103 protein-coding genes and 1 tRNA gene (2 of these 104 cut by a window edge) are annotated in these 115,343 nt (G+C 56.1%); 51 read left to right on the top strand and 53 right to left on the bottom strand.

The features are described from left to right. The 3 genes in view from RMR21_RS10520 to RMR21_RS10510 are tightly spaced (at most 25 nt apart) and all read right to left on the bottom strand, a layout consistent with a single transcriptional unit that may run on beyond the window. A protein-coding gene (locus RMR21_RS10520) for a DUF4159 domain-containing protein (protein WP_498667971.1) crosses the window boundary here: on the bottom strand, positions 1 to 1,435 show its 5' portion. 1,379 nt of this gene lie to the left of the window's left edge; only the first 1,435 of its 2,814 coding nucleotides appear in the window; its start codon is at positions 1,433 to 1,435; the stop codon falls past the left edge of the window. Next, complete coding sequence (locus RMR21_RS10515; protein ID WP_498667970.1) at positions 1,432 to 2,352, bottom strand: DUF58 domain-containing protein; 921 nt, start codon at positions 2,350 to 2,352, stop codon at positions 1,432 to 1,434. The genes RMR21_RS10520 and RMR21_RS10515 overlap by 4 nt, the downstream gene beginning before the upstream one ends. A gap of 25 nt (positions 2,353 to 2,377) precedes the next feature. Then, on the bottom strand, positions 2,378 to 3,388 hold the full coding sequence (locus RMR21_RS10510) for an AAA family ATPase (RefSeq protein WP_498667969.1): 1,011 nt from the start codon (positions 3,386 to 3,388) through the stop codon (positions 2,378 to 2,380). Positions 3,389 to 3,568: 180 nt separating this feature from the next. Here RMR21_RS10510 and RMR21_RS10505 point away from each other — a divergent pair, with 180 nt between their 5' ends. The 3 genes from RMR21_RS10505 to RMR21_RS10495 are packed head-to-tail and all read left to right on the top strand — an operon-like array spanning position 3,569 to position 6,086. Then, complete coding sequence (locus tag RMR21_RS10505; RefSeq protein WP_498667968.1) at positions 3,569 to 4,192, top strand: DUF1285 domain-containing protein; 624 nt, start codon at positions 3,569 to 3,571, stop codon at positions 4,190 to 4,192. Further along, the gene (locus RMR21_RS10500) at positions 4,189 to 4,827 is read left to right on the top strand and encodes an NUDIX hydrolase (RefSeq protein ID WP_498667967.1); all 639 of its coding nucleotides are present in this window, start codon (positions 4,189 to 4,191) and stop codon (positions 4,825 to 4,827) included. The genes RMR21_RS10505 and RMR21_RS10500 overlap by 4 nt, the downstream gene beginning before the upstream one ends. Continuing rightward, positions 4,824 to 6,086: a CCA tRNA nucleotidyltransferase gene (locus tag RMR21_RS10495; RefSeq protein ID WP_498667966.1), complete on the top strand. Its 1,263-nt coding sequence runs from the start codon at positions 4,824 to 4,826 to the stop codon at positions 6,084 to 6,086. The genes RMR21_RS10500 and RMR21_RS10495 overlap by 4 nt, the downstream gene beginning before the upstream one ends. Positions 6,087 to 6,199: 113 nt before the next feature. Here RMR21_RS10495 and RMR21_RS10490 read toward each other — a convergent pair whose 3' ends face one another. Together RMR21_RS10490 and hemF are read right to left on the bottom strand one after the other, a co-directional pair. Beyond that, positions 6,200 to 6,472, bottom strand: a complete 273-nt coding sequence (locus tag RMR21_RS10490) for a hypothetical protein (protein ID WP_498667965.1) — start codon at positions 6,470 to 6,472, stop codon at positions 6,200 to 6,202. A 119-nt stretch (positions 6,473 to 6,591) separates the two neighbouring features. Further along, positions 6,592 to 7,503, bottom strand: a complete 912-nt coding sequence (hemF, locus tag RMR21_RS10485) for an oxygen-dependent coproporphyrinogen oxidase (protein WP_498667964.1) — start codon at positions 7,501 to 7,503, stop codon at positions 6,592 to 6,594. A gap of 123 nt (positions 7,504 to 7,626) precedes the next feature. Between hemF and RMR21_RS10480 the strand changes: the two genes are divergently transcribed. Beyond that, on the top strand, positions 7,627 to 7,905 hold the full coding sequence (locus tag RMR21_RS10480; protein WP_498667963.1) for a hypothetical protein: 279 nt from the start codon (positions 7,627 to 7,629) through the stop codon (positions 7,903 to 7,905). A 22-nt stretch (positions 7,906 to 7,927) separates the two neighbouring features. Here RMR21_RS10480 and RMR21_RS10475 read toward each other — a convergent pair whose 3' ends face one another. Together RMR21_RS10475 and RMR21_RS10470 are read right to left on the bottom strand one after the other, a co-directional pair. Continuing rightward, positions 7,928 to 9,580 carry a Na/Pi cotransporter family protein gene (locus RMR21_RS10475; protein WP_498667962.1) on the bottom strand — a complete coding sequence of 551 codons (1,653 nt, stop codon included), beginning with the start codon at positions 9,578 to 9,580 and terminating at the stop codon, positions 7,928 to 7,930. Positions 9,581 to 9,773: 193 nt separating this feature from the next. Next, the gene (locus RMR21_RS10470) at positions 9,774 to 10,235 is read right to left on the bottom strand and encodes a tRNA (cytidine(34)-2'-O)-methyltransferase (protein ID WP_498667961.1); all 462 of its coding nucleotides are present in this window, start codon (positions 10,233 to 10,235) and stop codon (positions 9,774 to 9,776) included. A 407-nt stretch (positions 10,236 to 10,642) separates the two neighbouring features. Here RMR21_RS10470 and RMR21_RS10465 point away from each other — a divergent pair, with 407 nt between their 5' ends. The 3 genes from RMR21_RS10465 to RMR21_RS10455 all read left to right on the top strand — a co-directional run bounded on the left by RMR21_RS10465 (position 10,643) and on the right by RMR21_RS10455 (position 16,604). Further along, entirely contained in the window at positions 10,643 to 12,499 is a 1,857-nt protein-coding gene (locus tag RMR21_RS10465; RefSeq protein WP_498667960.1) for an ABC transporter ATP-binding protein, read from the top strand. Positions 12,500 to 12,672: 173 nt separating this feature from the next. Continuing rightward, the gene (locus RMR21_RS10460) at positions 12,673 to 14,523 is read left to right on the top strand and encodes a methyl-accepting chemotaxis protein (RefSeq protein WP_498667959.1); all 1,851 of its coding nucleotides are present in this window, start codon (positions 12,673 to 12,675) and stop codon (positions 14,521 to 14,523) included. A 206-nt stretch (positions 14,524 to 14,729) separates the two neighbouring features. Next, positions 14,730 to 16,604 carry an ABC transporter ATP-binding protein gene (locus RMR21_RS10455; RefSeq protein ID WP_498667958.1) on the top strand — a complete coding sequence of 625 codons (1,875 nt, stop codon included), beginning with the start codon at positions 14,730 to 14,732 and terminating at the stop codon, positions 16,602 to 16,604. Here the strand turns inward: RMR21_RS10455 and RMR21_RS10450 are convergent. Next, positions 16,601 to 17,497, bottom strand: a complete 897-nt coding sequence (locus RMR21_RS10450) for an endonuclease/exonuclease/phosphatase family protein (protein ID WP_498667957.1) — start codon at positions 17,495 to 17,497, stop codon at positions 16,601 to 16,603. The genes RMR21_RS10455 and RMR21_RS10450 overlap by 4 nt on opposite strands. Before the next feature lie 418 nt (positions 17,498 to 17,915). Here RMR21_RS10450 and petA point away from each other — a divergent pair, with 418 nt between their 5' ends. The 5 genes from petA to RMR21_RS10425 all read left to right on the top strand — a co-directional run bounded on the left by petA (position 17,916) and on the right by RMR21_RS10425 (position 22,181). Next, complete coding sequence (gene petA, locus RMR21_RS10445; RefSeq protein WP_498670132.1) at positions 17,916 to 18,419, top strand: ubiquinol-cytochrome c reductase iron-sulfur subunit; 504 nt, start codon at positions 17,916 to 17,918, stop codon at positions 18,417 to 18,419. 13 nt (positions 18,420 to 18,432) lie between these two features. After that, the gene (locus RMR21_RS10440; RefSeq protein WP_498667956.1) at positions 18,433 to 19,716 is read left to right on the top strand and encodes a cytochrome b; all 1,284 of its coding nucleotides are present in this window, start codon (positions 18,433 to 18,435) and stop codon (positions 19,714 to 19,716) included. Positions 19,717 to 19,736: 20 nt separating this feature from the next. Continuing rightward, positions 19,737 to 20,624: a cytochrome c1 gene (locus tag RMR21_RS10435; RefSeq protein ID WP_498667955.1), complete on the top strand. Its 888-nt coding sequence runs from the start codon at positions 19,737 to 19,739 to the stop codon at positions 20,622 to 20,624. 195 nt (positions 20,625 to 20,819) lie between these two features. Further along, entirely contained in the window at positions 20,820 to 21,362 is a 543-nt protein-coding gene (locus RMR21_RS10430) for an adenine phosphoribosyltransferase (RefSeq protein WP_174153638.1), read from the top strand. Between the two features lie 93 nt (positions 21,363 to 21,455). Further along, positions 21,456 to 22,181, top strand: a complete 726-nt coding sequence (locus RMR21_RS10425) for a membrane-anchored protein (protein WP_498667954.1) — start codon at positions 21,456 to 21,458, stop codon at positions 22,179 to 22,181. On the opposite strand, the gene RMR21_RS10420 is transcribed toward RMR21_RS10425, so the two are convergent. From RMR21_RS10420 to RMR21_RS10385, 8 genes are all read right to left on the bottom strand, one after another. After that, the gene (locus RMR21_RS10420) at positions 22,178 to 22,645 is read right to left on the bottom strand and encodes a MaoC/PaaZ C-terminal domain-containing protein (RefSeq protein ID WP_498667953.1); all 468 of its coding nucleotides are present in this window, start codon (positions 22,643 to 22,645) and stop codon (positions 22,178 to 22,180) included. The genes RMR21_RS10425 and RMR21_RS10420 overlap by 4 nt on opposite strands. Further along, positions 22,642 to 23,100 carry a MaoC family dehydratase gene (locus RMR21_RS10415; protein WP_498667952.1) on the bottom strand — a complete coding sequence of 153 codons (459 nt, stop codon included), beginning with the start codon at positions 23,098 to 23,100 and terminating at the stop codon, positions 22,642 to 22,644. Before RMR21_RS10415 ends, RMR21_RS10420 begins: the two co-directional genes overlap by 4 nt. A gap of 153 nt (positions 23,101 to 23,253) precedes the next feature. Beyond that, positions 23,254 to 24,357 carry a redox-regulated ATPase YchF gene (gene ychF, locus RMR21_RS10410; RefSeq protein ID WP_498667951.1) on the bottom strand — a complete coding sequence of 368 codons (1,104 nt, stop codon included), beginning with the start codon at positions 24,355 to 24,357 and terminating at the stop codon, positions 23,254 to 23,256. Positions 24,358 to 24,473: 116 nt separating this feature from the next. Beyond that, positions 24,474 to 25,100, bottom strand: a complete 627-nt coding sequence (locus RMR21_RS10405; protein ID WP_498667950.1) for an exopolysaccharide biosynthesis protein — start codon at positions 25,098 to 25,100, stop codon at positions 24,474 to 24,476. A gap of 97 nt (positions 25,101 to 25,197) precedes the next feature. After that, positions 25,198 to 25,917: an aminoacyl-tRNA hydrolase gene (gene pth, locus RMR21_RS10400; RefSeq protein WP_498667949.1), complete on the bottom strand. Its 720-nt coding sequence runs from the start codon at positions 25,915 to 25,917 to the stop codon at positions 25,198 to 25,200. A gap of 89 nt (positions 25,918 to 26,006) precedes the next feature. After that, positions 26,007 to 26,702, bottom strand: a complete 696-nt coding sequence (locus tag RMR21_RS10395; RefSeq protein ID WP_498667948.1) for a substrate-binding periplasmic protein — start codon at positions 26,700 to 26,702, stop codon at positions 26,007 to 26,009. 40 nt (positions 26,703 to 26,742) lie between these two features. Then, on the bottom strand, positions 26,743 to 29,133 hold the full coding sequence (locus tag RMR21_RS10390) for an EAL domain-containing protein (protein WP_498667947.1): 2,391 nt from the start codon (positions 29,131 to 29,133) through the stop codon (positions 26,743 to 26,745). A 310-nt stretch (positions 29,134 to 29,443) separates the two neighbouring features. Next, positions 29,444 to 30,073, bottom strand: a complete 630-nt coding sequence (locus tag RMR21_RS10385) for a 50S ribosomal protein L25/general stress protein Ctc (protein WP_498667946.1) — start codon at positions 30,071 to 30,073, stop codon at positions 29,444 to 29,446. 308 nt (positions 30,074 to 30,381) lie between these two features. On the opposite strand from RMR21_RS10385, the gene RMR21_RS10380 reads away from it, so the two are divergent. From RMR21_RS10380 to exaC, 3 genes are all read left to right on the top strand, one after another. Beyond that, positions 30,382 to 32,454, top strand: a complete 2,073-nt coding sequence (locus tag RMR21_RS10380; protein ID WP_498667945.1) for a putative bifunctional diguanylate cyclase/phosphodiesterase — start codon at positions 30,382 to 30,384, stop codon at positions 32,452 to 32,454. Positions 32,455 to 32,538: 84 nt separating this feature from the next. Continuing rightward, entirely contained in the window at positions 32,539 to 33,498 is a 960-nt protein-coding gene (locus tag RMR21_RS10375) for a helix-turn-helix domain-containing protein (RefSeq protein WP_498667944.1), read from the top strand. 150 nt (positions 33,499 to 33,648) lie between these two features. Then, positions 33,649 to 35,166, top strand: coding sequence for an acetaldehyde dehydrogenase ExaC (exaC, locus tag RMR21_RS10370; RefSeq protein ID WP_498667943.1), 1,518 nt, complete (start codon positions 33,649 to 33,651; stop codon positions 35,164 to 35,166). Positions 35,167 to 35,250: 84 nt separating this feature from the next. On the opposite strand, the gene RMR21_RS10365 is transcribed toward exaC, so the two are convergent. The 6 genes from RMR21_RS10365 to lgt form a co-directional block, all read right to left on the bottom strand. Continuing rightward, complete coding sequence (locus tag RMR21_RS10365; protein ID WP_045228682.1) at positions 35,251 to 36,183, bottom strand: ribose-phosphate pyrophosphokinase; 933 nt, start codon at positions 36,181 to 36,183, stop codon at positions 35,251 to 35,253. A 242-nt stretch (positions 36,184 to 36,425) separates the two neighbouring features. Beyond that, positions 36,426 to 37,130 carry a hypothetical protein gene (locus RMR21_RS10360; protein ID WP_498667942.1) on the bottom strand — a complete coding sequence of 235 codons (705 nt, stop codon included), beginning with the start codon at positions 37,128 to 37,130 and terminating at the stop codon, positions 36,426 to 36,428. An 84-nt stretch (positions 37,131 to 37,214) separates the two neighbouring features. After that, positions 37,215 to 38,366, bottom strand: a complete 1,152-nt coding sequence (locus RMR21_RS10355; RefSeq protein ID WP_498667941.1) for a M24 family metallopeptidase — start codon at positions 38,364 to 38,366, stop codon at positions 37,215 to 37,217. A gap of 2 nt (positions 38,367 to 38,368) precedes the next feature. After that, positions 38,369 to 39,163 (bottom strand): peptidoglycan editing factor PgeF, encoded by a 795-nt coding sequence (gene pgeF / locus RMR21_RS10350; protein ID WP_498667940.1) that lies wholly within the window; start codon positions 39,161 to 39,163, stop codon positions 38,369 to 38,371. Between the two features lie 148 nt (positions 39,164 to 39,311). Continuing rightward, entirely contained in the window at positions 39,312 to 40,412 is a 1,101-nt protein-coding gene (locus tag RMR21_RS10345) for a class I SAM-dependent methyltransferase (RefSeq protein WP_498667939.1), read from the bottom strand. Between the two features lie 15 nt (positions 40,413 to 40,427). Then, a complete protein-coding gene (gene lgt, locus RMR21_RS10340; protein WP_498670131.1) occupies positions 40,428 to 41,237 on the bottom strand; it encodes a prolipoprotein diacylglyceryl transferase in 810 nt (269 codons plus the stop codon). A gap of 307 nt (positions 41,238 to 41,544) precedes the next feature. Here lgt and RMR21_RS10335 point away from each other — a divergent pair, with 307 nt between their 5' ends. From RMR21_RS10335 to RMR21_RS10320, 4 genes are all read left to right on the top strand, one after another. Next, complete coding sequence (locus RMR21_RS10335; RefSeq protein WP_045228687.1) at positions 41,545 to 41,808, top strand: accessory factor UbiK family protein; 264 nt, start codon at positions 41,545 to 41,547, stop codon at positions 41,806 to 41,808. Positions 41,809 to 42,259: 451 nt separating this feature from the next. After that, positions 42,260 to 42,760, top strand: a complete 501-nt coding sequence (locus RMR21_RS10330) for a type III secretion system chaperone family protein (protein WP_498667938.1) — start codon at positions 42,260 to 42,262, stop codon at positions 42,758 to 42,760. A gap of 4 nt (positions 42,761 to 42,764) precedes the next feature. Continuing rightward, positions 42,765 to 43,583 (top strand): pyrroline-5-carboxylate reductase, encoded by an 819-nt coding sequence (gene proC, locus RMR21_RS10325; RefSeq protein WP_498667937.1) that lies wholly within the window; start codon positions 42,765 to 42,767, stop codon positions 43,581 to 43,583. Further along, positions 43,580 to 43,921 (top strand): tRNA-binding protein, encoded by a 342-nt coding sequence (locus RMR21_RS10320; protein WP_498667936.1) that lies wholly within the window; start codon positions 43,580 to 43,582, stop codon positions 43,919 to 43,921. The genes proC and RMR21_RS10320 overlap by 4 nt, the downstream gene beginning before the upstream one ends. 20 nt (positions 43,922 to 43,941) lie before the next feature. Here the strand turns inward: RMR21_RS10320 and RMR21_RS10315 are convergent, their stop codons facing one another. From RMR21_RS10315 to RMR21_RS10300, 4 genes are all read right to left on the bottom strand, one after another. Further along, complete coding sequence (locus tag RMR21_RS10315; protein ID WP_498667935.1) at positions 43,942 to 45,321, bottom strand: ATP-binding protein; 1,380 nt, start codon at positions 45,319 to 45,321, stop codon at positions 43,942 to 43,944. 32 nt (positions 45,322 to 45,353) lie between these two features. Further along, complete coding sequence (locus tag RMR21_RS10310) at positions 45,354 to 46,067, bottom strand: response regulator (protein WP_174153616.1); 714 nt, start codon at positions 46,065 to 46,067, stop codon at positions 45,354 to 45,356. A 2-nt stretch (positions 46,068 to 46,069) separates the two neighbouring features. Continuing rightward, positions 46,070 to 46,597: a MarR family winged helix-turn-helix transcriptional regulator gene (locus RMR21_RS10305; RefSeq protein ID WP_498667934.1), complete on the bottom strand. Its 528-nt coding sequence runs from the start codon at positions 46,595 to 46,597 to the stop codon at positions 46,070 to 46,072. A gap of 272 nt (positions 46,598 to 46,869) precedes the next feature. Beyond that, positions 46,870 to 47,469, bottom strand: a complete 600-nt coding sequence (locus RMR21_RS10300) for a DUF1236 domain-containing protein (RefSeq protein WP_498667933.1) — start codon at positions 47,467 to 47,469, stop codon at positions 46,870 to 46,872. A gap of 195 nt (positions 47,470 to 47,664) precedes the next feature. Between RMR21_RS10300 and RMR21_RS10295 the strand changes: the two genes are divergently transcribed. After that, the gene (locus tag RMR21_RS10295) at positions 47,665 to 48,357 is read left to right on the top strand and encodes an MBL fold metallo-hydrolase (protein WP_498667932.1); all 693 of its coding nucleotides are present in this window, start codon (positions 47,665 to 47,667) and stop codon (positions 48,355 to 48,357) included. A 90-nt stretch (positions 48,358 to 48,447) separates the two neighbouring features. On the opposite strand, the gene RMR21_RS10290 is transcribed toward RMR21_RS10295, so the two are convergent. The 4 genes from RMR21_RS10290 to RMR21_RS10275 all read right to left on the bottom strand — a co-directional run bounded on the left by RMR21_RS10290 (position 48,448) and on the right by RMR21_RS10275 (position 51,508). Further along, positions 48,448 to 48,663, bottom strand: a complete 216-nt coding sequence (locus tag RMR21_RS10290) for a cold-shock protein (protein WP_042617292.1) — start codon at positions 48,661 to 48,663, stop codon at positions 48,448 to 48,450. 437 nt (positions 48,664 to 49,100) lie between these two features. Beyond that, positions 49,101 to 50,003 (bottom strand): DMT family transporter, encoded by a 903-nt coding sequence (locus RMR21_RS10285; RefSeq protein WP_498667931.1) that lies wholly within the window; start codon positions 50,001 to 50,003, stop codon positions 49,101 to 49,103. 125 nt (positions 50,004 to 50,128) lie between these two features. Beyond that, on the bottom strand, positions 50,129 to 50,437 hold the full coding sequence (locus RMR21_RS10280) for a hypothetical protein (protein WP_498667930.1): 309 nt from the start codon (positions 50,435 to 50,437) through the stop codon (positions 50,129 to 50,131). 171 nt (positions 50,438 to 50,608) lie between these two features. After that, positions 50,609 to 51,508, bottom strand: a complete 900-nt coding sequence (locus tag RMR21_RS10275; RefSeq protein ID WP_498667929.1) for an EAL domain-containing protein — start codon at positions 51,506 to 51,508, stop codon at positions 50,609 to 50,611. A gap of 206 nt (positions 51,509 to 51,714) precedes the next feature. On the opposite strand from RMR21_RS10275, the gene RMR21_RS10270 reads away from it, so the two are divergent. Continuing rightward, positions 51,715 to 52,917, top strand: a complete 1,203-nt coding sequence (locus RMR21_RS10270) for a pyridoxal phosphate-dependent aminotransferase (protein ID WP_498667928.1) — start codon at positions 51,715 to 51,717, stop codon at positions 52,915 to 52,917. 51 nt (positions 52,918 to 52,968) lie between these two features. Here the strand turns inward: RMR21_RS10270 and RMR21_RS10265 are convergent, their stop codons facing one another. Continuing rightward, positions 52,969 to 54,084 (bottom strand): calcium:cation antiporter, encoded by a 1,116-nt coding sequence (locus RMR21_RS10265; RefSeq protein ID WP_498667927.1) that lies wholly within the window; start codon positions 54,082 to 54,084, stop codon positions 52,969 to 52,971. 183 nt (positions 54,085 to 54,267) lie between these two features. On the opposite strand from RMR21_RS10265, the gene RMR21_RS10260 reads away from it, so the two are divergent. Next, on the top strand, positions 54,268 to 54,516 hold the full coding sequence (locus RMR21_RS10260; RefSeq protein WP_498667926.1) for a DUF2188 domain-containing protein: 249 nt from the start codon (positions 54,268 to 54,270) through the stop codon (positions 54,514 to 54,516). A gap of 95 nt (positions 54,517 to 54,611) precedes the next feature. Here RMR21_RS10260 and RMR21_RS10255 read toward each other — a convergent pair whose 3' ends face one another. The 4 genes from RMR21_RS10255 to trxB all read right to left on the bottom strand — a co-directional run bounded on the left by RMR21_RS10255 (position 54,612) and on the right by trxB (position 58,544). Next, positions 54,612 to 55,724 carry an alkene reductase gene (locus tag RMR21_RS10255; RefSeq protein WP_498667925.1) on the bottom strand — a complete coding sequence of 371 codons (1,113 nt, stop codon included), beginning with the start codon at positions 55,722 to 55,724 and terminating at the stop codon, positions 54,612 to 54,614. Positions 55,725 to 55,771: 47 nt separating this feature from the next. Beyond that, a complete protein-coding gene (locus RMR21_RS10250) occupies positions 55,772 to 56,062 on the bottom strand; it encodes an ArsR/SmtB family transcription factor (RefSeq protein WP_498667924.1) in 291 nt (96 codons plus the stop codon). 587 nt (positions 56,063 to 56,649) lie between these two features. Beyond that, positions 56,650 to 57,546, bottom strand: coding sequence for a LysR family transcriptional regulator VtlR (locus tag RMR21_RS10245; RefSeq protein ID WP_045228700.1), 897 nt, complete (start codon positions 57,544 to 57,546; stop codon positions 56,650 to 56,652). A 23-nt stretch (positions 57,547 to 57,569) separates the two neighbouring features. After that, on the bottom strand, positions 57,570 to 58,544 hold the full coding sequence (gene trxB, locus RMR21_RS10240) for a thioredoxin-disulfide reductase (RefSeq protein ID WP_498667923.1): 975 nt from the start codon (positions 58,542 to 58,544) through the stop codon (positions 57,570 to 57,572). A 244-nt stretch (positions 58,545 to 58,788) separates the two neighbouring features. On the opposite strand from trxB, the gene RMR21_RS10235 reads away from it, so the two are divergent. After that, complete coding sequence (locus tag RMR21_RS10235) at positions 58,789 to 59,256, top strand: Lrp/AsnC family transcriptional regulator (RefSeq protein WP_498667922.1); 468 nt, start codon at positions 58,789 to 58,791, stop codon at positions 59,254 to 59,256. A gap of 10 nt (positions 59,257 to 59,266) precedes the next feature. Here the strand turns inward: RMR21_RS10235 and RMR21_RS10230 are convergent, their stop codons facing one another. Further along, complete coding sequence (locus tag RMR21_RS10230; RefSeq protein ID WP_498670130.1) at positions 59,267 to 60,223, bottom strand: glycosyltransferase family 2 protein; 957 nt, start codon at positions 60,221 to 60,223, stop codon at positions 59,267 to 59,269. 384 nt (positions 60,224 to 60,607) lie between these two features. On the opposite strand from RMR21_RS10230, the gene RMR21_RS10225 reads away from it, so the two are divergent. From RMR21_RS10225 to RMR21_RS10210, 4 genes are read left to right on the top strand one after another with little or no spacing between them, the layout of a single operon-like run. After that, the gene (locus tag RMR21_RS10225) at positions 60,608 to 61,327 is read left to right on the top strand and encodes an FkbM family methyltransferase (protein WP_498667921.1); all 720 of its coding nucleotides are present in this window, start codon (positions 60,608 to 60,610) and stop codon (positions 61,325 to 61,327) included. Then, positions 61,320 to 62,144 (top strand): glycosyltransferase family 2 protein, encoded by an 825-nt coding sequence (locus RMR21_RS10220; protein ID WP_498667920.1) that lies wholly within the window; start codon positions 61,320 to 61,322, stop codon positions 62,142 to 62,144. Before RMR21_RS10225 ends, RMR21_RS10220 begins: the two co-directional genes overlap by 8 nt. Continuing rightward, on the top strand, positions 62,141 to 63,169 hold the full coding sequence (locus RMR21_RS10215) for a glycosyltransferase (RefSeq protein WP_498667919.1): 1,029 nt from the start codon (positions 62,141 to 62,143) through the stop codon (positions 63,167 to 63,169). Before RMR21_RS10220 ends, RMR21_RS10215 begins: the two co-directional genes overlap by 4 nt. Beyond that, entirely contained in the window at positions 63,166 to 64,188 is a 1,023-nt protein-coding gene (locus RMR21_RS10210; RefSeq protein WP_498667918.1) for a glycosyltransferase, read from the top strand. Before RMR21_RS10215 ends, RMR21_RS10210 begins: the two co-directional genes overlap by 4 nt. On the opposite strand, the gene RMR21_RS10205 is transcribed toward RMR21_RS10210, so the two are convergent. Next, positions 64,172 to 65,230 (bottom strand): glycosyltransferase family 4 protein, encoded by a 1,059-nt coding sequence (locus tag RMR21_RS10205; RefSeq protein WP_498667917.1) that lies wholly within the window; start codon positions 65,228 to 65,230, stop codon positions 64,172 to 64,174. The two genes, RMR21_RS10210 and RMR21_RS10205, sit on opposite strands and share 17 nt — an antisense overlap. Positions 65,231 to 65,261: 31 nt before the next feature. Further along, complete coding sequence (greA, locus tag RMR21_RS10200; protein ID WP_045228709.1) at positions 65,262 to 65,738, bottom strand: transcription elongation factor GreA; 477 nt, start codon at positions 65,736 to 65,738, stop codon at positions 65,262 to 65,264. A 222-nt stretch (positions 65,739 to 65,960) separates the two neighbouring features. On the opposite strand from greA, the gene RMR21_RS10195 reads away from it, so the two are divergent. Together RMR21_RS10195 and RMR21_RS10190 are read left to right on the top strand one after the other, a co-directional pair. Continuing rightward, entirely contained in the window at positions 65,961 to 67,193 is a 1,233-nt protein-coding gene (locus tag RMR21_RS10195; protein WP_498667916.1) for a putative DNA modification/repair radical SAM protein, read from the top strand. Next, on the top strand, positions 67,193 to 68,683 hold the full coding sequence (locus RMR21_RS10190; protein ID WP_498667915.1) for a UdgX family uracil-DNA binding protein: 1,491 nt from the start codon (positions 67,193 to 67,195) through the stop codon (positions 68,681 to 68,683). The genes RMR21_RS10195 and RMR21_RS10190 overlap by 1 nt, the downstream gene beginning before the upstream one ends. Here RMR21_RS10190 and RMR21_RS10185 read toward each other — a convergent pair. Then, positions 68,664 to 69,614 carry a LysR family transcriptional regulator gene (locus RMR21_RS10185; protein WP_498667914.1) on the bottom strand — a complete coding sequence of 317 codons (951 nt, stop codon included), beginning with the start codon at positions 69,612 to 69,614 and terminating at the stop codon, positions 68,664 to 68,666. The two genes, RMR21_RS10190 and RMR21_RS10185, sit on opposite strands and share 20 nt — an antisense overlap. A gap of 94 nt (positions 69,615 to 69,708) precedes the next feature. On the opposite strand from RMR21_RS10185, the gene RMR21_RS10180 reads away from it, so the two are divergent. Beyond that, the gene (locus tag RMR21_RS10180) at positions 69,709 to 70,590 is read left to right on the top strand and encodes an aldo/keto reductase family oxidoreductase (RefSeq protein WP_498667913.1); all 882 of its coding nucleotides are present in this window, start codon (positions 69,709 to 69,711) and stop codon (positions 70,588 to 70,590) included. Positions 70,591 to 70,658: 68 nt separating this feature from the next. On the opposite strand, the gene carB is transcribed toward RMR21_RS10180, so the two are convergent. Then, positions 70,659 to 74,147, bottom strand: a complete 3,489-nt coding sequence (gene carB / locus RMR21_RS10175; protein WP_498667912.1) for a carbamoyl-phosphate synthase large subunit — start codon at positions 74,145 to 74,147, stop codon at positions 70,659 to 70,661. 257 nt (positions 74,148 to 74,404) lie between these two features. Here carB and RMR21_RS10170 point away from each other — a divergent pair, with 257 nt between their 5' ends. Together RMR21_RS10170 and ypfJ are read left to right on the top strand one after the other, a co-directional pair. After that, positions 74,405 to 75,073 carry a glutathione S-transferase family protein gene (locus RMR21_RS10170; RefSeq protein ID WP_498667911.1) on the top strand — a complete coding sequence of 223 codons (669 nt, stop codon included), beginning with the start codon at positions 74,405 to 74,407 and terminating at the stop codon, positions 75,071 to 75,073. Between the two features lie 59 nt (positions 75,074 to 75,132). Further along, the gene (ypfJ, locus tag RMR21_RS10165) at positions 75,133 to 76,026 is read left to right on the top strand and encodes a KPN_02809 family neutral zinc metallopeptidase (protein WP_498667910.1); all 894 of its coding nucleotides are present in this window, start codon (positions 75,133 to 75,135) and stop codon (positions 76,024 to 76,026) included. 4 nt (positions 76,027 to 76,030) lie between these two features. Here ypfJ and RMR21_RS10160 read toward each other — a convergent pair whose 3' ends face one another. Beyond that, positions 76,031 to 76,510: a DUF2938 domain-containing protein gene (locus RMR21_RS10160; RefSeq protein WP_498670129.1), complete on the bottom strand. Its 480-nt coding sequence runs from the start codon at positions 76,508 to 76,510 to the stop codon at positions 76,031 to 76,033. A 138-nt stretch (positions 76,511 to 76,648) separates the two neighbouring features. Then, positions 76,649 to 78,739, bottom strand: a complete 2,091-nt coding sequence (gene mcpU / locus RMR21_RS10155) for a methyl-accepting chemotaxis protein McpU (protein WP_498670128.1) — start codon at positions 78,737 to 78,739, stop codon at positions 76,649 to 76,651. 318 nt (positions 78,740 to 79,057) lie between these two features. Here mcpU and RMR21_RS10150 point away from each other — a divergent pair, with 318 nt between their 5' ends. Beyond that, positions 79,058 to 80,455 (top strand): MATE family efflux transporter, encoded by a 1,398-nt coding sequence (locus RMR21_RS10150; protein ID WP_498667909.1) that lies wholly within the window; start codon positions 79,058 to 79,060, stop codon positions 80,453 to 80,455. A gap of 3 nt (positions 80,456 to 80,458) precedes the next feature. Here RMR21_RS10150 and RMR21_RS10145 read toward each other — a convergent pair whose 3' ends face one another. Next, positions 80,459 to 80,689, bottom strand: coding sequence for a hypothetical protein (locus tag RMR21_RS10145; protein WP_498667908.1), 231 nt, complete (start codon positions 80,687 to 80,689; stop codon positions 80,459 to 80,461). A 358-nt stretch (positions 80,690 to 81,047) separates the two neighbouring features. Here RMR21_RS10145 and RMR21_RS10140 point away from each other — a divergent pair, with 358 nt between their 5' ends. Both RMR21_RS10140 and RMR21_RS10135 read left to right on the top strand, forming a co-directional pair. Beyond that, complete coding sequence (locus RMR21_RS10140) at positions 81,048 to 81,254, top strand: hypothetical protein (protein ID WP_498667907.1); 207 nt, start codon at positions 81,048 to 81,050, stop codon at positions 81,252 to 81,254. Positions 81,255 to 81,889: 635 nt separating this feature from the next. Further along, the gene (locus RMR21_RS10135) at positions 81,890 to 82,099 is read left to right on the top strand and encodes a hypothetical protein (RefSeq protein ID WP_498667906.1); all 210 of its coding nucleotides are present in this window, start codon (positions 81,890 to 81,892) and stop codon (positions 82,097 to 82,099) included. Positions 82,100 to 82,744: 645 nt separating this feature from the next. Here the strand turns inward: RMR21_RS10135 and carA are convergent. Beyond that, a complete protein-coding gene (gene carA / locus RMR21_RS10130; protein WP_498667905.1) occupies positions 82,745 to 83,950 on the bottom strand; it encodes a glutamine-hydrolyzing carbamoyl-phosphate synthase small subunit in 1,206 nt (401 codons plus the stop codon). Between the two features lie 322 nt (positions 83,951 to 84,272). Between carA and RMR21_RS10125 the strand changes: the two genes are divergently transcribed. From RMR21_RS10125 to RMR21_RS10110, 4 genes are all read left to right on the top strand, one after another. Next, positions 84,273 to 84,725 (top strand): GatB/YqeY domain-containing protein, encoded by a 453-nt coding sequence (locus RMR21_RS10125; protein WP_498667904.1) that lies wholly within the window; start codon positions 84,273 to 84,275, stop codon positions 84,723 to 84,725. A gap of 380 nt (positions 84,726 to 85,105) precedes the next feature. Next, positions 85,106 to 87,085, top strand: coding sequence for a DNA primase (dnaG, locus tag RMR21_RS10120; RefSeq protein ID WP_498667903.1), 1,980 nt, complete (start codon positions 85,106 to 85,108; stop codon positions 87,083 to 87,085). A gap of 393 nt (positions 87,086 to 87,478) precedes the next feature. After that, entirely contained in the window at positions 87,479 to 89,533 is a 2,055-nt protein-coding gene (gene rpoD, locus RMR21_RS10115; RefSeq protein ID WP_174153580.1) for an RNA polymerase sigma factor RpoD, read from the top strand. Positions 89,534 to 89,652: 119 nt separating this feature from the next. Next, positions 89,653 to 90,612, top strand: coding sequence for a DUF930 domain-containing protein (locus RMR21_RS10110; RefSeq protein ID WP_498667902.1), 960 nt, complete (start codon positions 89,653 to 89,655; stop codon positions 90,610 to 90,612). A gap of 9 nt (positions 90,613 to 90,621) precedes the next feature. Here the strand turns inward: RMR21_RS10110 and RMR21_RS10105 are convergent, their stop codons facing one another. After that, positions 90,622 to 93,174, bottom strand: a complete 2,553-nt coding sequence (locus RMR21_RS10105) for an HWE histidine kinase domain-containing protein (RefSeq protein WP_498667901.1) — start codon at positions 93,172 to 93,174, stop codon at positions 90,622 to 90,624. A gap of 276 nt (positions 93,175 to 93,450) precedes the next feature. Between RMR21_RS10105 and RMR21_RS10100 the strand changes: the two genes are divergently transcribed. Beyond that, positions 93,451 to 93,873 carry a secondary thiamine-phosphate synthase enzyme YjbQ gene (locus tag RMR21_RS10100; protein WP_498667900.1) on the top strand — a complete coding sequence of 141 codons (423 nt, stop codon included), beginning with the start codon at positions 93,451 to 93,453 and terminating at the stop codon, positions 93,871 to 93,873. Between the two features lie 137 nt (positions 93,874 to 94,010). After that, a complete protein-coding gene (locus RMR21_RS10095; protein WP_498667899.1) occupies positions 94,011 to 94,343 on the top strand; it encodes a hypothetical protein in 333 nt (110 codons plus the stop codon). A 113-nt stretch (positions 94,344 to 94,456) separates the two neighbouring features. On the opposite strand, the gene RMR21_RS10090 is transcribed toward RMR21_RS10095, so the two are convergent. Further along, positions 94,457 to 95,194 carry an SIMPL domain-containing protein gene (locus RMR21_RS10090; RefSeq protein WP_498667897.1) on the bottom strand — a complete coding sequence of 246 codons (738 nt, stop codon included), beginning with the start codon at positions 95,192 to 95,194 and terminating at the stop codon, positions 94,457 to 94,459. 185 nt (positions 95,195 to 95,379) lie between these two features. Here RMR21_RS10090 and RMR21_RS10085 point away from each other — a divergent pair. The 4 genes from RMR21_RS10085 to RMR21_RS10070 all read left to right on the top strand — a co-directional run bounded on the left by RMR21_RS10085 (position 95,380) and on the right by RMR21_RS10070 (position 98,234). Then, positions 95,380 to 95,455 (top strand) — tRNA-Ile (locus RMR21_RS10085). A gap of 286 nt (positions 95,456 to 95,741) precedes the next feature. Beyond that, positions 95,742 to 96,821: a hypothetical protein gene (locus tag RMR21_RS10080; RefSeq protein WP_498667895.1), complete on the top strand. Its 1,080-nt coding sequence runs from the start codon at positions 95,742 to 95,744 to the stop codon at positions 96,819 to 96,821. A 172-nt stretch (positions 96,822 to 96,993) separates the two neighbouring features. Next, the gene (locus RMR21_RS10075; RefSeq protein WP_498667893.1) at positions 96,994 to 97,446 is read left to right on the top strand and encodes a hypothetical protein; all 453 of its coding nucleotides are present in this window, start codon (positions 96,994 to 96,996) and stop codon (positions 97,444 to 97,446) included. Positions 97,447 to 97,748: 302 nt separating this feature from the next. Then, positions 97,749 to 98,234: a dual specificity protein phosphatase family protein gene (locus RMR21_RS10070; RefSeq protein WP_498667891.1), complete on the top strand. Its 486-nt coding sequence runs from the start codon at positions 97,749 to 97,751 to the stop codon at positions 98,232 to 98,234. A 181-nt stretch (positions 98,235 to 98,415) separates the two neighbouring features. On the opposite strand, the gene RMR21_RS10065 is transcribed toward RMR21_RS10070, so the two are convergent. After that, complete coding sequence (locus RMR21_RS10065; protein WP_498667889.1) at positions 98,416 to 99,663, bottom strand: AGE family epimerase/isomerase; 1,248 nt, start codon at positions 99,661 to 99,663, stop codon at positions 98,416 to 98,418. Between the two features lie 181 nt (positions 99,664 to 99,844). Here RMR21_RS10065 and metH point away from each other — a divergent pair, with 181 nt between their 5' ends. After that, a complete protein-coding gene (gene metH / locus RMR21_RS10060) occupies positions 99,845 to 103,621 on the top strand; it encodes a methionine synthase (protein ID WP_498667887.1) in 3,777 nt (1,258 codons plus the stop codon). Positions 103,622 to 103,681: 60 nt separating this feature from the next. Continuing rightward, on the top strand, positions 103,682 to 104,122 hold the full coding sequence (locus RMR21_RS10055; RefSeq protein WP_498667885.1) for a hypothetical protein: 441 nt from the start codon (positions 103,682 to 103,684) through the stop codon (positions 104,120 to 104,122). A 73-nt stretch (positions 104,123 to 104,195) separates the two neighbouring features. Here RMR21_RS10055 and RMR21_RS10050 read toward each other — a convergent pair whose 3' ends face one another. The 6 genes from RMR21_RS10050 to RMR21_RS10025 form a co-directional block, all read right to left on the bottom strand. After that, the gene (locus tag RMR21_RS10050; protein ID WP_498667883.1) at positions 104,196 to 105,239 is read right to left on the bottom strand and encodes a zinc-dependent alcohol dehydrogenase family protein; all 1,044 of its coding nucleotides are present in this window, start codon (positions 105,237 to 105,239) and stop codon (positions 104,196 to 104,198) included. A 56-nt stretch (positions 105,240 to 105,295) separates the two neighbouring features. Continuing rightward, on the bottom strand, positions 105,296 to 106,354 hold the full coding sequence (locus tag RMR21_RS10045; protein ID WP_498667881.1) for an ABC transporter ATP-binding protein: 1,059 nt from the start codon (positions 106,352 to 106,354) through the stop codon (positions 105,296 to 105,298). A gap of 11 nt (positions 106,355 to 106,365) precedes the next feature. After that, positions 106,366 to 107,148 (bottom strand): ABC transporter permease, encoded by a 783-nt coding sequence (locus RMR21_RS10040; RefSeq protein WP_498667879.1) that lies wholly within the window; start codon positions 107,146 to 107,148, stop codon positions 106,366 to 106,368. Continuing rightward, positions 107,145 to 108,035, bottom strand: a complete 891-nt coding sequence (locus tag RMR21_RS10035; RefSeq protein ID WP_498667878.1) for an ABC transporter permease — start codon at positions 108,033 to 108,035, stop codon at positions 107,145 to 107,147. The genes RMR21_RS10040 and RMR21_RS10035 overlap by 4 nt, the downstream gene beginning before the upstream one ends. A gap of 96 nt (positions 108,036 to 108,131) precedes the next feature. Next, complete coding sequence (locus RMR21_RS10030; RefSeq protein WP_498667875.1) at positions 108,132 to 109,238, bottom strand: ABC transporter substrate-binding protein; 1,107 nt, start codon at positions 109,236 to 109,238, stop codon at positions 108,132 to 108,134. A gap of 208 nt (positions 109,239 to 109,446) precedes the next feature. Further along, positions 109,447 to 110,331 carry a MurR/RpiR family transcriptional regulator gene (locus tag RMR21_RS10025; protein ID WP_498667874.1) on the bottom strand — a complete coding sequence of 295 codons (885 nt, stop codon included), beginning with the start codon at positions 110,329 to 110,331 and terminating at the stop codon, positions 109,447 to 109,449. A gap of 176 nt (positions 110,332 to 110,507) precedes the next feature. Here RMR21_RS10025 and RMR21_RS10020 point away from each other — a divergent pair, with 176 nt between their 5' ends. The 4 genes from RMR21_RS10020 to RMR21_RS10005 all read left to right on the top strand — a co-directional run. Beyond that, positions 110,508 to 111,260 (top strand): N-formylglutamate amidohydrolase, encoded by a 753-nt coding sequence (locus RMR21_RS10020; RefSeq protein WP_498667873.1) that lies wholly within the window; start codon positions 110,508 to 110,510, stop codon positions 111,258 to 111,260. A gap of 116 nt (positions 111,261 to 111,376) precedes the next feature. Next, the gene (locus RMR21_RS10015) at positions 111,377 to 112,924 is read left to right on the top strand and encodes an APC family permease (protein ID WP_498667872.1); all 1,548 of its coding nucleotides are present in this window, start codon (positions 111,377 to 111,379) and stop codon (positions 112,922 to 112,924) included. A gap of 77 nt (positions 112,925 to 113,001) precedes the next feature. Next, positions 113,002 to 114,366 carry a glutamine synthetase family protein gene (locus RMR21_RS10010; RefSeq protein WP_498670127.1) on the top strand — a complete coding sequence of 455 codons (1,365 nt, stop codon included), beginning with the start codon at positions 113,002 to 113,004 and terminating at the stop codon, positions 114,364 to 114,366. 17 nt (positions 114,367 to 114,383) lie between these two features. After that, a protein-coding gene (locus RMR21_RS10005; protein WP_498667870.1) for an aldehyde dehydrogenase family protein crosses the window boundary here: on the top strand, positions 114,384 to 115,343 show its 5' portion. Its footprint extends 429 nt past the window's final position; 960 of the gene's 1,389 nt are visible here — the first part of the coding sequence; its start codon is at positions 114,384 to 114,386; its stop codon lies off the right edge, out of view.

The raw sequence follows: 115,343 nt of genomic DNA, 5'->3' as shown, positions 1-115,343 counted from the left end.
CGGCAAGGCTTGCCCATGTACGTTCAGAAAGATCAGGTGTCGGCTCGGCCAAAACCTGCCGCTTGATTTGTATACCATCTGCTCTGGGCATGCCAGCAAAGGGGCCGAAATTCGGGAAATCCGCTAGCGGCTGAGGCTCTGCCCATGACAAGGCGCCGCCGAGCGCGCGTTCGCCCTGACGCAATGTCACTGGTACCAGCGGGTCATCGGCAGGAGCGGCGGCGAGGCGTGGTCCTGCAAAACGAATCAGCGTGCCGCCGCGCGACAGCCAACGCTGGATAGGCGCATAGGTTTCCTGCGGCAGTCGACCAATATCGGCCATGACGATAACAGACGGATTGGATTGTAGAAGTTCAGGAATCGCAACGGCGAGGTCGGCCTGTCGCTGCGGCACCAGATCGACGTAGGGCTGAAGCGCGCGGCTAATATAAAACAACGGCTGGAGCAGTGGCTGGAAATCGTTGCCAGTTTCGCCGGCCAGCAGCGCCACACGGCGACGTCGGAAGCCGTCATCCAATAGATGCACCGAGCCTGCGGTTGCCAGCCGGTCGACGGAGAGGCGGGCAAAGTCGTTTCGCAGTTCAAAGGGCGCGCTCAACACAGCGGTGGTTTCCGCCGCACCGGGAGCGAAGGTTGCGCTGTTGCTGGCGAGAATCCGGCCCTGACTATCCTGTGCGTTGACCGTGAGGCTGGCTGGGCTGCTGGCATCGAGACGGGAGAGCGAAACGGTCATGGTTTCAGCGCCATTGTCCGCGCCCGTAATGGCCGTTATCCCCTGTCCATCGCCCTCGACCATACGAAACTCTGAGGTTTTCACGGCGGCAAGGCTGCTCAGCGCTGTTTGATCGCCGGGGGTTGCAACGCCATCGGTGATATAGGCCAAAGTACCGGGTGCTGCGCCATTCATGGCTTCGCTGACGGCCTGGGCCGCGCGAACGCGGTCCGGCACCAGGGGTTGCGGTTTGGCGGCAGCCAGCTTTTCCAGTGCGATCGCCGTTGTGCCGGGTTCTGCATCATGGTCACGGTCTGCTGTGAAGGTTATGGAAACGGGGCGTTCGGCTCGCTCGGCATCTCCGATCAGAGCCTGCGCGGTCTGCACGCGGCGGTTCCAATCCGGTGCCGCCGCCCAGCCATTGTCCACGATCAACACCAGCGGGCCGTCGCCTGCCAGTGTGTTGTTCCGTGGGTTGACGACGGGATCGGCCAGCGCGAAAATAACCGCAGCGGCAAGCAGCATGCGTAAGAGCGTTAGCCACCAAGGGCTTTTGGAGGGCGTTTCCTCGCGCTTCAGCACCGTTGCGAGAATGCGCAGCGGCGGAAATACTTCCGCCTGCGGGCGTGGCGGTGTCAACCGCAACAGCCACCAGATGGCAGGGAGCGCCAGAAGGCCGACGAGAATAAACGGACTGGTGAAAACGAAGGGCAGGGCGCTCATGTCCTTCCTCCGTTTTTGCCGGTAGACGGCGTGCCGGACAGATACATGTGCATGGCCACAAGTGCTTCGGACGCGAGATGATCGGTGCGGTGGAACACGAAATTCCAGCCCAGGCGACGAAGCGAAGACGATAACGCATCACGTCGTGCGAGATAGGCGCGGGTGTAGTCGTCGCGAATGGTTTCGGCACGGCCGGATGTCAGCTTCTCGCCGGTTTCGGGGTCGGAAAATTCGGTGCGACCACTGTAGGGGAAGACCTCTTCGGCAGGGTCGGCAATTTCTACCACATGGCCTCGCATGCCTCGGCGCGCCAGTGGCGATAGGCGTTCCATGATGGTTGTCGCATCATCCAGAAAGTCACCGATTACCACGAGATCGCTGGAGCCACGGATCATCGCAGTGTCGGGCACGCCCGTGGTCGCAGGCGCGTGCATGATGGCGGTTGCAAGGCGCTCGGCGGCATTGCGTGCCGACACTGGCTCCATAATGCCGGGACAACCGATACGCTCGCCGGAACGCGCCAAGATTTCCGCCAGCGCCAGCATCAGAACAAGCGCACGGCTTTCCTTGGAAACAGAGCCGAGCGTCGATTTGAACATCATCGATGGCGAGAGATCGGCCCAGAGCCAGATGGTGTGCGCTGCTTCCCATTCCCGGTCGCGGACATAGGTATGGTCGTCGCGGGCAGAACGACGCCAGTCGATACGTGACAGGCTTTCGCCGTCCGCATAGGGGCGAAACTGCCAGAAGTTCTCGCCGATGCCGCGTTTGCGACGGCCATGCCATCCGGCGGTCACGGTATTAGCGATGCGTTTGGCTTCCACCATGCAATCGGGAACCAAGGCCGCACGCTGTCGGGCACGGGCAAGGACGTCACTGCCGTGCGTCTGCTCTACGATCTGGCCGATGGATGCCACATGCACTCCTTATCTGACCTGATGGTCAGTTTTTCGCCTGTTCCACGAGGCCGGCGATCACATCGCGTACCGACATGCCTTCTGCCCGTGCCGCAAAAGTCAGCGCCATGCGGTGTTCCAGAACAGGCTCTGCCAGTGCATAGATATCATCCAGTGATGGCGCTAGACGACCTTCGTAGAGCGCGCGGGCACGTGCCGTCAGCATGAGCGACTGACCAGCGCGCGGGCCTGGGCCCCATGCAACATTCTTATCCGTCAAAGCATTTCCGTGCCCGGGGCGTGCCGAGCGCACCAATGCAAGAATGGCATCAACGACCTTGTCGCTGACCGGCATCTGGCGAATGAGCGTCTGTATCTCGACAAGACGTTCCGCCTCGATGACGCGGCGGGCTTCGCCTGATGCCGTGCCCGTGGTGTCGAGCAGGATCTGACGTTCGGCGGCCAGATCAGGGTAATCGACATCGACCTGAAGCAGGAAACGGTCGAGTTGGGCTTCCGGCAGCGGATAGGTGCCCTCTTGCTCCAGCGGGTTCTGGGTCGCGAGAACGTGAAACGGCTTGGGCAGATCGAAGCGCTGGCCAGCGACGGTAATGTGATATTCCTGCATGGCCTGCAGCAGCGCAGACTGTGTGCGAGGGCTGGCACGGTTGATTTCGTCAGCCATGAGCAGTTGACCGAAAATCGGTCCCTTGATGAAGCGGAACGAGCGGCGACCGCTTTCGTCCTGGTCCATCACTTCGGAGCCGAGAATATCCGATGGCATGAGATCCGGCGTGAATTGAATACGGTTGGCATCAAGGCCAAGGACCGTACCGAGCGTGGTGACCAGCTTGGTCTTGGCCAGACCCGGGACGCCCACCAGCAGCGTATGGCCACCGGAGAGAATGGCGAGAAGCGTGTTCTGCACCACTTTTTCCTGACCAAAGATCACCTTGGAAACTTCCGCCCTTACGGCCGCAATATCCGACAGCGCCTTTTCGGCCGCGGCGATAATCGCCTTTTCGTCGAGGGTTTCGCTGGTGTTCATCATGCCCATATCGCTCTCCTCAAACTTAAGCCGCGGTCATCGCTTCGTAACGGTAACTCAATCGCATACAGGACGGATTTCGCGCTGCCTATAGCTTATTGCCATACTGCCCGCTGACAAGCATCCTTCGAATGACTATCTCGTTACCTGTAACGAAGACTTCAATAGGTGACAAAGCAGGGCTCTAATATGGCGCTTGAAACGATAAATTCGGCAACGGACGCGGCAGGACTGGCCGCAATGATTTCCCATGCTGCTGAACAAACCGGAGATAAAGCACGTGGTCCTGCACCCGTGGAGCGCTGGAACCCACCCTTTTGCGGCGATCTCGACATGGAAATCCGGCCTGACGGTACGTGGTTCTATATGGGTACGCCGATTGGACGCGCGCCGTTGGTACGTTTGTTTTCCACCGTTTTACGCAAGGATGAAGACGGCAAGACCTACCTTGTGACGCCTGTGGAAAAAGTTGGCATCCGCGTGGTCGATGCACCTTTCATCGCCGTGGAGATGAATGCAGGCGAAAAAGACGGCGAGCCGCTTCTTACATTCCGCACCAATGTCGGCGATATGGTGGAGATTGGGCCAGATCATCCGTTACGTTTCGAAATTGCTGGTGAAAACAAAGAGTTGAAGCCCTACCTTCTGGTGCGTGGACGACTGGAGGCGCTGGTCTCACGCGCAGTCATGTACGATCTGGTGGAACTGGGCGAAGTCATTGAAGTCGAAGGTAAAGAGATGTTTTCTGTGCGCTCCGCTGGGGAAGTTTTCCCCATCATGCCTGCTGAAGAACTGGATGCGCTGTCACGATGATTTCAGATATCATGGAATTTTCCGCCGCCGATTTCCTGCGCCGTGTCCTTTCAGAAGGCGAGGGTGTGGCCGAGCGAGAGGATACGGACAACGGTGACCATATTCTCAACCCCGGTGTGCGGCTCACGGGGGAAGGTATTCGCTTGAAAGACGCCGCCGTGCTGGTGCCGGTTGTGGATTATGGCGATGAGGCGCGGGTCATTTTCACCCAACGCACGGCCACGCTTCGCAAACATTCCGGCCAGATTTCCTTTCCCGGCGGCGGTATCGATCAGGAAGACCGCTCGCCTGAAGATGCCGCTCTTCGCGAAACGGAAGAAGAAATTGGGCTATCCCGTTCTTTTGTCGAGACCGTGGGTCGGTTGCCGGATTATATTTCCGGGACAGGTTTCCGCATCAAGCCGATCCTCGCTACGGTCCGGCCCGGCTTTGAGCTCACGCTCAACCCGACAGAGGTGGACGATGTGTTCGAGGTGCCGCTGTCTTTTCTCATGAATCCCGATAACCACACGCGCGGCAGTCGGATCTTTCAGGGGAGGGAACGGTTTTTCTACGAAATGCCCTATGGCGAGCGCTACATCTGGGGCATTACGGCGGGCATCGTGCGCAGCATTTACGAGAGGTTCTATTCATGAGCAACATCGCCAAACAAGAGTGGTTTTCAAAACCGGCTCTTCAGCGGATCTTGGCGCTTTTGAATGCGGATGGCGGTGAAGCACGAATCGTGGGCGGCGCGGTGCGCAATGCGCTGATGGGCATTCCGATCGGCGATATCGACATGGCAACGACGTTGTTGCCGCAGGACGTGGTGGAGCGGGCAAAGAACGCGGGCATCAAGGCTGTGCCGACCGGCATCGAACATGGCACGGTCACCCTGGTTCTGGATGGTGAAGGCTTCGAAGTCACGACGCTGCGCCGCGATGTGGAAACCGATGGCCGCCACGCACAGGTCGCCTTCGGTACCAACTGGACGGAAGATGCTGAAAGACGCGACTTGACCATCAATGCGCTTTACGCAGACGCGTCGGGTGAAGTGATCGACCTGATCGGTGGCCTGCCGGACATGGAAAAACGGAATATCCGCTTTATTGGCGATGCCGACCAGCGCATCGCCGAGGATTATCTGCGCATTCTCCGTTTCTTCCGTTTCTTTGCTCATTATGGTTCCGGGCGTCCAGATGCGGATGGGCTGAGGGCAAGTGCACGCGCCAAGGACAAGATTTCGACGCTTTCGGCCGAGCGTGTATGGAGCGAGATGAAGAAGCTGCTCAGCGCCACCGATCCATCGCGGGCGCTGTTGTGGATGCGGCAGTCCGGCGTCCTGGCACAGGTTTTCCCGGAGACGGAAAAATGGGGCATCGATGCCATTCATGGATTGGTCGCGGCAGAGCAGGCGCTGGGCTGGGCGCCAGATGCGGCCTTGCGGCTCTCCGCCATCGTTCCGCCGGACGTGGAGCGGATTGCCGTGATGTCATCACGGCTGCGCATGTCGAATGCTGAAGCCAAACGCCTAAAGCAATGGGCGTCTGCCCCAATCATCGACCCGGCTATCACGGACGCAGCGTTTGACCGGCTGCTTTACCGGCAGGGCGTCGAAGGCATGATCTTGCGGCTGCAGCTGGCGCTTTCAGCGGCGCGAGCGGATGTTTCGGCGGGTGACGCCGCGATGCAGAAAATCGCGAGATTGTCTGCGCTGCTTGCGCGTGCGCAAAAGTTCGAGCGGCCCGTATTCCCATTGTCGGGAGCGGACATTCTCGCGGCGGGCGTCGCACCCGGGCCAAAGGTTGGTCAAATTCTAGCAGAGCTTGAAGAGAAGTGGATCGAGTTCAACTTTTCACTCGACCGGTCAACCTTGATAGGCAAGCTAGAGGCTGTTGTTGCGGAAGTGAGTTAACGCAAAGCTTTATTGCTATGGCGTCTTTTCATCGCTTTGCAGGGCAGAGCTCTTCGGATGGAAGGCTTTGCCCCGCTAAAATGAAAGATTGCGATAGATGTGAGATGCCATTCTCAGGCTTTTTCTGAAAGCGCCCAGCAATGGAAAACGGACGATGTTGCGGCGGCTGGTGCGCGGGTTAGTTTTACCCTGCCATCATTGGCATTGGCGGCTGCCTCGTTCGCCAGTCTGCGTTTGACCTGTTCGGCGTAAAAGGAGAGTGGTAGATCGCGATCCCCCACCGCCCGCATTTCGGACGCCAGACGGTTGATCAATTCGGTGGTGGGTAGTGCCTGAGATTGGCTTTTGCCAACGTCAGAGCTGGGCATGCTGTTTGAAGTAATCATGATGATATCTCCTCCAGTCATCGACATCCTGGAGGTTATCACCGCGTTCTTTTCTGCATAAGGGCTAACTTTCCAAATCCTGCCAAAATGCGTTAACGAACGTGAAACTTTTCGTGATTCTAGGGCCAGCGAACCACAGGGGGAAGCGATGACAGGATCGAGTCCACATTCCCGCCTGTCTTCAGACCGAAAATCGTGCCCCTGTCGTAGAGAAGATTGAACTCGACATAGCGACCGCGGCGAATCAGTTGCTCGTCACGGTCCTCTTCGGTCCAGGGCTGGTTGAAGTTGCTGCGCACAATTTTGGGGTAGACAAGATTGAAGGCGCGGCCGACATCCTGCACGAAGGTGAAGTTGGCGTTCCAGTCGCCTTTCTCTTCATCCGGGTGCAGCCAATCGAAGAAGATGCCGCCGATGCCGCGCGGCTCGTTGCGATGCTGGAGATGGAAATATTCGTCGCACCATTGCTTGTAGCGGGGATAATCGGCCACGTTGTGCCTGTTGCAGGTGATCTCGAAGACACGGTGGAAGATCTGGCTATCATTGTCTTCCTGCGTGCGGCGTCGGTTGAGAACCGGCGTCAGATCCGCCCCGCCACCAAACCAATGGCTCGAGGTGACGACCATACGCGTATTCATGTGCACTGCGGGAACGTTCGGATTGACAGGGTGCGCGATCAGCGAAATGCCAGATGCCCAGAATCGAGGGTCTTCCTCCGCACCGGGTATCTGTTTGCGGAACTCCGGCGAAAATTCACCATAAACGGTGGAAGTATGGACGCCGACTTTTTCGAAGACGCGGCCCTCCATCATCGACATCTTGCCGCCGCCGCCTTCACCATTGTCACGCTGCCATTCCTTCTGAACGAAACGGCCGGGCGCTTGATCGGCAAGAGGCCCCTGCACGTCGTTCTCGATGTCTTCGAGCGCGGAGACAATGGTATCACGCAGACTTTCGAACCAGGCTCTGGCCTGTGCCTTCTTGTCCTCGATGTCGTCAGGCAAGCCCTTTGGCAAAACCGGCCGTTCCATATCGATCTCCTCGCGTCGAATCGTTGCGTTTCGCCCGGTTTATCAGCCACGCGGCGTGGATACAAATTGGACTCGCCAAGTCCAACTCTACACACTACATTTTGAGACAGAGAGGTGAATGTCATGGCGAAATTTACCGGACCACCGCCGCTGGACGGCTTGAAGCGGAGACTGGATGCTCATCGGCAGGATCGTGGCGCTGCGGGTGGGCGGAAAAACGACAGGCAAGGCATGTTCGTGCGCCAGACCTTCTGTCTCGCTCGGGATGAGGCGCGTGCCAAGGCGAAGGAATGGTTCGATGAATATCCCAAGGCGGCCTATTGGACGGAAGTGGAAAGCTGGCGACCGCTGGAAGGTGATCGCATAGAGTTCACCATGCGCCGCCTGCCTTCAGCCGACTAGGAGTGCGGTCATCACCCGTGCTTTAGGGTCGATTGTCCACGGCGCGCAAGCGGCTTTCGCCCAAGACGCCGCCTTGGTCCAGAATAGGATGTGCCACGGACACGATGTGAGCATTAACGCGCTTGAGGTCGCGGAGCATGTCCAGATGCAGCGAACTGGTTTGCAAGCTTTGGGGCAATCCGTCGCGCAAGCGTTCGAGGTGCCGGCTGGACGAGCGCTTTTCCAGCCGCCGGATGTCATCCTTGATTTCCATAAGATGGCGGGCGAGATCGAAATCGCCGGTCACGAAAATACTCTGTCCGGCGCGCAGGTTCTGGATTGTCATGTCGAACAGTGTTTTCAGCTCGTCATAGCCTTCATCCGAAAACTTGAAGCCGTTGACGATTTTCTTGCGGATCTGTTCGCAGAGACCTTTTTCAACGATATCACCGATATGTTCGAGGTTAATGGCGTAATCGATGATCGTTATGGAGCGGTTCGCGTCGTTTTCATCCAGTCCCTTTCGTCCGAGCTGCGAGAGGTAGATTTTCACATCCTGCTGCAATGTGTCGACCCGCCTTTCCAGTGCTGCGATTTCCGCCAGCGGTGCCAGGTCATTGTGTTTGAAGGCGTTTTCGGCGCGGATCAACATTCGCTCTATGGTGTCGCCCACGACGAGCACTTCGCGTGTCGCATTGGCAAGGGCTACGACCGGCGTATCCAGCGCGCTGGCGTCGAGAAAGCGTTGCCCTTCTTCGGATTTGGTGTCTTCAGGTACAATCTTCGCCATCAGGTCGGACAGGAGACCTGAAAACGGCCATGCCAAGGCCGTCAGCGCCAGATTGAAGATCAGATGGGCGTCCACAGGCAGCATGTTTTGCGCCAAGGGCAGCTGTCGGAGCAACGTCGCACCAAACCCCGCCAAGGGCAGAGCGATAAGGCAACCTACGGTGCGCACGACCAGATTACCAATGGTGATACGGCGCGCCGATGCCGGAGCTGAAAGCGTTGCAACGACCGGAGGGATCGCGCCGCCGAGATTGGCACCGAGAACGAGAACGATAATCAGTCCTGTGGAAAGGATGTCGGCCGATGCGAGCGACAGGATCAGCACCACGACGGCAAGGCTGGAGGAGGAAACGAAGGCCAGTCCCGCCGAAAGAAGAAGTGCAACAGGCCACGCCTCATCCAGCAGTCCGATAAACGCACCGAGCGCGGGTGAATCGCGCATCGGTTCTGTTGCGGCACTCAAGAGGTGTAACGAGAGCAACATCAGGCCAACGCCCACTAGCGCCGTGCCGCCACCTTGCCGACCACTGGACGTGCCTTTGCGGATGATCAGACCCGTGAGAATGAGCAGAGGCGACAACCAGGCGACGCCGGTTGCAAAAATCCAGGCGGTGACGGCAGTTCCAATATTGGCGCCGAGAAGGACCACCTGCGCCATCCGCGGGCGAATGAGGTCACGCTCTGCAAAAGAAGCAACGGTCAGTGCGGTGGCGGTGGAGCTTTGCAATGCGATGGTGGCGAGGAAACCAGACAGCAGAGAGCGTGGCGCGCTTTTCGTGCCGGTTGCCAACACAGTTCTGAGCTTGGTGCCGAATGCGCGCGTGACGCCGTCCTTGACCTGCGCAAGACCGAAAAGCAGCAGCGCAACAGCGCCCAGCAAATTGACGATGATGATGGTGGATTGCATGCGTGTTCACCCTCCTTCCGTCAGTCTTTATCTTGAACGCCTTGCCTTGCCCGAAACCGGTCTAGCTTTCGGACGACATGCTGCGCGGAAAGTTTTCGGAGGTAGGAATCTTTAGTTGGCTAATAAACATAAGCCCGAAACACCCCGTCGTACAGGGCTGATTACGACATTTTGACGCGAAATGGCGATGGATCTAGCGCCAAGCAGTTTGTCTCAGAGCCTCACCTGCCAACATCGCGGCAGACATGGCGACGTTGATGGAGCGTTGTCCCTCCCTCATGGGGATGATCAGTCGCTCATCGGCTTTTTCGTGGACATGATCCGGTACACCAGCGCTCTCGCGGCCAAAAAGCAGAACGTCATCAGGACGGTAGGTTACGTCGACATAGGGCAGTGCTGCCTTGGTCGAGGCAAGGAGCAATCTGCGGCCAGTGGACGTGCGCCATTCCTCAAAGCGCTCCCAATTCACGTGGCGGGTCAGTGATGCCGTGGTGAGATAGTCCATTCCCGCTCGCTTCAGATTGCGGTCGGAAATATCGAAGCCAGCAGGTTCGATGATATCGACGCCGATGCCCAGGCAGGCCGCCAGCCGAAGAATTGTTCCCGTGTTTCCGGGGATGTCGGGTTGGTAGAGCGCAATCCTGATATCGGGCATGGTCATGTCTTTCGCGACGTTGCTGAGGTGGGTCTATCACGACGTTCAATGTTGAAACAAGCGAGCGACATAAACCCTGGGATGTTGTTTTGTGGGCACACTCGCGTTTTACGAAGTATATTGCGGCGCCCAAGGTGGTTTGGCGCTGGTCAATGCTGACTTTTTGAGCTAGAAGAACGCGTCTTCAACACCAGCCTCGGAGGTTCAGATGAATATGCTTGTTCGATATCGCCTTCCGGCCCTTGTAACGGTCCTGCAGGCTTAGGTGTTTACGGCGGTTAACCCGCTTTTCCATCTCAATTCGTCATGTGGCTGTAGCGGCCATATCCATGTTATTCCCGTGATAGCCGTGGGCGTTCTCTGTCCTCATGCCTTTCTTTTGGGATCATTATGTCCGGAGCTTGGCCATGTTTGGCTGGTTTGAAAAACGTCTCGACCCATTTCCCGCATCCTCGCCTGTTGTGCCGCCCAACAAGCTGTTGCCATTCATGTGGCACTATATAAAACCCGCAGCACCCTGGTTGCTGCTGCTCGGCCTGATGTCCATGGGGATCGCGGTTGCGGAGGTGATGCTCTATCAGTTCCTCGGCAATATCGTGGACTGGCTGGCGTCTGCCAATCGGGAAACATTTCTGCAGGATGAGGGCTGGCGTCTGATCATGATGGCGGCGATCGTTCTGGTTGCTTTGCCGTTGATGGGCACCCTCCACACTATGACGATGCACCAGACGCTGGCTGGAAACTTCGGCATGATTGCCCGCTGGCACATGCACCGTTTCCTGTTGCGTCACTCCATGACCTTCTTTGCCAACGAATTTGCAGGCCGCGTCTCGACCAAGGTCATGCAGACGGCGCTTTCCATTCGAGAAGTGGCATTGAAGGTCATCGACGTGTTCGTCTATGCCATCAGCTTCGTCGGCTCGATGCTGTTCATGGTGGCTGCAGCGGATTGGCGGCTGGCCCTGCCACTCGTCTTCTGGTTGGCGGTCTATATCGCGATCCTGACTTACTTTGTACCGAAGCTGGGCCGCCTTGCCAGCGAGCAGGCCGATGCGCGCTCCCTGATGACCGGCCGCATCGTGGACAGCTACACCAACATCGCCACCATCAAGCTGTTTTCCCATGCGGGCCGCGAGGAAATTTATGCGCGTGAAGGCATGAATGTGTTTCTGAACACGGTGCACCGCCAGATGCGCCGGATTTCTGCATTCAACATCGCCATCGATATCAACAATGCACTCGTCATGTTCTCAACCACGTCGCTTGGTCTTTATTTCTGGATGATGGGCTCGGTCTCGGTCGGTTCCGTTGCCGTTGCCATCGGCCTCTCCATGCGTGTCAACGGTATGTCGCAGTGGATCATGTGGGAAGTCACGTCGCTGTTTGAAAACATCGGTACCGTCTATGACGGTATGAACATGATGACCAAGCCGCATGACATCCTCGACGAGCCCAATGCGCCGGCACTGTCCGCGCCCAAGGGTGAGATACAGTTCGATGATATCCGTTTCCACTACGGCAGGAGCAATGGCGTCATCGAAGGCCTGTCATTGCATATCAGGCCCGGCGAAAAAATCGGTCTGGTCGGCCGTTCGGGTGCGGGCAAGACGACGCTGATGAACCTTTTGCTACGATTTTATGATCTCGAATCCGGGAAAATTCGCATCGACGGACAGGATATCTCGACCGTCTCGCAGGATAGCCTGCGCTCGTTGATCGGCGTGGTCACGCAGGATACCTCGCTGCTCCACCGCACCATCCGCGATAACATCGCTTATGGTCATCCCGGTGCGACGGATGAGGAGATCATCGCAGCGGCAAAGCGTGCCAATGCCTGGGACTTCGTTGAAACGTTGGTGGACATGCATGGCGGTATGGGGCTGGACGCACAGGTCGGTGAGCGCGGCGTCAAGCTATCTGGCGGCCAACGCCAGCGCATCTCCATTGCGCGCGTTTTCCTGAAAAACGCTCCAATCCTGATCCTCGATGAGGCAACGTCGGCTCTGGACTCCGAGGTCGAGGCGGCCATTCAGGAAAATCTGTTTGCGCTTATGGAAGGCAAGACCGTCATCGCCATAGCCCACCGCCTTTCCACTCTGACGGAGATGGACCGCCTGATCATTCTCGACAAGGGCAAGATCATCGAGGCCGGCACGCATGGGGAACTGGTGGAGCAGCGCGGTATTTACGCTGATCTTTGGCTTCGCCAGTCCGGCGGGTTCATTGCAGATGAGGAGCAAGATATAAAGGTGGCCGGGGAATAAAGTACAGTCTCGTGATTGTGGCGGGAAGAGATATGGCCTGTATTCGAAAGAATGCAGGCTTTTTCATATTCTTTAGATTGTTACTTTCACCAATAACCTATTTTTTAAGTTTTATCTTTATTATTATTCTTCGATTTGGATTTCGAATCCAGCGTGTCGTTATAGGATAGTTCATGAATTTCTTGAGTATAAAAATCAAGTTGATGCTGCCGATGCTGTTCGCGTTTTTGATTGCGCTGGGCGCTGTACAGGGTGGCTTGGCAATACACTCGATGACGGTGATGGAAAGTGACGGCGCCGGTCTGGCCAAGCGTCTGGAAAAAACCTTGCTGATTGGCGACATGGAGCGGAGTTTTTCCGATGTCCGCAGGCTCTACGCGGTTCTTCTCGGAGCAAGAAGCCCGGACGATGTGGCGCGTGCCGTCGAACCGCTCAAGGCCGTGATTGCTCAACGCCAAAAAGCATTCGAGGCTTATGGCTCCGCGATTACGCTACCCCAGATGAGGCAGATTTTCGGTGAATTATCGGTTGCTGTCGCCAGTTACGAGCAGGCGGGCACCGATTTCGCCAAATTGCTCACCGATTCCAAACTCGAAGAGGCAAATGCCTTTAGAATAGCCCGGATGACCCCAGCGGCCGAGATAGCGGTCAAAAGTATCCACGATCTGATCGAAGCGAACAAGGTTGTCGCCGCCGAGTCCTACAAGAGCATGGAGAGTGCGTTCGACCTGGCACTGCTGGAGACGTTCATCACCGTTGCTGCTGTCTTCATCATCGGCATAGGTGCAGCGGTTCTTTGCACCTTCAGAATTGTCAGACCTATTACCCATATTACGGGCGCCATGAGTGTTCTGGCTTCGGGCGATACGGCGAAAGCCGTTCCCCATGGCGGCCGGCATGACGAAATCGGTGAAATGTCAGCCGCCGTCGCCGTTTTCCGGGACAATGCGTTGGAACGAGAAAGGCTTGCAAAGGAAGCGGAAGAAAACCGCAGCCTGAGCGAAAAGGAGCGGATGGCGCGCGAGGAGCAGAAGGCGAAGGAAGCAGCGGATGTGAAGTTTGCTGTTGATGGCCTTGCCAATGCGCTGCGGCATCTGGCCGATGGCGACATGACCTTCCGGCTTCAGGCAGCCTTCGTCGGTCAACTGGATGGCGTGCGCCAGAATTTCAACGAATCGGTCGAAAAGCTACAAACGGCGTTGCGCTCGGTTGGCGAGAATGCCCGTATGATCGACGCCGGCGCCAGCGAAATCCGCTCGGCGACAGATGACCTTTCCAAACGCACCGAGCATCAGGCAGCCGCGGTCGAGGAAACGGCAGCGGCGCTTGAAGAGGTCACGACCGCTGTCAAGGATTCCGCCATAAAGGCAAGCGAGGCTGGCGAACTCGTTGCAAAGACACGAGCCGGTGCGGAGCGGTCCGGTGATATCGTGCGCAAGGCTGTCACAGCCATGACCGAAATCGCAAGTTCGTCCAACGAAATCAGCAATATCATCGGTGTGATCGATGATATTGCCTTCCAGACCAATCTTCTTGCGCTGAATGCTGGCGTCGAAGCGGCACGGGCGGGTGAAGCGGGCAAGGGGTTTGCCGTGGTTGCGCAGGAGGTGCGTGAACTGGCGCAACGGTCTGCAAAGGCGGCCAAGGAAATCAAGGCTCTGATTAACAGATCCGGTGATCAGGTGCGCGGTGGTGTGGAGCTGGTCGGGGAAACCGGCCGGGCGCTCGAATCCATCGTTGCGGAAGTTCAGGAAATCAACCGCAACGTCGCTGCGATCGTCGGTTCTGCGCGCGAGCAGTCTACGGGGCTTTCTGAGATCAACACCGCGGTCAACCAGATGGATCAGGGCACGCAGCAAAATGCGGCCATGGTGGAGCAGTCGAGTGCTGCAACCTACAGCCTTGCGACGCAGGCAGCCTCGCTGACGGCGCTGTTGTCGCAGTTCAAGCTGGAGGGAGGCACGTCAGCACGTCTGCCCGCGCCTCAACTGGCGCGATCAACGCCGCGGCGTGCGGCCGCCTAGTTTTGACGATTGGCATCCGCGTTCCGCTTGCAAAGGCTCGGACGCGGATGCTGCATTACAGGGGTAGTGGACCGAATTTGAGTCCCCGCAATCCGCACTGACCGAGCAGGCGGGAACGGTTCCCGCCTATTTTCGTCTGGTTGCATTACCAAAATATAATTCGCCATCTTCTTTGCGCTCCCCTGGAATCCGCCTATACCCAAAGCATGATTATCACCCGTTTTTTCCGCTATTTCGAGACCTGGATCGAGCCCTTCGCGCGCAAGGACGATCTGCGTCCGCCGGACGATACGTTCGCTTTCATCTGGTTTTATCTCAGGCAAGCCAAAACGCCGTTTTTCGCCATGTTGGTTCTGGGCGGGCTGACGGCGGCCATCGAGGCGGCGCTGTTCTGGTTCGTCGGGCGGCTGGTTGATATTCTCGCCACCGTCAAGCCGGGTGAGGGCTGGGCTGGGCTGATTGCCGAGCACGGTTATGAGCTGATCGGCATGCTCTTCCTGATTGCCGTCGTGCGTTTCATCGTCACCATGGTGACGGCGCTGGTGGATCAGCAGATCATCACGCCGGGCTTCTACAATCTGGTGCGCTGGCAGTCCTACATGCATGTGGCACGGCAATCGCTGACCTTCTTCCAGAATGATTTTTCCGGCCGTATCGTCACCAAGGTCTGGTCTGGCGGTCAGGCGGCGGGCGATCTCGTGACGTCGCTGATGGAAAGTGTCTGGTTCGTTGGCATTTACTCGGTGTCGATGCTGTTTTTGATCGGTGGTCTGGACTGGCGTCTGGCTGTTGTGGTCATCGTCTGGGTTGGGATATTTTCCATGCTGGCGCGTTATTTCGTGCCGCGTATCCGGAAGCACTCCAGAGAGACGGCTGAAGCCGCATCCATGCTGTCTGGCCGTATGGTCGATGCCTATAGCAACATTCAGACGCTGCGGTTGTTCGGACGCGACGACGCCAATGATCGCTACATGCGCGACGGTTTCGACACGTTTCAAAGCAAGACCATGATGTTTACGCGTTTCATCACCGGTGTGCGGGCCTCGATGGCACTGCTGTCCGGCATCATGATCACATCCATGGCCGCATTGTGTATCGATCTTTGGCTTTCTGGTCGGATCAGCTCCGGCGCCGTCGCATTTACGCTGGCGCTGGTTCTCCGCCTGAACTTTCTGTTGGGCCGCCTGATGACTCAGTTCAACGGCATCATGCGCAATTTCGGCACCGTGCAGAATGCTGCAGAGCTGATTTCCAAACCCGTCGATCTCGTTGATGTGGCCGATGCACCCGCATTGGTCGTGACCAAGCCCGGCGTCCGTTACGACGATGTCAGTTTTCACTACGGGCGCGGAAAGGGCGTCATCGATCATCTCAGCCTCGATATCGCGCCAGGTGAAAAGGTCGGCATTGTGGGCCGGTCAGGCGCGGGAAAGTCCACGCTCGTCAATCTGCTGCTACGTTTCTACGATGTCGAGAAGGGCCGTATCCTCATCGATGGGCAGGATATTGCCAAAGTCAGCCAGGAAACGCTTCGCGCTCATATTGGGATGGTGACCCAGGATACCTCGCTGCTGCACCGCTCCATTCGAGATAACATCATGTTCGGACGCATGGATGCCACCGAGGAGCAATTGCTTGCTGCCATAAGACGCGCCAAGGCCGATGACTTCATTGAACGTCTCGAGGACCAGCGCGGTCGACAAGGGTTGGATGCGCATGTGGGGGAGCGCGGGATAAAACTCTCCGGCGGCCAGCGTCAACGTATCGCGATTGCCCGTGTGATGCTGAAAGACGCGCCTATTTTGGTGCTGGATGAAGCGACTTCGGCGCTCGATTCCGAAGTGGAGGCCGCCATCCAGAGCAATCTGGATGAGTTGATGCGCGGCAAGACCGTGCTGGCAATTGCCCACCGGCTTTCCACAATTGCGGCCCTTGACCGTCTGATTGTGATGGATGCTGGTCGCATCGTGGAACAGGGCAGTCACGCGCAACTCGTCGCTAGCGGCGGCCTTTACTCCGAGCTCTGGACGCGGCAATCGGGCGGGTTTTTGTCTGCCGACGAGACCGCGCCTGAGCTTTAAGGCGCGGCTATCGCGAAGTCGGCCACCAACCCGTAGTGATTGGAGCCGAGATTGTCCGGCAGGCGTTCCAGTTTCATCAAGGTGGCTGGTTGTCTGGCAAAGATATGATCGATGGCGATGCCAAATTGCCCGGCTTGGATGGGCCATGTGGCTGGTTCCCACTGGGCTTTCTTCAGGTCGGTCGCCAGCAAAAAGTCTCCCATATCGGGTGCGATGCTGGCCGAATTGAAATCACCGCCGAGAATCAAAGGGCCTGAAACGGATGAAATCGCTGACTGTATCCGACTGAGTTCATTGCGGTGGTATTCGTCGAAGTACGGTTTGGCCAGGTGGGCGGCGGCGAGTGTCAGCTCCTGACCGTCAAGGTTTATCATTGCCATAGCGAAGCGTTCGCGGCTGACATAGCTTAGACTTCCGATGCGTGCATTCTCAAGCGGGCGTCTCGACAGGATCAGGAGATCGCAGGATTGGGTGCCCTGGCCGCAGCCGAGGCGGTGAGGATAGGTTTGGCTGAGTCGGGGCAAAACGCTCCTCAACGCCGCTGCCTCCATCACATATGCAACATCAGCTTTCGATGCCACGATCGCATCGGCAATTGATTCGGCGTTGCGCCCGTTTTCCATCAGGACGTTGAACGACAAGAGCCGGAACGGTTTGGCGCCCTGCGGTGCGTAGGCTTGGGTAACGAACTCCTGATGCATGTAAAGCGCGTGAGCACTGAGCACGAAAGCCCATGCCAACAACACGATGAAGATGCGAGAGTGAAGAATAAGGAGGCAGACCAGTGCGAGAATTGCCGCCAACACCGCAATGTGAAGCTGGAAACTGTTGACGAAGGCCAAAAGCCAGAAATCAGCGATATAACGAATACTGATCACGCCGAGCGCCAGCACAAGCGCGGAGGCGGCTACACAGGTGAGCCTAGCTTTCAAATCAAAACCTCTTTTACCGGCTCTCTCTGATTCTGATTATCATGGGGCATTTGACCACACAATGTTGCAGGATGGACAGCAGCATTGGAAAAGGCGGAAAAAAATGACCCACAAGGCAGAATTACGGCAGCTTTGTGTGCTTTCCTCTTGCCAAGGTCCGCCATATTTTGCGATCAAGCAGAATAGGCGCGATTTATTGTCGCGCACTGACCAGGACACGGGGGATCGAGTTTGTCCTGGATCAAAACAGAGCTGGAGGACTCATGCGACTTTCAACGAAATCAGCGCAGAGGATGGTGTAGCAGTGAGTGAGCACGTAAATGATCATGACGCTGCGGGTGAGCCCACCCGTCGCGATTTTCTTTATCTAGTGACCGGTATGGCCGGTGTGGTCGGTGCGGGCGCTGCCGTGTGGCCGTTCATCGATCAGATGCGCCCCGATGCATCCACCCTGGCGCTCGCATCAATCGAAGTGAATGTGGCAAGCGTCGAGCCGGGAATGTCGCTGACGGTCAAATGGCGCGGCAAGCCGATCTTCATTCGCAACCGTACCCCCAAAGAGATCGAAGAGGCGAACGCCGTCAAACTGGGTGATCTGAAGGATCCCGTTGCGCGCAATGCCAATCTGGATGCCGCAGCGCAGGCGACCGATATCGACCGGTCCGCAGGCAAGGGTAAGGAAAACTGGATCGTCATGGTCGGGTCCTGCACCCATCTGGGTTGTGTTCCGCTGGGTCAAGCCGGCGATTTCGGCGGGTGGTTCTGTCCCTGCCATGGCTCGCACTACGATACGGCGGGCCGAGTACGCAAAGGTCCAGCGCCGGAAAACCTGCATATTCCGACCTTCGCATTTACATCCGATACCGTGATCAAAATCGGATAAGGGGACATTTGAAATGAGTGGTCATTCCAGTTACCAGCCCTCGACCGGTATCGAAAGATGGGTCGATTCCCGCTTGCCATTGCCACGTATGGTCTATGACAGTTTCATAGCCTATCCGGTGCCGCGCAACCTGAACTATGCCTACACCTTCGGCGCCATGCTGGCCGTCATGTTGATCGTGCAAATTCTGACCGGCGTCGTGCTGGCCATGCATTACGCCGCTGAAACGACGGTTGCTTTCAATTCCGTCGAAAAGATCATGCGTGACGTGAACCACGGCTGGCTGCTGCGCTACATGCATGCCAACGGTGCATCATTCTTCTTCGTCGCCGTTTATCTGCACATCGGCCGTGGCCTCTATTACGGTTCCTACAAGGCGCCGCGCGAAATTCTCTGGATTCTCGGCTGCATCATCTTCCTTCTGATGATGGCAACCGGTTTCATGGGCTACGTTCTGCCCTGGGGTCAGATGTCGTTCTGGGGTGCAACCGTCATCACCGGCTTTTTCACGGCGTTTCCAGGTGTGGGCGAGTGGATTCAGCAGTTTCTGCTCGGGGGCTTTGCCGTCGACCAGCCAACCCTGAACCGTTTCTTTGCGCTCCACTACCTTCTGCCCTTCATGATCGTTGGTGTCGTTATCCTTCATATCTGGGCACTGCACGTGACGGGCCAGACCAACCCGACCGGTGTTGAAGTCAAGACGAAGACGGACACCGTTCCGTTCACACCCTATGCAACATTGAAAGATGCGCTCGGAATTTCTATCTTCCTGCTCTTTTATGCATATTTCGTCTTCTACATGCCCAACTTCCTCGGTCACCCTGATAACTACATCATGGCGGATGCTTTGAAGACACCGGCGCATATCGTTCCGGAATGGTACTTCCTGCCGTTCTACGCCATGCTGCGTGCCATCACCTTCAATGTCGGCCCGATCGATTCCAAGCTCGGTGGCGTTCTTGTGATGTTTGGTGCGATCGTCGTTCTGTTCTTCCTGCCATGGCTGGATACGTCGAAGGTTCGCTCGGCCGTATACCGTCCTTGGTACAAGATGTTCTTCTGGGTCTTCGTGGTGAATTCCATCATGCTCGGCTGGTTGGGTTCGCGCCCTGCAGAAGGCACCTATGTCACCCTTTCGCAAATCGGCACGGTTTACTATTTCGGCTTCTTCCTCATCATCATGCCGCTTCTCGGCCTGTTCGAGACGCCGAGGCGTATTCCCAATTCGATCACCGAAGCTGTTCTGGAAAAGAACGGCAAGTCTGCCGCCGTTCCTGCGGCTGCGGTGAAAATATGAGTGCGAGAGGGACGATTACAATGAGAAAGTTTGTAACGAGCATCGCGCTTATCGCTGCCATGGGTGGTTTTTCCTCTGCGGTTTCTGCGGCAGAAGAAAGCCATGATCTGAAGGCGCAAACAGAACACGCGATTGCGGGTGGGCATTTCCCGATCCTCAAGCCGCGAGAGGAAAACTGGTCTTTTGCCGGTCCTTTCGGCAAGTACGACAAGGCCCAGCTTCAGCGTGGACTAAAAATCTACAAGGAAGTCTGTTCCGCCTGCCACTCCATGAACCTCGTATCTTTCCGCACGCTGGAAGGTCTTGGCTACTCGGACGGTCAGGTCAAAGCCTTTGCTGCCGAATATGAAGTGCAGGATGGTCCGAATGCCGATGGCGAGATGTTCACGCGCAAGGCCGTTCCATCCGACCATTTCCCATCGCCTTACCCGAACAAGGAAGCGGCAGCCGCTTCCAACGGTGGCGCTGCGCCACCAGACATGTCGCTGCTTGCGAAGGCACGCGGTGTGGAACGTGGCTTTCCGCAGTTCATCTTCGACATGATCCCGTTTGTCGGCGGTTATCAGGAAGGTGGACCGGACTATATTCATGCTTTGTTGACCGGTTATCAGAATGCACCTGAGGGTATCGAAGTTGCCGAAGGTACGCATTTCAATCCGTATTTCGGCAGCGCGATCGCGCTCAAGATGGCACCACCTATCAGCAATGATCAGGTGACCTACGATGACGGTACCCCGCAGACGCTGGACCAGTATTCGCAGGACGTCTCCGCGTTCCTGATGTGGGCTGCAGAGCCACATCTCGAAGAACGCAAGCGCACTGGTTTCATGGTCATGGTGTTTCTCTTGATATTCACGGCACTGATCTACCTGACCAAGAAGTCCGTATACTCCAGAAAAGAACACTGATCTTTTTCATTGTTGCTTTCAGCGTCAGCCCTCTCGGTTTATCCGGGAGGGCTTTTTGTTGCGGCGTTAGGGTTGTGGAAAGAGTGAGATCATTGCCGCTGCCTTCGGACACATCGCTATTTTGTGTTTGTCTGTCGTCGTTGAATTGATAAGGTCCCGCGACATTCGATCCATCCAGAAACCATCGGAAATTCAATGACCGTTATCGCTTCGGAGCTCGCTGCTGCCATCCGCTCCATCAACGACTACCCAAAGCCGGGGATCATTTTTCGGGATATTACCACGCTTCTTGGCAATCCCCGCGCGTTCCGCCGTGCCGTTGATGAGTTGGTTCAGCCTTATGCGGGGACGAAGATCGACAAGATTGCGGGCATGGAAGCACGCGGTTTCATCTTAGGCGGCGCGGTCGCGCACCAGCTTTCCGCAGGTTTTGTGCCGATCCGCAAGAAGGGAAAGCTTCCGCACACCACGGTGCGGGTTGCCTACAGTCTCGAATATGGTGTCGACGAGATGGAAATGCATGTGGACGCCGTACAGCCCGGCGAGAAGGTCATTCTCGTTGACGATCTGATCGCTACCGGCGGTACGGCAGAAGGTGCCGTTAAACTTTTGCGCCAGATGGGTGCGGATATCGTATCCGCATGCTTTGTGATTGACCTCCCGGATTTGGGTGGCCGCAAGAAGCTGGAAGATTTGGGCGTTGAAGTGCGCACACTCGTGGAGTTTTCGGGGCACTGAGCTTCTCGTCCATATTGATAGGCGTAACAAAAGCCTTGATCATCGAGGCTTTCGATTGATTGCATCACAAAGGTCATCTCATTGCAAAAGCTCATGGATTTTAAAACATGGCTGTTTCGATATGTGAAATTCATATGGACACGGCCGCAACCGTGGAGCGATGACATCATCAAGGGGCGCAAGGTCGTGGTCGTCGGTTCTGCGCCCAACTCATCGAAACCATATGATTTCGATGATTCCTATTGCCTTATCTCGGTTAACGCATCGCAGATCGTCGCCAAGGACTGGGGTGTGGCCAAGCCCGACATCACGCTGATGATGTTCCACCAGATCGAAGGCAAGTCGACCAATGCCGGGGAAGTGAGGCGCCTTTTGAATGGTGAGACGACAGGGAGCCTTTACATGCTCCTTTGGCGGCACGATATGGTGCGCCTGAAGCAGGGGCTGGGCCGAATCAATTTCGGCTATGACAGGCTTTCAGTGGTTGACCGTTTCAGCCGTGTCGCCCTGGTGCGTGCCATGACGGGTAAGCTGAATTTCGAAATCACCCCGGAATCAAAATATTCAAATGGCGTCATTGCCGTTATGCTCGCGCTTCACAGTGGCGCGGAGCGTGTCGTTATCTCTGGTATCAATCCTGTATCGACCGGCCATATCTACAATGGCGAGAACCTACACCGCAAGCACAGCGGTCCTGATCTTGACGCCTTGAAGCAGATGCAGCAGGCAGGATTGCCAGTTTATACAGCCGATCCTGCCGTAGCGGTCGCAACAGGATTGACGCTTTGGCAAAGTGACGATGTCGCGGACCGAGTTTAATCGAATTCCAGGACATTGCTCTCGAACGTCACGACCGGCTTTCCGTGCTGGTTGATCCCTTCATTGAACGTCGTATTCATCCGTAGACCCGGACGGGATGCAAGCGGGCGTGATGCGAGCATCGTCGCGAAATAGGTTACGTCGTCACCGGTATAGACTGGATGCAGCCATTTGAGATTGCGAAAGCCGGGCGAGGGCCCCAGTTTCGGCGGCGCCACGCCTTCTGATTCCAGCCGACTGACTTCTTTTGCCCAATAGGCCAGAAAGCATTTCATCCAGGATGCACTTGTCTGCCATCCGGATGCGCAAAGTCCTTCAAACACGGAATTTTTTGCAGCATCGACACTCAGATGGAACGGCTGCGGATCGAATTTTTCGGCGTAGTGAATGATGGATTCAGCCGAGAAATGAACGGTGCCGAGTTCAAGCCTGACGTCAATCGGGTAGAGGTCGATGAATTTCATGACGACACCCATTCGCTTGACGTTGCAAACATGACATTCAACTCGGCGATGAAGACAGTTTCCCCACGTTGGTTTTGAAGCTCGTGATGCAGCTTGATGATACCCAGACCCGGCCGTGATGCTGATATCCGCTGTTCGACCACTGTCGATGTGCCGCTCAGCGTATCGCCTGCGAGAACCGGCTTCTTCCAATCGACAAAATCGACCCCGAGCCCAGCCTGTGACGGCGCGTGGTTGATGTAGCTATCCACCGCCATGCGCATCATCATGGCGCATGTGTGCCAGCCGGACGCAGCCAGCCCACCCAGAATACTGGCTTTTCCAGCCTCTTCGGAGAGGTGCATGGGCTGGGGATCGAATTCGGATGCAAACTCGATGATTTCGTCTGCCCTGACGGTTTTAGGCCCAAGCGGGAAACGTCTCCCCGGCGTGAAATCCTCGAAGCTGTATGTCACTGGCGAACTCCTCCTTCGCTGGCGTGGACGATATTAGCGTCACTCTATCTTTTACGTAAAGGTAAAAAGCGCTGTTGGGAACGTCGAAAATCGGAAGCCTGAAAACAAAAGGCCCGCGACGAAGCGCGGGCCGGTTTTCGTGTGTGACTGGCGTCAGGTGTTAAAACGGAAGTGAATCACATCGCCATCATGCACGACATATTCCTTGCCTTCATCGCGACCCTTGCCGGCTTCCTTGGCGCCGACCTCGCCTTTGAAGGCGACGTAGTCGTCATAGGCTATGGTGAAGGCGCGGATGAAACCGCGTTCGAAGTCCGTGTGAATCACGCCTGCAGAGCCCGGTGCCTTGGTGCCGCGCACGATGGTCCAGGCGCGCGTTTCCTTGGGGCCAACGGTGAAATAGGTGATGAGGTCGAGTAGCTGATAACCTGCGCGGATGAGGCGGTCGAGACCGGCTTCCTCCAAACCGAGAGCGGAGAGGAACTCCTGGGATTCCTCTTCGGGTAGCTGGGCGACCTCTGACTCGATGGCGGCGGAAATGATAACGCATTCCGCACCCTGAGCCTTCGCCATCTCGGCAACAGCCTTGGTGTGCGCGTTGCCATCGACAGCGTCGGCTTCCGCCACGTTGCAAACGTAAAGTACCGGGTGCGAGGTCAGAAGGTTGAGACCTTTCAGGACCTCGATCTCGTCGTCGGCAAGTGTTTTCAGCAGCAGGCGAGCGGGCTTGCCATCGTTCAGAAGCGTGATGACCGCTTCCATGACGGGCAGTTGCGCGAGCGAATCCTTGTCTTTAGAAGACGCGCGCTTGCGGGTCTGCTCGACGCGGCGCTCAAGGCTCTCGAGATCGGCGAGCATCAATTCGGTTTCGATCGTGTCGGCGTCGCCGACCGGGTTGATGCGACCTTCGACATGGGTGATGTCATCGTCTTCAAAGCAACGCAAAACATGGACGACGGCATCGACTTCACGAATGTTGGCAAGGAACTTGTTGCCCAGACCTTCGCCCTTGGACGCGCCACGCACCAGACCAGCGATATCCACGAAGGAAATACGGGTCGGGATGATTTCCTTGGAGCCGGCAATATCGGCCAGCACCTTCATACGCGGATCCGGCACGGCAACTTCGCCGGTGTTCGGTTCTATCGTACAGAAGGGATAGTTCGCAGCCTGGGCCGCCGCCGTCTTCGTCAGCGCATTGAAGAGTGTGGACTTGCCGACATTTGGCAGACCGACGATACCGCATTTAAAGCCCATGGCTTGAACCTGTCTCTGTTTTCTCAAGAATTCCGTAAGTCAGCCTTTTGCGGAAAGGGCAGGGCGAGGTCAAGCCTTCATGCCGCAAACCTTAAGGATTCCCTGCAAAAGCGCGTTTAAACGGCCGGTTGGCCAAAACCAAACCATCCAGAAATCAACGTCCAGCCGCCGTAGATGATGGCACCGCTGGTCAAGACGGAGAGGATGGCGAGCAGTAGCCCGGTCAGCACCGCCATGTCGTCGCGTTGCGCTAGCCCAAGAGCGATAACCAGCACGGCTAGTCCGGGAAGCATGTTACCGAAAGGAATGGGCAGTGCGATCAGAACAGCCATCAGAAAAATGACGATGCCGATGGAAACGTGCCCCATATATCTGGACAGTACATGGCCGCGGGGGCGGAGTAACGCCTCAAGCGTCGCGAGACGCGGTGCAGCTTTGTCCGCTGTCATCTGAATAATGGAGCGGGACACAGACAGGCGACCTAGAAAGCGCGGCAGTACAAGGCGCCGCGCGCCGAAGATAATCTGTAGCGACAGAATGGCAAGTGCTGTTCCAAAGATCATACCCGCAGGAATGCCGGGTGTTGGAACGATGGCAGGAATGGCAAAAACGACAAGCACGAAGGCGATCGCCTGATCGCCAAGTTTGTCCAGCAGGCCTTCCAGCGTGATCTTTTCGGGCAATCCATCCGGCAGTCGTCGCAAGGCCGCCGCCATGGTCTCTATTGGCGGGTCGTTATTCATGCGGCAGGGAGCGAATAAAGGAGGCTATTGTCTTCATGCAGGAGAGATGGTGATGGCTTTGCAGGTTTCAAGTCGGACAATGCCAGGTGGCTTCCTGCTAATCCTTTTTCTGCCCAAACATGCGCTTGAGCATCTCAGCCATCGGCCCTGTCTCCGGCAGCTTCTTCGGTTGAGCTGAATTGCGCGCCTGATGGATGTGCGACTGAGCGGCGGGTTTTGCGGCAGCGGATTCTTTCTTCTCCTCGGTCTTCACGCCGACAGCGAGCGCAAGCTTGTTCATCAACTGCGAATCCTCGCCTTTCACCAGCATCTCGGCGTTGTCGGCGATGGCGTCGATCAAAGGCTCGAGCCATGCCTTGTCGGATTTGGCGAAATCACCCAGCACGTGGCCGTTGACCCGTTCCTTGTCGCCAGGGTGGCCGATGCCCAGCCGCAGGCGTCGGTAGTCCTTGCCACAATGGGCGTCGATGGATTTGAGGCCATTGTGCCCACCATGGCCCCCGCCCACCTTGATCCGGGCTCGGCCAGCGACAAGATCAAGCTCATCATGAATGGCGATGATGTCAGAGATTTTCACTTTGTAGAAGCGCATGGCCTCGCCCACGGCTTCGCCCGACAGGTTCATGAACGTCAGCGGCTTCATCAACAGCACTTTTTCGCCAGCGATCTCTCCTTCGGATATCGCGGCCTTGAACTTTTTTGACCAAGGCGAAAAGGAGGGCATTCGTTGCAGCGCATCGACAGCCATGAAGCCAATATTGTGGCGGTTGAACGCATATTGCGTGCCGGGATTGCCAAGGCCTACAATGATGATCATGAAGGTATTCGCCTGGGTTCGATTTCACGTTGACCTTCACCACCTAAAAAAGGGGCGGGTGTCAACGATTTTGTCTCGAGCGACCTGTGCTAGTTACGAATAACGAGGCCATATTTTTCGTAAATCTTGCGCTGGGTTCCGTCAGCGATCATCCCGTTCAAAATGCTTTGCATCTGGTTGATCATGCTATCCGGTACGGATGTGTTGCAGGCCATGCCCAGCGACTGGTGAGCAAGAACAGCAACCTCTACCAAGTCTTCTCCCGACAACTTGTTGAGCGCGCTTTCAGACATCGGCATCATATCGATGCGGCCCGTCATTAGTCTCATATGGGTCGTTTCAAAATCGGCACTCAGATCGATTCGTGGGAATTTCAGCGATTTCAAGAGTGTTTCTGTGTAGTCGTTTCTCTGGGTGCCGACCGAATACCGTTTCGCATCCTCGATGTTTTTCACGTCGAGATGTGCGCTCCGGCGTGCGACCAGCACGTTTCTATCCGTGTGGATGGGGGATACCCACTTGAACTTGTTTTCACGTTCCGGTGTGCGTGCAGCAGCGACAACGCAATAGGCTGGTGTCGTCTCCGCAAGCGCTATGGCGCGTGCCCAAGGCAGGATTTTTGCGTCATAGTCGATAGCCGCGTGCTTGAAGATGATTTTCAACTGGTCCATATAAACGCCCGTCGGCATGCCATCGCTGCCACGGATGTTGTAGGGCGGGTATTCCTCGGTCGAAACGTGGAGTTGGGCGGCGTTCAGCGGCAGCGCTATCAAAAAAGCCAGCAATAGTCCTGTTATCCGTAGCATTGATCGCCTCTCGATGAGTTTACGTCCCGACCTTCGCGTTCCGATCTTCATTGTGTTTCTCATAGGCAGCAACGTAAACGCTGATGGCCTGCGGCTTTGCAAAGAGATAGCCCTGGCCGCAATCCACGCCGATGTCCTTGAGCATGGCTTCCTGCTCTTTCGTTTCGATGCCCTCGGCGATGACCACGCAGTTCATTTTGTGGGAGATAGCACTGATGCCTTCGACAAGCATACGGCTTCTCTGGCTGATTTCACTTATACCATCATTGATCGAACGCGTGAAGGATTGGTCGATCTTGACGATGTCGACGGGGAAGCGGCTGAGGTAGCTGAGCGACGAATAGCCAGTGCCGAAATCGTCCAGCGCGATACGACATCCCAATTGTCTGATGGCGTTGAGGACGGCGCGAATTTGGGGGTCGTTGTGCATGAGCACAGCCTCGGTAATCTCGACCACCATCCGGCTGGGTACGATGTCGTGGCGGTACAACAGGCCAGCGATGCGCGTGGGAAGGCCTGGTTCGAACTGCAGTGCGGAAAAATTCACCGCGACATAGGCTTCTTCCAGGCCGGGAAGCTGCGACAGCATGGCCAAATTGCGAATGGAGTGTTCCAGGATGACATTGCCGATGCGACCGATGGTGCCATTTTCTTCCGCAACGCTGATGATGGCTGCCGGCGACAAAATTCCCTTGCGCGGGTGGTTGAGGCGCATCAACGCTTCGAAACCAAGTGTGGCGCCGTTGGATAATTTCTGGATCGGCTGGAAATGTGCCTCCAGCCAGTTTTCCTCAAGGGCTTGCTCGATGTCCTGTTCGATCTCGGCGCGTTCGCGGGCCTTGTTCATCATTGCGGAATCGAACATCTGCGCGCCGTTCTTGCCTGCGCGTTTCTTGCTATACATGGCCATGTCGGAGTTCTGAAGAAGCTCGGACGCCGTTTTCGCGTGCGTTGGGTATAAGGCAAGGCCGATACTGGCGCTGAGGCGCACATTGTTGCCTGCGGCATCGAAAGGCGTTTCGAACATGGCGCAAATCTCGTCGCAGATTTTTGTCGCCCGTGTTTCCGTCATCGGGCCCGTCAGAAGAATGGCGAACTCGTCACCGCCCAGGCGTGATGCGCTGTCCAGCGGGGTGAGCAAGGGCGCCAGCCGTTCCACAAACTCCCTGAGAACGGCATCGCCAGCTGCGTGGCCGAGATTGTCGTTGATGACCTTGAAACGGTCGAGATCAATGAAGAGACAGGCCAGTTCAGTGCCGTTCTGATCGGCCTCTAAAATCTTGGTGTCGAGTATTGCTTCAAAACCCTGGCGGTTGAAAAGCCCTGTCAGGTGGTCGGAGATGGCTTGTAACCGATTACGCTGTTCGGAGCGGCGCAGTTCCGTCACGTCGGTCATGACGCTCAAACCCTCGGAACGATGGTGACCATCATCGAGGCGCAACTCCTTTTCTGCGATGAGGACATCCATGAGACGACCATCGCCGCATTGAAAGCGCACCGTAAATTCGGCGGTGCCCGCCATGTCGTCCATCGTTGCATCATTGTGTTTGCGCAGAACGAAGCGCGCCCGATCCTCCGGCAAGATCAGATCGACAAAGTCATGGCCTAAAACGTCCTCGCGCTTGTGTCCGGTCGCCTCGACCCAGTAATCGCTGACGGCTGCAATCCGGTCGGCCGGATCGAGCGAAAACAGCATGGCGGGCGTGCGATTGTAAATTTCGCTGGTGCGCCTGTGGGCGTTCTTGATTTCCTGTTCTTCTCGCTCCAGTTCGATCTGCATCTCGTTGAAGCTTTTTGCCAGCCGCCCCATCTCGTCGGTCGAGCGCCAGTCGACATGGTGGCGCGAACCTAGCCTGCGCGTCGCTTCTATGGCAGCCGTCAGCCGTAGAAGCGGTTTCATCACCATCAGTCGGTTGCCGATGATAGCTGCGGCAAAAATGGCAAGAATGGCAAGAATGAAGATGGAGATAGCGGCGAGCTCGATATTGCTCAACGTCGTCAGAATGCCGACGTTCTGATAAAAGACCGTGATCGTTCCGACTTTCGTTTCCCCATCCAGGTTCTTGTACATGATGTCGCGGGTAATGGACGATGTGTCGTCGGAACTGTGCGAACCGGCCGTCTGGGTAATGTCCAGTTGACCGAAGGTGTCGCGGACCTTGACCATATAGACTGCCGGATCAGTCACCAGGGTTCCGGTGATCTGGTTTATGCTTTCGTCGTCCAGATCCCAGAGGGGGCGGCCCAGTGCCTGCGAGTTGGCAACGAGAAGAATTTCGAGACGGTCACTTTGGTTGGCAATGGTTTCGTGGTGAGAAAGCATCAGCAGAATGGTGAAAAGCGGAGCGACCAGCACGAAAAGTGCGCCGGAAACGATCGCGATAAAGCGACTTTCTACGGAGTGGGTCATATGCTGTGCTACCGTCCTTTACCCTTGCAAACCCTTGCCGCGTCGGTTTCCCAGCCTCAGCGATAAAAGGTCCCATCCCCAAATACATACGAGCTTCAGATTTCTAGCAGAGCCGACAAGTGCTCCCAAGGTGCGAATACAGAAGTCCTAAACCTAAAGTTTTGACTTATCGTTTCCGGGCATGATGAATCCTTGCTAAACAAACAGCCGCATTTTGTTGTGTTTGTCGTGGGGACAACGCCCATAAAAAATGCCCCGCATCTTGCGATGCGAGGCACGTAAAGTTGCACTAAAACGTGCTTCGTCCGAATTATTCGGACTTGTCTTCTTCTACAGCTGTTTCGACTGTTTCTTCGACTTCGTCCACAATCGCGACAACTGGTGGCACGATGGTGGCGACGGTGAAGTCACGGTCTGTGATCGTTGGAACGACGTTCTTCGGCAGCTTGATCTGCGAAATATGAACGCTGTCGCCGATCTTGAGGCCTTCCAGATCGACGGTGATCGAGTCTGGGATATCGCTTGCCTGAACCTGGGCTTCGATGGTGTGACGAACGATGTTCAGAACGCCACCGGTCTTGATCTCGGACTTGTCTTCGTTGATGAAGTGAACCGGGATTTCAACCGTAACCTGCGATTTGTTCGATACGCGCAGAAAGTCCACGTGCACCATGAAATCGCGGACCGGGTCGCGCTGGTAATCCTTTGGCAGGACCTTGTACTTCTTGCCGTCAACGTCGAGCGTTGCAACGGTGGTCATGAAACCGCCGGCCTGAACGCGCTTGGTGACTTCGTTGGTCGAGATCGCGATAGAAATTGGGGCTTGCTTGTCACCATAGATGACAGCAGGAATCAAACCGTTGCGACGTAGTTCACGAGAGGACCCCTTACCAACTCGTTCGCGCGCTTCGGCCTTGAGCTCATAAGATTCTTTGCTCATGGCATAATCCTTTTAGGTTGTCTGGAGAGTTCGTTCTGGCGTGCCGGATCGAACTGGAGATAGCTTTTAAAAAGCGCTCTCGCCCGCGTTGCCTCCAAGGGTGTCTACACGGATGCGGGCGCTATAGTATAAAGAGGGGTTAAAGGCAAGTGGGATCAGTCCTTGCACAGGAGCCTTGTTCGTCACACGAGGACTTTGCCCAAGTCGTTGCCGAGCGCAAATCTTAATCACCGCTTAGCCACGTCGGTAAACGCGCTAAAAACCCGGATCATGTACATTGGGCGCAATTCAACTGATGCGTGACCCCGATGTACCAAATTCTGAGCTGCCTTGCCGTGGACCATGACATTCGTTTTACAATGACCGCAGTCACCATCTGTGTGCTGGGTTCGCTGTTGACGGTGCGTCTTTTCATGCGGGCACGACAATCTGCTGCCATTCAGCGAGTCAACTGGTTGTTTCTCACTGGCACGATCGGTGGAGCTACGATCTGGACGACGCATTTCGTTGCCATGCTGGGTTTTCAAACCTCTGGAACCGTGGGTTTTTTGCCGGGATTGACGGGATTGTCGCTGATGATCGCCATCGGCACGACCATGGTGGGTTTTGCGGTTGCGACCTATGGCGGGCGAACCGCCTTCGTGGAGGCGGGCGGACTGATCGTCGGACTTGGAATTGCCTGCATGCATTATACAGGCATGGCTGCCTATACGGTGCAGGGCGCGATTGTCTGGGATCAGGTCTACGTAATGTGGTCAATGGTTCTGGGTGCTTTTTTTGGTATGCTGGCCACGAGCAGGATCGTGCGGCCTATCAGCTGGCTCTGCAAATATGGCGGCATGGCATCTTTCGTGCTCGCGATCGGCTCCACCCACTTCACTGGGATGGCTGCAATTTCCATCGTGTTTGACCCTTCGGCGACCATACCCTTTGCGGTGGTATCGCCGAGTGTCATGGCCGCCTGTGCCGTGATGATCACATTCGTACTTTTGGCCGTGGGGTTTTCAACCTATGTCATCGATTCGGAAAGCAGTTTGCAGGCAGTGGCGCGATATCGTCATCTGTCCCTGCATGATGCGCTGACTGGCATTCCCAACCGTGCCGCCTTTAACGAACATTTGCACGGCCTGTTAACACGCAGCGCGGACCCGACGGCGCGCATTGCGCTTCTATCTTTTGATCTCAATCGCTTCAAGGAAATCAATGATGTTCACGGACATAGTGCCGGAGATGCGGTGCTGCGTGCCTTGGCAGATCGGATGACGGGTGTTCTCCTGCCGGGCGAGTTTGTTGCCCGTGTGGGCGGTGACGAATTTGTTGCGGTTCTGCACCGCCATTATTCCAAGTCTGCAGTGCTTGAGTTTGCCAAGCGGCTGCTGGCCGAGATGGTCAAGCCTGTCGAATGGGATGAGACGGTTTTGTCAGTGGGCGCAAGCATCGGCATTGCCGTTGGTGGGGCCGGCGTGAACAATGCCGATGCCCTTATCTCACAAGCCGATGTCGCCATGTACCGCGCCAAAAGTGATGTCAGTGGAACCATCTACTTCTATGACAAATCCATGGATGATGCATCCCGTGCGCGCAACGCGCTTGCGATCAGCATGCGTTCGGGGCTCGCCAAAGGCGAATTCGAGCTCTATTTTCAGCAACAGAACGATACGACAACTGGAAAGGTCGTCGGTTTCGAGGCTTTGCTGCGATGGAACCACCCGCTGCGTGGACTGATCTCGCCGGCAGAGTTCATTCCGATTGCCGAGCAGACAGGCTTCATCATCGAAATGGGAGAATGGGTTCTTCGCGAAGCCTGCTTTCAGGCGGTGCGCTGGAAAAACCCGCTCGACATCGCCGTCAATGTGGCGCCCTCGCAGCTTTTGGATTCCGACTTTGTCCAGAAAGTGAAACGCAGCCTGGAAAACAGTGGACTGGAGCCACGCAGACTGGAGTTGGAGATCACCGAAAGCGGTATTTTAGCCGACCATCGCCGCGCATTAATGACGATCCGTAGTCTCAAGGATCTGGGCGTACGCATTGCCATGGATGATTACGGTACCGGTTATTCATCACTCTCGACGCTTCAGAGTTTTCCCTTTGATAAGATCAAGATCGATCGGGGCTTCGTAGAGGGATTGGCCACCAACCTTCAATCCCAGGCCATCGTTCGCTCGACCCTTATTCTCGCCAACAGTCTCAACATTCCAGTTCTAGCTGAAGGGGTGGAAACGATGGAACATATGGAGTTTTTGCGTCGAGAAGGATGCAAGCACGTGCAGGGATTTTATTTCGGACGCCCGGGACCGGCCGCCACAATTGATGATATCGTGAACATTGAGCCTGAGGAACGCGTTGAGTTGAACGTTGAGGCGTTACCGCTGGCAAGCTGAAGACCAACTACACAAATAACGTTTTTTTTAATTGTAAGCGCGAGACATCAGGCGCACCATTCCGATAAATCTCGGGAGGAGACGATGTCCAACAGTACGGCCCATGCGGACCATGTGTACCACACCGCCAGCCAGTCCTCGGCTGCGGCAAGTTCCCCCATCATCGCGTCATGGCGAAGGTGCATGACCATGCATCACCTCGCACCGGAGGCAAGCAGCGAGCCGATCTTTCTCGCGGACGCCGAGTTTCGCCGGGCGCGCGAAATTTCCGCTGGCCTGATTGCGGAAAGTGCTGACGAATTGGACCGTATTTTTCTGAGTGTCGGCAAAGCTGGATGCTGCCTGCTTTTGACGGATGCAGACGGTGTTGCGCTCGAACGCCGGGGGGCGGCAACCGACGATCAGGATTTTCGGCGATTGGGTCTTTGGTCCGGAGCCGTCTGGAGTGAGGCCAGTGTCGGTACCAACGGCATTGGCACAGCACTGGCCGACGAGCGTTGCGTGACCGTCTACCGCGACCAGCATTTCTTCTCGGCCAACATCAATCTTTGCTGCACGACGGCTCCCATTCGCGATCATCTGGGCCAGGTTACCGGCGCGCTGGATATTTCAACCTGCAGGGATGACGTCGATGATCTGACGTTTTCGATGCTCACGCAGGCGGTGCGGGACTCGGCACAGCGTATCGAGGGCAATCTGTTCCGGCGGGCTTTCCCCGGTGCGCGTATCCTCATGGTGCCATCCGGCCACTCAGCGGCGCTGTCTCTTCTGGCGGTTGATCAGGATGATATCATTTTGGGCGCGACGCGGGCGGCAAGGCAGGCTCTTCGGCTGGACGACGCAAATCTGGCCACAGGCATTCCGGCGTCAGACGCGCTGCGAGAGGAGCGGCACGACAAGGGCACCGAGCTTGCCGATGCCGAGCGGGCGGCACTTCGTCGGGTTCTGTCCCGCGCCGATGGGAATATTACCAAAGCTGCATCTCTTCTTGGAATCAGCCGGGCAACGCTTCACCGCAAGATGAAAAAGCTGGCGGTTCACTGAATGTGATGCATTCATAGATGGCGCTGTCGCAGATGTGAAACACTGTGCACTGCGGTATTGAACGCGCGCCCTATCAAACGTCGAATTCTGCGCTCACCTTCCTGCCACGCGGTCCGACGAGGGTCGCCCGTCATCAGGGAGGATGAACGCATGAACATTCAAGTCCAGCAAAAAGCCGGTGAAGCGCCGTTCAAACAGAAATACGGCAATTACATCGGCGGTGAGTGGGTGGAGCCGAAGTCCGGTCGCTACATGGATAACCTGTCGCCCGTAACGGGCCAGAAGATTTGCGAAGTGCCCCGTTCGGACGCCAGCGATATCGAATTCGCTCTCGATGCTGCCCACAAGGCACGTGCCGCTTGGGGCAGGACGAGCGCGACCGAACGTTCCAACATGCTGCTGAAAATCGCACAGCGTATAGAAGACAATCTTGATCTGATTGCCCGCGCCGAAACCTGGGACAACGGCAAGCCTTTGCGTGAAACGACCAATGCGGACATCCCGCTTGCGATCGATCATTTCCGCTATTTTGCTGGTTGCATTCGCGCGCAGGAAGGCTCGATTGGCCAAATCGACAACGATACGGTGGCATACCATTTTCATGAGCCACTTGGCGTCGTCGGCCAGATCATTCCGTGGAATTTCCCGATCCTCATGGCGACATGGAAGCTGGCGCCGGCGCTGGCTGCCGGTAACTGCGTGGTGCTGAAGCCTGCCGAGCAGACACCAGCCTCTATTCTGCTCGTGATGGAACTGATTGAAGATATTTTGCCAGCAGGCGTCGTCAATATCGTCAATGGTTTGGGTATGGAAGCTGGCAAACCGTTGGCGCAAAGCAGCCGAATTGCCAAGATCGCCTTTACCGGGTCTACCTCGGTCGGCAAGGAAATCATGCGTTATGCGGCCGATAACGTGACCAACATTACGCTTGAACTTGGCGGCAAGTCGCCAAACATCTTCTTTGCCGATGTCATGAACGAGGATGACGCGTTTCTCGATAAGGCGCTTGAAGGTTTTGCGATGTTTGCGCTGAACCAGGGAGAGGTCTGCACATGCCCATCCCGCGCTTTGGTGCATGAGTCGATCTACGATCGCTTCATGGAGAAGGCGATTAAACGCGTTGAGGCCATCAGCCAGGACGATCCGCTGAACTCTGCAACCATGATCGGTGCTCAGGCCTCACAGGAGCAGTTCGACAAGATCATGAGTTACCTGGAAATCGGCAAAAAGGAAGGCGCGAAAGTGCTGACCGGCGGCGACAAGAAATCGCTTTCCGGCAATCTGAAAGACGGTTTCTACATCCAGCCGACGGTGTTTGAAGGCAACAACAAGATGCGGGTCTTTCAGGAGGAAATCTTCGGCCCGGTCGTGTCCGTCACCACTTTCAAGACGGTAGATGAGGCTATTGAGATTGCCAATGACACGGTTTACGGCCTTGGCGCCGGTGTGTGGAGCCGTGACACAAACCTTGCCTATCGCGCAGGGCGGGGCATCGAAGCCGGTCGCGTCTGGACCAATTGCTACCATGCCTATCCAGCCGGTGCCGCTTTCGGTGGCTACAAGCAGTCGGGCATTGGGCGTGAAACGCACAAGATGATGCTCGACCATTACCAGCAGACGAAGAATCTGCTGGTGTCCTATAGTCCCAACAAGCTTGGATTCTTCTGAGGCGCACCTGATGGTTTGAAAACAAAAAGAAGCCGGAGTTTCTGCTCCGGCTTCTTTATTCTATTTCCGTTCAAAACGGAATATTTAATCGAAAAGGCCCGATACGGATTGTTCCATCGCTGTACGATTGATGGCTTCGCCCAGCAGAGTAGCCGTGGTGATGACGCGGATATTGTGCGCGGATTGCACGGCAGTCGTTGGCTGAATGCTGTCCGTGATCACGAGTTCGCGCAGCTTGGAGGAGGCGACGCGGGCAACGGCACCGCCTGAGAGAACACCGTGGGTTATGTAAGCTGTTACGCTGGTTGCGCCGTTCTTGAGAAGCGCTTCAGCGGCATTGCACAGTGTGCCGCCGGAATCGACGATGTCATCCATCAGCAGGCAGTCTTTGCCAGTCACGTCGCCGATCACGTTCATGACTTCGGATTCACCGGGACGGTCGCGGCGCTTGTCGACGATAGCCAACAGACAGTCCAGACGCTTCGCCAACGATCTGGCACGCACCACACCGCCTACGTCAGGTGAAACGACCATGACATTCTTGGTGTCATAGTGTTCCTTTACGTCGCGCGCCAGAATCGGCGCTGCGAAGAGATTGTCGGTTGGAATATCAAAGAAGCCCTGAATCTGGCCTGCATGCAGGTCGAGCGTCAGAACGCGGTCAGCACCGGCTTCGGTGATCAGATTGGCGACGAGTTTGGCGGAAATCGGCGTGCGAGGACCGGCTTTGCGGTCCTGGCGGGCGTAGCCGAAATAGGGAAGAACGGCTGTAATGCGCTTTGCTGAGGACCGACGCATCGCGTCGATCATGATCAGCAGTTCCATCAGGTGGTCGTTCGCCGGGAAAGATGTGGACTGAACGAGAAAAACATCCTCACCGCGCACGTTTTCGCTGATTTCAACGAATATTTCCTGGTCCGCAAACCGCTTTACAGTGGCATTTCCGAGAGGGACATTCAGATACTTGCAGATCGCTTCGGCCAGATGCCGGTTCGAATTGCCTGCGAAAACCTTCATTGTTGCCGCCTGTTTTGATGCCACCGCTTAAGATCAACAGAGACGGTTTCTCTGGGGTCTGCGCGTCGTTCAACTGGAAGGAATGCCCGACCCGAAGGGTTCCGGACACGCCGTTTTGCCATGGGCGCCTTAATAGCGGGGTTGCCCGTGAATGCAAGAGGTCAGAGGGTGTTACCCCTAATTTTCATGAAAACTTTGTGACTTAACCTCGCTCCAGAGGTCTTCCCACCAGTTCAGGTTGTTTATCCGCGATTGGACTGTTTCCAGGACTGATAATCGTTCAGTGTTTTGGCGGCGATCTTTTGCATTGCCGCATCGGTTACCGCTGCCCAAGGGTCGCTGCCTCTGGCAGGCACCATTTCCTGTCCCTGCAGTCGATGAAGGCGCGCGCCGTTGGCATCCAGCACATCCCAGACATAGACGATGGTGATATTCGATCCATCGGCAAAGGCTGAGAGATAACCCTTCAGGATGTTTTCAGCCGAGGTATCAGACGAGGGGCGGATCGTCAGTCCCTTTGCCCGTGCTTCAGCACCGAGCTGCCGAGATAGCGGTGTGACGGCCTGGACCGGTGCTCCGATAATAGGCAGGAAGCGAATGGTGCCTGCTGACGAGCCGGAGGGCAGGGCGGCTGTCTGGGTTTGCGGTTGCGCCTGCGCTGGCTGTTTTGCGGCTACCGGCTCACCATATTGTGCGCCGCTCGACAATGCCTGTGCCTGCGCCTCGCGGTTGTTTTGCGGTGCGTAAGCTGGAACCTGCGAGGACACACCGGATGGAGACCGGTCTGCCGCTGCTACCATCTGATCCAGATCGCCTTGGTTGACGGGCGTTGACTGCACGTTGCTGTGGCCCACATCGACTTGCGGGGTCAACGCATCTGTCGTGTTACAGGCCGGTAAGCCGAGAGCAAGGCTTGGGATTGCGATAACCAACCCTAGCCGCCGCATGCCAGATGTCCCTTCATGATGTCTCCCGACAAGCTCTGATGTTTTGCAATGTACGGTTTGACCTTGATGGGAGTCAAATCCAGATTAGACCATCAGCAAATCCAGGTTGTGGCGAGAGAGAGACTCCGGCGCGCCCTCTGTTGTCAGGTATGTTTGTCCCAGCGTCATGGCGGCACCTGAATCGCTGTCCATGATGATCATGTGCACGAAGAGCGTCATGTTGGGCAAAATTTCCTGCGTGTTGCCCGCGTAGAACATCTGGTGCTCCATCCACGATGGGGAGAAACGGGCACCCAACGAATAACCGCAGGCATTGAGGCGGTGTCGCGTCAGTCCGCGCTCATCCATGATGCGAGCGTGGACATCGAACACATCGCCGAAGGTGTTGCCGGGGCGCAGGACCTCTTCGATGGCACGGATGTTTTCAGCGCAGGCGTTGTAGAGTTCCTTGTGACGAAACTCCGGCTCGCCAATGACGATGGTGCGCATCATGGCCGCATGGTAATGCGCGCTGACGCCCGCCCATTCCAACGTCAATTGGTCTTTTGCATCCAGTTTGCGGCGACCGGCCTTGTAGCGGCAAAGAAGGGCATCCGGGCCAGAGCCGATGATGAATTCATTGGCGGGATAGTCACCACCTCCGGCAAAGACCGCACCCTGCATGGCAGCGAGAATATCCGCCTCGTCTGCCCCTGCCGCGACAATCTTGAGCGCTGCATCCAGCGCATCATCCGCCAGTTCTCCAGCGCGTTTCGCGTAGGCGACTTCGGCGGTGCTCTTGACGAGCCTGAGACCGCTGACGACAGCCGATGCATCGATGACCTGAGCGAAGCTCGCGAGCTGGTTATCGAGAAGGCGCGCAACACGCCCAGTCATGCCGTGGGTGTCGAATTCGACGCCGATGCGGCAACCAAGCAGATCGAGGTCGCTCAGCAGGTTTTTAAGGTCGAGCGTCGGATCTGCATTGAGACGGTCCACCCAGATGACGATGTTTTCGATGTTCGACGTCTGGCGTGCCTGGCGCAGATCAGCCGAGCGGGTCAGAAGCGTCATCGTGCCATCAGCCTTGACGACCAAGGTCTGGAAAAAGCAATAGCCGAAAGTATCGTAGCCGGTCAGCCAATACATGCTTTCCTGCGCAAACAGCAGAATGGCATCAAGTTTTTCTTCCGCCATCTTTTCGGTCAGGCGGGCGCGGCGTGCCTCGAATTCAGCGGCGTCGAAGTGCAAGGCCATAATCAGTTCTCCAGAATTGCGATTGCCGAAATCTGCCTGCCGTAATCCGGCTCGCCGCGGTGTGTCGTGCGTCGATAGGAATAGAAGCTGGCATCATCCGGATACGTGCAGATATCGAGATTTTCCGCCGTCACGCCTGCAGCGGTGAGCCGGTCTATTGTCAGTTGCTTGAGGTCGAAAAATGCGTGTCCGGGATTGGATGAGGGCGAGAAATAGGCAGTGTTTGCGGTGTTCATCTCTTTCAGGCTTTCGACACGCTCGGGCCCTACCTCATAATTCTCGCGGCTAATCGATGGACCAAGGCTGGCGACGATCCGTTCGCGCTGGGCACCAAGGCCGATCATTGCATCAATCGTGTTTTCCAGGACGCCTGAGACAGCGCCCTTCCAACCCGCATGTGCCGCACCAACGATGCGGGCCTGCGGGTCGGCAAACAGGATTGGTCCGCAATCGGCACTCAAGACGCCGACGACGAGGCCGGGCGTGGCCGTCACTATCGCATCTGCTTCCGGACGCTCGCCACTGTAATTTTCGTCGGCGACGACGACATCGGGCGAATGCATCTGGTGAGCTGTTGCCAGTTTCTCGACGGAAAGTCCGAACCACTGCGCAACGCGTTCTCTGTTTTCCAACACGGATTGGCGCACGTCATGAGATCCCAGCCCGACATTCAGGCCACGATAGATGCCTTCAGAGACACCGCCGTGACGGGTGAAGAACCCATGGCGGATCGACTTGCCCGCAGATCCGGCGAGCAGGGGGCTTTGAAGGGGACGCGGCAACGTTTCGTCCTGCATAACAGTATCAATCCTTGGCGATGTCGCTGATTTTGAGGCGAGTATTCGCGAGCGAGTGTTTCCGGTAAAGCGCACCTTTTTTAAGGTGCAGACGGCAGATTCGACTGCTTCGAATTGTCCCGATGTTGGCCCAAGGCCGGTGACCCTGTCAATCCAGCGGGCGGAACGGCAGCAGATGAACCGGCGAGCCGGATACGGCAAGCACCTTGAAGAGTTCGCCCATCTTGCCTGCACCTTCGCCCGCCAGCCGGCTGACCGCCTCGGCGATATCGATTGCCTGATCCGGTTCAGCCTTCGCGGCCAACGCTTCTGCGCGTTCTCGCAAGCCCAGGCCGTACAGGAAGTCTCCTTGCGGCAGGCAGCCATTCACGTGGGCGCCATATTGTTCGGTGGTTTTCATAAGGCTTTCGAAATCGACATGACTGGTCAGATCGGCTTCGCCGGGATTGGCCAGGACGGGATCGTACTCGTGCATACGCAACGCCTGTAACGTATCGCCATAACCTGAAACGATGTAACCGTAGTCGATGATCAATGCCACGCCACCCTGGCTTTTTAGCCGCTGGGCAATAGCTGCCATCACAGCTTCACGCGCCGGCGAATATTCGAAAATCGTGCCAACAGGCTGACGCTCGGGTAGAGGCGGGAGGAGGCTGGGATCGATGCTGGCCAATCCGGCGGTGAAGATGAGCCCGTCGTCGGCATCCATCGCCACCACACGTTCACGAAAGCCCTGCGGCGTCTTGACGAACTGACGGATGGGGATGGCGTCGAACAATTCGTTGGCGGCAATCAGCAAAAAGCCGGGCGGCACGTCATCGAAGCTCTCGTGCCAGGCAATCTTGTCTCCGTGAATGGCAAGTGTGTGCTGCTGCGTTTCCGTTAATCGCGGGCTGGTTTCTACCAGATGCACAGTCATGCTTTCATAGAGCGGTGGCGCGATACGCTGGATGACGCGCAGCATATCGGCCATCATGGTGCCGCGTCCCGGACCAATCTCCACCAGTCGCACAGGGGCAAGCGTGCCGTGCCGCTGCCATGCATGAACGATGAAGACGCCGAGCATTTCCCCGAATAGCTGACTTATCTCGGGCGCGGTCACGAAATCGCCCGTGCGGCCGAAGGGTTGACGTGTCTTGTAGTAACCGTGCTCCGGGTCGGCCAGGCAAAGTGCGAAGAAATCGGTTACGCTCATCGGACCGTTGAGGCGTATGAGGGATTTGATGCGGCGTGCGAGCGGTGTCGGCATCGTGTTACCCGGTTCCTATGCTGGCGAGGCGCTGCGCGCCCGTAAAACTGCCCAGACGCCCAGAAGGAACATGGGTGTTGAAAGAACCATGCCCATCGTCAACCAGTTCCCGGCGAGATAGCCGATCTGCGCATCCGGCTCCCGGAAAAACTCCACGAAGATACGAGACAGCGCATAACCACAAACGAAAACGCCCGTGATTGTTCCGGGGTTCTTCAACGCCTTGAAGGCGTAAATCAGGATGGCAAGCACAATAAGGAGAATGATGCCTTCCAGTCCCGCTTCGTAAAGTTGGCTTGGATGGCGGGGGAAGGGGCCACCTGTGGGGAAAACGACTGCCCAAGGAACATCGGTCAGACGGCCCCACAATTCGCCGTTGATGAAGTTGGCGATACGACCGAAGAAGAGGCCGATCGGTGCGACCGCTGCGATGATGTCGAACATGCTCCAGACGGGAATACCGTTGCGCCTTGCAAACAGCACCATGGCGACGGTGGTTCCGATCAGCCCGCCATGGAAGGACATGCCACCGTTCCAGATTTGCAGGGCCCTGATCGGATTGTCGATAATGGCGCCCATATCGTAGAAGAGAATGTAGCCTATGCGCCCGCCTAGAACGATACCGGCTGCTGCCCAAACGATGAAATCATCAAGATGAACGGGCGTTACCGGCGACTTGCCGTGGGGCCATAAACGGTCTGACAGGCTCAACTGACGGGCATAGTACCAGCCCAGCATGATGCCGATCACATAGGCAATCCCGTACCAGTGAATTGGAAGCGGGCCAATGTGGATCGCCACCGGATCGATATCGGGAAACGGCATGATCGAGAACTGGGCCAGGGGTGCAAACAATTCGCTTATTCCATTGTCATTGAGTCGAAGTCAAAGAACTCTAGAGTGGTCTGGTTAACAGCCACATACCTCTTTCGCACTTTTCCCGGGCGCGAAAATGGCGACTGAAACAGGTATGGTCAAGGCGATTCTTAGGCGCAATCAAGGCCGCGTTTGAGGGCCTCCGCGTGGGGTAGCGACCTTATTTCGCTTGCAAGGCGACAGGTGAGTGCCTACCTGAGATCTATGACCCGGAAGAGCAACTGACCTTTCCAGAACCTGACGAGGATGCAGAACCATGACGACGACCGGAACCAACCGCATTTTTGATGAATTCGCAAAGCTGATGACGGACGCAGCAGGCGCAGCGCAGGGTATGCGTAAAGAGGTCGAATCCGCTTTTCATGCGCAGGCCGAGCGTTGGCTGAACAGCCTCGATTTGGTCAAGCGCGAGGAATTCGAAGCTGTGCGTGAAATGGCCATTCAGGCTCGCGACGAAAATGATGCGTTGCGGGCACGGATCGAGGCGCTCGAAGCGAAGTCCTCCACGACTGCTTCTTAAGCAATTTCACCGACGCTGATTCTGATGCCGGGCCTTCCCAAAGGTCCGGCATTTCTCGTTTTTGTCTCGTTTCGAAGCAGTTTGGGCCGGAGTGGGGATTCGACAGGCGCAAGCAAGCGATTTCATTCACTTTTTTTTAACGTCTGTGGAAACACCCAAAAAACACAATCGGCAGAGTCAGTTATGACTCACAACTGAGGTTTCGTAAGAGGAGATATACACAGTTCTGATTGCAAAAGCGGGGAGATGGGGGTGGCGCGGGGACTCGCTCGTTATACACTGATTTTCAATGATGATTCGAAACGAACTCCGTAAGCTTCAGACATGTTTACTGCGTAATTCTGACGGTGTCGGGCATCATCCATAAGTATTGTAACCCGGCATTTGCGTGTGCGTTTTTGTGCCTTTGCGTGCGAGACAAAACATTCATTTCCGGCTGAGAAGGTGCCGCATGAGCCTAGTGGAATTTGAAGTCGAGCGTCATACCAATCCGGTCGATATGATCGAGTTTGTTGCCGCGTCCAACGACTGGTCGTTTGAGCGCTCCGGCGAAGATGAGATCGCCATGACGGTCGAGGGCCGTTGGGCTGATTATCATGTCTCTTTCTCGTGGATGGAACAATACGAGGCGCTGCATCTGGCCTGCGCGTTCGACATCAAGATTGCCGACCACCGCGTCAACGAAGTCATTCGTCTGCTCGCGCATGTGAACGGGCAAACGCTGATGGGCCATTTCGATTTGTGGCGCCAGGAAGATGTCGTCATTTTCCGTCAATCTCTGCTTTTAGCAGGCGGTGCAGAGCCGACGAACCAGCAGGTAGAGGTGCTTCTCTCCAGTGCGCTTGAGGCCTGCGAGCAATATTTCCAGGCGTTCCAGTTCGTTGTATGGTCAGGCATGGAAGCCAAGTCGGCCATGGAAGCTGCGCTCTTCGAAACCGTCGGGGAAGCTTGATCGTATGATATCGCTTGCATCCGGTCCGCTCGTTCTCATCGGCGCTGGCAACATGGGCGGCGCGCTTCTTTCGGGCTGGCTGAAGAAGGGCGTGACGGGTTCCTCGATTTTTATCATTGATCCTGGCCCCTCGGACGCAATGAAGAGCGTTATCGCTGACGCCGGTGCGACGCATCTGACCGAAGCACCTGAGGGTCTCAGCGCCGGGATTTTGTTTCTGGCTATCAAGCCGCAGTTGATGGATGTTGTTTTGCCATCCTTGCGGCCGCTTATAGGGCCACAAACCGTCGTCGTGTCGATCGCAGCGGGTACGACACTTGCAGGCATTGAAGCCCATCTCGGCAAAAACGCGTCTATCCGCGCCATGCCGAATACGCCCGCCATGGTTGGCCGTGGCGTGACAGGGGCATACGCCAACACATCCGTCACCGAGCCGCAGCGTGCCCTTGTCGAGACATTGCTCAAGGTCAGCGGTCCTGTGGAGTGGGTCGAGACCGAAGGCGATATCGATGCGGTGACTGCGGTGTCCGGCAGTGGTCCGGCCTATGTTTTTTATCTCGTCGAATGCATGGCAGAGGCAGGTCGCAAACTCGGCCTGCCGGCGGACCTCGCCATGCGTCTTGCACGGGAAACCGTCGCGGGGGCTGGCGAATTGCTTCACCAGTCCCCCGAAGAGGCTTCGCGCCTGCGCAAGAACGTGACATCTCCCGGTGGTACGACCGCTGCGGCCCTATCGGTTTTGATGGCAGATGACGGTATGCAACCCTTGTTCGACAAGGCGATTGCCGAGGCATGCAAGCGTGCCAAAGAGCTGGCATTATGAGCGGAGACATCAGCTACGCTGATTTCGAGAAAGTCGATATCCGTGTCGGCACGATCATAGAGGTCGAGCCTTTTCCCGAAGCGCGCAAGCCTGCTTTCAAGCTTAAAATCGATTTCGGATCCGAGATCGGCGTCAAGAAATCATCCGCGCAGATCACTGTCCACTACACGCTGGAAAACCTCGTCGGACGCCAGGTCCTGGGTGTCGTCAACTTTCCACCCAGACAGATCGGCCCTTTCCGTTCCGAAGTTCTGACCCTCGGTTTTGCCGACAAGAACGGCGACATTGTTCTCGCAAGCGTCGAGCAGGTCGTTCCCAATGGCGAGAGGATGTGTTGAACCGCGTGCTGTTCTGACGGTCAGGCTGGAATTTTTACCATCACGCGCAAACCGCCCATAGGGCTGTCGTCAAGCGTCACGTCGCCGCCATGGCTGCGCGCGATATCGCGGACGATGGAAAGACCGAGCCCGGTTCCGGACGCGTTGAGGTTGCGGGCTTCGTCCAGTCGGTAAAACGGCTTGAATACGTCCTCCCGCGCCTCCGGCGGCACACCCGGTCCATCATCATCGAAAATCAGCGTAATCGATTTGGGCGCCTTTCGAATCTCGATGTCCAGCGTGTTGGCGTAACGTGCCGCATTGGCTGCCAGATTACCGATCAACCGAGAATAGGCGCCGGGTCTGACGTGAAGCTCTTCAACGCCGTGCAAGTCGTAATGAAGGGTTTTTCCCTGCATCTGGAAATCATTGCTCATCTTGTCGAGCAGAGGCCTGAGCTCGAGCGTGCCCACGCTTTCCTCCGTATCATCGCGCGCAAAGGCAAGGTATGCCTCCAGCATCGACTGCATGTCGTCCACGTCCTTGTCGAGGCCTTCCAGATCGGGATTATCGCTGGCAAGAGCAAGCTGAAGCTTGAAGCGGGTGAGGATGGTGCGAAGATCGTGACTGACACCGTTCAGCATGGCGGTGCGCTGCTCCATCTGTCGCTCGATCCGCTCTCGCATCAGGATGAAGGCGAGGCCGGCTCGGCGCACTTCATCTGCGCCTCTGGGTGAGTATGCGGTGATTTTCTGACCTCGACCAAAGCTTTCAGCGGCTTTGGCCAGCGCCAGAATGGGTCTGATCTGCCCGCGCAGAAATAGAATGGATATTCCAAGCAGCACCAGCGACGCACCTCCCATCCAGACAAGGAAGATATGGGTGTTTGAGGCGTATGCCTGGCTGCGACGTGTAAAGACGCGCAATGTCTTGTTGTCGAGCTGAATACGAATTTCGACCAGGGCACCATTCCCGAACGTATCCAGCCAGAACGGTCTGCCGATTTGCTCACGGATCTGATCGGCCAGAATGGTATCGAGAATCGAGAAAAAGGGCTGAGGTCGGGGTTCGGGCAAGGCAGACTTGGGTTCGATATAAACGCTCAGATCCAGCCGTTCGCGGGCAATGCGGATAACACGCTGATAATCGTCTTCCTCCGGGTCTGTCTGGATCAGTTCGATGATTGCAGCGATGTCTCGGGTCACAGCGGCAGACAGCCGTTCCGTCACGAGTTGCCAGTGACGCTCCATGAACACCGCAGCAACAACCACTTGGAGCAGGACCATGGGCAGGATGATGATGAGCAACGAGCGGGTGTAAAGGCCTGTCGGCAGCCAGTGACGAAGCCAGCGCGTGAAGAAGCGCCACGCACGGAAGGGTGCCGTGTTTCTCAAAGCAGTCACGAGCTTGAGGTTTGCCATTATTCCGCCTGTGCGATTCGGGGGGCGTCTGCTTAATCGACGCTGAGACGGTAGCCGATCCCGCGCACGGTCTGCAAGTAAACCGGGTTGGCAGGATCTTCTTCTATCTTTCGGCGAAGGCGGTTGATCTGCACGTCAATCGTGCGCTCTCCCACATCAGCGTCTGCATCCACCAGTTCGTGGCGAGGAATGGTCTCGCCCGCACGCAGGGCAAACAGCATCATGATGTCCTGTTCGCGGTCCGTCAGGCGAATGATCTCAGCCCCCCGTCGCAACTCCTTGCGCGGTACGGAGAAATTGTAGGGCCCGAAGATGATCTGCTCCACCTTCGGGGCATCGGGAGATGCGTTGCGTCGAAGGATGTTGTTGATGCGAAGAACCAGCTCTCGGGGATCGAAGGGCTTTGCCAGATAATCGTCCGCACCGGCCTCTAGGCCTGCGATACGTGAATCGGCTTCCGAGCGTGCGGTGAGCAGAATGACGGGTACGGATTTGTTTTCGTTGAGAGACCGGGTCAGCGACAGTCCATTTTCACCGGGCATCATGACATCGAGGATGAGGAGATCAAAACGGATGCCTTCCATTTTGCGGCGCGCTTCGGCTGCATCGGCAGCGGCTGTGATCCGATAGCCCTTTTCGCCGAGAAAGCGTTGGAGAAGAGCGCGGATGCGCGCATCGTCATCGACGATAAGAAGGTGAGGGGCGTCATCTTCGGCCAGTGGCTGCTTCGTCGTGCCATTCTGCATGATTACTCCTTTGCCTCCGTTGTCTGGTCGTTTGCAGCTGGCCTGTCCGTTACCGAATCACGCATCCGCGCCAGAAATTCTCTGACGGATGCACGTGCCTCCGGCTGCATCCCTTGCAGGGCGCGATCGATACGTCGGGATTGCGGATCGCTCAGAGCCAACGCCAGTTCACGCCCCGTCAATGTAGGATAGAGCCTGCGCTGCCGACGATCTTCCGGGCCTGCCATCTGGCGAATATAACCGTCATCGATCAATTGCTTTAGGACACGGGCCAAGCTCTGCTTGGTGATCTGCAACGTGTCCAGAAGATCGGCGACGGTCATGCCCGGGTTGCGGCACACGAAATAGACGACGCGGTGATGGGCTCTGCCATAGTCCAGTTTGGACAGGATGACATCCGGGTCGGACACGAAATCGCGATAGGCGAAAAAGAAAGCTTCGATCGTGTCGAAGTCGATCTTGCTGTCATCGACATGCGGAAGAGCTGGGTTTTGTTTGCCGGCAGTCTTTTTCATCGATTGGGCAGGCACTGTCGTTCCTTTTTACTGCAACCAAGCTTTCGCACCACCTAGCGCTGCGACCCCTTCACCCGCCCTGACACCACCTGCGAGGCACTGGTAAGATCGAGATGGCGGACACTAGCCCAAAAACAATGTCGCAGGGAGGACGTTTGCAATCATTTTCTGTTGCGTTCGATAATATGCTGATGAACCCATATCAACGCAATTGTGCATCCGTTTTCCATCAACGCAAAAAGAGCGCGGTGTGACCGCGCTCTTCTGGTTGGTGCTGGTGACGAACATTATTCGTAAACGTAGACGATCCGACGCGTGCTCGGCTCGACCAGGACGGCGCGGTCGTTGACGCGAACATAACGATATTCGTAGTCTGGAATATTGGTCAGGCGCGCATCGGCCGGGACCATGCCACCAATCGCAACATCGCCGTCTATGGAGACGACTTCACCGGGGTGAGCGTCGATATAGGTCATGACCTGCTCTGGCGGATCAACTTCTCCGACGCGACCAAGGTTTGGATCACCTGGGTTTGGCTCGGCCTGAACATCCGATGTTTTCTGGTAGGTCACAACGGGGACGTTCACTTCGGAGCGACGCTCGCGCAGGATGACGGGTGCGCCCTCGTACATAACGTTCAGATAGTCGGCGTTGGCCCAACCGCGCACGCCGTTGACTTCGATCCGGCACCATTCGCTGCCGTCCATGCAGCCATCAAGCACAGCCTCACTGCCGCGTGTTGCAAGACCCACTTCAGGATAGTCTTCGCCTGGACCGGACCGCACGGAAACGTCTGATGCGGTGGTTGCGACCATGGCCGCATTCGCATATCCGGCCAGCAGCGCAAACGCACCACCGGCGATCATGACTTTAAACTTGTTGTTCATATGTCTCACTCCTTTGAAGACTGGGGCATGAACGCACGAGTTACGGGTCTGTTCCCATTTCCGTGATTGCTAAAGTTGTGCTTTGGATGGCGCCATCCGCCCGTTTGTCAGCGATGATAGACGTGCGAGTTTGATTGTGCCGTGGAGTTTGTCCGTTTATAGACAGCCGTTGTTTTCGAAGAAAAGGATGAAATCATGGGTAAGTTACAGGCGGGCATTATTCCCGTAACGCCGTTCCAACAGAACTGCACGATCCTTTTCGACGAAGACACAAAGGAAGGCGTGATTGTCGATCCCGGCGGCGATGTGGATGTCATTATCCAGACGGTGACCGAAAACGGCGTGATGCTGAAAGAAATATGGCTGACGCACGGTCATCTCGATCATGCCGGGGGGGCCAAGGACTTGAAGGAGAAGCTTTCGCTGCCGATCATAGGTCCGCACGAAGATGACAGACCGCTTCTCGAGCGTATCGAAGTCCAGGCGCAGACCTATGGAATTTCCGGCCTCCGGAACGTGCTTTCAGACAGGTGGCTGAATGACGGCGATGTGGTCTCATTCGGTGAGCACCATTTCGAAGTTCTGCATTGCCCGGGTCATGCGCCAGGCCATGTGATCTATTACAATCGTGCTCAGGCCTTCGCGCATGTCGGTGACGTCCTGTTCTCAGGGTCGATCGGCCGTACCGATCTTCCGGGCGGCAATCACGAGCAATTGCTGGCATCCATCCGCGACAAGGTTCTGCCTCTAGGCGATGACGTCGGCTTCATTTGTGGCCATGGTCCAGGCGGGCGGATTGGCGAAGAGCGCAGGACGAACCCCTATCTGCAGGGGATTTACGCTGGTCAAAAAGGTGCTGGGCAGGAAGAGAAAACCAAGCCTGCGTGATCGGCTTTCAGGCTTAGGTATCTGTGCACCGCCGCATAAAAAAACCCGGCATTCCTGCCGGGCTTCAACGAGAAAAGAATGCCGTCAGGGTCAGCCATCAATCTGCAGATTGACTGCCTTCGGTCCCTTGCCACGACGATCCGGTTCAGTGTCGAAGCTCACTTTCTGGTTTTCTGATAGTGCGGACAGGCCGGAAGCCTGTACGGCAGAGATGTGAACAAAAATATCGGCGCCACCATTGTCTGGCTTGATGAAGCCGAAGCCCTTGTCGGTATTGAAGAATTTAACGGTGCCAGTCTCGGCCATGCATCAGGTCCTTTTCGCTCCGCCCGTGTTCAGCTCCAGGCAGCATTACAGTTTTGCCCGTGAGGGCGTACGGCAGGCAGTTTTGTTGAGAAAATGGACCTTGCGTGGAAAGCTTTGTTTGACGTTCTGATCAACGTTATTTTGTCCCCGCCGCTCGGAGTTTTATGTCCCCGAAGCATTTGTTTTATAGGCCTTCCCATGCTCGCAACTTGCCCGAACCCCAACAGATTGCTGTGTTTATTTAAAATTGGCAAGCAAAAGTTTTTAGACCTGCGGAGGCCTCGCAGCGGCTGTGAAAGCGGCTAACGGCAGGACTGGCAGAATTTTTCTCGTGCTTTCGATGTTCAGAAAAGAAAACATCGCGGCCTGTGGAATTTCACGTCTAATTTCGCGTGCTGGCAGTCAATTCTGTTGCCATATAAATGTTTGGAGAATGTTTATGTTTCAGCGATGACACGGTTGTCTCGCCGCTTGAAAACTTCCGGCACCAATTCTACCAGCAGTATAGCAGCGAAAATGATGGCGCAGCCGATATATCCGATGGCCGGGATTGTTTCATTCAGAAAAATCGTGGCAAACAACGCGCCGAACAAGGCTTCTGACGACAGAAAAATGGCCGCTTGCGGTGCAGTCGTGTAGCGCTGCCCGATAACCTGAAGCACGAAGGCAAGGCCTGACGAGACAAGTCCTACGTAGAGAATTTCCCGTATCGATGCCTCAATGGCTGCGTAGTTGATGGGCTCAATAAAGATGCCGATCAGCATGCTAAGGATGGCGCAGACGGCAAACTGCGTGCATGAGAGTGCAAGCGGACGATTGCTCTGCATGACAAAGCGTCCCGCGAGCGTAATTTGGATGGCCCAGAAAACCGCGCAGATGATGCTCAGCGTGTCGCCTGTCGTCAGCCGCGTCATGCCGCCGCCTGACAGAAGGAAGATGCCGCACAGCATCATCAGCGCGCCCGGCCAAACGATCCAGTGTGGATTGCGGCGGTAGACGACGACGGCGATGACCGGAACGAAGATGACGTAGAGCGCTGTCAAAAAGCTGGAATTGGTGACGGTGGTGGTCAGCAGGCCGATCTGCTGAGTAATGGCGCCCAAAAACAATGCGACACCGACAAGCATGAATGTCTTTGTTTCAGCAAAGCTGGGCTGCGATCCCATCCGTCGGCTTTCCATCATGGCAAAAGGCAGGACGGCGAGAGCCGCGATGGCGAAGCGAAGTCCGACGAACCAGAAAGGCCCGATGCTGGCCATGGCGGTCGACTGCGCGACGAAGCCTCCACCCCAGATCGCTGCAGCGAGCAAGAGAACGAGGTTGGCTTGAATGCGCGTCATGGAACCACCAGAGGTAAAGCACACGCAATCGCGCGTGGTCTCGAATGCGAATTTCGAGACGCTCTAGCAGCTTGGTATGGCAAGGGCAAGAACAGCAACCCTGAGAGACAGGACCTGTTCTCGTGTCAGTGACGACGGTGGCGCCACGATGTTTCGCGAATGCTGTTGAAGGTCACAATCAGTCCGCCAACTGCCATGGTGACGAAGCCCGCGATCACCAGCCCGATGACGAGAATTCGATCCGAAGCCTTGGAAATGGGCGCCGAGGCAATGGCCGAAGTCTTGATATAATCGATATCGGCGGCATGCGATGTGGTGGCCAATCCTGCCGCCATAGTGATGATGACGATCACGGCAGCCAGCGCCATCCACAGCGAGAAAAGGGCGCGCTGCGTTCTCAGTCGGGCATCCGAATTCCGATTATTGAGAAGCATTGTCCCGGTCCTTTGCACGTTTGCAGTGCCGATATTGAAAGAGCGTGGCACAGTTCTGCGCGACATGCTTAAAAGAGCTTTTGAAATGGACGCCAAGTGGACCGAAATCAGACAGTTCGGCGCATTTATTGAGGCGATATCAAGGCATCGGTTAACACGATGTTAACGCCGTCAAATTCCACGTTTTCCGAAGGTTCTAACCGGTTTCGCCGCTGGTGCTGCGCGCCCGGCATTAAGGCGTGTTTCATGTTCCGGCTGGAGGCGAGGCGGGCCGAAAGCTTCAGGAAAACGCTCGTTGAAGGTGGTGGGTGCCAGCTCAGGTCTTGCAAGTGCATAGCCCTGCATCAGCGCCACGCCAAGGTCCACGCAAAGCTCGATTTCCCTTTCATCCTCCAGGGCCTCGAACACCGGTTCGATATTTTCCTTCGCGAATTGCTTGACAATATAGCGAAGGAGGGCGGCACCGGCGGAATTGCGCATGAACTGCCGTGCCCAGGCCGCTTCGAATTTCACATAGTCAGGCTTCATCAACTTGACGCGCTCGATGTCGGAAACGCCCGCGCCAAAATCTGCGATGGCAACACGAAAGCCCATGGCACGCATGTGGTCGGCAAAATCCGAGACGAGCGTGGTATCGGCATTCTTCTCGGCAATCTCGCAGACAATACGGTCCGGGGTCATGCCCGCTTCATGCGCGGACAGGCGCATGCGCTCGACTTCCTGGCGCATCTTGCTCGGGGTGCGAAACAGGCCTGGATGGAAGTTGACGAAGATCCGCGTACGTGACCGCTCTAGCGCGCCGGTGTTGAGAATATGGATGGTGCGTAGAATGCTGTCGATCGCCTCGATGTCATCACCAGGGACCTGACGAAACAACTGTGCTGGCGGGATGAGTTCTGAACCTTGATAGGGCCGCACGAGACCTTCGAAGGAATCGATGTCGAGGCGTCCATTGGAGAGGCGGCGGAAGATGGGTTGGAGCGCAGATTTCAGGGTGAACCCGCCATAGGTCGTAGACCAGGAGCCGTCGGATTCTCGCATCAGATTTGCAAAAATGCTTTTTGGTGCCACGGCGTTCTGTCCGGGAAATCATGTCTACGGGGCACCATAACACACAAAGCGTTACGGGCTAGTTAAGCGATGTTTAAAGTACGCTGATGGTAATGTTTTCATGGCATGTGCCCTTGAAACCCGGTACGTCTTTCGACATACCACTTTGCGCAGAAGGCGACAGTCGCAAGCTTCTGCCGATGTCAATTTCAACAGGACCGATAAAAATGGCCTTCCTTGCCGACATTCTCTCCCGCGTAAAGCCCTCCGCCACCATCGCCGTTTCCCAAAAAGCCCGTGAGTTGCAGGCTCAGGGTCGTGATGTGATTGGCCTCGGTGCAGGCGAGCCGGATTTCGATACGCCCGACAACATCAAGGAAGCCGCGATTGCCGCTATCAATGCTGGCAAAACGAAATACACGCCTGTTTCGGGCATTCCCGAGTTGCGCAAAGCGATTGCCGAAAAGTTCAAGCGCGAAAATGGTCTGGACTACAAGCCCGAGCAGACGATTGTCGGGACGGGTGGAAAGCAGATTCTTTTCAACGCCTTCATGGCGACGCTTAACCCTGGCGACGAAGTTGTTATTCCAACACCTTACTGGGTCAGCTACCCGGAAATGGTATCGATCTGCGGTGGTACGCCGGTTTTCGTTCACACCACGCTGGAAGGCAACTTCAAGCTGACGGCGGCGGAGCTGGAAAAGGCGATCACACCGAAGACCAAGTGGTTCCTCTTCAACTCGCCATCCAACCCTTCCGGTGCTGCCTACAGCCACGACGAGTTGAAGGCGCTGACGGATGTGTTGGTAAAGCACCCGCATGTCTGGGTTTTGACAGACGACATGTATGAGCATCTGACCTATGGTGACTTCAAGTTCGTCACGCCGGTGGAAGTGGAGCCTTCGCTCTATGACCGCACGTTGACCATGAACGGCGTTTCCAAGGCCTATGCGATGACCGGCTGGCGTATTGGTTATGCGGCTGGCCCGTTGCAGCTGATCAAGGCCATGGATATGATCCAGGGCCAGCAGACCTCCGGTGCGACATCCATCGCGCAATGGGCGGCTGTGGAAGCGCTGAACGGTACGCAGGACTTCATCCCGGCCAACAAGAAAATCTTCGAAGGCCGCCGTGATCTGGTTGTTTCGATGCTGAACCAGGCCAAGGGCATCACTTGCCCGATGCCGGAGGGTGCGTTCTACGTCTACCCGTCCTGCGCCGGCCTGATCGGCAAGACCGCGCCATCCGGCAAGGTTATCGAGACGGATGAGGATTTCGTGACCGAGCTTTTGGAAACGGAAGGCGTTGCAGTGGTTCATGGCTCAGCCTTCGGTCTCGGCCCCAACTTCCGCATCTCCTATGCGACATCTGAAAAGTTGCTGGAAGAGGCTTGTAACCGGATTCAGCGCTTTTGCGCAAACTGCCGTTAAGCATCGATCGAATTAGGAGAAAGCCCGGCAGCGATGTCGGGCTTTTTTGTTTCACAGCCCCAGAAACAGCAGCATCATAAACGTTGCAAAGAGAATGAAGTGGGTCATGCCCTCGATGGCATTCGTTTCGCCGTCGTTGAGGTTGATCGCGGCGACGATGAGGGTGATGAAAACCATGACGGTCTGCACCGGCGTCATCGCCATGATGAAGGGCTGGCCGGTGTACAGCGCAATGCCTTCCATAACCGGCACCGTCAGAATGACCGTGGAAAGCGAAGCGCCCATGGCGATGTTGACGACAGATTGCATGCGGTTGCGCAATGCCGAGCGCATTGCGGTCATGATTTCAGGCGCGGCCGAAATGGTCGCAACCACAACCGCCATCAGTGCGGGTGGCGCGCCGCTTCCTTCCAGGCCGTGGCTGAGGAAAGCCGACATGAATTCCGCCAGCACACCGATGATGACGACGCCCGCGAGAATGATTGCAATCGAATAGGATGCCGGACCGTCTTCGTCCTCTTCTTCAGCCTCTGCCTGTTGTTCTGCTGCGGTCTTTTTCCGTTCGGTGCGCGGATATCGATAGCTGAAAAAGTAGCTGTGAGGACCGACCTGCATTTTCAGGAACAGCGCATAAAGCGCAATCATGGCGCCGATGGTGAACATGGAATAAAAATGCCATTTCGCATCGGGAATGAATTCCGGCACGATCATCGATATGCCCATGGCGGTCAGGATCATCACGCCGTATGTGCGGGCGGAATCGTCGTTATAGGGCTGCTCGCCGTGGCGAAGGCCGCCAAGAAGGGCTGCGATACCGAGAATACCGTTGATGTCGATCATCACCGCCGAGTAGATCGTATCGCGCACGAGCGTGGGAGAGGTCGATTCGCTCATGATGATGGCGAGGATCAGAACTTCTACGGCCACCGCCGACAGTGTCAGGATCATCGTCCCGTATGGATCGCCAACTTTGGCGGCGAGGATTTCCGCATGGTGCGCAACCCGCATGGAAACGAGGATAATCACCCCGATGAGCGCTGCCGCAATGACAAAGGACAGCGCCTTGCTGCCATCCAGAAATGCGTGCTCTGCAAAATACGCGGCAATGGCGCAGGGGACTGCGGCAAGCAGCATGCGCTCTTGTTTCAGCGCTGTGGCGACTGACATGGTTGCCCTTCCGTATTACTATCTGATGGGTGGGCGATGCGCCGTAATAGGCAGGTTTGCACATTTGGCATTTTGGTAGGATAGTGGTTGAAGGACATGGCGACAAAGCCGCACTCTGGTCCTTCAATGCACGGTTGCGGCAAAGGTTGCCACTGGCCTTCAATGTATCTGGAGGAAGTGTACATGACCAAAGTTGTATATGAAGTTGTGGAGCATGACGGCGGCTGGGCTTACCGGATGAACGGGGCCTATTCCGAAGCCTTTCCCACGCATTCGGATGCCGTGGAAGCCGCTCGCATCGCGGCTGCGGAACAGCAGGTTGGCGGCGAGGACGAGGAAATCTACTATCAGGATGAGCGCGGTCGCTGGCATATCGAACACAGCCAAGGCGGTGACAGGCCGGAAGCCGAAGTGGTTGATACCTTGCCCTAGGGAGCTTCGTTTTAACGAGGAAGCGCCCTAACTGAGAGCGGCAAATAAAAGAAGCGCCGCGCCCTTAGGTGAAGGACGCAGCGCTGGTTCTCAGTTTAGCCGAGGGCAGGGTAGTCGGTGTAGCCTTCTGCGCCACCACCATAGAATGTCTGCTGGTTCGGCTCGTTTAGCGGAGCATCGTCTTTCAGGCGCTTGACCAGGTCCGGATTGGCGATGAATGCCTTGCCGAACGCGATGGCATCAGCCTTGCCGCTTTCTGTGGCTGCGAGAGCGCTTTCGCGGTCGTAACCATTGTTGGCAATCCAGAGACCCTTGCCACCTGCATCGCTGTAAGTGGCCTTCAGCGCGGCGTAGTCGAATGGCTTGTCTCCCTGTTTGAAGTCACGAGGACCACCAGTTGCCCCTTCGATCACGTGGATGAAGGCGAGACCACGGCTTCCGAGTTCCTTGACCACATATTCAAACAGCGGCTGCGGGTTGTCCTCGTAAATGTCGTTTGCTGGTGTTACCGGAGAAAGGCGGATGCCTGTGCGACCAGCGCCGATTTCCTTGGCAACAGTATCGACCACTTCAAGCAGGAAGCGTGCTCGGTTTTCGATCGAGCCGCCATAGTCGTCCGTGCGCTGATTGGTGCCAGTCTTCAGAAACTGGTCGATAAGATACCCGTTGGCCGCATGGATTTCGACGCCATCAAACCCAGCGTCGAGCGCTGCGCGTGCACCGGTGCGGAAGTCATCAAGAATAAGGGGGATTTCATTAAGGCCGATTTCCCGTGGTTCGGACGTGTCTGCAAAGCCCCCGGTGCCGTCATCATTGATGATATAGGTCTTTGACTTCGCCTTGATCGGGGAGGGAGCGACCGGTTGGCCACCATGCGGCTGAAGTGATGTGTGGGAAATACGGCCTACATGCCAGATTTGAGCAACGATTTTGCCGCCCGCCTTGTGCACCACGTCGGTGACCTGCCTCCAGCCATCGACCGCTTCCTGCTTGTAAAGACCGGGGACGTCTGCGTAACCCTGTCCCTGCTGAGAAACCGGGGTTCCCTCTGTTACGATCAAGCCAGCGCCTGCACGCTGCTCGTAATAGGTCGCGTTGAGATTGTTGGGAATGGCACCTGGTGAACGGTTACGCGTCAGTGGGGCCATTACGACACGGTTTGCAAGTGCGATATCGCCTGCCTGTGCAGGCTCGAACAGTTTTGTCATGGGATCGTGCTTTCTCTTCTGGTTGATAGAGAGCGCCTGAACGGCACCTAAAGCTTCTGGTTCAGATAGGTCAGAAAAGTCGTGATGTTTTCTTCGTCGCGCTCATAGAGGTTCCATTGCCCAACCTTGCGCGACCGTATCAATCCTGCTGCCTGCAAGGCTGCGAGGTGGGAGGATACCGTCGATTGGGACAGGCCGCTGATCTCAAACTGATGAGCGCACACCCCCATGGTGAAAGGATGTGCCTGGTTGAAATGCCGTTCCGGCTCTTTCAGCCATTCGAGGAATTTCAGCCGCATGGGATGTGCAATGGCCTTCAAGGCGTCTTCGTGGTTCATCTCGTTTCCGTGTATCTATCCATACCGATATTTATATCGACAAAACTCGATATCAAGGGCCGTACTTCTTTTAATTCGGCTGGGCAAAAAAAAGGCCGCTGGATTTCTCCGCGGCCTGACAGTTTGAAGGTTAAAACCTCCAGAGGGGAACAGCTGCCCGACACAAAAAGCATCTGCAGCAGCTGACTTCAATATGGAAAGTGAAGGGGCCGACAACAAGGTCTATTCATGTCGTAAATGGCTTGTTTTGCAGAAAATTATTGCAGGTAAAAAAAGAGGGCCACCGGATTGCTCCAGGGCCCTTATAAGTGTGAAGGTTAAATAACCTCCAGAGGGGAACAGCTGACGCGGCGGAACTGGGAGGAAAAGCCGCCGTGTGCATCAGCTGTGTGCGATATGGTGCTTTTTTGGGCAGCATTCAACTCTTTTTTGTGCACAACAGCCTTGCGTCCCACGCATCACTCTCATTCACTGTCATATTTATTTCGCAAATCGATGAGTGAAACCGGCTGCTTTCTGCAAAAGTCGATTCTAATAATGTCATGATTTCAAACGGTTTTAAGCTTATTTTTTGATTCTCGCCGAAATCAGAAATTCCAGTTGCGAGCCTTTGCGACAACGAAATCCCGGAAGACTTTCAGTTTCGCGGCATTCTTGAGTTCGTCCGGGTAGCAGAAATAGGTATCGAACGATGGAATATCTGCGGGTAGAGACAGCTGGATGAGGCCCGGGTCACGCCCGACGATATAGTCCGGTAGGCAGGCAATACCGATTCCCAGCAGGCAGGCTCGTTTGATTGATGTCTGGCTGTTGATCTGCAAATGCGCAATGCGTGTGTTGTCGGACGAGCGACCGGCATTTTCCAGCCAGTTGACATCCAGAAGATAGTTCGGCGCCGGTTCGCCAAAGGAGATGATCTTGTGGGTATCCAGATCCTCGATCGACTGCGGCTCTCCATAGCGGTTGATGTAGGAGGGCGCTGCATAGACGTGCATGTGCACCGTAAACAGCTTGCGCTGAATGAGATCCGATTGCTGCGGCTGACGCAGACGAATGGCACAGTCGGCGTGGCGCATGTTCACATCCAGTTCCTCATTGTCGAGGATGAGCTGGATCGACATCTCGGGGTAAAGCTGAAGAAATTCCTGCACCTTGTCCGTCAGCCATCCCTGACCGAGGCCAACAGTGGTGGTGACACGCAGCTTGCCGCTGGGTTTTTCTGTCGTTTCCGTCAACTGCATCTTGACGGTTTCGAGCTTCAGCAGAACGTCATGTGCTGTTCTATAGAGTAATTCACCCTGTTCAGTGAGGATAAGCCCGCGTGCGTGACGGTGAAACAGTTTGACGCCGACATCCTGCTCCAGCGCGCTGACTTGGCGGCTGATGGCCGATTGGGACAGATGCAGCTTGTCTGCGGCGTGTGTGAAAGAGCCTGCTTCGGCTGCAGCATGAAATATGCGCAGTTTGTCCCAGTCCAATGGCATAGGCATGCGGGTTGTACCCTTTCTTATTCAGCAGCAACCGCAAGCGGGGCTTGCGCTGCGAGGAATCGTTCCGCTTCTAGGGCGGCCATGCAGCCCATGCCAGCGGCGGTAATGGCCTGCCGGTATGTGTCATCCGTCACGTCACCGGCGGCAAATATGCCGTCGACGTTCGTGGCCGTCGAATCGGGTGCCGTCCACATATAGCCGTTCGGCTTCAGTTTCAGCTTATCCTTGAAGAGTTCGACCGCAGGCGCATGGCCAATGGCAACGAACACGCCATGGACGGGCATCTCTGTGATCTCACCTGTCTTCGTGTTGCGAATACGGGCACCTGTCACCGATGGCGGCATTGGGTGCTTGGCCGGGGTGCCGGTGATTTCGGCAATCTCGCTGTTCCAGACGATGTTGACGTTTGCCTTCGCGAAAATGCGTTCCTGAAGGATTTTCTCGGATCGGAAGCTGTCGCGACGGTGAACCACCGTCACGGTCTTGGCGATGTTGGAGAGATAGAGCGCCTCTTCCACGGCGGAGTTGCCACCTCCGACGACGATCACGTCCCTGTTGCGATAGAAGAAGCCGTCGCAGGTCGCGCAGGCGGAAACGCCGAATCCCTGAAATTGCTGTTCGCTTTCGATGCCGAGCCACTTGGCCTTGGCACCGGTGGAGATGATCAGCGTATCAGCTGTCCAAACTGCGCCGGAATCGGTCTTGACCGTGAACGGGCGGCGGGTGGTCTCTACCTCTGTTACCAGATCGTTGACGATCTGTGCACCCACATGCGTCGCCTGCTTCAACATCTGGTCCATCAGCCATGGACCCTGGATCGGGTCCGCATAGCCTGGATAATTTTCCACATCGGTGGTGATCATCAACTGCCCACCCTGTTCCATACCGGCAATCAGCACGGGCTCCAGCATGGCGCGGGCTGCGTAAATTGCAGCCGTGTAACCAGCGGGGCCGGAGCCGATGATCAAAACCTTGGCGTGGCGGGCAGACATGGAGCGTTCCTTTCAAAACAGGGGATTGGGAGTTGGGAGCCGATGTGATCGCTCAACCACGTTACACCCCTTCAATGCTTGGTATTTAAGAGGGTCCAGTGCAGATATTCAAGGGCAGCCTTGCGTTACCAACAGGGCATAAGGCTGTGAACACGCAATTTTGTGTCGCGACGTTGAAGGATTATTGCGAATCCCGTCGTGAAGAGTAGAAGGAAGCATTCCAGATCACTCAAGGAAGAGCATAGTGGCAAGCGTTGAACTTGATGCCATCGATCTAAAAATACTGCGCGAATTACAGCTTGACGGACGCATGACAAATGTCGACCTTGCAGACCGCGTCGGCATTTCCGCGCCCCCATGTCTGCGGCGGGTGCGCAAGCTGGAAGACGCTGGTATCATCGAAGGATACCATGCCATGCTGAACGCGCCCAAACTCGGCTTCGATCTCGTGGCGTTCTGCATGGTAGGCCTGAAGCGGCAATCCGAAGCCAACCTCAAAGCCTTCGCTGCCGTGACCGAGCGATGGTCACTGGTCCGTCAAGCCTGGATGGTCTCCGGTGACAGCGATTTCCTGCTTCACTGCGTGGCCGAAAACCTCACCCAGTTTCAGGATTTCGTCATCGAAGTGCTGACGGCCGACGAGCATGTGGATACCGTCAGGACCATGCTGACGATAAGGCAGGTGAAGAGGGCAGGGCTTGTTGGCGTGTAGGCACGTTGACCTACTCCCAGTCTATGGGCGTCATAAAACCTAGATCGACGAGTTGTTTTGAGCTTATGAACCGCGTCGAGACGTTTTCATCATAAAGGTCGATGGCACCCTTTTGCTCGATTTCCTCCAGAAGCTTCACATAGTGCGCCGAGCCGCCGAAGTGCTGTTTTTCGCGAACGGCTTCCGCGATCTTGTCCTTATAATCCACGAAAAACTTGAAGTGTAACAGAACGCCCCAAGTTTCCGGGAAGTTGCGGCCATATGGTAGAGGCCTGTGAGGACTGCTGCCGAAATAGCAGCTTTCGTCCCAATAAATGACGGGGTATTTCATCAATTCGTTTTCTTCGCCAAACCTGCGGTTGCGCGGGCCGCCCTTGATACTCACGCCACGCTTCTCGATTGTTAGATCGTAGCCCTCCACATCCAAATGGTCCGAAATCTGCCATGGTTGGGCGTCAGGGTTGTAATCGCCGGCAGCAAGATCGCTGTACATATCCAGCATTGGCGCAGCCAGACGTTTGTCGCCCGCAGCTTCCAATGCTTTTATCAAATCGGAAATTGAGTGGGTCTCGCTGTCTGCGAAGATCAGAAACTCATCGGAATCGACGTTTACGTACCATTTGTCTTTGCCATAAATGTCGAATAGTTGCTCACGCCATTGCCGTCCGCGTCTCGCTTCAGAGTAGCGAATTGGCGACGTCCAGAGGTCGACATCGGGTTGGTCCAGCAGGAATTCCCGGGTGCCATCGGTGGAAGCGTCATCCACAACGATGAAGCGAGATACTCCGAGCGACCTGTAGTGATCGAGGAACTTGGAAATCAAATGAATGTCGTTGTGGCATATGACGACGACATCACAGCCACTGTCGCTCAGACGGGTGCTTTGCTTTGCCAGATCCATTGGCACCTTTTGACGAGATCTTTTTTCTCTGGCAGCAATTCGCCAGGTTTCGTATGTCGTTTTCAACGTGTCGACAAAGCTTCGGGCGGGAATTTCAGTAAGTTTTGGAAAGTATGGCATTCGATGATCTCGGAAGGAAAGAGCGAACGGCGTCATTTGCTATCCGCTGTTTCGCCTGTAAACCAGACGTTCTATCCGGTCGCATTTGATGATGTTGTGTTAAATCTCGCTGCGCAACATTTTTGCAAAAAACATTAGGCCGATGAGGCCCGAAGTTCTGCGAGAGAGGTTTCTTCACCGAATTTCGCTCACTTTTTACCAGCGTTTAGCACAAAAGCGGAATTTTACGTAACAAAACCTTTGCTTGGTGGCGCAGTGTGGGTAATTGATGTCGCAGATTTACGGGACAAATGGGCCTCCCGAGATGATACTCACGTTCTAGGTGTCTTTGTGAAGAAAATTTTACGGTCTGCCAAGAGGCGTTTCCTCGAATTGGTCAATGCAAAATCCATAACCGTAGAAGGCCTGAAAATTGTCATTGAAAAGGGTGTGATACCCGAAAATGTCCGGCAGGAACTTCTTCGAGACAAATACGAAGATACCGAGCGAAACCTCCTGCTGACTTTTCTGAAGCCTGGTATGCGCGTGCTGGAGATTGGTACCGGCATCGGCTTCATTAGCTTACTGGCTGCACGGATCGTGGGCGACCAAAATGTCTTCTGCTACGAGGCGAATGCATCTTTGGAAGCCATCATTCGCAAGAACCATGTGCTCAATGCATTGACGCCATCACTGACAATGCGGGCTGTCACGACGGATGGCCAGGACGTGGTCTTTTATCAAAGCGATAACGTGATCTCCTCGAGTGTCTACGACAGACAGCGCAACGACCGCAAAACGGTGGTTAAAAGTGTCGCGTTTCATGCTATTCTGGAGGAAATTGATCCAGATGTTCTCGTCATGGATGTCGAGGGCGCAGAAATCGATTTGCTCGCTTTGCCTTCTCTTAAAAATATTCGCCATATCATCGTAGAGCTTCATCCTCACATCGTTGGACAGGAGCAGATCGACGCTCTATTGGTTCATCTCAAGCAAAATTGTAATTATTCCGTCGTCGCACGGGATAGAAAAACTGTCTATCTTCAATCCATTGTTGCCCGCGATGCATGAAAAACTCGATCTCTCCGCCTTCATCATCTGCCTGAATGAAGAGGCTTATCTCGGTAACTGCATCGAGAGCCTTGAGGAATGCGCTGAGATCGTGATTGTCGATTCCGGTTCGACGGATGGGACGCAGGCGCTCGTGCAGTCCTACATCGATAAGGGTTGGCCTATCAGGTTCATGTTCGAGCCTTGGCGCGGATATGCGGGACAGAAGCAGTTCGCGTTGGAGCAGTGCACACAGCCCTGGTGCCTCAACATCGATGCGGATGAACGGCTGGATGGTGCGTTGCGCGCGGCGCTGCCGGATTTGTTGTCGGCATCGGACACAATTGTCGGCTGGAGAGTGGCCCGCAGGCCTTACCTCATCGGGTACGGCTATTCGCCGGTCAATGTGCGTGAGCGCAAGAACCTTCGGCTCATCCGCTCAGGCAAAGGTTCATATGATCTTACCCAGAAAGTGCACGAGGGGATTGTGCCGAGGGGGATGGTGCAGGCAGCGGACAAGGGAAGCCTGCTCCATTATCGTCCCCTCATCATTGACGAGCAGGTGCTGAAGGAAAACAAATATTCGACCCTGAAAGCCGACCAGCAGTTTGCCGAAGGGCGAGATGCCCATCTTTCAGATCTTCTGTTTTCTCCGATGCTGTATTTCCTTCGCCTGTATTTTCACAATGGTCTGTGGCGCTGCGGCGTGCCCGGCTTCATCGAAGCGGCAACGGGCGGCGTCTACGCGTTTCTGACGCAGGCAAAAATTTATCAGCGTCACGCGCTGAAGCGACGGCCCAATGTCGATGATATGGAGCGGACGAGGAATACAAAATGAAAGTCCTGCACATTCATTTCGGAAAAGACGGAGGTGCGGAACGCTTTTTTGTGAATCTCGTCGGTGCGTTGGGCGAGCAGGGAGTGGAGCAGCGTGTTCTGATCCGCCCCGGCAGGAGTTGGAAGACGGCAATCGCAAACACCGCGATTGTTTACGAAGGCGTGTTCAGGCGCATTTCGCTGTCGCGGTTCCTGTTATCATGGCGTCTCAAGCGCATCCTCAAAGAATTCAAACCAGACGTGATCATGACATGGCAATTGCGTGCCAGCCGCTTCATGCCGAACGTCAAAACAGCCCTTCGAATCTCCCGGCTTGGGGATTACCCGGAACATCTGGATTACTATCGGAACTCCGAAGTTCTTGTTTGCATCACACCTGATATGGCCGATCGTGTGAGGCGCATGGGCTGGACGCGCCGCATCGAGGTTATTCCCAATTTCAGCAATGCGGCACCCGTTGCTCCGATCGCCCGGAGTGCGCTGGATACGCCACAGAATGCTTTCGTCGTCGTGGCCATGGGTCGTTTCGTAAAGCGCAAGGGCTTCGCGCATCTCATCCGCGCCATCAAAGACATAGACGGTGCCTATCTCTGGCTTTTGGGAGACGGGCCCGAGCGCGAGGAACTGATCAAACTGATTGATGAGCTTGGTCTGCATGAGCGTATCAAGCTACCGGGTTGGAAGACCGACGCCTACGCCTATCTCAATGCTGCAGATGTTTTTGCGATCACATCTTTGCATGAGCCGCTCGGGAATGTCTGTTTTGAAGGATGGGGTGCGGGCAAGCCGACGGTGGCGTTTCGTGCCGAAGGTCCATCTTTCGTCATGACGGACGAAGTCGATGCCTTGATGGTGGATTGTGGAGATGAAGAGGGTCTGCGCATTGCCATCAGCCGGCTGAGGGATGACCAGGACCTTCGTGCCAAGCTTGTCGAAGGTGGATATGCAACAACACGCAGCCGGTTCTCCAAGCAGGCCATCACAGCCTCCTATATGCAACTGTTTGAAGAGGCGGCAAACAAGTGAGAGTCTGCCATTTTCATTTCGGTAAAGATGGTGGCGCGGAGCGCTTCTTCGTCCACCTCGTTAATGCGTTGGCAAAACGTGGCGTCGAGCAGAGTTGCGTCATTCGCAAAAATCGGGTCTGGCGCAAAGATATCGAGACAGTGGCGCGTATTACGCAGAGCAATTTCCGTAATCTCTCATTGGATCGAATCCTGCTTCCCCTCAAAGTTCGCGCCATGGCGCAGACGTCCAAACCGGATGCGCTCATGGCGTGGGCACCGCGGGCCAGCGAATTGATGCCGAACTATAGAGGCTGCATCAAACTTTCGCGCCTCGGCGACTACCCACCCAAGCTGGATTATTTCAAGAATTCGGACATCCTCGTCTGCAACACGCCCGGCATTGGCGAGCATGTTCGGGCGTTGGGGTGGACGCGCGGTGTGGAAATAATCTCCAATTTCACCGACACGCAGGTCGTCGCGCCGGTGTCGCGCGCTGCTCTCGATACCCCTGAGGGAGCACCGGTGGTGATGAGCATGGGGCGCTTCGTGAAGCGCAAGGGGTTTCACACGCTGATCGATGCGGTCGCTGCCCTGCCGGGTGTCTATCTTTGGCTGGCGGGTGATGGCGAGGAGCGGGAACGTCTGGAAGCGCAGGTCGATACGCGCGGTATGCGTCAGCGCGTTCGCTTTCTCGGTTGGCAGGATGATGCACGCCCCTACGTGTCGGGCGCCGACATCTTCGTCATGCCCTCCAGCCACGAGCCGCTGGGTAACGTTATTCTAGAGGCCTGGGCACAGAAAAAGCCGGTTGTATCCTCCAAATCCGAGGGGCCGCTTTGGTTCATGCAGGATGGTCGAAACGGCCTGCTGGCGGAAATCGATGACGACACGAGTTTTGCGTCAGCCATCAGCAATCTTTTGAATGACAAGTTGCTGTCGCAACAGGTTGTCGATGGCGGCCACGAGACTTTGATGAACCAGTTTTCAGAGGAGGCTGTGGCTTCGTCTTATATCGAGCTCTTCAAGCGGAAGCCTTGATCGTATCATAGAGATGTCCGATCCGTTCGGCTTCACCGTCAATCGTGAAGTGTTCGCCCACATGTTGACGCGCAGCGATGGACGCCTTCGTCAATTTGGCGTCGTAGTTCAACCAGCGCGATGTGGTTTCGATCATCACGTCCAACTGGTCTCTAGCGATAACCTCGCCTGTTTCAGGCGTGATGAGTTCTGGAAAGGCACCTACATCGGTTGCAATGACCGGCACGCCTGTGGCCATGGCTTCCAGCGGTGTCAGGCCAAAACCTTCCCAACGTTGGGGGGCGATAAAGAGGTCGAGAGCGCGATACCAATCATTGATATTGGTGTGTTCTCCAACAAACAAAATACGGTCTGAGAGGCCTGCGGCGCGGACCTTCTCTTTCATACCGTTTTCAAACTCCACATGTGGTCCGGTTGCGCGTCCGGCGATGATCGCTGACCAAACGGGCATTTGCGGCAGGATTTGAATCATCGTGTCGACAAAAAGATCAGTCCCTTTTTGATGACGCACCCTGCCAAAGCAGCCGATATATTTTTGGGTGCTACCCAGGCCAAGAGCTTGTCTCGCCACTGCTTTGTCGACGGGGGGTGAGAAGCGTTCGGTGTCGATACCATGCATGACCACAGTGCAGGGAACGTCGAGATACGAAGCTGTCTTGTTGCTCGTCGCGATCACCGCATCCATCCGCGACACCAGGAATTTCGTCCAGCCGCTGTGCTTGCGTTGAGATGCAGACGTGAAAACCAGCTTCACCTTCATGCGCAAGATGTCGCGCATGATAATGCCTGGAAGCATCTCGATATTTCGCCGCGCATGCCAGATGCGTGGCTTTTGATCCGGACCCCTTTGCCAAAGCTGCCACAAATCGCGAAAGCGAACACGTGGCAGGCTGTTGGGCAGGCCCGGCCCGATGGCCACCACTTTCTGCCCCTTTCTGTTTTGCACGGGCACAAGCTGGATGATGGTGGATGTTACGCCGGATAGCCTGCGCTTGAAATTCGGCGCAAGCACCCGGGCGTCCGCCAAGTCGACATGGGGCAAAATCGGGATCTCGTTGAGAAAGGAGCTTGGATCAGCCCCAGTTGATGGAGAGGATTTCATAGCCGCGCGAACCGCCGGGTGCGTTCACCTCAATGCTGTCGCCAACTTCCTTGCCGATCAGCGCACGCGCGATGGGGGAGGAAATGGAAATACGGCCCTGTTTGACGTCCGCTTCCTGATCGCCGACGATCTGGTAAGTCTTCTGCTCGTTGGAATCTTCATCCACAAGTTTAATGGTCGCGCCAAACTTGATAGTCGTGCCGGACATTTTCGACAGGTCGATAACCTCGGCGCGTGCCGTCAGGTCTTCAAGTTCTGCAACACGGCCTTCATTGTGGCTCTGTGCTTCCTTGGCAGCGTGATATTCTGCGTTTTCCGAGAGGTCGCCATGGGCACGTGCTTCGGCAATAGCCTCGATAATGCGGGGGCGCTCTTCCTGCTGACGAAAGCGCAGTTCTTCCTGCAACTTGACGAAACCACCCTGAGTCATTGGTACTTTTTCTACCATTTTTTCTTCCTTCGCATTCAAGCTGCGATACCCGCAGATACAAAAAGAAACAGGTTCCGGAGCAAAACTACGGAACCATGTCAAAATCACAATTTCCGATACTATATCAGAACACGGGAGTGAAAGGCCAGCACATTTGAAGGTTTTAACTTCTCGTAAATTCACCGGGATTTCATATCACGTCGTTGACTCATATATTCAGAACATATAGTGAACATATGTATGAAAAAGTCAATAAAAGAGCGTTTAGCAGTTTTATCCGACGCGGCTAAGTATGATGCGTCCTGCGCTTCGAGCGGCACGACAAAGCGTAACTCGTCCGCGTCGGGAGGGTTGGGGTCGACTGAGGGCTCTGGTATTTGTCATGCCTATGCACCGGATGGCCGCTGTATTTCGCTACTGAAAATACTGCTGACCAATTTCTGCATTTACGACTGTGCCTATTGCATCAACCGCTCCTCCAGCAATGTGGAGCGGGCGCGTTTTACGGTGGAGGAGGTGGTGTGGCTGACGTTGGAATTTTACCGGCGCAACTACATAGAAGGATTGTTTCTGTCGTCAGGCATCATCCGCTCGTCTGATCACACGATGGAGGAACTGGTGCGTGTAGCGCGTGAATTGCGGGTGACCCATGGATTCCGCGGCTATATTCATCTCAAATCCATTCCCGAGGCATCGGCGCGTCTGGTGGAAGAGGCGGGCCTTTACGCCGACCGTCTCTCGATCAACATAGAGTTGCCGACAGATAGCGGTATCGGGCAGTTTGCGCCGGAAAAGCAGCCAATCAATATCCGCAAATCCATGGCAGACATTCGCCTGAAGATCGAAGAAGCGGGCGAACCGACGTTGCAAACGAAGCGCGTGAGGAAATTTGCGCCCGCGGGCCAGAGTACCCAGATGATCGTCGGGGCCGATGGGGCTAACGATACGACAATCCTGTCCACCAGCGCCCGTCTTTACGGCAGCTATGGTCTACGCCGCGTCTATTATTCCGCTTTCAGCCCGATTCCTGATTCGTCCAAAAATCTGCCCTTGATCAAACCGCCTTTGATGCGGGAACACCGGCTGTACCAGGCCGATTGGCTCTATCGATTCTATGGCTTCGATATCGATGAAATCGCGTCCACCCAGAAAGATGGCATGCTGGATCTCGATATTGATCCCAAGCTTGCCTGGGCGTTGGCGAACCGGCAGCAATTTCCTGTCGATGTGAACTCGGCTGACCGGGAAATGCTGTTGCGGGTGCCGGGTTTTGGTACCAAGACAGTCAAATCCATTCTGTCGTCGCGCCGTTTTAGGCAGTTGCGACTGGAAGATATCGCGCGCTTCGGAGTGTCGTTGAAAAAGGTGAAGGCCTTCGTTGTTGCAGGCGGATGGACACCGGGCAAGTTGACGGAGCGTCCTGATCTGCGTGCCATGTTTGCACCGCAGCCCGAACAATTGTCTCTGCTGTAATGTTCAGGGTTTCGCTGGAAGGGCGGGGAGATTTTACCGAGTGGCGGGATGCGGCGCGGAACTTCCTGTCTGCCAATGTTGCTCCGCATGAGATCGAATGGCGGTTTCAAGGCGAGGAGGCTGGTCTTTTCGGGTTCGAAGAAGGAAATCGCGTTCCGCAGATCGACGGTGCTAGCAACGTGAATGTGCCTGCGGCCTTCATGCCGTTCGCGCAAACCATCATCTGCCACAGCGATCCGACCCGCTTTGCGCTGCTCTACCGCCTGCTCTGGCGTTTGTGTCAGGACAGGGCCTTGCTGGAATTCAAGTCGGACCCGGATGTGGTGGAAGCGCGGAAGATGGAGAAATCCGTCCGACGCGATAGTCACAAGATGACGGCCTTCGTGCGCTTCAAGGAAGTGCCTTTGTTGCCTGGTGTTGTCGGGCGGAGGCGTTTCATGGCGTGGTTTGAGCCAGACCATTTCATCGTCGAGCGTAAGGCGTCATTCTTCCAGCGTCGCTTTACCGATATGGATTGGATGATCCTGACGCCCAAGGGTTCCGCACGTTGGGACGGCGAGACATTGGAAACATCAAGGGTCGCAGCACAGCAGCCCGATCTTTCCGACGAGACGGATGAGCTATGGCGCACCTATTACGCCAATATATTCAATCCGGCGCGGCTTAAGATCAAGGCGATGACGGCGGAAATGCCGAAGAAATATTGGAAAAACCTGCCCGAAGCAGAGCTTATTCCGGATCTCATCTTGAACGCTGAGCGGCGTGTCCTGGAAATGGGAGCAAAGGCGGCGACCGAGCCGCAGCTGTTTCACCATCGTCTTCAGGCGGCCGCAGACAGCAAACCGGCACCCGTCCTGCCGGATGCCGAGACGCTGGAAGGCTTGAAGCACGAAGCACAAGGCTGCACGATGTGTTCGCTGCATTGCAAGGCGACGCAAACCGTGTTCGGCGAAGGGCCTGGTAATGCCGAAATTATGATCGTCGGAGAGCAGCCGGGCGACTTTGAGGACTTGGCTGGACGCCCGTTCGTTGGACCTGCGGGCAAGGTGTTCGATCAGGTTCTGGAAGAAACCGGCATGGATCGCAAGTCACTCTACGTCACCAACGCCGTCAAACATTTTAAATATGAGGCGCGTGGGAAAAAGCGTATTCACCAGCGCCCGGATGCGGGCGAGGTGCAGCGCTGTCGCTGGTGGCTGACACGGGAGATCGATCTGGTCCAGCCCAAGCTCATCGTTGCAATGGGGGCTACGGCTGTATTTGCCTTGACCGAATTGCGCGAAAAGCTATCCGACCTTCGCGGCAGGCCGATGCCGATGGATGGCGGCAGGACGTTATTTGTCACTGTCCACCCGTCCTATCTGTTGCGCATTCCCGATGAACAAAAGAAGGCGCAAGAGTTCCAGCGATTTCGCGAAGACATGCAGTCCATCCGTAAATTGATGAAAGCCGTCGGGAACAGAGGCACGACTATGTCATCGGTTGGATAAGCCCTCGCCTTGAGGCGGGCGATACGTTGCGTTCATTGGCGGCTTTGACGAAATCGATGAAGGCTCGGAGAGGAGCAGGCACCAAGCGTCTGCCGGGATAATAGAGAAATGGACCGGAAAAGCGTTGCCACCATGGTTCCAACACCGGCTCGAGCGCACCGCTGTCGAAATGGGGACGCAGCCAGTCTTCGAAAAGCGTGATGATGCCGGTACCGGCGACCGCAGCGTCGACGCCAAGGTCCGTCGCGCCACCGATTCTTACGGTCAACGGCCCCTTGGTCTCGATCAGTATGACCTCGCCATCGCGCTCGAATTCCCATGGTGGGATGGAACCACTGGCGAAGCGACCGCGGATGCAGGCGTGGTTGAGGAGATCTCGGGGATGTTCGGGCGCACCGAACTGCTTGAGATATGACGGGGAGGCGGCGGTTGCGAGACGTTGGGTGCGTGGCCCGATGGGCACTGCAATCATATCCTGCTGGAGACGCTCATCATAACGGATACCAGCGTCGCAACCGACCGCCAGAATATCGACGAAGCTTTCATCGGTGATGACTTCGAGGTGAATATCGGGATAGGCTGCAAGGAAAGGTGACACGAGGTCTGGCAGCACCAGCCTTGCAGCGCTGACCGGCACATTGAGCCTCAGCGTCCCGGCGGGCTTGTCGCGAAAGCCGTTGACGACATCAAGCGCTGCTTCCACCTCCGTCAGGGCAGGCGTCAGTCGTGCGAGCAGGCCCTGTCCGGCCTCGGTCGTCGAGACGCTGCGGGTCGTGCGGTTCAAGAGCCGCACACCGAGTTCGGCCTCCAACCTGCGGATGGCATCGCTCATTCCCGAAGGGCTGCTGCTTGCGATCCGCGCCGCTTCACGGAAACCGCCTGCACGTGCCACCGCGACAAAAATGTTGAGATCATCCAGGTTGATTTTCATTGTCCGTAATCCCGCACAGTCCGTACCGAGCGTACCCCATTATCTTAAACTGCAACAGCAGCTATCCTGCCGTCAGACCATCAGGAGAAAAAACATGACCACCATCGATAAAGCCGGAGCGTTCAAACTCGGAGATTTCACGGTCAAGCGTCTGGGCTACGGCGCCATGCAACTTGCAGGGCCAGGTGTTTTCGGACCGCCGAAGGATCGTGAGGGCGCTGTTGCAGTTTTACGCGCTGCCGTGGAAGCAGGTGTCAACCACATCGATACCTCCGATTTTTACGGGCCGCACATCACAAACCAATTGATCCGCGAAGCGCTTCATCCCTATCAGGACGATCTTGTCATCGTCACAAAGATCGGTGCCAAGCGTGGTGACGACAAATCCTGGAACCTCGCCTCTTCGCCTGAAGAGTTGACGAGTGCCGTCCACGACAATCTTCGTAACCTCGGCCTTGACGTCATGGACGTGGTCAATCTCCGTGTCATGTTCGATGTCCATGGACCCGCAGAAGGCTCCATCGAACCGTTGCTGACGCCACTTGCAGAGCTGCAGCGGCAGGGTCTGGTTCGCCACATCGGCCTTAGCAACGTCACGCCTGCTCAGGTCGCTGAGGGGCGCGGAATCGCTGAGATCGTCTGCGTTCAGAACATGTACAATCTGGCGCATCGGCAGGACGATGCCTTGATCGACAGCTTGGCCAAGGACGGCATTGCCTATGTCCCGTTCTTTCCGCTGGGCGGCTTCAGCCCGCTTCAGTCATCGGCCCTGTCGGACGTTGCAAAGCGTCTGGAGGCGACGCCGATGCAGGTTGCTCTCGCCTGGCTTTTGCGCCGAGCGCCCAACCTCCTGCTCATCCCCGGAACATCATCAGTCGTGCATTTGCATGAAAATCTTGCCGCAGCCAATCTCGTTCTGCCGGATGATGTCATGTCAGAGCTCGACGGGGTGGCGGCGACAAATACGGCGCACTGAGGGCCCAAATTAAAAAGAAAAAGGGCGCGTCAGTGACGCGCCCTTTTGTATCGTGGAGACCTCCACGCTTACGCGAAGTAGCTTTGCAGAGGCCGCACGTCCAAGCTACCTGCCTTCAGCGCCTTGATGGCGAGGGCGGCAGATTCTGCACCTGATATCGTCGTGTAATACGGCACTTTCTGCATCAGCGTTGCACGGCGCAAGGATTTGCTGTCCGAAATCGCCTTATTGCTGTCGGTGGTATTGATGACGAGCTGAACTTGGCGGTTGCGGATGGCGTCTTCGATGTGCGGGCGGCCTTCCTGAACCTTGTTGATCTTCTCGGCATTGATGCCCTGTTCAGCCAGAAAGCGCTGCGTGCCACCGGTCGCCAGAACCCTGAAGCCGATTTCCACCAAATGACGGATGGCGGGCAGTACCCGTTCCTTGTCGTTGTCACGAACGGAGACGAACACTGCACCGGAGCGTGGCAGATCGACGCTCGCACCCAGCTGCGCCTTGGCGAAGGCCAGAGCGAAGTCGGTGTCCAGGCCAATGACTTCGCCGGTCGAGCGCATTTCCGGTCCGAGCAGAATATCGACGCCGGGGAAGCGTGCGAACGGGAACACGGCTTCCTTGACGGCGATGTGCTTGAGGTTGCGCGGATCCGGTTTTTCGCCATAAGCGGCAATTGCCGCATCCAGCTTTTCACCCGTCATGATGCGGGCTGCGATCTTGGCAATGGGTGCGCCGATGGTCTTTGCCACGAAAGGCACGGTGCGCGAAGCACGCGGGTTGACTTCCAGGACGTAGATTTTGCCGTCCTTGATGGCATATTGCACGTTCATCAGACCGCCGACATTGAGCGCCTTGGCCATAGCCGTCGTCTGGCGTTCCAGCTCGTCCAGCACGTCCTCGGACAGCGAACGCGATGGCAGAGAGCAGGCGCTGTCGCCGGAGTGAATACCGGCTTCTTCGATGTGCTCCATGATGCCGGAAACGAAGACGTTTTCGCCATCGCACAGCGCGTCCACGTCGACTTCGACGGCGTTGGACAGGTAGCTGTCGAACAGCAGCGGGTTCTTGCCCAGCAGCGTGTTGATCTGGCCGGTCTTGTCGTTGGGGTAGCGCTGCTTGATATCCTCGGGCACGAGGCCGGGGACCGTATCGAGAAGATAGGTCTGGAGCTGACCTTCCGAATGGATGATCTGCATGGCACGACCACCCAGAACGTAGGATGGGCGCACGACCAGCGGGAAGCCGATTTCGGACGCTACGAGGCGGGCCTGCTCGACCGAGTAGGCGATGCCGTTGTTCGGCTGGTTCAGGTCGAGCTTCATCAGCAACTTCTGGAAGCGGTCGCGGTCTTCGGCGAGGTCGATCATATCAGGCGCTGTGCCGAGGATCGGGATGCCGTTCTTCTCCAGCGCCTCGGCGAGCTTCAGCGGTGTCTGACCACCGAACTGAACGATGACGCCAACCAGCTCGCCTTTTTCCTGCTCGGCACGCATGATTTCAATCACGTCTTCAGCCGTCAGTGGCTCGAAATAGAGTCGGTCGGAGGTGTCGTAATCGGTTGACACGGTTTCCGGGTTGCAGTTGATCATGATGGCTTCGAAGCCCGCATCCTTCAACGCGAAGGCGGCATGGCAGCAGCAATAATCGAACTCGATGCCCTGGCCGATACGGTTCGGGCCACCGCCGAGAATGACGACCTTCTTGCGGTCCGAAACCTGCGCTTCAGAGCGCAACTGGCCGACGAAAGGCGTCTCGTAGGTGGAATACATATAAGCGGTTGGCGACGCGAATTCGGCAGCGCAGGTGTCGATACGCTTGAAAACGGGGCGCACGTTGAGGCTGTTGCGAAGCTCCGCCACTTCCTTCGGGCGCTTCTTGGTCAGGCTGGCAAGGCGGGCGTCGGAGAAGCCCATGGCCTTCAGGGAGCGCAGGTTGTCAGCATCCTGCGGCAAGCCGTGCTCGCGCACGCGGGCTTCCATGTCCACGATCGCCTTGAACTGGGCGATGAACCATGGGTCGATCTTTGAGTTTTCATGCACTTCAGCTTCGGACATCCCCATGCGCAGTGCTTGGGCCACCATGCGCAAACGGTCTGGCGTCGGCGTGCCGATGGCGGCGCGAATGGCGTTCTTAGAGCCTTCGCCTTCTTCGTAGCCGGGAATCTCGATCTCATCGAGACCGGTCAAGCCGGTTTCCAGACCACGTAGTGCCTTTTGAAGCGATTCCGCAAAGGTACGACCGATGGCCATGACTTCACCAACAGACTTCATGGCGGTGGTCAGAATTGGCGAAGCGCCCGGGAATTTCTCGAAGGCGAAACGCGGGATTTTCGTCACGACATAGTCGATGGATGGCTCGAACGATGCAGGTGTCGCACCACCGGTGATGTCGTTGTCCAACTCGTCCAGCGTATAGCCGACGGCGAGTTTGGCTGCGACCTTGGCAATCGGGAAGCCGGTGGCCTTGGAGGCAAGCGCGGACGAGCGCGAAACGCGCGGGTTCATCTCGATGACGACCAGACGGCCATCCTTCGGATTGACGGCAAACTGTACGTTGGAGCCGCCGGTCTCGACGCCGATTTCGCGAAGAACCGCAATCGATGCATTGCGCATCATCTGATATTCTTTGTCGGTCAACGTCAGTGCAGGGGCTACCGTGATGGAGTCGCCGGTGTGGACGCCCATCGGGTCGATGTTTTCGATGGAGCAGATGATGATGCAGTTGTCCGCCTTGTCACGGACCACTTCCATCTCATATTCCTTCCAGCCGAGAACTGATTCTTCGATCAGCACTTCGGTGGTCGGCGAGGCATCGAGACCGCCGCCGATAATTTCGAAGAACTCCGAGCGGTTATAGGCAATGCCGCCGCCGGTGCCACCCATGGTGAAAGATGGGCGGATGATGGCGGGCAGACCGACGACGTCGATCGCCTGCGCGGCAACGGCAAGAGCGTGGCTGATGTAGCGCTGCTTGCGGTCGGTCTCGCCGAGGTTCCACTGGTTTTCGAGGTTGTCGAGTGCCTTGTCCAAATCCGGGCCGGAAAGCTTTGCCTTCAGCTCTGCGCGTGCTGCCTCATGCGTCTTGCGATCGGCGTCCTTGATGTCGGTGGCGTTGGCCAGCATCGACTTAGGCGTTTCCAGGTTGATCCGCTTCATCGCTTCGCGGAACAAGGCACGGTCTTCAGCCATGTCGATGGCTTCGGGTTTCGCGCCGATCATTTCGACATTGTAGCGATCCAGTACACCCATGCGCTTGAGCGAGAGCGCAGTGTTTAGCGCCGTCTGGCCACCCATGGTCGGCAGCAGCGCGTCCGGGCGCTCCTTGGCGATGATTTTGGCAACGACTTCCGGTGTGATCGGCTCGACATAGGTCGCGTCTGCGAGGCCAGGGTCGGTCATGATCGTTGCGGGATTGGAGTTGACGAGGATGACCCGGTAGCCTTCCTCCTTCAGGGCTTTACAGGCCTGTGTGCCTGAATAATCGAATTCGCATGCCTGGCCGATGACAATCGGACCCGCGCCGATGATAAGGATGGATTTGATATCTTCGCGCTTCGGCATAGCTCTCGTTCCGCTTTTTTGTTGCGCAAAAAACGGCCAAGGTGAAACTCACCGGCCGGGGGCGCAATTCCAATCTTTTCAGGCTAGAAGCGGCTTATAGGCAAATGTTTTGGCGAACGGAACCCTGAATCTTTGGTTTCTGACAGGAAAATTGGCTCTCTTTATACATGCGTTGCGGGATGATCCTTTCCGCTTGTAAAAACGTAGAGTTATTTGAATGAATTACGTTCGTTTCTAAAACAATAGAACAGGGCACTATGATCACCGTCCATTACCTCGAAAATTCCCGCGCGCACCGCATTCTTTGGTTGCTTGAAGAGCTCGGTCTTGACTACGACGTCAAAACCTACGCCCGAGGGCCGGATATGCGCGCGCCTAAGAGCCTCAAAGCGGTGCATCCACTCGGCAAATCTCCTGTTATCGAAGATGGCGGCAAGATATACGCGGAAAGCGGAGCCATCATCGAATATCTGATCGATACCTACGGGAAGGGCGCCTTCAGACCTGAGAGGGGCATGGATGACTACAGACGCTACGTCTATTGGCTGCACTATGCCGAAGGTTCTGCCATGCCATTGTTGCTGTTGAAGCTTTTGTTCTCGCGCATACCCGGTCAGGTTCCGTTCTTCCTGCGGCCCGTGGCGCAGCTGATTTCAAAAGGCGTTTCCAGCAAGCTCATCGATCCGCAACTGGCAGACCATACGGCCTATTGGGAAGCGGAGCTCGCCAAGGATGGTCTTTTTGCCGGAAGCGAGCTGACGGGTGCCGATATTGCCATGAGCTTTCCGGTGGAAGCTGCGATGAGCCGGGCAGCGGGTGCGGCCGATCGACCGGCGATCCGGCGTTTCCTCGAAACCATCCGTTCACGGCCCGCTTACCAGCGCGCGCTGAAAAAGGGCGGCGCCTATATCTTCTCGCAAAGTTGATGTGGGGGAACGGATTGCTCTCGTTTGCGTTATAGCGTCGCATTTACGGGGAGACTGGCATGCAGTGGCGCGGGCGGCGACAATCCGACAATATTGAAGACAGACGTGGTATGTCATCGGGCAGCGGGGGCGGTGGCTTCCGCCTGCCGACAGGTGGCGGCCGGGGCGGCGGCATCGGTATTGGCGGCCTTGTCGTCATTTTGCTGATCAGCTGGGCGCTGGGCATCAACCCCTTGACGCTTCTTTCAGGCGGTGACGTTTCGACCGACAGCGGTAGCCAGCAGAGCACCGGCACGCGGCCTGAAGGCCAGTCCAGCGACGATACCACCGCCTTTGTTCGGACCGTGTTGGCTGAAACAGAAGATACGTGGGGCAAGATTTTCGCCGCGTCGAACGAAACCTATCAAAAACCGACGTTGGTTCTGTTTGCAGGCCAGGTGCGTTCCGGTTGCGGAACGGCATCTTCGGCAAGTGGCCCATTTTATTGCCCGCAAGACCGCAAGGTCTACCTCGACACCAATTTCTTCCGCGAACTCGACCAGCGCTTCGGCGCTTCGGGCGATTTCGCCCAGGCTTACGTCATTGCGCATGAGGTCGGTCACCACATCCAGAACCTCACTGGCGTGTTGCCTGAGTTTAACCGTCAGCGTCAGAGCATGAGCGAAACCGATGCCAACAAGATGTCTGTTCGTGTCGAGTTGCAGGCGGATTGTTACGCTGGCATCTGGGGCAAATCCACCCAGCAGAAGGGCCTTCTGGAAACAGGTGATCTGGAAGAAGCTTTGAACGCCGCACACCAGATTGGCGACGATACGCTTCAGAAGCAGTCGCAGGGCTACGTTGTGCCTGACAGCTTCAATCACGGTACGTCGGCCCAACGTGCTCAATGGTTCCGCCGTGGCTTCGACAAAGGCCGTATCGAAGATTGCGATACGTTCTCTGCAGACATCTGATATCTCAGGCCAAAATCAGGGCGGTTACATACATTCCCAAAGCAAATACGGTGTGCGCAACGAGGTTGAGAGCGCGCACCTTGGTCGGGTTGGGTGTCTTGGACGCCGCCCAACCGATGCCGAGGCCAGGTTGAAGCAGGAACCAGCCTGCGCCGACCGTCACAATGCCGACGATCCACGGCAGCAGGAACGATGGTTTCGCAAACCAGCCATCCGGCACGATCATCGCGAGAATGATCCCGTAGAGAATGCCGACGGCATAATGGGACACCCAGCCGAGCGCGTTTTCGTGCTCATAGGGGCTCGCGGTCGCGATACTGTCGTGGAAGACTTTTCCCTTGGGTAGATGCCAGAACCACCTGCCAACGGGCCCCCAATTTGGGGCGGGCTGCCGGAACATGCGATGCAGGATAATCGCCCAGATATCCATGAACAGGGTGCCGCCGATGCCCATGATCGTACCGCGCCATAAAATATCCCACAGCATCGAGCTCTCCTCACGACTCACCATATTGCGCACAAATTGTCGGTTTTCATCGACCTGCACAAGGTGGAGTGGACAAACAAAGGGGCGTGACCGGGCAGCAGGTCACGCCCCTTTTTGTTTGATGCGGGTCGCTGATCAGGCCGCGCGGCTGTAGCCGGTACGGGCGCGTTGCTGGTTGTTTGCCAGTTTGAACTGTGCCAGCAGATCGTTCAGTGCAGCTGCTTCGGAGGCAAGGCCGTGGCTTGCAGCGGTCTGTTCCTCGACCATGGCGGCGTTTTGCTGCGTGCCCTGGTCGATGGTGTTGATGGCCGTATTGATTTCCTGCAAACCGGTCGACTGTTCCCGCGAGGCAAGCACAATGGCGGTGATATGCTGGTTGATTTCCTGCACTTCGGCCACGATGGTTTCAAGCGCCTTGCCAGCGTTGCCGACCAGCGAGACACCGGCTTCGACCTGTGTCGTCGATGCGCTGATCAACGTCTTGATTTCCTTGGCGGCGTTTGCAGAACGCTGGGCCAGTTCGCGCACTTCCTGTGCAACGACCGCAAAGCCCTTACCCGCTTCACCGGCACGCGCCGCTTCCACACCGGCGTTGAGCGCCAGAAGGTTGGTCTGGAAGGCGATCTCATCAATGACGCCGATGATTTTGGAGATGCCGGAGGAGGACTGCTCGATGCCTTCCATCGCCTTCACCGCATTGCCAACAACCACGCCGGATTGTTCGGCATTGGTGCGGGCGCGTTCCACCAGACGTCCGACTTCTTCTGCGCGTTTGGCAGAGTCCTTGACGGTGGTGGTAATTTCCTCGAGTGCGGCGGCGGTCTCTTCCACAGACGCGGCCTGCTGTTCGGTCCGCTTGGCCAAATCGTCTGCCGACTGGCGGATTTCGCTGGCACCGGCGTCGATGGCGCGGGCGTTCTGGCCGACGGTAACGAGCGCGCCATTGAGCTTGCTGATCGAGCCGTTGAAGTCTTCACGCAGCCGGTCGATATGGGCCACGAATGGCGTATTGATACGGTAATCCATATGGCCATCCGAAAGATGGGCAAGGCCTTCGGCCAATGCGCTGACGGCGAACTGTATATCGGCCGTGTCTTTCGCGGCAGTCCTTTCGCGCTCGCCGCGCTCGTGTTCGGACATATTGCGGGTCTGCTCGGCGTCGCCTTCCAGACGCAGGCGCTCCTGCGCATTGGTGCGGAAGACGGAGACGGCTGCCGCCATGGAGCCGATCTGGTCCTTGCGCTCCTGGCCGGGGATGGTTGTCTCAAGGTTGCCAGCAGCAAGCTCGTCCATCGCAGCGGTCATCTGCGTTACGGGTTTAATCACAAGGCTGTTTACGAGAAATGCGAGGAATGCGATCATGCCGGCGACCGCGAGAACTGTGGCGATCACGGCTGCGATCCGGAACTGCGTGATGGATGCAAACGCGGTCTTGCTGTCGATCACAAGACCAACCGACCATTCGACGTTTGGAAGACCAGGAACGGGAAGGAAGCTCGTGATCTTTTCTGCACCGCCGATTTCGGTTTGCGAAACGGCCTGGGAAATCTTAGGCGTCGCGACAGGGAAGAGATCGGTCAGCGTCTTGTTGATCAGCGATGCGTCCGGGTGAATCAGGATCTTGCCATCCTTGTTGACCAGAAACGCGTAGCCTTCGTTGCCCGCATCGATAGAGCTGATCATGGAAACCAGTGTCGTCAGCAAGAAGTCGCTTGCAGCAACGCCGACCAGCTTGCCGTCACGCTTGACCGGAACGGCCGCGCTGACGACAAGCTTGCCTGTGCTGGCATCGACGTAGGGTTCGGTCAACACTGTCGAGTTTGCTTTGACGGCGGCCTGGTACCAAGGGCGCTGTCGCGCATCGTAGCCGTCGCGCATTTTTTGGGCGGGAAAATTGTTGTAAGCACCCGCTTCGTCACCGAAATAAGCGGATTTGAACTCGCGTGCCAGAATGTCGTTCTGCAACAGAAGGTCCAGCCGTTCCTGTGTGGTAGCCTTCGTCATCGCCGCGCCCACCATTTCCGTCATCATTACGCGACCGTTCAGCCAGTTGGCGATGCTCTGTGCTGACTGCTTACCGGCGGCGTTGATCTTGTCTTCGACGAAATGGTTGGCTGCGTTGCGCTGGAGGCCGTCGATGTAAACCGAAAAACCTGCGAAGGCGGCGACAACAACGCAGGACGCCGCCACGACGATCCGCGTCATCAAATTGGATTTTTTGGGCAATTTCTGAACCTTAGAAAGACCGGGCTTGCCGGGTTTTGATGCGAACATGCCAATGGCCATCATGGCGTGCTTCATGCACCCAAATATTTTTTATTTCGGTGGAACCTTTATCAGGCAAGCGTAAACAAAGTTTACAAGCCTTAAATGTGAGGATATGGGAAACGTCTTAAAGCATTGTTTTTTAAAAATAATTATATTTTCATGACGCGATTGTGTTGTAAATGCCGTGTGCTTGCGCCTTGGCTGTAAATGACATAACCAGACGGCGAGCCGCCTGTCTCACGTTAGCGAAGCGGCTTTACTTTTTGAGGTGATGTCATGTCTTCGTCGGTTGCGGTCGAGAAAATTCCCGTGGGAGTGCATTCCTGGGGCTCGCATTTGCGAGCAACGCTTGCGCTGGGAATTCCGCTGATTGGCGCACAGTTGGCGCAGCTCGGGATTCATACCACCGATATGATCATCGTCGGCCAGCTGGGCGCTGAAAAACTGGCTGCCATGGTTCTAGCCGGACAGTTTTACTTCGTCGTTTTCATTTTCGGCTCGGGCTTTTCCGTCGCTGTGGTGCCGATGGTGGCCAACGCCTACGGGCAGGGTGACGCCACGACTGCGCGCCGTGCCCTGCGCATGGGAATGTGGGTGGCAACGGTCTACTGGTTACTGACCGTGCCGCTTTTCCTCAGCGCTGAAAGCATCCTTTTGGCGCTGGGTCAGAATCCGTTGGTCTCGGCGCAGACAGGACAGTATCTGGCCATCGCGCAGTTCGGTCTTCTGCCAGCGCTTCTGTTTTATGTCATGCGCAGCCTTGTTAGTGCCATAGGACGCGCTGGCATCATTCTTTATGCCACCATTGCCATGTTGATCATCAACGGGTTCCTGGCCTACGCTCTGGTTCTCGGCCACTTCGGATTTCCCGCGTTCGGAATGCTGGGTGCCGCCTTTGCCGCCGTCATCGTCAATGCCTTCAGCCTGCTTTTCATCGTCGTCTATATCCAGACACGGGATGAAACACGGCGGTACGAGCTTTTCGTGCGGTTCTGGAAGCCGGATTTTCACGCGCTGTGGGAGGTCATCCGTCTCGGCTTGCCCATCAGTGTCACCATTCTGGCCGAAGTCACGCTGTTTTCGGCAGCCTCCATTCTCATGGGCCAGATCGGCACCCTGGAACTGGCCGCTCACGGCATTGCGTTGCAACTGGCATCCATTGCCTTCATGATTCCGCTCGGCCTTTCCCAGGCCGCCACCGTGCGCGTTGGCGTGGCACATGGGCAGAGCGATTATCCAAACCTCGTGCGTGCGGCGGTAACCGTTTATGGCGTGGCGTGCCTCATCGCGGCGGCGGGTGGTCTCTTCTTTGCGCTCGCTCCTCAATATCTGGCCAGCTGGTTTCTCGATCCGAGTTTGCCCGGTGCGCCCGAAGTTCTTGCCTATGCCAGCACGTTGGTCATCATCGCCGGCGTGTTTCAGCTGGTGGATGGCATGCAGGCGGTCGCGGCCGGTCTGTTGCGGGGGCTGAAGGATGCCCGCGTGCCGATGATCCTGGCGCTGATTTCCTACTGGCCCATTGGTCTGGCGCTGGCGTGGATCGCGGCTTTTCCGCTTGGTTTCGGTGGGCCAGGTGTGTGGTTTGGTTTCGTGTTCGGCCTTTCGACAGCAGCCATTCTCCTGACCACGCGCTTTTACCTGATGGTGAAGCGTGAAATGCAAGCGCTGGCCTAGTCGCTACCAAGCCAATGCAGCGCACAGCTTGTAGGATTTCTCCTCCACGGTCGTCGAGCCGAGGCGCGCGTTGATCTGGCGTTTGAGGTCTGCGTGCTGATCACTGGTGATGTAGACCGAACGGGTAAGCGCGATGAATGCATCATCGACGCGGTACGCTCCCCTATGGTGACGCAGCGCATTTTCCCCACTCCCAGCGTCTGTTGGAGACGTGCATAGATCGTCAACCCTCACGTGGTGGCCGTCTGCTCGATCAAAGAGCCGGGTTTGTTCTGCAACAGGGCGGGTTCAAGCGCGACGTTCCGTCGTTTAATGGGGTCGTTGATTGTCAGCGCTTTGATTTCGAGGACTGTAGTATTTTTTATGAAGAACTCCTAATAAAATAGGGGTTTCAATCATGTAGGCCTCCTATTTCCCATAATGAAAAGTTTATGTGATTAGATATACAACTTTAGAATGATATTATTTTTTCGTGCTATCTTGGATTTTAGTCTAATCAACCTTGACGATTAAATTATAATAATACAACTTATTATAGTCCGTTTGGCAATTTCCAACGGATTTCAAATGTTAAAACAAAAGGAATTTTCAAATGATTGTAGATATTGTTCAGGATTTTGATGGTGGTTTTCACGTGCAGCAAAGCGCCGCACAGATGTCTGCCGTGATGGCCGCCGATGAGCGTCCTGTCTCGGCCGGTCCGGCACACATTCGCCGTGTTGAAAAAGACGGAAAGCTGGAATTTCAGCTTGCTGCGACTGTGAAGAGGTCGACCTCCAAGCGTGGTCCGAATCCCTGATCGAGACAGCACAAGCACTCATCAGTGGGTGATCACAACCCGAAGTTCGGGTATCAATCCGAGCTTTAGAAACAGGGGTGTTGATAGACAAGGTGGCGCCAACTGCCATGCTTCAGCTTAGAGCCATATAAGCGGAGCAAGGGTGTCAAAGCATGGTAGCATTCATTCAATGCGCCATGCTTTGATGTTTGACACCTCAACTCATGGTCACGCAGCGCATTTTTCCCGCTCGTAGAGGCTCTTATAGATAGGCACAGCTCGTCAACCCTTACGTGAATGCCGTCTGCTCTATCAGAGAGCCGCGTTTGTTTTGCAACACGACTAGTTCGGGCGCGACAGTCCGTGGTTAAACATCATCGCTGATTTTTGGCGCTTTGATTTCGAGGATCGTAATATTTTTATGACGCATTCCCAATGAAATAGGGATTTCAATCATGTAGGCCTCCCGATTTCCAGAATGAGAAGTTTATGTGATTAGACATACAACTTTAGAAAGATATTATTTTTCGTGTCATCGTAGATTTAGTTCAATCAACCTTGACGATTAAATCATAATAATACAACTTATTATGGTCAGTTGGGCAATTTCCGACGTTCCAGCGGATTTAGAGTGTTAAAACAAAAGGAATTTTCAAATGATTGTAGATACTGTTCAGGATTTTGATGGTGGTTTTCACGTACAGCAAAGCGCTGCACAGATGGCTACCGTGATGGTCGCCGACGAGCGTCCTGTCTCGGAAGGTCCGGCATACATTCGCAGTGTTGAAAAAGACGGGAAACTGGAATTTCAGCTTGTTCAACACGCGGAGCCGTCGCCTCCACCCACAACAGCTCCGGGCAGTTAGTCCTAATCGAGACAGCACAGGGATAAATCAGTGGGAGACCACGATCAGACGTTCGGACAGCAATCCGGGCGGTAGAAGCAGGGGGTGTTGATAGACAAGGTCGCAGCACCTGTCGCGCTTCAGCTTAGAGCCATCTAAGCGAGGCCGAGAGTGTCAAAGCATGGTGGCATTCATTCAATGCGCCATGCTTTGATGTTTGACACCTCAACTTAAGTCTCAGAGATTTGGTGCTGGGTATTGTTACTGATCCGGTAAAGTTCGAGATGCCGAATAGACCCTTTGTAACCGTCGACGCGCTTGCGGGCGATCTGCTTTACGATGAGCCACACCTTGCGCTTCTTTGCCGACCAAGTCGGAGATACCATATCTGAGATTTGCGGGGTAAAAGAACAATCAGGATCTGTCGCGGCAACTCGGTTTCAAACATCTGTCCCAACGACCTTGAGTATCAAGGAAATCGTCACGGATGAAACGGACGAGCGCACGTACTGGACGTGCGAAACGGACGTCGTAAGGGGTGCTCTGAAGGATCGAGAACGTCTCAATCGATCTGTCCTCTTCGGCAGCGGCTGCTTGACCAAGGTTATCAAAACAATGGCCCGCTGAACGCGGGCCGAATATCGCTGACCAGTTTTCCGATTCGTATCAGCGCTCTGCGAGAGCCGGTTCACCCTTCTTCTCACGCAGCAGATTGACGAAGCGGCGGAAGAGATAGTGGCTGTCCTGCGGGCCGGGGGATGCTTCAGGGTGGTGCTGAACGGAAAACACCGGCTTGCCGGTGATGCGCAGACCACAATTTGTGCCGTCGAACAGGGATGTGTGGGTTTCTTCGATACCCTCAGGCAGAGACTTGGCATCGACAGCGAACCCATGGTTCATGGAGACGATTTCCACCTTACCGGTGGTGAAGTCCTTGACCGGATGGTTTGCGCCATGGTGGCCCTGGTGCATCTTTTCGGTCTTGCCGCCGACGGCGAGCCCGAGAATCTGGTGGCCGAGGCAGATGCCGAACATCGGTAGTTCCGTCTTGATCAGGTCCTGAATAACCGGCACGGCATAGACGCCGGTCGCAGCCGGGTCACCAGGACCGTTGGACAGGAAAACGCCATCCGGCTTGAGCGCCATGATGTCTTCGGCAGACGTCTGGGCAGGAACGATCGTGACCTTGCAGTCGAGACCTGCAAAGAGGCGCAGAATGTTGCGCTTCACGCCAAAATCCAAGCATACGACATGATACTTGGCGTCAGTCTCGCCCAGCGTGCCATACCCCTCGTTCCAAACCCAAGGTGTCTCGTTCCAGATGGAAGACTGGCCGGATGTTGCTTCGATAGCAAGATCAAGACCTTCAAGACCGGTCCACGCCTTGGCTTCCGCCTTCAGCGCATCGATATCGAAAACGCCGTTCGGATCATGGGCTATGACGGCGTTCGGCGCACCATTTTCGCGGATCCAGGCCGTTAGCGCACGTGTATCAATGCCGCAAAGTCCGATGATACCCCGAGCCTTCAGCCATGCGTCGAGATGCTTGGCCGCGCGGAAGTTGGATGGTTCTGTGATGTCGGCCTTGAAGATCACGCCGACCGCACCACGCCGTGCGGCAGGTGTCAGGTCTTCGATGTCTTCGTCATTGGCACCGATATTGCCGATATGCGGGAAGGTGAAGGTGACGATCTGGCCCAGATAGGACGGGTCGGTCAGGATTTCCTGATATCCGGTCAGCGCCGTGTTGAAGCAGACTTCCGCCTGCATCTTGCCTGTTGCGCCGATGCCGGTTCCCTCGATCACGGTGCCATCGGCCAGGACGAGCATGGCGGTGGGTTTGCGGGTGGTCCAGGGTGCTGTCTCGGTCATCTCGTTTCCCGTTTCTGCCACTTGGGCCCGCTCTTTAAAAGCAGGTCAAAGCGGTCATCTTTTTTCGCGGATAAGGGCGCGCGAAAGACTTCGCGTCGTGACCTTCGTTAAAATCCTGTGCAGGTGCTGGAAAATAACGAAAGGGGCGCGAAGGGTCAACCGCGGCCCTGTGGATTATCCGGATTTAAAATCCATTTGATTCAGATGCTTATGCAAATGATTTGCCGATACTCGGTTGCTCGTTTATGTCACGGCCAAAATAATGATGGAAATGCCTGACCGATCCATGCCGACAGACAGGGCCTTTCCCAAGGAGAAAGACATGATCCGGGATACCTTCGCCGCCGCTTTGAAAGACGCCATGAAAGCCCGCGAACCGCGCCGTCTCTCGACGATTCGCCTTGTCCAAGCGGCTATCAAGGATCGCGATATCGCCAATCGTGGTGTCGGCAAAGATCCGGTTTCCGACGAGGAGATTTTGCAGATTCTGGCCAAGATGACCAAGCAGCGCGAAGAGTCCGCCGGTATCTACGATCAGGCGGGCCGTGCTGAACTTGCCGAACACGAGCGCGAAGAAATCGTCATCATCAAGAGCTTCATGCCGGAAGAAATTCCGCAGGAGAAGGTGCGCTCCATCCTCGAAGGCGTTATTGCGGAGACGGAAGCCTCCGGCCTGCGCGACATGGGCAAAGTCATGGCGGTTCTGAAAGAGCGTTATCCTGGCCAGATCGATTTTGGTAAGGCCTCAGGCCTGATCAAGGAACTGCTGAAGTAAAGCGACGATTTTAAAGAAGGAAAGGCAGGGCATATGTGGATGCCCTGCCTTTTTCATGCGTGGAGATGCGCTTTGGGGAAAAGTGCATGTTCGGCGCTCTTGGGGGATATCGCTCGAACCATCCAGCATCACGCAAACGCTCGGCATCATGCCGATACATCGAAATTAGGACGGGTTTCGTCCTGGATCAAATTACAAAAACGTAATGTTGCCGGGTTGTCTTCTGCCGTAAAATTGCCTGAAGTTCGCGCAGTCATGAGAGTGATTTGCGTCGAGACTGCCTGTGAATAACGGGCATCATTGGTTTCAGCGCTTGGTAATTTCGTCTGGCTGCGCTTATATAGTGGATAGGCCGAAACAGGCACCGATCCCAGGTAAAGATGCGCTTTTCAAACTCATTTCTCGACGAGATACGTGACCGAGTGAACATCTCCGATGTTATTGGCAGACGTGTGACCTGGGACAGGAAGAAGAGCAACGCATCTAAAGGTGACTATTGGGCCTGCTGCCCGTTCCATGGTGAGAAAAGCCCGAGCTTTCATTGTGAGGATCGCAAAGGGCGCTACCATTGTTTCGGCTGCGGGGTGTCTGGTGACCATTTCCGCTTCCTGACCGATCTCGACGGCATGGGCTTTCCTGAAGCCGTACAGCAGATTGCCGATATGGCCGGTGTCTCCATGCCGCAGCCCGACGTGCAAGCGGAGCGGCGTGAGCGTGAGCGTGCCACGTTGCAGGACGTCATGGAAATGGCGACGTTGTTCTTCCAGGATCAGTTGCAGACGTCGGCCGGTGCCCGAGCGCGCGCCTATCTTCGCGATCGCGGTTTGAGCGGGCGTACGATCGAGACGTTCCGTCTGGGTTTCGCGCCCGATAGCCGCAACGCACTGAAAGAGCATCTGGCTTCCAAGGGTATTGCCAAGGAGCAGATGGAGGCCTGCGGCCTAGTGGTGCATGAGAATGTTCCGGTGTCCTATGATCGTTTTCGTGACCGCATCATGTTTCCCATCCTGTCGTCACGTGAAAAGGTCATTGCCTTCGGTGGTCGTGCGATGGCTGCTGATGCGATGGCCAAATATCTCAACTCCAACGAGACGGAGCTTTTTCACAAGGGCAACGTGCTCTATAATTTCGCCCGCGCCCGGCGCGCCACGCAGTCATCCGGCACGGTGATCGCCGTCGAAGGCTATATGGACGTTATCGCGCTTTATCAGGCAGGTGTCGAGAACGCGGTGGCGCCACTCGGTACGGCGCTGACGGATAATCAGCTCGAGCTGCTGTGGAAGATGTCGCCGCAGCCTGTTCTGTGTTTCGATGGCGATGGTGCTGGTATTCGTGCCGCCAGCCGCGCTGCCGATCTTGCCCTGCCGCATATCAAGCCTGGTCGTTCCGTCAGCTTTGCGCTGCTTCCGGATGGCAAGGACCCTGATGATCTTGTGCGCCACGAGGGCAGGGCGCCTTTCGACCGCGTACTTGCCGAAGCCAAGCCGTTGGCCGCAATGATCTGGAGCCGGGAAACCGCCTCGGTGACCTTCGATACGCCGGAAAAGCGCGCCGAGCTTGAAAGCCGCTTGCGACAGATCGTATCCGTCATTGGAGATGAAAGCGTGCGGCGCTTTTACCAACAGGATATGCGCGACCGGCTGAATGCGTTTTTCCAGCCACAATTCCAGCGCGGCAACGGGCCTAATGGCAGTTTCAGGCGCGGGGAGGGCAACGCCAACCGCAACGGACAAAGAACGCCAGCGCGGGGAAGCACTACGGGCGCTGGCAGCATATCCGACCGGCTCAGCCAATCCGGGCTGGTGAAGGGGTATCTCGCTGCGCCAGCCTTGCGCGAGAGTGTGTTAGCGCTGACCATTGTCAACCATCCGCAGCTGCTGCTGGAAGAATATGACGAGATCGCTGCCATCGACTACGAAAGTCGCGACTTGCAAAGGCTGTGGTCGCAGGTGTTGACCTATGCGGCAGAAAACGGTGCCGAGCTGTCACGCGATGGTCTTGTTTCCCGGCTTGAGGCGCAGGGCTTTGACATTTTGTTGAAAGCCATGAACCAGCAGGTGCGCAATGCCCGGCTTTGGACCGCGACGGAGCAGGCGGCGCCCGAAGACGCGCGAGAGGGGTATACGCAGTCGCTGTCGCTGCATAAGCGCACCAAGGCTTTGCGCTGGCAAAAGATCGAGCTTGAGCGCGAGATTGCCGAGGCAACGGAAGCGGGCGACGGCGAGCGCATGGTTCAATTGATGCGCGCGCTTTCGGAGGTTCAGCTGGAGATTGGACGGATGGAAAATCAGGAGGCGATCATCGATGGTTTCGGGGTCATGTCCGGCAGGGTCAAGGGTCCGGCCTATGGCCACGGTTAGGCGTTTTGCGCCGTTTGAGGCTTGTCTTTTGCACAGATAGACCTAAATAGGGGTTAAGTTGGTGAGGTCCGTGAAATGTCGCGGGGATAGTGGCGTTTTTTGGCTTTTAACCCTCGGTTGGGCCATAAACGCTTGACGTGACGGGAAATAGCGGGAATCACCATTTCAGGAAAAGTAAGGTGGAATGGGCCTTTGGCGGATCGAAACTGCATGGAAAAGCATTTCCGGATGCACTGTCTTGAGGTTCCGCCTGTGGTAGCCGTGGTTAAACGGCAATTAAAGATCATTCCGTTAGGTGTTTGGCGGTGATTCGCGGCCAGAGCCGGATGCCTTTTCAAGGCGATCGGTTTTGCGGCGGAGCGGATGTTAGCGTCAGGGAAAGCGACGAGATAGATGGCAACCAAAGTCAAAGAAAACGAAGAAGCTGAAAACGAACGCGACAGCGCGACGGATGGGCCGCTTCTCGATCTTTCGGATGACGCGGTCAAAAAGATGATCAAGGCCGCGAAAAAACGCGGCTACGTCACCATGGATGAGCTGAACGAGGTGCTGCCGTCGGATCAGGTCGATCCTGACCGCATCGAAGATATCATGGCAATGCTCAGCGAAATGGGCATCAATGTGGTTGAAGACGAGGACGCCGAAGAGGCGCCAGCGGAAGCCGAAGATGCCGACGCCGAGGCAGAAGAGTCCGAAGGGGGCGAGCTCGCGCCCTCCAGCGGCACTGCGCTTGCGACTGCTAAGAAAAAAGAGCCGACAGACCGAACCGATGACCCGGTACGCATGTACCTGCGCGAGATGGGCTCCGTCGAGCTTTTGTCGCGCGAGGGCGAAATCGCGATTGCCAAGCGCATTGAGGCTGGCCGCGAGACGATGATCTCTGGCCTTTGCGAAAGCCCTTTGACGTTCCAGGCGCTGATCATCTGGCGCGATGAATTGAACGAAGGCACGACGCTTCTGCGCGAGATCATCGATCTCGAAACCACCTATTCTGGCCCGGAAGCCAAGGCTGCCCCGCAGTTCCAGAGCCCTGAGAAAATCGAAGCGGACCGCAAGGCTGCTGAAGAGAAGGAAAAAGTCCGCCGTTTGCGCAATCCCGGTGGCGACGATGACGTGACGAATGTCGGCGGCGAAGGCCTTCCGCATGAAGAGGAAGAAGAGGACGACGACGAGTCCAATCTTTCGCTTGCTGCGATGGAAGCCGAACTGCGTCCGCAGGTCATGGAAACGTTGGATACGATTGCGGATACTTACAAGAAGCTGCGCAAGCTTCAGGACCAGCAGGTCGAGGCGCGTTTGGCTTGCACCGGTACGCTGTCTACCGGTCAGGAACGCCGTTACAAGGAACTGAAAGATCAGCTGATCACGGCGGTTAAGTCGCTGTCGCTGAACCAGAACCGCGTCGACAGCCTTGTCGAGCAGCTTTATGATATTTCCAAGCGCCTTATGCAGAACGAAGGTCGTCTTCTGCGCCTTGCCGAATCCTACGGCGTGAAGCGTGACGGTTTTCTGGAGCAGTATCACGGTGCGGAACTTGATCCGAACTGGATGAAGTCGATCGCCAATCTGGCCGCCAAGGGCTGGAAGGAATTTGCACGCGAAGAAAACAATACGATTCGCGACATCCGTCTGGAAATCCAGAACCTTGCACAGGAAACCGGTATTTCAATTGCCGAATTCCGCCGTATCGTTTCCATGGTCCAGAAGGGTGAGCGCGAAGCGCGGATCGCCAAGAAGGAAATGGTCGAAGCCAACCTGCGTCTGGTGATCTCGATTGCGAAGAAATACACCAACCGTGGTTTGCAGTTCCTCGATCTCATTCAGGAAGGCAACATCGGTCTGATGAAGGCGGTCGACAAGTTCGAATACCGTCGCGGTTACAAGTTCTCGACCTATGCGACATGGTGGATCAGGCAGGCGATCACCCGTTCGATCGCGGATCAGGCACGCACGATTCGTATTCCGGTGCACATGATCGAGACGATCAACAAGATCGTTCGTACATCGCGCCAGATGCTGCATGAAATCGGTCGCGAACCGACGCCGGAAGAACTGGCTGAGAAGCTTGCCATGCCGCTCGAAAAAGTGCGCAAGGTTCTGAAAATCGCCAAGGAACCGATTTCGCTCGAAACTCCTGTCGGTGACGAAGAGGATTCTCATCTCGGCGACTTCATCGAAGACAAGAACGCGCTTCTGCCAATCGATGCCGCCATTCAGGCTAACCTGCGTGAAACCACAACGCGCGTGCTGGCATCGCTGACGCCACGCGAAGAGCGCGTTCTGCGCATGCGTTTCGGCATCGGCATGAACACGGACCACACTTTGGAAGAAGTCGGTCAGCAGTTCTCGGTCACGCGCGAACGCATTCGACAGATCGAAGCCAAGGCTCTGCGCAAGCTCAAGCACCCGAGCCGTTCGCGCAAGTTGCGTTCGTTCCTCGATAGCTGAGTTTTTGTTAGTGGAAGACATCAAACCCGGTCAGTTTTCTGGCCGGGTTTTTCTTTTTGGGGATGGTGTACGCCCCTAAAACGATTATCTCTGACACATTTAAAGGACATGACCTTCGGATGGAAAAGGATGGCAGGAACAAATGGTGGCAGGGGAGCTGGACAATTCCGGTTTCACTCATGCTGCATGTTCTTGTCGGCACGACCTATCTTGTATGGTCCGGTTATACGCCAGTTCCTGCTCAGCCGCAGCCCGAGAGCGTCAGCGTCGAAATGGTAGAGCCTCCGAAAGAGGAGCCGCCACCCAAACCTGAGGAAAAGAAACAGGAAGAGAAGAAGGCGGAAGAGCCGCCGCCTGCGGAGGAAAAACCGAAGGAGCCGCCACCGCCATCGCAAATTCCACCTGTGGCCATCCGTCCGGGGCCAACGCAGTTGGACGAGCGCGATGAACCCGGTGAGCAGCAGTCCGGTGGACAGGAGCAAGAGACGCCTGAAAAGGCCGAGGAACCCTCGCAACCTGTGACCCCACCGCAGCAGGAACCGAGTGAAAACAAGGGTGCGACGGCTGCCGATAAAGCAAATTCCGATCAAGGAGAAATACCGGCTTCACCAGCTTCTGTGCCTGACGAGATTGCCTCAGTTGCCATTCCGCTGCCGAAACCAGAGCCCAATCCAATGCCTGCGAAAGCAACGCCAGACGGGGAGGGTAATCCCGAACTCAAGCCCGCGAAGAAGATCATATCTGCGGCAAAGCGCCCCGGTCCCATGTTGCGTCAAATCATGGGGAACCTACCACCCCGCCAGCGGGTGATACAGTTATGCGTCTCCGAGGCAATGGCTCAGATCAAAGTGAGCAGAGGTCCTTACGAGGGGCTGGAGCCCCATACGGGCAAGAATTTTCCCGTTTCCGGCAATATAATGGATGCTCAGGGAGCGTTTAATGTGGGAACGCAGTGGTACCCGATCGACTATCGTTGCAACGTGGATATCGACAACTACATCGTCACTGATTTTAATTATGCGATCGGTCCGAAATTGTCGTCTGAAGACGCTAAACGCCGCGGCTTACCTACCTTCTAGGTGATAGTTTTAAGCCAGTACCTGCCTGCCAACCAGTTTGCCGATCGAGCCGATGAGCGAAACCTCGTCGTAAGGCTTGCGGATTACTGGCACATGCGCGAATTCGCTTGGGATCATGATGCCATCGGCATAACCGGTGGCGAACATGAATGGAATTTCGCGGCGCAGCAGCTCGTAGGCAACCGGTAGCGACGTATCGGTGCCGAGGTTAATGTCGAGAATGGCGACGTCGGGTGTCAGGCTCTTCAACTTATCCAGCGCCATGGCCGAAGACGTGGCGGTTTCGATGTCGGTGATGCCGCGCGCTTCCAGCATATATTCGACATCCATGGCGATCAGCATTTGATCTTCAACGAGAAATACCCGCAATGTTTCCTCCGCGGCATAGGGTGTGTAAGGGTCCGAGGCGTTGCTCGATAGTTCCAGATTGATTTGTGGCTGGCCGGGCGTCGCGTGACGGGCAGGCAGCACAATTTCGGCTTCGATGCCGTGCGGCTGATAGGTCACTCTGCTTTTCCCACCCAGATCATAGGGAACGCTGCGGCTGATGAGGGCAGATCCAAAGCCTGTCTTCGTTGGTGGCGTCACGTTTCCTGGTACTGTCTCACGCCAGGAAATAACACAATCGCCCATATCGTTCAGCTCCCAGGCAATGCAGAGCCGACCGCCGGCCTGGCCGAGTGCGCCGTATTTCGCAGCATTCGTTGCCAGTTCGTGTAAAACCAGTGCCATGACCGAGAATGCACGGGAATCCAGCAGAACGCTTGGCCCTGTCGTCTCGATCTCGCTAGCTGGAGACCTGTGCGGTGATAGCTCAGCATCCAGCAGATCACGCAACTGACCGCCACCTTCGCCACGAACGACCTGATCATGAGCAAAAGATAGAGCCTGAATGCGACCTTTCAGGGCAGAAACATACTCTTCCAGCGTGCGGCCTTCCTGCGTTGGGTTCCCAACCAGAGATTTGATGATGGCCAGAACGTTCTTGACGCGGTGGTTGAGCTCTTCGTTCAACATGCGCTGACGCACTTCCGCCTGCGCTCTTTCGCCAGCCATCAATTCACTATGGCGGAAGGCTACCTCCACAAGTGCCACGCGCGCGGCTTCCGCAATCTGTCGGTCTTCTTCGGTCCACGGCTGAGACTGCTGGTGCACGGTTTCTTTCCACAGCGCAAAGCTTTTGCGCGGGGTCAGGCGATCGCCCAGAGGTCCGGTCTCGTAGGACTTATCGGGGTTGCCGCCCCAGTTTAAAGTCTGAACAAGTTCCCTGCGAAAGAACATCAGGTAGTCGTTTTTGACCTGAGACAACGGTACGGCCAGCATGCCTGCAATTTCGCCGCCCAGATATTCCGCTTCAGGCAGCTGGTTTGACAGCGCATGTGTTGCCCACACGCGCCCCTCGGACACCGAACTGGCCAGACGACCGAGGTGCGGTGCAAGCGATGGCGGTGGAACCGTGCCGACCGTATACCAGCGCTCGTTCATCCAAACGCCAACGCCATCGCAAGGCATCAACCTGCTGAAATCCGGCAGGTTCTCAACCAAGAGCTCTTCTATATTGTTGTGGTGTGCCGCCAGACGGAGGAATTTGTCGAGCGATGCATGGGCGTCATGCGCAGTCGCTAGCTTTTTCTTCTGTTTCAAAGCCTGGAGGTGAAGCGAGAAGAACTCTCCGAACATCTCTGCGGCAATGCGAATGGGCATGGGGAGTATGCGCGGTGAATAATGATGGCAGGCGATCAGCCCCCACAATTCGCCATCATTGATGATGGAAATCGACATGGATGCCGACACGCCCATATTGCGCAGATACTCGCAGTGGATGGGTGAAACGCTGCGCAAGTGTGAATAGGACAGATCCAGGGGTTCCCCCGAATGGTCGAGCGTGGGTTCAACCGCTACCCGTTCACCGCGTGAATCCGAGATGATCCGCAATGTGTTTTTAAGGTAGAGAGCACGCGCTTGCTTGGGAATATCGCTGGCCGGGAAGTACTGGCCAAGAAAGCTCTCAAGATCGGATTGTTTGGCTTCTGAAATAACTTTTCCGGCGCCATCCTGTTCAAAGCGGTAGACCATAACCCGGTCGTAACCCAGCATCGCCTTGATCAATCGTGTGGTGCGGGAAATCAGGCTCTCGACACTGTCCGCTTCACGGATGCGATCGATCATAAGCTGGGCAGTGTGCAGCGGCTGCGCCTCATTGCTGGCAGGTTCCAGTTCAACGATGGTCACAACCTTGTAGCGATGAATGGCAATATCGAAAGACTTTCCGCAGGCAAGCTTGACCTTGGGCAACATGGCTGGACGGCTGCTGTTGGCCGTCACCGTCAGTGCGTTTCTCAGGTCGTGAACGACATCGCTGCCCAAAAAATCTTCAATCGGCCTACCGATCATCTGACCAGCAAAGCCTAGCACATCATGACAATTGACGGAGTGCCGAGTGACGGTGCGCATAGCACTGTCGCAAGCAATCAGACACCCGTGCGGCTGGATATATCCCGGTATGTGAATAGGCTCTATGTCGCAGTTGGTGAGATCGACCTGCTGGACTTGCGACGTCATGAAGTGGTCTTTCGGTAGCGAGATAGAATAGGGTGCATATTGTCGGTATTTTGCAATAAATGTGATGTCGTTAAAGACTTCATCTCACAAAATATAGTCGAAATTTGGCAGGCGAACGAGTATTTTCGTACAGCGGCATATTCGTACATTAAAAGCGCGTTCCCCTTCGTACTGGTCCCCGTGCCGTCGTCTCGCGTGGACGCACGTCACATTTTGGCCTGAAAACTCAGAACGACCGGCTAGACGTTTCGTTCCAATCCGAAAGCGAAAATATTTTTGTCCCAGAAAATTCTCTTGATCTCCTCACGCGGCCAGGGTCTTTATGAATTCACCCGTGACGCGGCAGCCTTCGTCAAAGCCAATGCGATGGAGGAGGGGCTTCTGACGCTTTTCGTGCGCCACACGTCTTGCTCCCTGCTCATCCAGGAGAATGCCGATCCCGATGTAAAACGGGATCTGTCGCAATTCTTTGCGCGGATGGTGCCACCCGCGAGCGATCCTTCCATGGCGTGGGTCTCGCACACGATGGAAGGGCCCGACGATATGCCGGCACACATCAAGTCGGCACTCACGCAGGTTTCTCTTGGTATTCCTGTGGCCAGCGGCAAGCTCCTACTGGGCACATGGCAAGGCATTTATCTCTTTGAGCATCGCAACCAACCGCATGTGCGCCAGATCGTCATGCACCTTTCCGGTTGACCCAGCCCATTGTGTTTGGCGCCATGAATGTATGCTGAATGGGCGGTTCTGAAAGCGTTCACACGCTGCCGATTATTGTCATATCAGTCGACCGGGTCACCTCGCATCCCGGCGAAGATTTGAAACGGAGTAAGACAATGATCAGCACATTCGCAAAAGTAGGCGTTGCAGCCCTACTCGCCATCAGTGGCCTCTCTGCGGCGGCATCGACTGCCTCTGCGCAGGATGTTCGTTACGGGCTCCACGTCCAGGATGGTCCACGTCACGGCGGTAATTGGGGTCGTCCGGATCGTGGCCGCGATCGCTGCGCCCCTTGGCTGGCCGAAGAAAAGGCAAGCCGAATGGGCCTGCGCCGCGTCCGTGTTGTTGACGTTTCTCCTCGCCGCGTCGTTGTTGCCGGTTTCGACCGCCAGGGTCGTGACCGCGTCGTCTTTGCCAATGTTCGCGGCTGCCCGGTTGTGCGTCGATAACCATTGCACGAAGATCGCCTAGAATAAAAATCCCCTCGCCATGGCATCGTGACGAGGGGATTTTCGCTGTGCACCAGTGCACAGGAAGAGGCGCCATGTGCGCCTCTTTTTATTTATTGCTCCAGGGAAAACGTCACGTTGACATTGACCTTGTAGGTGTTCTCACCCGCTGCCACCGGCACGCTGTCGGATTTCTCCATGGCCGCTGCCCGCATCATTGTTTGCGGCATGGACATCGGGCGCTGGGAGGTCTCCGTGATTTCCAGCACGCGTCCAAGCTTGACGCCCGCTGACTCGGCGAGTGTCTTTGCCTTCGCCATGGCATCCGCTACAGCAGCCTTGCGCGCTTCTGTCACCGTCGCCTCAGGCTTGTCGTTGGTGAAGGTGATATCTCCGCCCTGGTTGATGCCGAGCGTGACGGAACGATCCAGAATCTCTCCGAGTTTGGAGATGTCCCTGACACGCACGGTCAGCCCGTTGTTGACCTGATAACCGGTGATCTCTGGCGCGATATAAACTCCATCCTTGGGTTCAAACTGCTTGTAAAGCGCCTGAACCGAGAAGTTGGATGTCTGCAAATCTCTGTCGGCGATACCGGCGGATTTCAACGCGGCCTGAACCTCTTTCATGGCGCTACTGTTGTCTTTAAGCGCTGCCGCGGCCGTTTGCGCCTGCTTCACGACGCTGAAGGACAGGATCGCCATATCAGGCGCCACCGCCGCGTCGCCTTCACCTGACACACTGATCACGGGTTCCCGCTTGGTATTGTCCTGCGCAGATGCGGCCATGGGCACGGCCACAAGAGCCGTAAACGCTGATAGCGCCAGGGAGCAATATAGTTTCGATGTCATTGAGGTTCCTCTTTTTTAGCGTCTCTGACTGCCCGTGTCGCAGGAGATTATGGGTCTAATACGGCATAGATGCCGCACGCCGTAAGACAACGGCTTGTCGCGTCCAAAAAATTGCGTTAAAGCCAACCCCGCGCGAGGTTGAACCATTGCAACCGCGCATTCCGAAATGGCTAATGCCACCGGAAGGGCCTGTAGCTCAATGGTTAGAGCCGGCGGCTCATAACCGCTTGGTTGGGGGTTCAAGTCCTCCCGGGCCCACCATTTATGTCCGTCGCCACATCAGGCTGGACTTGTCTTGCATAGGTTTCGGTTTCCTATGAAGAGCTCAAGAGGTTCAATCCCGCGAGCGCGTAAATCCCTGATGCTTCAATAGCGCTGTAGAGTTTAAGCGGGCTGCAGGTGACCAGAATATGTTTACGCTGGGTCGCCGCCATGAGTTGCAAAATTTGTATCTAATCCAAGGCGCCTCTCTTCGATAACGCACATCAAGAAATAGGTGACACCACGCTGCGTTGCGTTATTGTCAACCTGCATAACGGGGGTGGTGATGAGCGTTACGGTTGACGATTCCGGGTTCAAGCAAGGCAATGCAGGCGGCATCATCGCACAGGTGATCTTGATTTCCGTCGTGGCGATGATTGGCTGGAATATCGCGTTACCCGGGCTTGATCCTGCATTTATGGAAACGCAACTAAGGAATGGCGTTCCCTCGCAACTCTCCGTCCTTGCGCTTGGAACTGGGCCGATCCTGACCGCGTTTGCACTCGGACAGATTGGTAGAATTCTCGTTCCCCGTCTGGAAAACAGCGTCGCTATCGTCACTCTTGAAAATGTGGTGGCTTTGCTGATTGCCGTGTCGCAGGCCTATGGCATTGCGCAATCGGTAGCAACAATGGGGTTTCTGGCTGACGACAGCGCGTTCGGTTTAGGGATAATCGTCGCATCTCTGATTGGCGGTGTTGCGGTTCTTTTGTTCATGTCGAGACTGGTCGCTCTCCCAAGCCTTCTTGCTGGGTTCTGGATTGTCTGGCTTTTACCTGCGCTGATTGGTTTGCCTGCTCAGCTTTCTTCGTGGTTTGAGCTCCTAAGGATGGGCGCCGTCGGTGTCTTGCACCTCTTAGGCGCTATCCTTGTGATGACTATCGCCGCTGCGATGATCATATTTGCAATCCGTACAGTGATGCAAAGCATCGATCGGCAGCATGTTGCGGAGTCAGTGAACAGTTCCGTTCACGTCATGAACATCATCATATGGCCACCCTTTCTGGCGGCGAGTGCTGGCGGTTACCTCCTGATACCACTTGTGTTTCTATCACCGGATTCCTTGGCGGATGCCTCTTGGTTGAGGATTTACGTTCTCGCCATGACCGCTCTGCTCATTCCCGTTTTCGTCTTCGGTTATTATCGTTTTTTCAGACTTAAAGGCATCAGGTTTCCTGTCCCGGCGATGCTGGTGCTTGTGGTTGTGCAGATCGCGTTGATGCTCGGTGGAGAACTCGTTGTGGATCAGATCATGCTGCCTCTCCCGCTCAACGGCACGACCTTGCTGGTTATGGTCGCTGTCGGCTACGCTATCATCGACGCAGTCCGCAGGTCGTCTGCTCCATCGCAAAGAACCATCACGTAAAGGTGTTGCCTGCGGAGTGTTGGCCTTTGTTTCAGGCTTTGGCTCTTCGCAAGCGATGTGTGTAACTTGACACGACGTGCAGACCGCCACATCGGCAGGGCGAGACGCAGATCGATCAGGGAGGTATTATGATCAGACAATCGGCAACCGCGACTTCAGGTGCGTTACGCAGATGATTGTTGGTATCGTCATGACGGCAGCTTTGCTGCTTTTCCTCATCGGCTTTCCTCGGCATATCAAGCCTGTCGTGATCGGGCTCGCCATCGTCTGGGCATCGACGGTTTCCTGGGTGGTCTTCGACTGGTGGCGCTCTGGCGAACGACTGAACGCCATCATCGCGACTGCGTCTTTCGATCCGACCTGCACGGAAGCCACCGCCCCCATTCGGGTCAGCTTTCAAAACACCAACGGCGTTGCCGTACGCCGTCTGACCTATACATTGGAAGGGTTCGAGGCAGCCTTCCGCGCGTCGGTTTCATTTGATCCCTACCAGATCAGCGAGAGGCGTCTGGAACCCCACGAGACCTATGCCGCATGCCGCCCGTTTCGTCTCCGCAACAATGAAAACGTCGATGGCAGAGACCTCGAATGGCGGGTGACGATCAACTCGGCCGAATTCGACTGATGTTTCCGAACGCTTAACCATAGCGACAATCGGGCAAATCTCACGTCTTTTTGAACTCATTCTTTGCAGAATGTTTTACCCGCTAACATAAAAGACTTTGCAACGGTTTGGGCATGTCTCTTCACCGGTTGAGAGGGGTGAGACGGCGTGAATGCAACTTTCGGGTCATTGTATCGGCTGGGACGGGATGCCATTTGAACGGTAATTGATGAATTGTTCCAAAAGGTTCGACTTTGATTTTACGTATTTTGAAAATTGGCGTGTTGGCTCTTGTCGCTTTGCCAGCCTCGGTTGGCGCCCATATGGGCATCAACCAGCTTACGGGGAATTTCCATGAAGTATTGCCCGGAGAGCTTTACAGATCGGCGCAGCCGTCCGGTGCTGATGTTGCCAAATACGCACAACAGTTCGGTATCAAGACCATCATCAATTTACGCGATGAGGACCGTGATGATTGGTACGCGCAGGAAAAGGACGCCGCCGCGGCCAACAATGTCCAGCTGATTGATTTCCCGCTCAGTTCCTCCAAAGAGGTGCCGCAAGCCCGCGCAGAGGAATTGGTGCGTATCATGAAGAACGCGCCAAAGCCCTTACTCATCCATTGCGAACACGGCGCTAACCGCACCGGCCTTGCCTCCGCCATCTATGTCGGCGCTGTTGCCCGCAAGAGCGAACAAGCGGCAGAATTCCAGCTTTCCCCGTATTACGGGCACGTGCCGATCAAGGGTGTTGGTCGTTACGAAATGTATCAGTCGTGGGATAACTTCGAAGAGACGCTGGGGTTTTGACACTTTCCTCCGGCACACCGCACGGGGATATCGCGCGTGAGTTTTCGTCACAACGAGAGCTTCTTTCTCGGTTCGGTCGGCAATCGGAAGGTCTCTTCAGCCCAAAGATTTGGGCTGACTGCATTAAACGTCATGTGCGGAATGACGGAAAAACCGAGCTTTCGTCAGCTCCCCGCGCTCGTTAAAACCGTCCGCCCTTTTCCGAAATCACCTTCGTCAAGCTGCCATCCGCAGGAAACAGTGGAATGAGGCAGGCTTGCAGCGCGTGGTAGATGTCGCCCTTGCCTGGGAAGATCGTGTTGGCAGGGATCAGGTTTTCCGTCAGCTCCTCGTGCCAGCCACCGTTCTGGTGGTCGAGGAAGCTGTTGGCGATGGTGCTCCAGACGCGGCGATAGCTGTCCTCGTAGAACTCATCGGCCGGCAGGTGTTCGTTGAGGAAATGAGCTGCACCGGCGGCCTCGCACATCGGCCACCACAGCTTTTCGCGCTTGGCAGGAGTGTTGTCCCAATCCAGCGTATAGAAGAAGCCGCCCTTTTCGCGATCCCATCCCAGCGACATGGATTGTACGAACAGGGATTTCGCAGCCATCGGCATCCACTCATGCTTGCGCCCACCCAACACCCAGAGCTGGAGCATGAGGCGTGCCCATTCCAGCCAGTGGCCGGGCGTGGAGCCGGAGGGGCGGAACATCTCGTTGCCACGATAATCCTTGTCCAGCACCCAGTTCTCATCGAAATGTTCGGGAACGCGAAAATCCAGCGCGCCGGCGGCACGGCGAATGACGAGATCGGCGATGCGCTCGGCCTTGGTCAGATAGGCGGTGTCGCCTGTGGCCTCGAAGGCCGCCATCAGCGCCTCGGTCAGGTGCATGTTGGAGTTTTGACCGCGATAGTTTTCGATAGGAGACCAATCGCGATTGAACTCCTCGTTGATTGCGCCGTGCTTTTCTTCCCAGAACTTCGTTTCAAGAACGTTGGTAATGTCTGCCAGCATCTGGTCGGCCAGCGGATGTCCAACGGTCTTGGCAGACGACGCTGCAAGCAGTACGAAGGCATGTCCGTAACCCTGCTTACTGGCATCGACGGGGCCATTTTCATCCACTTGCCAGAAATATCCGCCGTGCTCCGTATCGCGATGATTGTTCCACAGATAGGTCATGCCGTGGTCGATGACATCGCCGCAGCCCGGGCGACCCAGGAGGTGGCCGATTGAGAAGCAGTGCACCATGCGCGCGGACATATGGATGCCGCGAACCGGGTTTTCTGGTTGCAGGGTCAAGCCTTGGCGGTCGAGATCGAAAAAACCGCCCTTGGGGTTGATGGCGCGATACTGAAAGAAGTCGAACAAACCTTCCGCCTGCTTTGCCAGCCATTGCCGGTGCCAGGGTAGGGTGCTCCAGTTCGTTTTCCCGTGGTTCGCCTCGGTCATCTCTTCCTCCGTATGTTACGCTCGTGCGATTCTCTATATCTTTGGGACGTAACAGTGTCATCCATAACGAAAATTTCGTACCCTTATAATAGATGCTAGAAATCAACGATATATTGACATAAAGATATCTTTATGTGAGTGACGAGTTTGCAAATCACCTGCGCTAATGAGGAGTGTGCCGATGTTGGACGATCTTTTTGGACCCACAGGGGGCAATAAGCGTGACGGCGCGGAAATTCTAAGGGCTATTCGGCAGGCCGCGCAGGAACGTATTCTCATTCTCGATGGCGCGATGGGAACGCAGATCCAGGGGCTGGGTTTCGATGAAACCCATTTCCGCGGCGATCGCTTCATTGGCTGCGCCTGTCACCAGCAGGGCAATAACGACCTTCTGATTCTCTCCCAACCGGACGCGATCGAGGACATTCATTATCGCTATGCCATGGCTGGCGCGGATATTCTCGAAACCAACACGTTTTCGTCCACGCGCATCGCGCAGGCGGATTACGAGATGGAAGGCGCCGTTTATGACATGAACCGCGAGGGCGCGTTCATCGTGCGCCGTGCTGCCCAGCGGGCGGAGCGGGAGGATGGCCGTCGCCGTTTCGTGGCTGGTGCCATCGGGCCGACCAACCGCACGGCCTCCATGTCTCCTGATGTCAACAACCCCGGCTACCGCGCCGTTAGCTTCGATGATCTGCGCATTGCCTATGGCGAGCAGATCGACGGCCTGATCGATGGCGGTGCCGACCTCATTCTCATCGAAACCATCTTCGACACATTGAATGCCAAAGCCGCTATATTCGCCTGCGAAGAACGCTTTGCCGCGAAGGGTATTCATCTGCCGATGATTATCTCGGGCACGATTACCGACTTGTCCGGCCGCACGCTGTCTGGCCAGACGCCGTCTGCCTTCTGGAATTCCGTGCGTCATTCCAACCCGTTCACCATCGGCCTGAACTGCGCGCTGGGTGCCAGCGCCATGCGTCCGCATCTGCAGGAACTGTCCGAGGTTGCCGATACCTTTATCTGCGCCTACCCGAATGCCGGTCTGCCCAACGAATTCGGTCAATATGACGAAACGCCCGAGATGATGGCCGCTCAGGTGGCAGAGTTTGCGCGCGAAGGGTTGGTCAATGTGGTGGGCGGCTGCTGCGGCTCCACGCCGGATCATATCCGCGCCATTGCCGAGGCCGTGAAGGGTTTCGAGCCGCGCAAGGTGCCGGAACATCGGTCCTTCATGTCGCTCTCTGGTCTTGAGCCATTCGTGCTGACGAAGGACATTCCGTTCGTCAATGTCGGGGAGCGTACCAATGTCACCGGCTCTGCCAAGTTTCGCAAGCTCATCACCGCTGGCGATTATACGGCGGCTCTTGCCGTTGCTCGCGATCAGGTGGAAAACGGCGCGCAGATCATCGACATCAACATGGATGAAGGCCTGATCGACAGCCAGAAGGCGATGGTCGAGTTCTTGAACCTCATCGCTGCCGAGCCGGATATCGCCCGCGTGCCTGTCATGATCGACAGTTCCAAATGGGAGATCATCGAGGCTGGCCTGAAATGTGTGCAGGGCAAGTCCATCGTCAATTCCATCTCGCTGAAGGAAGGCGAGGAGAAATTTCTGGAGCAGGCGCGTCTTGTACACCATTACGGTGCCGCCGTCGTCGTCATGGCGTTCGACGAGGTGGGCCAAGCCGATACCTACGAGCGCAAGGTGGAAATCTGCACGCGCGCCTACAAGATTTTGACCGAACAGGCAGGCATTCTACCAGAAGACATCATCTTCGACCCCAACGTCTTTGCTGTCGCAACGGGCATCGAGGAGCATAATAATTACGGCGTCGATTTCATCAACGCCACGCGCACCATCCGTGAAACCATGCCGCTGGTACATATTTCCGGCGGCGTCTCCAACCTGTCCTTCTCCTTCCGCGGCAATGAGCCGGTGCGCGAGGCCATGCACGCAGTGTTCCTTTACCATGCCATTCAGGCAGGCATGGACATGGGTATCGTCAATGCCGGTCAGCTCGCCGTTTACGAAAGCATCGACCCGGAACTGCGCGAAGCCTGCGAAGACGTGGTGCTGAACCGCCGTCCCGATGGCACCGAGCGGTTGCTGGAAGTGGCGGAAAAATTCCGGGGCGGTCCTGGCCGCGAAGCCAAGGCGCAGGATCTGACTTGGCGCGAATGGCCGGTCGAAAAGCGCCTGTCACACGCGCTGGTCAACGGCATCACCGACTATATCGATGCCGATACTGAAGAAGCGCGCCAGCAGGCGGCTCGTCCGCTGCATGTCATCGAAGGACCGCTCATGGCGGGCATGAATGTGGTGGGCGACCTGTTCGGCTCAGGCAAGATGTTCCTGCCGCAGGTCGTCAAATCCGCGCGTGTCATGAAGCAGGCAGTTGCCGTGCTTCTGCCCTACATGGAAGAGGAAAAGCGCCTCAATGGCGGCGATCAGCGCAAGGCTGCCGGCAAGGTGCTCATGGCGACGGTGAAGGGCGACGTGCACGATATCGGCAAGAACATCGTTGGTGTTGTTCTCGCCTGCAACAATTACGAGATCATCGATCTCGGCGTGATGGTTCCCGCGACCAAGATTTTGGAAACGGCGATTGCCGAAGAGGTGGATGTGATCGGTCTGTCTGGCCTTATCACCCCGTCGCTGGATGAAATGGTGCATGTCGCGGCCGAAATGGAGCGTCAGGGCTTCAATATTCCGCTGTTGATCGGCGGCGCGACGACCAGCCGCGTGCATACGGCCGTCAAGATCCATCCACGGTACGAAAAGGGACAGGTGATCTACGTCACCGATGCTTCGCGTGCTGTCGGTGTTGTGTCTGCTTTGCTGTCCGAAGATCAAAAGCCAGCCTATATCGATGGTATCAGGGCTGAATACGCCAAGGTGTCTGAAGCGCATGCCCGGAATGAGCGGGAAAAGCTGCGCCTGCCGCTGTCACGGGCGCGCGCCAATGCGCATAAGGTGGACTGGACGGTCTATCAGCCGGTCAAGCCGAAGTTCCTGGGCACCCAGACGTTTGAAGACTATGATCTGGAAGAGCTTGCCAAATATATCGACTGGACGCCCTTCTTCCAGACATGGGAAATGAAGGGCCGCTACCCCGCCATTCTGCAAGACGAGAAGCAGGGCGAGGCAGCGCGTCAGCTCTTTGCCGATGCTCAGGCGATGCTCAAAAAGATCATTGACGAAAAGTGGTTCCGCCCGCGTGCCGTGATCGGCTTCTGGCCCGCCAATGCGGTGGGCGATGACATCAAACTGTTTACGGACGAGACCCGCGCTAAGGAACTCGCGACATTCTTCACGCTTCGCCAGCAGCTGTCCAAGCGCGATGGCCGCCCGAATGTGGCGCTGTCGGATTTCGTCATGCCGCAGGACAGCGGCACCACCGATTATGTCGGCGGTTTCGTGGTCACGGCAGGCATTGAGGAAGTGGCGATTGCCGAACGCTTTGAGCGCGCCAACGACGATTACTCCTCCATTCTTGTCAAGGCACTTGCCGACCGTTTTGCCGAAGCCTTTGCCGAGCGCATGCATGAGCGGGTCCGCAAGGAATATTGGGGTTATGCGACACATGAGAGCTTCGACCCCGACGACCTGATCGGTGAAGCCTATGATGGTATTCGCCCTGCGCCTGGCTACCCGGCCCAGCCCGACCACACCGAAAAGGAAACCCTGTTCCGCCTCCTGGATGCGACGGAAGAGACGGGCGTGGTGCTCACAGAAAGCTACGCCATGTGGCCCGGCTCTTCCGTTTCCGGCCTCTATATCGGCCACCCCGAAAGCTACTATTTCGGCGTTGCGAAGGTAGAGCGTGATCAGGTCGAGGACTATGCCAAGCGCAAGGGGATGCCGATGGTTGAGGTTGAGCGCTGGCTGGGACCGGTCCTGAATTATGTGCCTGTTGAAGCCGAGAAAGAGGTTGAAACGGCCGCCTGATAATCCGATTCAGGTTGTTGTCTGGTTGATTCCAAAATGAGACGCTGTGTATTGATTTGAATGGAAAAAAGCGCGGATCGTTTCGCGCTTTTTGCCATTCTGTACACATTGCATCTGCCTATTTTAGCCAGAAGACAGAATTGTCGGCAAAGCTTTTACATTGTATTAGAGTTTTTGAATGTATTTTTAGGTTGTCATTTTGAACGACGCCCTCTTATGGAGATCATCGTGCAGCAACTGTCTTCTCTCGTGTTGGTCTTTGCGACGCTCACGATCTTAAGTGCCCGTTTCGTAACCGGCGCGGAAAGCAGTGACCGATGGGGCGCTGGTGTCGGCGCCCTGTTCCTCGGCCCGCTCGTTTTTTTCTTTATCGCCCACACGATTCTATATCTCGGAGCATGGATTTTCCGGGGCAGGGATGGCGTTGCTTCTTACGCCACCACCAAGCTAAACCGGGTTTCCGCGCTGATGACGATTTTGGCGGCCATGGCAGTGGCTTGAGGTTGTCTAGAGTCAAGGCATGTCCGGTGGAAAAGAGGGCGGCTCGCCATACCGACCGACGCCGTAGCCCTAACTACTCAAACCGGTCAATAATACTAATTCCACTTTCCTTGAAGCGATCCATAGCTGGTAGTGCCGTCACCGCATCCGACAAAGTAATATGCCGTCCAATCAGCTTTTCCGGCGAAAGTCTGCCCGTATTGATCATCGCCAACATATCGTCATAGCGCCATGCCTGCATGCCGTGGCTACCGTAAATTTCCAGCTCATGCGCAATCACCCGTGCCATCGGTATCTGTGGCATGGAATGATCGGCCAGCATCAGGCCTACCTGCACGTGACGTCCGCGACGGCGCAGGTTGGTGATGGAGTTGCAGCAGGTCTGTGGATGGCCGAGTGCGTCGACAGAGACATGCGCGCCGCCGCCGGTGATGTCGCGCACGGCTTCGGCCACATCAGCCACGTCGCGGCTGTTGATCGTGGCGGTCGCGCCCAACTCTTTCGCCAGTGCCAGCTTGTCCTCGACAATATCGATGGCGACGACCTGGGCACCGAGCCCGGCACCGATCATGATGGCGGAGAGACCTACGCCGCCGCAGCCATGCACGGCCAGCCACTCGCCGCCTTTCAGCCGACCCTGATCGACCACGGCGCGGAAGGAGGTGGCGAAGCGGCAACCGAGGCTGGCGGCCGTATCGAAGCCCATTTCATCGGGCATGTGGACCAGGTTCTGGTCGGCATAGTCGATGGCGACATATTCGGCATAGGAGCCCCAATGGGTGAAGCCAGGCTGGAACTGCGTTTCGCAAACCTGTTGGTTGCCGGAGCGGCACTCCTGGCAATGGCCACAGCCAGACACGAAGGGTACGGTGACGCGGTCACCCACCTTAAAGCGCATCACGTTTTTGCCGACGGCTGAAATGACGCCCGCAAATTCATGGCCGGGTACATGCGGCAGGCGGATGTCTGTGTCATGGCCCATCCAGCCGTGCCAGTCGCTACGGCAAAGGCCGCTTGCCTTGACCGATATCACCACGCCGCCAGGCGTCGGCTGCGGGTCCGGCAGGTTGGCGACAACCGGGGCTTCGCCGAAGCGTTCGTAGAATAATGCACGCATGGTGGGTCTCCTGAGATGGCTTGGTTTAGCCGGATTTCCCAGTCAGAAACAGTGCGTCACTCTGCTACAATCATCAAATCTTCTGATGCAAATTTCAGGGTGATACGCTCGCCGATGGCAGGTGGTGTCTTGCCGGGGTCGTTGAACATATCGAAGGAGAGCGTCGCCCCACCAACATCCATACGGGTGCGGATGACCGAGCCGAGGAAGTGGCTCGACGTCACGATGCCGGAAATGGCGACATCGCCTGGATTGGCTTCACCCAGCGACCCTGCCTCGGGACGCAGCGCGACGGTTACCGTCTCGCCTTCGGTCTTGTTCAGCGGCTTTTTCAGGGTGACCTGCTGGTCGCCGATGCGGATGGTGCTGGTTGCGGCATTCACGACGATGGCATCGATTAGGTTCAACGTACCCACGAAAGACGCAACGAACCGCGTCGCCGGTTTGTTGTAGATGTCGAAGGGCGTGCCGATCTGGTCTGCGCGTCCGGCATTCATGACCACGATGCGGTCGGAAATGGTCAGCGCCTCCTCCTGATCGTGCGTCACGAAAATAGTGGTGATGCCGAGCTTGCGCTGGATCTGGCGGATTTCTTCGCGCAGCGATACCCGGATCTTCGCGTCAAGCGCCGATAGCGGCTCGTCCAGTAGCAGCACCTGCGGCTTGGGTGCGAGGGCGCGCGCCAGCGCCACTCGCTGCTGTTGCCCGCCGGACATCTGGTAGGGATAGCGATCCGCCAAGTGGTCGAGATGGATCAGCGCCAGCATTTCCTTCACACGCGCATCGATTTCCGCCTTCGGCTTGCCCGCGATCTTGAGACCGAAGGCGACGTTTTCATAGACGTTCATGTTGGGAAACAGTGCGTATGCCTGAAACACCATGCCGATATTGCGCTGATTGGGTTTCAGCGTCGTCTGGTCCTTGCCGTTGATGACGATTGCCCCATCGCTTGGCGTTTCGAACCCGGCGATCATGCGCAAAATCGTGGTCTTTCCGCAGCCCGATGGTCCGAGGAAGGAAACGAATTCTCCCTGTTTAATCGTCATGTTGAAATCATGCACGACCTGAACCGAACCGAAGGATTTTCTGATGTTATGGAGTGTCAAAAAGCTCATAAAATAAGTCCTCAGGCCTTGGGAGGCGCGCCTTTTTGATAGCGCGAGACGAGTTGAATAAGGCCTAGGCAGCCCCATGTGATGCCGAAGGAAATGACGGCAAGGGCAGCAGGCTCATAGGCGCGGTTGGCACCCAGCAATTGCATGTAGGGACCAAAGGCCGGACGGTTCAGCAGAGCCGCCATGGTGAATTCGCCGATGACGATGGCGAAGGTCAGGAATGCACCCGATAGCACCGCCACCAGCACATTCGGCAAAATGATGCGGGCGAGAATGGTTGTCCAGCCCGCGCCAAGGCTTTGTGCGGCTTCGGTCAGCGTGGTGATGTCGATGGTGCGAAGCCCGGTATCGACTGCGCGGTACATATAGGGAAGAGCAAGCGTCGTATAACCGAACATCAGCAGCAGGTTGGTGCCCGATGTCGTCCCCGTCAGCGGCAACCAACTGGAGGTGTTGTAGAGCCTGATGTAACCGAAGACGATGACGATCGCCGGGATGACCAGCGGCAGCAGGGTGATGAATTCGATGACGGGGCGAAGTGCGGGCAGTTTCAGGCGCACCCAGTAGGCCGTCGGCACCACAAGCAGGACGCCGAAAATGATCGTGCACAGCGCCATCATGATCGAGAAGGTGAACGTCTCCTGAAATCTTGGATCGCTCAGTACCTTGCCATAGGCATCGAAGGAATACTCGCCGCGCCGCATTTTCAACGAAAAGTTGGTCATGCCGATCAGCGGCAGGGCGAAATAAAGTAGGCCGAAAAGCAGCGCGCCCCAAGCGAATAGACGCTTCATTTCAGCCACCTTTCGCTGCGCGTGCGCATCCAGATGTAAAGAGTGTTGGCAATGCAGGTTACGAGGATCATGCCGAAGGCAAGTGCATAACCGAGGTGGGGATTGCCCAGCACGTCCCCACGAATCTGTGCAAACAACAGAATGGGTACGATATTCAGTGATGAGCCGGTCAAGGCAATGGCCGTTGCAACCGCCCCGAAGGCATTGGCAAACAACAGCGAGAATGTGCCGAGAATGGACGGCAGCAGAATGGGAAAAGCCACCATGCGCCAATATTGCCAGCCGCTAGCGCCGAGAATTTCCGCCGCCTCGCGCCACTCGCGCTTCAACCCGTCGAGCGCTGGTGTGATGATGAGGATCATCAGCGGTATCTGGAAAAACAGGTAGGTCACAGTCAGCCCCCAGAAGGACAGGATGTTGAATCCTAGCAGCCGCAGATCAAGGCCAAGCTGGGTTTTCAAAAATACGGTGACGAGGCCGACGGGCCCGAGTGTGGCAATGAAGGCGAAGGCCAACGGCACGCCCGCAAATTGCGAGGAGACGCCGGAAAACGTCAAAAGGGGAGAGCGGACTTGTTGCGGCAACCCGCCCAGGACCACGGCCGTCGCGACGCCAAAGCCGATCAGGCAGCCCAGCGCAGCGGATGCGACGCTGATCTTGATGGAGATCCAGTAGGCGGAAAGAATGGACGCGGTGAAAAGGCCCGCGATGTTTTCAAAGGTAAAGCTGCCCTCGGGCGTCTGAAAAGCGCCAAGGACGATCTTCATCGTCGGCATGATCAAAAAAAGCAGAATGAAAATGGCAAATGGCAGAACACCCAGCCACTCCAGCTTCAGCCGTCGCCCGACTGCTGGTCGCGGTGGTGCGCCATTGATGTTTGATGTCATATCCCGTTCCCGAACGCCGCAGTCATCGCGGTCTTTTCATTTTTAGATGATCCGCCCCGGTATCTGCAAAGACCGGGGCGACTTTTCTTTTGTGGCTTACTTCACGTTCGCGCCAACGACCTTGTCCCAGCCGCCGGTGACGGCAGCTTTGTTGGCATCCACGTCTTCCAGTGTTGGGAAAATGGCCTTTTCATAGGCCGCTGCTGGTGGCAAGGCGTCCAAGAGGTCCTTCGGAATCTTGTTTGCCTTGGCGAGAGCGTTGAAGCGGATCGGGTGGCAATAGCCCTTCAACCAGCCAAGCTGACCTTCGTCGGAGTAGAGGTGCTCCATCCAGAGCTTGGCAGCGTTTGGATGCGGTGCGTAGGCAGAGATGCCCTGCACGTAAACGCCAGCCAGAACGCCGGAGGATGGTACGACGACTTCCGTCGGCGGGTTGCCGTTCAACGTCTTTGCCCATGACAGCGCGTTATAGTCCCATGCTACGACGATCGGTGTCGCACCCTGAGCAACGGTACCGGCTTTGCCGATAACAGGCACAAAGTTGCCAGCCTTGTTCAGCTCGCCGAAATATTTGAGGCCAGCTTCACCAGCTGCCTTGCCGTCCTTTGCACCGCTGGCGAGACCAGCCGCGAGAACACCGAGAATAGCCTGGTTAGAGGCGCGTGGATCGCCAGCAAGCGCGACCTGGCCGGAATATTCAGGCTTCAGAAGGTCTGCCCAATCCTTGGGCGTGTTGGTAACGAGATCCTTGTTCACAAACAGCGACATCACACCATAATAATCGCCGTACCAGTAGCCTTCGGCATCCTTAACATTGTCAGGAATTTCGTCCCATGTGGAAACCTTGTAAGGCTGGAGAAGGCCTTCCTTCTTGGCCTGTGGGCCGAATGCAAGACCAACGTCGATCACGTCTGGAGCCTGTGGGCCCTTGTTGTCCTTGTTGGCCTTGATGGCCTCGACTTCATCCGCAGAACCGGCGTCCGGGTTCAGTTCATTGACCTGAATTTCCGGATACTTTGCCTTGAAGGAGGCGATGACGTCACCATAACCACACCAGTCGTGCGGCAGGGCGATGGTCGTCAGCATGCCTTCCTTCTTGGCGGCTGCGATGAGTTCTGCGCTGGGCGCTGCAGAGGCAATCGCAGTGGATGCGATGACCATTGCGGTGGTGAGCGATAGCAGGCGGCGGGTGTGCGAGATCACGGTTGGTTCTCCTCTGTGTGTCCGATGCGTCTGACGACGCTGTACGTGGGTTGCATGAATGTTATGTGACGGATTTTTCAGGCGGTCGCCCGCCCTCATCATGGTCCCTGCCGTTTTCTTGCCATCATTACGCCCATTCGTCGCCATGATATTTGAGAAACGACATAAAAAATTCGTGTTGCGCCATTCCGTTCTAATCGCGCTTTGTTCAGCTCTCCTCTTTCCCCGGCTTTCGAAAAAGGCGGGTTTGCTCGAACAGGCCTTCCAGCGAATTCATCCGCTTGCGGGTCTCGTCCCAGCCGTTGTTCTGCACCGCCTCGATCAGCGCCTCCACGACAAACAGCGTCACCACTGAACTGTCCCATGCCGACGGTGCTTCGATGCGTACCCGAAACATATGCTCGGCAAAACGGGACACGGGCGATGTCCACTGGTCGGTAAACAGTAGAATGCGGACATTGTTGTCATGCGCCACCTGCGCCAGCGTCACCATGTCCTGCTCGTATCGCCTGATGTCAAAGATCACCAGAACGTCGCCCGCATTCATGTTCAGCATATATTGTGGCCATGAGCTGGAATTGGACGACATCAGCGACGTCTTGGGCCGAATAACCTGCATGTGGGTGAAGAAGTATTCTGCAATCGCTCCCGTGATGCGCCCGCCGACGAAGTAGATGCTGCGCTTTCTGTCCGCCAGAAGAGAGGCCGCATTGTCGAAAGATGCGGTATCGAGATCGCTCAGCGTATCCCGCAGGTTCCCGGTGATAGCATCGGCAAAGCGGTTGAGAATATGCAGGCCCGGCGCGTTGCTGGCCCAGCGGTCATGCTTGGCGATGGGGTTGGAAATTGTGGCTTCAAGCTCCTGATGTAGCCGCCCCTGAAATTCGGCATAACCTTTGAAACCCAGCTTCTGCACCATGCGCGCAACGGTCGGCGTCGAGACGCCGGCATTTTCGGCAACAATGGTAATGCTTCCCAGCCCCGAGACCGGGTAATTGCCGAGAAGACTTTCGGCAAGGCGCTTTTCGGCACGCGTCAGGCTCTCGTACTGAGCCTGGATAACGTCCGAAACGGTCGCGGCCGAACTGTGCAAATTTTTCCCCTAGCCGATCTTTTCGTCGGTCTGTTAGCGCCGATTAAGATACGGGGAGGGTGCGGAGTCAATCAAAAAAATGAAGAGAAAATTTCAAAAACCATTTGACACTTTGGCGTGCGTGAAGAATTCTTTTCTAACTGTCGGGGGACAGTGATACGGTAACGGGGTACACCATGACGGTGCAAGGACAGTTTTTCACAAACGACGAGGCTGAGCCCGTTGTCGTGGAAAATCCGCTCGGCAAGGGCCGGGTGCTGCTGGTCTGCGAACACGCCTCTCACACACTCCCTGCTCGTTTCGGTACCCTCGGCCTCAGTGAAAAGGTGCGAACAAGCCATATCGCGTGGGACCCCGGCGCGCTCGCCGTTACACGTCTCTTGTCGAGAAGTCTTGATGCCACCGTCATCTACCAGAACTATTCCCGGCTGATCTACGACTGCAATCGCCCGCCGGAGTCGCCGTCGGCAATGCCTGTCACCAGCGAGATTTACGACATTCCCGGCAACGCGGGTCTCAGCGAAGCAGAACGTTTCGCCCGGACGGCATCGCTCTACATTCCGTTTCAGACCCGCGTCAGCGAGCTTGTTGCTATCAGGGACAACATCGTTCTGGTGACGATGCACAGTTTTACGCCGGTCTATCACGGCAAGCGCCGTGAGGTCGAAATAGGTCTTCTTCACGATGCCGACACACGGTTGGTCGATGCGATGCTGGATCACACAGAGGGCGGAGATTTCAAGGTCGAGCGCAACCAGCCTTACGGGCCGGAGGATGGCGTGACGCATACGCTGCGCCTTCACGCGCTGCCAAATGGGCTTTTGAACGTCATGATCGAGGTCAGAAACGACCTTATTGCGGATGAAGTCGGCCAAGGGGTCATGGCCGACTATATCGCGAAGCTTCTCAGGCAAAGTCTGAAAGGCTGACACAAGAAAAAGACCCCAGGGAGCAAAATAACTTCGGACGCCCGATGCGATTCCGTCGGGTTAATTGGCGCAGTATCGACCGCAAACCCGCGGTCGATTGCTAACAGGGGGAAGTCATGTCTGAGTATAATGATAATGATAAACAGCAGGATATGAGTGTCCTGCACTCCATGGGGTATGCCCAGGAACTTGAACGGCGTATGAGTTCGTTCTCCAATTTTGCAGTATCATTTTCTATTATTTGCATTCTTTCGGGCGGCATCAATTCACTGGCGCAGGCAACCGCAGGCGCTGGCGGGGCGGCGATTGGCATCGGCTGGCCACTCGGTTGCTTCGTCTCCTTTGTCTTTGCCGTCGCCATGGCACAGATCAGCTCGGCATATCCCACAGCCGGCGGTCTCTATCACTGGGGTTCGATCCTCGGTAATCGCTTCACCGGATGGCTCACCGCCTGGTTCAACCTGCTCGGCCTTGTTACCGTTTTGGGTGCGATCAATGTCGGCACCTACTATTTTTTCATGGGTTCGTTCGGCACAAGCTATTTCGGCCTTACCGACACCACAGCTGTTCGCATGGTGTTCCTTATCATCATTACTGGCGCGCAGGCACTGGTGAACCATATGGGTATCGGCCTAACCGCGAAGCTGACCGATTTTTCTGGCTATCTGATCTTCGTAACAGCCATTGCGCTCTCGCTCGTTTGCCTCATTGCAGCTCCATCCTATGAATTCAGCCGCCTCTTCACCTTCGCCAACTATTCCGGCGAACTCGGTGGCAATGTCTGGCCGGAAACCTCTGGTCTATGGGTATTCCTGCTCGGCCTGCTCCTGCCGATCTATACGATCACCGGCTATGATGCTTCGGCACATACAGCCGAAGAAACGGTCAAGGCGGCACATGCCGTGCCACGCGGAATGGTTTCCTCCGTGCTCTGGGCATCGCTGTTCGGCTACATCATGTTATGCTCCTTTGTCCTCGTTTTGCCGAACATGGATGACGCGGCCAAACAAGGCTGGAACGTTTTCTTCTGGGCGATGGACACGCAGGTCAATCCGCTCGTCAAGGATATCCTCTACTTTGCCATCCTTCTCAGCCAGTGGCTCTGCGGTCTTGCGACCGTGACCTCCGTTTCGCGCATGATCTTTGCATTCTCGCGTGATGGTGGCCTTCCGGCTTCCAAGGTGCTTGCCAAAGTCAGCCCGAAATATCGTACTCCGGTTGCCGCCATCTGGGCGGGCACGATCCTTTCGGTGCTGTTCGTCTGGGGTTCATCGCTTGTTTCCATCGGTGAAACTCCGGTCTACACCATCGTCGTTTCTTGTACTGTCATCTTCCTCTTCTTCTCGTTTGCGATCCCTATCACTCTGGGCCTTTTCGCCTGGGGTACATCGAAGTGGGACAAGATGGGCCCATGGAACCTTGGTGAAGGCATTTTCAAACTGTTTGCTGTGCTATCGATCCTCGCCATGATCCTTATCTTTGTTCTAGGTGTTCAACCGCCAAATGTTCCGGCGCTCTACGTCACCGTCGGCTTCCTGATCCTGACCGGCATCGTTTGGTTCGGTTTCGAGAAGCGCCGCTTCAAAGGCCCGCCTATCGGTGACGAAGTTACCCGGCGTCAGGCGGACATTGCTGCTGCCGAAAAAGCAGTGGGCCAGCACTGAGCGTATATGCTGTTTTATTTATAAAAAGGGCGACCGGTAACGGTCGCCCCATTGAACAACTCAAGGAAAACATCATGATGACCTACACATTCGACGCGCTTAAGAAGGATGTCGCTGAAGGGCGCATAGACACGGTTCTGGCATGCCTCGTGGATATGCAGGGTCGTCTGATGGGCAAACGCTTTCAGGCGGAGTTTTTCGTTGAAAGCGCCTATGAGGAAACGCACAGCTGCAACTACCTGCTGGCCACCGACATGGAGATGGAAACCGTTCCCGGTTACAAATCCACCAGCTGGGAGAAAGGCTACGGCGATTATACGCTGAAGCCCGACCTTTCAACGCTACACTGCGTCCCGTGGCTGGAAGGTACGGCGCTCGTTCTGTGCGATGCCTACGACCACCACACCCATGCCGAAGTCGCACACTCGCCGCGCGCGCTTTTGAAGAAGCAGGTCGCGCGTCTGGAAGCCATGGGTCTCAAGGCCTTCATGGCCAGTGAGCTGGAATTCTTCCTGTTCGACCAGAGTTTCGAAACCGCCCGCGCCAGCGGCTACCGCGATCTCAATCTGGTCAGCCCCTATAATGAGGACTACCACATCTTCCAGACCACCAAGGAAGAAGAGGTGATGCGCGCCATCAGAAACAATCTGCAAGCCGCTGGCATCCCTATCGAAAACACCAAGGGTGAGGCTTCTGCCGGTCAGGTGGAACTCAATGTGCGCTATGCCGATGCGCTCACCATGGCCGACCGCCATGCGATCATCAAAAATGCCTGCAAGGAAATCGCCTGGTCCAAGGGCAAGGCCGTTACCTTCCTTGCCAAATGGAATTACGATGCCGCTGGCAGCTCTTCGCACATCCATCAGTCGCTGTGGAGCCTGGATGGCAAGACACCCATGTTCCTCGACAAGCAACGCGAACACGGCATGTCCGACATGATGCGCCATTATGTGGCCGGTCTTCTGGCGCATGCCAGCGAAGTGACCTATTTTCTGGCGCCCTATATCAATTCCTACAAGCGCTTTATGGCTGGCACCTTCGCACCCACCAAGGCCATCTGGAGCACGGATAACCGCACTGCTGGTTATCGCCTGTGCGGTGCCGATACCAAGGGCATCCGCATTGAATGCCGCGTCGGCGGATCGGATATCAATCCGCATCTGGCCATGGCGGCCTTGCTTGCGGCAGGCATTGACGGCATTGAAAATAAGCTGGAACTTGAGCCGCAGTTTGAAGGCGATGCTTACGGTGGCAAGGACATCCGCGAAGTCCCCAAAACGCTTCGCGATGCGACCGACCACCTCAACGGCTCGAAAATGCTGCGTGGCGCTTTCGGTGACGATGTGATCGATCACTATGTTCGTGCCGCAAAGTGGGAGCAGGAAGAATACGACCGCCGCATCACCGACTGGGAAGTCGCACGCGGTTTTGAACGGGCATAACAACTTAGGAAAACATCATGGTTATGATCCAGAATATCTCGCCGATCGACGGTTCGGTTTATGCCGAGCGCGAGGCGATGTCGCTGGATGCGGCGCGGACCGCCGTATTGAAAGTGCGCGCTGCGCAAAAATCCTGGGCGCGTCGCCCGTTGGAAGATCGCGTTCAATTGGTCCTGAAAGGCGTGGCCCGGCTGAACGAGATGGTTGGCGAAGTCGTGCCGGAACTGGCCCATATGATGGGCCGTCCGGTACGCTATGGCGGCGAGTTCAAGGGCTTCAATGAGCGCTCGAACTACGTCGCGGCCATTGCCGCCGAGGCGCTGGCACCACTCATCATTGAGGAAAGCGGCAATTTCGAACGCCGTATCGAGCGTGAAGCACATGGCGTGGTCTTCGTCATCGCGCCGTGGAATTATCCTTACATGACGGCGATCAACACCATCGCGCCTGCCTTGATGGCGGGCAACACGGTCGTCATCAAACACGCCGCGCAGACGCTTTTGGTGGGTGAGCGCATGGTGCGGGCCTTCGTGGAAGCGGGCGTACCTGAAGACGTCTTCATCAACCTCTTCCTCGACCACCAGACCACATCGGCCCTTATTGCCGAAAGCCTGTTCAACTTCGTCAACTTCACCGGTTCCGTCGAAGGCGGTCGCGCCATCGAGCGTGCCGCTGCCGGTACTTTTACAGGTCTTGGTCTGGAGCTCGGCGGCAAGGACCCCGGCTATGTGATGGAAGATGCCGATCTGGACGCGGCGGTTGATACGCTGATGGACGGCGCGACATTCAATTCCGGCCAATGCTGCTGCGGTATCGAGCGCGTATACGTCAACGAAGCGTTGTTCGATGCTTTCGTTGAAAAATCCGTCGCATGGGTCTCCAACTACAAACTCGGCAACCCGCTGGAACAGGAAACGTCACTCGGCCCGATGGCCAACAAGCGTTTCGCCAAGGTTGTGCGCCAGCAGGTGGCGGAT

The organism is Agrobacterium sp. rho-8.1 (genome assembly GCF_033957725.1).
In the GTDB taxonomy this organism is placed as follows: Bacteria; Pseudomonadota; Alphaproteobacteria; order Rhizobiales; family Rhizobiaceae; genus Agrobacterium.
This window is presented reverse-complemented; position numbering and strand designations above follow the sequence as displayed.

Bases quoted from the DNA above. Each gene is read 5' to 3' on its own strand.
- RMR21_RS10510 (WP_498667969.1), bottom strand. From the start codon at position 3,388: ATGGGCATGATGAACACCAGCGAAACCCTCGACGAAAAGGCGATTATC.
- RMR21_RS10505 (WP_498667968.1), top strand. From the start codon at position 3,569: ATGGCGCTTGAAACGATAAATTCGGCAACGGACGCGGCAGGACTGGCC.
- RMR21_RS10500 (WP_498667967.1), top strand. From the start codon at position 4,189: ATGATTTCAGATATCATGGAATTTTCCGCCGCCGATTTCCTGCGCCGT.
- RMR21_RS10495 (WP_498667966.1), top strand. From the start codon at position 4,824: ATGAGCAACATCGCCAAACAAGAGTGGTTTTCAAAACCGGCTCTTCAG.
- RMR21_RS10490 (WP_498667965.1), bottom strand. From the start codon at position 6,472: ATGATTACTTCAAACAGCATGCCCAGCTCTGACGTTGGCAAAAGCCAA.
- hemF (WP_498667964.1), bottom strand. From the start codon at position 7,503: ATGGAACGGCCGGTTTTGCCAAAGGGCTTGCCTGACGACATCGAGGAC.
- RMR21_RS10480 (WP_498667963.1), top strand. From the start codon at position 7,627: ATGGCGAAATTTACCGGACCACCGCCGCTGGACGGCTTGAAGCGGAGA.
- RMR21_RS10475 (WP_498667962.1), bottom strand. From the start codon at position 9,580: ATGCAATCCACCATCATCATCGTCAATTTGCTGGGCGCTGTTGCGCTG.
- RMR21_RS10470 (WP_498667961.1), bottom strand. From the start codon at position 10,235: ATGCCCGATATCAGGATTGCGCTCTACCAACCCGACATCCCCGGAAAC.
- RMR21_RS10465 (WP_498667960.1), top strand. From the start codon at position 10,643: ATGTTTGGCTGGTTTGAAAAACGTCTCGACCCATTTCCCGCATCCTCG.
- RMR21_RS10460 (WP_498667959.1), top strand. From the start codon at position 12,673: ATGAATTTCTTGAGTATAAAAATCAAGTTGATGCTGCCGATGCTGTTC.
- RMR21_RS10455 (WP_498667958.1), top strand. From the start codon at position 14,730: ATGATTATCACCCGTTTTTTCCGCTATTTCGAGACCTGGATCGAGCCC.
- petA (WP_498670132.1), top strand. From the start codon at position 17,916: ATGGCCGGTGTGGTCGGTGCGGGCGCTGCCGTGTGGCCGTTCATCGAT.
- RMR21_RS10440 (WP_498667956.1), top strand. From the start codon at position 18,433: ATGAGTGGTCATTCCAGTTACCAGCCCTCGACCGGTATCGAAAGATGG.
- RMR21_RS10435 (WP_498667955.1), top strand. From the start codon at position 19,737: ATGAGAAAGTTTGTAACGAGCATCGCGCTTATCGCTGCCATGGGTGGT.
- RMR21_RS10430 (WP_174153638.1), top strand. From the start codon at position 20,820: ATGACCGTTATCGCTTCGGAGCTCGCTGCTGCCATCCGCTCCATCAAC.
- RMR21_RS10425 (WP_498667954.1), top strand. From the start codon at position 21,456: ATGGATTTTAAAACATGGCTGTTTCGATATGTGAAATTCATATGGACA.
- RMR21_RS10420 (WP_498667953.1), bottom strand. From the start codon at position 22,645: ATGAAATTCATCGACCTCTACCCGATTGACGTCAGGCTTGAACTCGGC.
- ychF (WP_498667951.1), bottom strand. From the start codon at position 24,357: ATGGGCTTTAAATGCGGTATCGTCGGTCTGCCAAATGTCGGCAAGTCC.
- RMR21_RS10405 (WP_498667950.1), bottom strand. From the start codon at position 25,100: ATGAATAACGACCCGCCAATAGAGACCATGGCGGCGGCCTTGCGACGA.
- pth (WP_498667949.1), bottom strand. From the start codon at position 25,917: ATGATCATCATTGTAGGCCTTGGCAATCCCGGCACGCAATATGCGTTC.
- RMR21_RS10390 (WP_498667947.1), bottom strand. From the start codon at position 29,133: ATGACCCACTCCGTAGAAAGTCGCTTTATCGCGATCGTTTCCGGCGCA.
- RMR21_RS10385 (WP_498667946.1), bottom strand. From the start codon at position 30,073: ATGAGCAAAGAATCTTATGAGCTCAAGGCCGAAGCGCGCGAACGAGTT.
- RMR21_RS10380 (WP_498667945.1), top strand. From the start codon at position 30,382: ATGTACCAAATTCTGAGCTGCCTTGCCGTGGACCATGACATTCGTTTT.
- RMR21_RS10375 (WP_498667944.1), top strand. From the start codon at position 32,539: ATGTCCAACAGTACGGCCCATGCGGACCATGTGTACCACACCGCCAGC.
- exaC (WP_498667943.1), top strand. From the start codon at position 33,649: ATGAACATTCAAGTCCAGCAAAAAGCCGGTGAAGCGCCGTTCAAACAG.
- RMR21_RS10365 (WP_045228682.1), bottom strand. From the start codon at position 36,183: ATGAAGGTTTTCGCAGGCAATTCGAACCGGCATCTGGCCGAAGCGATC.
- RMR21_RS10360 (WP_498667942.1), bottom strand. From the start codon at position 37,130: ATGCGGCGGCTAGGGTTGGTTATCGCAATCCCAAGCCTTGCTCTCGGC.
- RMR21_RS10355 (WP_498667941.1), bottom strand. From the start codon at position 38,366: ATGGCCTTGCACTTCGACGCCGCTGAATTCGAGGCACGCCGCGCCCGC.
- pgeF (WP_498667940.1), bottom strand. From the start codon at position 39,163: ATGCAGGACGAAACGTTGCCGCGTCCCCTTCAAAGCCCCCTGCTCGCC.
- RMR21_RS10345 (WP_498667939.1), bottom strand. From the start codon at position 40,412: ATGCCGACACCGCTCGCACGCCGCATCAAATCCCTCATACGCCTCAAC.
- lgt (WP_498670131.1), bottom strand. From the start codon at position 41,237: ATGCCGTTTCCCGATATCGATCCGGTGGCGATCCACATTGGCCCGCTT.
- RMR21_RS10335 (WP_045228687.1), top strand. From the start codon at position 41,545: ATGACGACGACCGGAACCAACCGCATTTTTGATGAATTCGCAAAGCTG.
- RMR21_RS10330 (WP_498667938.1), top strand. From the start codon at position 42,260: ATGAGCCTAGTGGAATTTGAAGTCGAGCGTCATACCAATCCGGTCGAT.
- proC (WP_498667937.1), top strand. From the start codon at position 42,765: ATGATATCGCTTGCATCCGGTCCGCTCGTTCTCATCGGCGCTGGCAAC.
- RMR21_RS10320 (WP_498667936.1), top strand. From the start codon at position 43,580: ATGAGCGGAGACATCAGCTACGCTGATTTCGAGAAAGTCGATATCCGT.
- RMR21_RS10315 (WP_498667935.1), bottom strand. From the start codon at position 45,321: ATGGCAAACCTCAAGCTCGTGACTGCTTTGAGAAACACGGCACCCTTC.
- RMR21_RS10310 (WP_174153616.1), bottom strand. From the start codon at position 46,067: ATGCAGAATGGCACGACGAAGCAGCCACTGGCCGAAGATGACGCCCCT.
- RMR21_RS10300 (WP_498667933.1), bottom strand. From the start codon at position 47,469: ATGAACAACAAGTTTAAAGTCATGATCGCCGGTGGTGCGTTTGCGCTG.
- RMR21_RS10295 (WP_498667932.1), top strand. From the start codon at position 47,665: ATGGGTAAGTTACAGGCGGGCATTATTCCCGTAACGCCGTTCCAACAG.
- RMR21_RS10290 (WP_042617292.1), bottom strand. From the start codon at position 48,663: ATGGCCGAGACTGGCACCGTTAAATTCTTCAATACCGACAAGGGCTTC.
- RMR21_RS10285 (WP_498667931.1), bottom strand. From the start codon at position 50,003: ATGACGCGCATTCAAGCCAACCTCGTTCTCTTGCTCGCTGCAGCGATC.
- RMR21_RS10280 (WP_498667930.1), bottom strand. From the start codon at position 50,437: ATGCTTCTCAATAATCGGAATTCGGATGCCCGACTGAGAACGCAGCGC.
- RMR21_RS10270 (WP_498667928.1), top strand. From the start codon at position 51,715: ATGGCCTTCCTTGCCGACATTCTCTCCCGCGTAAAGCCCTCCGCCACC.
- RMR21_RS10265 (WP_498667927.1), bottom strand. From the start codon at position 54,084: ATGTCAGTCGCCACAGCGCTGAAACAAGAGCGCATGCTGCTTGCCGCA.
- RMR21_RS10260 (WP_498667926.1), top strand. From the start codon at position 54,268: ATGACCAAAGTTGTATATGAAGTTGTGGAGCATGACGGCGGCTGGGCT.
- RMR21_RS10255 (WP_498667925.1), bottom strand. From the start codon at position 55,724: ATGACAAAACTGTTCGAGCCTGCACAGGCAGGCGATATCGCACTTGCA.
- RMR21_RS10250 (WP_498667924.1), bottom strand. From the start codon at position 56,062: ATGAACCACGAAGACGCCTTGAAGGCCATTGCACATCCCATGCGGCTG.
- RMR21_RS10245 (WP_045228700.1), bottom strand. From the start codon at position 57,546: ATGCCATTGGACTGGGACAAACTGCGCATATTTCATGCTGCAGCCGAA.
- trxB (WP_498667923.1), bottom strand. From the start codon at position 58,544: ATGTCTGCCCGCCACGCCAAGGTTTTGATCATCGGCTCCGGCCCCGCT.
- RMR21_RS10220 (WP_498667920.1), top strand. From the start codon at position 61,320: ATGCATGAAAAACTCGATCTCTCCGCCTTCATCATCTGCCTGAATGAA.
- RMR21_RS10215 (WP_498667919.1), top strand. From the start codon at position 62,141: ATGAAAGTCCTGCACATTCATTTCGGAAAAGACGGAGGTGCGGAACGC.
- greA (WP_045228709.1), bottom strand. From the start codon at position 65,738: ATGGTAGAAAAAGTACCAATGACTCAGGGTGGTTTCGTCAAGTTGCAG.
- RMR21_RS10195 (WP_498667916.1), top strand. From the start codon at position 65,961: ATGAAAAAGTCAATAAAAGAGCGTTTAGCAGTTTTATCCGACGCGGCT.
- RMR21_RS10190 (WP_498667915.1), top strand. From the start codon at position 67,193: ATGTTCAGGGTTTCGCTGGAAGGGCGGGGAGATTTTACCGAGTGGCGG.
- RMR21_RS10185 (WP_498667914.1), bottom strand. From the start codon at position 69,614: ATGAAAATCAACCTGGATGATCTCAACATTTTTGTCGCGGTGGCACGT.
- RMR21_RS10180 (WP_498667913.1), top strand. From the start codon at position 69,709: ATGACCACCATCGATAAAGCCGGAGCGTTCAAACTCGGAGATTTCACG.
- carB (WP_498667912.1), bottom strand. From the start codon at position 74,147: ATGCCGAAGCGCGAAGATATCAAATCCATCCTTATCATCGGCGCGGGT.
- RMR21_RS10170 (WP_498667911.1), top strand. From the start codon at position 74,405: ATGATCACCGTCCATTACCTCGAAAATTCCCGCGCGCACCGCATTCTT.
- ypfJ (WP_498667910.1), top strand. From the start codon at position 75,133: ATGCAGTGGCGCGGGCGGCGACAATCCGACAATATTGAAGACAGACGT.
- RMR21_RS10150 (WP_498667909.1), top strand. From the start codon at position 79,058: ATGTCTTCGTCGGTTGCGGTCGAGAAAATTCCCGTGGGAGTGCATTCC.
- RMR21_RS10140 (WP_498667907.1), top strand. From the start codon at position 81,048: ATGATTGTAGATATTGTTCAGGATTTTGATGGTGGTTTTCACGTGCAG.
- RMR21_RS10135 (WP_498667906.1), top strand. From the start codon at position 81,890: ATGATTGTAGATACTGTTCAGGATTTTGATGGTGGTTTTCACGTACAG.
- carA (WP_498667905.1), bottom strand. From the start codon at position 83,950: ATGACCGAGACAGCACCCTGGACCACCCGCAAACCCACCGCCATGCTC.
- RMR21_RS10125 (WP_498667904.1), top strand. From the start codon at position 84,273: ATGATCCGGGATACCTTCGCCGCCGCTTTGAAAGACGCCATGAAAGCC.
- dnaG (WP_498667903.1), top strand. From the start codon at position 85,106: ATGCGCTTTTCAAACTCATTTCTCGACGAGATACGTGACCGAGTGAAC.
- rpoD (WP_174153580.1), top strand. From the start codon at position 87,479: ATGGCAACCAAAGTCAAAGAAAACGAAGAAGCTGAAAACGAACGCGAC.
- RMR21_RS10110 (WP_498667902.1), top strand. From the start codon at position 89,653: ATGGAAAAGGATGGCAGGAACAAATGGTGGCAGGGGAGCTGGACAATT.
- RMR21_RS10105 (WP_498667901.1), bottom strand. From the start codon at position 93,174: ATGACGTCGCAAGTCCAGCAGGTCGATCTCACCAACTGCGACATAGAG.
- RMR21_RS10095 (WP_498667899.1), top strand. From the start codon at position 94,011: ATGATCAGCACATTCGCAAAAGTAGGCGTTGCAGCCCTACTCGCCATC.
- RMR21_RS10090 (WP_498667897.1), bottom strand. From the start codon at position 95,194: ATGACATCGAAACTATATTGCTCCCTGGCGCTATCAGCGTTTACGGCT.
- RMR21_RS10080 (WP_498667895.1), top strand. From the start codon at position 95,742: ATGAGCGTTACGGTTGACGATTCCGGGTTCAAGCAAGGCAATGCAGGC.
- RMR21_RS10075 (WP_498667893.1), top strand. From the start codon at position 96,994: ATGATTGTTGGTATCGTCATGACGGCAGCTTTGCTGCTTTTCCTCATC.
- RMR21_RS10070 (WP_498667891.1), top strand. From the start codon at position 97,749: ATGGGCATCAACCAGCTTACGGGGAATTTCCATGAAGTATTGCCCGGA.
- RMR21_RS10065 (WP_498667889.1), bottom strand. From the start codon at position 99,663: ATGACCGAGGCGAACCACGGGAAAACGAACTGGAGCACCCTACCCTGG.
- metH (WP_498667887.1), top strand. From the start codon at position 99,845: ATGTTGGACGATCTTTTTGGACCCACAGGGGGCAATAAGCGTGACGGC.
- RMR21_RS10055 (WP_498667885.1), top strand. From the start codon at position 103,682: ATGGAAAAAAGCGCGGATCGTTTCGCGCTTTTTGCCATTCTGTACACA.
- RMR21_RS10050 (WP_498667883.1), bottom strand. From the start codon at position 105,239: ATGCGTGCATTATTCTACGAACGCTTCGGCGAAGCCCCGGTTGTCGCC.
- RMR21_RS10045 (WP_498667881.1), bottom strand. From the start codon at position 106,354: ATGAGCTTTTTGACACTCCATAACATCAGAAAATCCTTCGGTTCGGTT.
- RMR21_RS10040 (WP_498667879.1), bottom strand. From the start codon at position 107,148: ATGAAGCGTCTATTCGCTTGGGGCGCGCTGCTTTTCGGCCTACTTTAT.
- RMR21_RS10035 (WP_498667878.1), bottom strand. From the start codon at position 108,035: ATGACATCAAACATCAATGGCGCACCACCGCGACCAGCAGTCGGGCGA.
- RMR21_RS10020 (WP_498667873.1), top strand. From the start codon at position 110,508: ATGACGGTGCAAGGACAGTTTTTCACAAACGACGAGGCTGAGCCCGTT.
- RMR21_RS10015 (WP_498667872.1), top strand. From the start codon at position 111,377: ATGTCTGAGTATAATGATAATGATAAACAGCAGGATATGAGTGTCCTG.
- RMR21_RS10010 (WP_498670127.1), top strand. From the start codon at position 113,002: ATGACCTACACATTCGACGCGCTTAAGAAGGATGTCGCTGAAGGGCGC.